The 111656-nt window shown below is 69.0% G+C and carries 113 protein-coding genes, 1 tRNA gene and 1 riboswitch (1 of these 115 running past the window's edge); of the genes, 41 read left to right on the forward strand and 73 right to left on the reverse strand.

The genetic code is table 11. The features are described 5' to 3' along the window. The 3 genes from ACESK8_RS08265 to dapE all read right to left on the reverse strand — a co-directional run. Positions 1-98, reverse strand: a 98-nt coding sequence (locus ACESK8_RS08265; protein ID WP_372968240.1) for a DUF3117 domain-containing protein, incomplete at its 3' end; no start/stop codon positions are given. A 95-nt stretch (positions 99-193) separates the two neighbouring features. Next, positions 194-1411 carry a hypothetical protein gene (locus tag ACESK8_RS08270; RefSeq protein ID WP_372968148.1) on the reverse strand — a complete coding sequence of 406 codons (1218 nt, stop codon included), beginning with the start codon at positions 1409-1411 and terminating at the stop codon, positions 194-196. Continuing rightward, a complete protein-coding gene (gene dapE, locus ACESK8_RS08275) occupies positions 1393-2466 on the reverse strand; it encodes a succinyl-diaminopimelate desuccinylase (protein ID WP_372968149.1) in 1074 nt (357 codons plus the stop codon). The genes ACESK8_RS08270 and dapE overlap by 19 nt, the downstream gene beginning before the upstream one ends. A 64-nt stretch (positions 2467-2530) precedes the next feature. Between dapE and dapD the strand changes: the two genes are divergently transcribed. Together dapD and ACESK8_RS08285 are read left to right on the forward strand one after the other, a co-directional pair. Next, on the forward strand, positions 2531-3484 hold the full coding sequence (dapD, locus tag ACESK8_RS08280; RefSeq protein ID WP_372968150.1) for a 2,3,4,5-tetrahydropyridine-2,6-dicarboxylate N-succinyltransferase: 954 nt from the start codon (positions 2531-2533) through the stop codon (positions 3482-3484). 247 nt (positions 3485-3731) lie between these two features. Continuing rightward, positions 3732-5153: a DEAD/DEAH box helicase gene (locus tag ACESK8_RS08285; protein ID WP_372968151.1), complete on the forward strand. Its 1422-nt coding sequence runs from the start codon at positions 3732-3734 to the stop codon at positions 5151-5153. Between the two features lie 69 nt (positions 5154-5222). Here the strand turns inward: ACESK8_RS08285 and ACESK8_RS08290 are convergent, their stop codons facing one another. The 7 genes from ACESK8_RS08290 to ACESK8_RS08320 form a co-directional block, all read right to left on the reverse strand. Then, positions 5223-5693 carry an SRPBCC family protein gene (locus tag ACESK8_RS08290; protein ID WP_372968152.1) on the reverse strand — a complete coding sequence of 157 codons (471 nt, stop codon included), beginning with the start codon at positions 5691-5693 and terminating at the stop codon, positions 5223-5225. Positions 5694-5704: 11 nt separating this feature from the next. After that, positions 5705-7000 (reverse strand): citrate synthase, encoded by a 1296-nt coding sequence (locus tag ACESK8_RS08295; RefSeq protein ID WP_372968153.1) that lies wholly within the window; start codon positions 6998-7000, stop codon positions 5705-5707. Positions 7001-7169: 169 nt separating this feature from the next. Continuing rightward, positions 7170-8282, reverse strand: coding sequence for a succinyldiaminopimelate transaminase (gene dapC, locus ACESK8_RS08300; protein WP_372968154.1), 1113 nt, complete (start codon positions 8280-8282; stop codon positions 7170-7172). A gap of 3 nt (positions 8283-8285) precedes the next feature. Next, complete coding sequence (gene fdxA, locus ACESK8_RS08305; RefSeq protein WP_042542002.1) at positions 8286-8606, reverse strand: ferredoxin; 321 nt, start codon at positions 8604-8606, stop codon at positions 8286-8288. A 9-nt stretch (positions 8607-8615) separates the two neighbouring features. Next, a complete protein-coding gene (locus ACESK8_RS08310) occupies positions 8616-9092 on the reverse strand; it encodes a histidinol dehydrogenase (RefSeq protein WP_245647392.1) in 477 nt (158 codons plus the stop codon). A gap of 35 nt (positions 9093-9127) precedes the next feature. Then, positions 9128-9442 (reverse strand): AzlD domain-containing protein, encoded by a 315-nt coding sequence (locus ACESK8_RS08315; protein ID WP_060926733.1) that lies wholly within the window; start codon positions 9440-9442, stop codon positions 9128-9130. Beyond that, entirely contained in the window at positions 9439-10170 is a 732-nt protein-coding gene (locus tag ACESK8_RS08320) for an AzlC family ABC transporter permease (protein WP_372968241.1), read from the reverse strand. The genes ACESK8_RS08315 and ACESK8_RS08320 overlap by 4 nt, the downstream gene beginning before the upstream one ends. A gap of 72 nt (positions 10171-10242) precedes the next feature. On the opposite strand from ACESK8_RS08320, the gene ACESK8_RS08325 reads away from it, so the two are divergent. Continuing rightward, positions 10243-10791 carry a helix-turn-helix domain-containing protein gene (locus ACESK8_RS08325; RefSeq protein ID WP_372968155.1) on the forward strand — a complete coding sequence of 183 codons (549 nt, stop codon included), beginning with the start codon at positions 10243-10245 and terminating at the stop codon, positions 10789-10791. Between the two features lie 37 nt (positions 10792-10828). Here ACESK8_RS08325 and ACESK8_RS08330 read toward each other — a convergent pair whose 3' ends face one another. From ACESK8_RS08330 to typA, 4 genes are all read right to left on the reverse strand, one after another. Beyond that, positions 10829-12451: an MFS transporter gene (locus tag ACESK8_RS08330; protein WP_372968156.1), complete on the reverse strand. Its 1623-nt coding sequence runs from the start codon at positions 12449-12451 to the stop codon at positions 10829-10831. Between the two features lie 28 nt (positions 12452-12479). Further along, positions 12480-13487, reverse strand: coding sequence for a glutaminase A (gene glsA, locus ACESK8_RS08335; protein WP_372968157.1), 1008 nt, complete (start codon positions 13485-13487; stop codon positions 12480-12482). A 168-nt stretch (positions 13488-13655) separates the two neighbouring features. Then, complete coding sequence (locus ACESK8_RS08340; protein WP_372968158.1) at positions 13656-14549, reverse strand: phospholipase; 894 nt, start codon at positions 14547-14549, stop codon at positions 13656-13658. A 164-nt stretch (positions 14550-14713) separates the two neighbouring features. Beyond that, on the reverse strand, positions 14714-16627 hold the full coding sequence (gene typA / locus ACESK8_RS08345; protein WP_060926738.1) for a translational GTPase TypA: 1914 nt from the start codon (positions 16625-16627) through the stop codon (positions 14714-14716). A gap of 139 nt (positions 16628-16766) precedes the next feature. On the opposite strand from typA, the gene ACESK8_RS08350 reads away from it, so the two are divergent. Both ACESK8_RS08350 and ACESK8_RS08355 read left to right on the forward strand, forming a co-directional pair. Next, positions 16767-17855, forward strand: a complete 1089-nt coding sequence (locus ACESK8_RS08350) for a hypothetical protein (RefSeq protein WP_372968159.1) — start codon at positions 16767-16769, stop codon at positions 17853-17855. Between the two features lie 31 nt (positions 17856-17886). Next, the gene (locus ACESK8_RS08355) at positions 17887-18669 is read left to right on the forward strand and encodes a CPBP family intramembrane glutamic endopeptidase (protein WP_372968160.1); all 783 of its coding nucleotides are present in this window, start codon (positions 17887-17889) and stop codon (positions 18667-18669) included. Positions 18670-18692: 23 nt separating this feature from the next. On the opposite strand, the gene ACESK8_RS08360 is transcribed toward ACESK8_RS08355, so the two are convergent. From ACESK8_RS08360 to ACESK8_RS08420, 13 genes are all read right to left on the reverse strand, one after another. Beyond that, positions 18693-19256, reverse strand: a complete 564-nt coding sequence (locus ACESK8_RS08360; protein ID WP_372968161.1) for a PH domain-containing protein — start codon at positions 19254-19256, stop codon at positions 18693-18695. Between the two features lie 2 nt (positions 19257-19258). After that, entirely contained in the window at positions 19259-20932 is a 1674-nt protein-coding gene (locus tag ACESK8_RS08365) for a dipeptide ABC transporter ATP-binding protein (protein ID WP_372968162.1), read from the reverse strand. Then, positions 20929-21873 (reverse strand): ABC transporter permease, encoded by a 945-nt coding sequence (locus tag ACESK8_RS08370; RefSeq protein ID WP_372968163.1) that lies wholly within the window; start codon positions 21871-21873, stop codon positions 20929-20931. Before ACESK8_RS08370 ends, ACESK8_RS08365 begins: the two co-directional genes overlap by 4 nt. Next, a complete protein-coding gene (locus ACESK8_RS08375) occupies positions 21866-22792 on the reverse strand; it encodes an ABC transporter permease (RefSeq protein WP_372968164.1) in 927 nt (308 codons plus the stop codon). Before ACESK8_RS08375 ends, ACESK8_RS08370 begins: the two co-directional genes overlap by 8 nt. A 100-nt stretch (positions 22793-22892) precedes the next feature. Then, positions 22893-24527 carry an ABC transporter substrate-binding protein gene (locus tag ACESK8_RS08380; RefSeq protein WP_372968165.1) on the reverse strand — a complete coding sequence of 545 codons (1635 nt, stop codon included), beginning with the start codon at positions 24525-24527 and terminating at the stop codon, positions 22893-22895. A gap of 222 nt (positions 24528-24749) precedes the next feature. Further along, positions 24750-27581, reverse strand: coding sequence for an aminomethyl-transferring glycine dehydrogenase (gcvP, locus tag ACESK8_RS08385; protein WP_372968242.1), 2832 nt, complete (start codon positions 27579-27581; stop codon positions 24750-24752). 61 nt (positions 27582-27642) lie between these two features. Beyond that, a complete protein-coding gene (gene gcvH / locus ACESK8_RS08390) occupies positions 27643-28020 on the reverse strand; it encodes a glycine cleavage system protein GcvH (RefSeq protein WP_372968166.1) in 378 nt (125 codons plus the stop codon). Further along, positions 28017-29201 carry a glycine cleavage system aminomethyltransferase GcvT gene (locus ACESK8_RS08395; RefSeq protein WP_372968167.1) on the reverse strand — a complete coding sequence of 395 codons (1185 nt, stop codon included), beginning with the start codon at positions 29199-29201 and terminating at the stop codon, positions 28017-28019. Before ACESK8_RS08395 ends, gcvH begins: the two co-directional genes overlap by 4 nt. A 158-nt stretch (positions 29202-29359) precedes the next feature. Further along, positions 29360-29454: riboswitch (glycine riboswitch) on the reverse strand. A gap of 73 nt (positions 29455-29527) precedes the next feature. After that, complete coding sequence (locus tag ACESK8_RS08400; RefSeq protein WP_060926748.1) at positions 29528-30364, reverse strand: ATP-binding cassette domain-containing protein; 837 nt, start codon at positions 30362-30364, stop codon at positions 29528-29530. Further along, entirely contained in the window at positions 30361-31224 is an 864-nt protein-coding gene (locus ACESK8_RS08405) for an ABC transporter ATP-binding protein (RefSeq protein WP_060926749.1), read from the reverse strand. The genes ACESK8_RS08400 and ACESK8_RS08405 overlap by 4 nt, the downstream gene beginning before the upstream one ends. Then, entirely contained in the window at positions 31221-32198 is a 978-nt protein-coding gene (locus ACESK8_RS08410; RefSeq protein WP_372968168.1) for an ABC transporter permease, read from the reverse strand. Before ACESK8_RS08410 ends, ACESK8_RS08405 begins: the two co-directional genes overlap by 4 nt. Beyond that, positions 32191-33186 carry an ABC transporter permease gene (locus ACESK8_RS08415; RefSeq protein ID WP_060926751.1) on the reverse strand — a complete coding sequence of 332 codons (996 nt, stop codon included), beginning with the start codon at positions 33184-33186 and terminating at the stop codon, positions 32191-32193. The genes ACESK8_RS08410 and ACESK8_RS08415 overlap by 8 nt, the downstream gene beginning before the upstream one ends. Before the next feature lie 37 nt (positions 33187-33223). After that, complete coding sequence (locus tag ACESK8_RS08420) at positions 33224-34915, reverse strand: ABC transporter substrate-binding protein (protein ID WP_372968169.1); 1692 nt, start codon at positions 34913-34915, stop codon at positions 33224-33226. Between the two features lie 245 nt (positions 34916-35160). Between ACESK8_RS08420 and ACESK8_RS08425 the strand changes: the two genes are divergently transcribed. Genes ACESK8_RS08425 through ACESK8_RS08455 form a run of 7 tightly spaced genes read left to right on the forward strand, consistent with a single transcriptional unit; the run spans position 35161 to position 42491 of the window. Then, the gene (locus tag ACESK8_RS08425) at positions 35161-35877 is read left to right on the forward strand and encodes an NUDIX domain-containing protein (RefSeq protein WP_372968170.1); all 717 of its coding nucleotides are present in this window, start codon (positions 35161-35163) and stop codon (positions 35875-35877) included. Further along, on the forward strand, positions 35874-37208 hold the full coding sequence (gene nadA / locus ACESK8_RS08430) for a quinolinate synthase NadA (protein WP_372968171.1): 1335 nt from the start codon (positions 35874-35876) through the stop codon (positions 37206-37208). The genes ACESK8_RS08425 and nadA overlap by 4 nt, the downstream gene beginning before the upstream one ends. Next, on the forward strand, positions 37208-38719 hold the full coding sequence (gene nadB, locus ACESK8_RS08435) for an L-aspartate oxidase (RefSeq protein ID WP_372968172.1): 1512 nt from the start codon (positions 37208-37210) through the stop codon (positions 38717-38719). The genes nadA and nadB overlap by 1 nt, the downstream gene beginning before the upstream one ends. Continuing rightward, on the forward strand, positions 38719-39570 hold the full coding sequence (gene nadC / locus ACESK8_RS08440) for a carboxylating nicotinate-nucleotide diphosphorylase (protein WP_372968173.1): 852 nt from the start codon (positions 38719-38721) through the stop codon (positions 39568-39570). Before nadB ends, nadC begins: the two co-directional genes overlap by 1 nt. Before the next feature lie 2 nt (positions 39571-39572). Next, complete coding sequence (locus ACESK8_RS08445; RefSeq protein WP_372968174.1) at positions 39573-40712, forward strand: cysteine desulfurase family protein; 1140 nt, start codon at positions 39573-39575, stop codon at positions 40710-40712. A gap of 37 nt (positions 40713-40749) precedes the next feature. Then, positions 40750-41697, forward strand: a complete 948-nt coding sequence (locus ACESK8_RS08450; RefSeq protein WP_372968175.1) for a glycosyltransferase family 2 protein — start codon at positions 40750-40752, stop codon at positions 41695-41697. Positions 41698-41717: 20 nt separating this feature from the next. Beyond that, positions 41718-42491, forward strand: a complete 774-nt coding sequence (locus ACESK8_RS08455) for an SDR family NAD(P)-dependent oxidoreductase (RefSeq protein ID WP_372968176.1) — start codon at positions 41718-41720, stop codon at positions 42489-42491. A 41-nt stretch (positions 42492-42532) separates the two neighbouring features. Here ACESK8_RS08455 and ACESK8_RS08460 read toward each other — a convergent pair whose 3' ends face one another. Beyond that, entirely contained in the window at positions 42533-44578 is a 2046-nt protein-coding gene (locus ACESK8_RS08460) for an ABC transporter ATP-binding protein (RefSeq protein WP_372968177.1), read from the reverse strand. 168 nt (positions 44579-44746) lie between these two features. Between ACESK8_RS08460 and ACESK8_RS08465 the strand changes: the two genes are divergently transcribed. After that, positions 44747-46228, forward strand: a complete 1482-nt coding sequence (locus ACESK8_RS08465) for a DHA2 family efflux MFS transporter permease subunit (protein ID WP_372968178.1) — start codon at positions 44747-44749, stop codon at positions 46226-46228. 52 nt (positions 46229-46280) lie between these two features. Here ACESK8_RS08465 and ACESK8_RS08470 read toward each other — a convergent pair whose 3' ends face one another. Next, positions 46281-46424: a hypothetical protein gene (locus ACESK8_RS08470; RefSeq protein ID WP_372968179.1), complete on the reverse strand. Its 144-nt coding sequence runs from the start codon at positions 46422-46424 to the stop codon at positions 46281-46283. A 92-nt stretch (positions 46425-46516) separates the two neighbouring features. Between ACESK8_RS08470 and ACESK8_RS08475 the strand changes: the two genes are divergently transcribed. Further along, positions 46517-47095 carry a 1-acyl-sn-glycerol-3-phosphate acyltransferase gene (locus ACESK8_RS08475; RefSeq protein WP_372968180.1) on the forward strand — a complete coding sequence of 193 codons (579 nt, stop codon included), beginning with the start codon at positions 46517-46519 and terminating at the stop codon, positions 47093-47095. On the opposite strand, the gene ACESK8_RS08480 is transcribed toward ACESK8_RS08475, so the two are convergent. Then, a complete protein-coding gene (locus ACESK8_RS08480; RefSeq protein ID WP_372968181.1) occupies positions 47092-47307 on the reverse strand; it encodes a hypothetical protein in 216 nt (71 codons plus the stop codon). The genes ACESK8_RS08475 and ACESK8_RS08480 overlap by 4 nt on opposite strands. Positions 47308-47376: 69 nt before the next feature. On the opposite strand from ACESK8_RS08480, the gene ACESK8_RS08485 reads away from it, so the two are divergent. Then, positions 47377-47910 (forward strand): DUF6328 family protein, encoded by a 534-nt coding sequence (locus ACESK8_RS08485; RefSeq protein ID WP_372968182.1) that lies wholly within the window; start codon positions 47377-47379, stop codon positions 47908-47910. 21 nt (positions 47911-47931) lie between these two features. Here the strand turns inward: ACESK8_RS08485 and ACESK8_RS08490 are convergent, their stop codons facing one another. Continuing rightward, positions 47932-48486 carry a Dps family protein gene (locus tag ACESK8_RS08490; RefSeq protein ID WP_372968183.1) on the reverse strand — a complete coding sequence of 185 codons (555 nt, stop codon included), beginning with the start codon at positions 48484-48486 and terminating at the stop codon, positions 47932-47934. A 98-nt stretch (positions 48487-48584) separates the two neighbouring features. Between ACESK8_RS08490 and ACESK8_RS08495 the strand changes: the two genes are divergently transcribed. The 3 genes from ACESK8_RS08495 (at position 48585) to ACESK8_RS08505 (ending at position 50001) form a co-directional block, all read left to right on the forward strand. Beyond that, the gene (locus tag ACESK8_RS08495) at positions 48585-49124 is read left to right on the forward strand and encodes a GNAT family N-acetyltransferase (protein WP_372968184.1); all 540 of its coding nucleotides are present in this window, start codon (positions 48585-48587) and stop codon (positions 49122-49124) included. 77 nt (positions 49125-49201) lie between these two features. After that, complete coding sequence (locus ACESK8_RS08500) at positions 49202-49501, forward strand: hypothetical protein (RefSeq protein ID WP_060926767.1); 300 nt, start codon at positions 49202-49204, stop codon at positions 49499-49501. A 155-nt stretch (positions 49502-49656) separates the two neighbouring features. Then, positions 49657-50001: a LysR family transcriptional regulator gene (locus ACESK8_RS08505; protein ID WP_060926768.1), complete on the forward strand. Its 345-nt coding sequence runs from the start codon at positions 49657-49659 to the stop codon at positions 49999-50001. A gap of 3 nt (positions 50002-50004) precedes the next feature. Here ACESK8_RS08505 and ACESK8_RS08510 read toward each other — a convergent pair whose 3' ends face one another. Next, entirely contained in the window at positions 50005-51669 is a 1665-nt protein-coding gene (locus tag ACESK8_RS08510; RefSeq protein WP_372968185.1) for an ABC-F family ATP-binding cassette domain-containing protein, read from the reverse strand. A 107-nt stretch (positions 51670-51776) separates the two neighbouring features. On the opposite strand from ACESK8_RS08510, the gene ACESK8_RS08515 reads away from it, so the two are divergent. Then, the gene (locus ACESK8_RS08515; RefSeq protein WP_372968186.1) at positions 51777-52442 is read left to right on the forward strand and encodes a hypothetical protein; all 666 of its coding nucleotides are present in this window, start codon (positions 51777-51779) and stop codon (positions 52440-52442) included. Between the two features lie 194 nt (positions 52443-52636). Here the strand turns inward: ACESK8_RS08515 and ACESK8_RS08520 are convergent, their stop codons facing one another. The 3 genes from ACESK8_RS08520 to ACESK8_RS08530 are packed head-to-tail and all read right to left on the reverse strand — an operon-like array spanning position 52637 to position 53655. Next, the gene (locus ACESK8_RS08520; protein ID WP_372968187.1) at positions 52637-53200 is read right to left on the reverse strand and encodes an alpha/beta fold hydrolase; all 564 of its coding nucleotides are present in this window, start codon (positions 53198-53200) and stop codon (positions 52637-52639) included. Between the two features lie 25 nt (positions 53201-53225). Next, a complete protein-coding gene (locus tag ACESK8_RS08525; RefSeq protein ID WP_372968188.1) occupies positions 53226-53378 on the reverse strand; it encodes a hypothetical protein in 153 nt (50 codons plus the stop codon). Between the two features lie 22 nt (positions 53379-53400). Continuing rightward, a complete protein-coding gene (locus ACESK8_RS08530) occupies positions 53401-53655 on the reverse strand; it encodes a hypothetical protein (protein ID WP_372968189.1) in 255 nt (84 codons plus the stop codon). A 122-nt stretch (positions 53656-53777) separates the two neighbouring features. Between ACESK8_RS08530 and ACESK8_RS08535 the strand changes: the two genes are divergently transcribed. Further along, the gene (locus ACESK8_RS08535; protein ID WP_372968243.1) at positions 53778-54968 is read left to right on the forward strand and encodes a N(5)-(carboxyethyl)ornithine synthase; all 1191 of its coding nucleotides are present in this window, start codon (positions 53778-53780) and stop codon (positions 54966-54968) included. A 181-nt stretch (positions 54969-55149) separates the two neighbouring features. Here ACESK8_RS08535 and ACESK8_RS08540 read toward each other — a convergent pair whose 3' ends face one another. From ACESK8_RS08540 to ACESK8_RS08550, 3 genes are read right to left on the reverse strand one after another with little or no spacing between them, the layout of a single operon-like run. After that, positions 55150-55305 (reverse strand): hypothetical protein, encoded by a 156-nt coding sequence (locus ACESK8_RS08540; RefSeq protein WP_372968190.1) that lies wholly within the window; start codon positions 55303-55305, stop codon positions 55150-55152. Between the two features lie 39 nt (positions 55306-55344). After that, on the reverse strand, positions 55345-56385 hold the full coding sequence (locus ACESK8_RS08545) for a GNAT family N-acetyltransferase (protein WP_372968191.1): 1041 nt from the start codon (positions 56383-56385) through the stop codon (positions 55345-55347). Beyond that, positions 56298-56963, reverse strand: coding sequence for a hypothetical protein (locus ACESK8_RS08550; protein ID WP_372968192.1), 666 nt, complete (start codon positions 56961-56963; stop codon positions 56298-56300). Before ACESK8_RS08550 ends, ACESK8_RS08545 begins: the two co-directional genes overlap by 88 nt. A 230-nt stretch (positions 56964-57193) precedes the next feature. On the opposite strand from ACESK8_RS08550, the gene ACESK8_RS08555 reads away from it, so the two are divergent. After that, positions 57194-57973, forward strand: coding sequence for an alpha/beta fold hydrolase (locus ACESK8_RS08555; protein ID WP_372968193.1), 780 nt, complete (start codon positions 57194-57196; stop codon positions 57971-57973). A gap of 23 nt (positions 57974-57996) precedes the next feature. On the opposite strand, the gene ACESK8_RS08560 is transcribed toward ACESK8_RS08555, so the two are convergent. Genes ACESK8_RS08560 through ACESK8_RS08570 form a run of 3 tightly spaced genes read right to left on the reverse strand, consistent with a single transcriptional unit; the run spans position 57997 to position 60396 of the window. Next, positions 57997-58494 (reverse strand): DUF4279 domain-containing protein, encoded by a 498-nt coding sequence (locus ACESK8_RS08560; RefSeq protein WP_372968194.1) that lies wholly within the window; start codon positions 58492-58494, stop codon positions 57997-57999. Positions 58495-58503: 9 nt separating this feature from the next. Further along, positions 58504-59595 (reverse strand): redox-regulated ATPase YchF, encoded by a 1092-nt coding sequence (gene ychF / locus ACESK8_RS08565; protein WP_372968195.1) that lies wholly within the window; start codon positions 59593-59595, stop codon positions 58504-58506. Positions 59596-59655: 60 nt separating this feature from the next. Beyond that, a complete protein-coding gene (locus tag ACESK8_RS08570; RefSeq protein WP_372968196.1) occupies positions 59656-60396 on the reverse strand; it encodes a class I SAM-dependent methyltransferase in 741 nt (246 codons plus the stop codon). Positions 60397-60456: 60 nt separating this feature from the next. Here ACESK8_RS08570 and ACESK8_RS08575 point away from each other — a divergent pair, with 60 nt between their 5' ends. After that, a complete protein-coding gene (locus tag ACESK8_RS08575) occupies positions 60457-61065 on the forward strand; it encodes an exonuclease domain-containing protein (RefSeq protein ID WP_372968197.1) in 609 nt (202 codons plus the stop codon). A 75-nt stretch (positions 61066-61140) separates the two neighbouring features. After that, on the forward strand, positions 61141-62475 hold the full coding sequence (gene rmuC, locus ACESK8_RS08580) for a DNA recombination protein RmuC (protein WP_372968198.1): 1335 nt from the start codon (positions 61141-61143) through the stop codon (positions 62473-62475). 49 nt (positions 62476-62524) lie between these two features. Here the strand turns inward: rmuC and ACESK8_RS08585 are convergent, their stop codons facing one another. Next, a complete protein-coding gene (locus ACESK8_RS08585) occupies positions 62525-62815 on the reverse strand; it encodes a hypothetical protein (RefSeq protein ID WP_060926775.1) in 291 nt (96 codons plus the stop codon). Positions 62816-62972: 157 nt separating this feature from the next. Then, positions 62973-63959: a class II fructose-bisphosphatase gene (gene glpX / locus ACESK8_RS08590; protein ID WP_372968199.1), complete on the reverse strand. Its 987-nt coding sequence runs from the start codon at positions 63957-63959 to the stop codon at positions 62973-62975. A 182-nt stretch (positions 63960-64141) separates the two neighbouring features. Between glpX and fbaA the strand changes: the two genes are divergently transcribed. Beyond that, on the forward strand, positions 64142-65170 hold the full coding sequence (fbaA, locus tag ACESK8_RS08595; protein WP_372968200.1) for a class II fructose-bisphosphate aldolase: 1029 nt from the start codon (positions 64142-64144) through the stop codon (positions 65168-65170). Positions 65171-65237: 67 nt separating this feature from the next. On the opposite strand, the gene ACESK8_RS08600 is transcribed toward fbaA, so the two are convergent. The 3 genes from ACESK8_RS08600 to ACESK8_RS08610 all read right to left on the reverse strand — a co-directional run bounded on the left by ACESK8_RS08600 (position 65238) and on the right by ACESK8_RS08610 (position 67881). Beyond that, on the reverse strand, positions 65238-65762 hold the full coding sequence (locus ACESK8_RS08600) for a DUF6264 family protein (RefSeq protein WP_372968201.1): 525 nt from the start codon (positions 65760-65762) through the stop codon (positions 65238-65240). 280 nt (positions 65763-66042) lie between these two features. Further along, on the reverse strand, positions 66043-66834 hold the full coding sequence (locus ACESK8_RS08605) for an IclR family transcriptional regulator (RefSeq protein WP_372968202.1): 792 nt from the start codon (positions 66832-66834) through the stop codon (positions 66043-66045). A 3-nt stretch (positions 66835-66837) separates the two neighbouring features. After that, positions 66838-67881: a 4-hydroxy-3-methylbut-2-enyl diphosphate reductase gene (locus ACESK8_RS08610; RefSeq protein ID WP_372968244.1), complete on the reverse strand. Its 1044-nt coding sequence runs from the start codon at positions 67879-67881 to the stop codon at positions 66838-66840. A 90-nt stretch (positions 67882-67971) separates the two neighbouring features. Between ACESK8_RS08610 and xseA the strand changes: the two genes are divergently transcribed. The 6 genes from xseA to ACESK8_RS08640 all read left to right on the forward strand — a co-directional run bounded on the left by xseA (position 67972) and on the right by ACESK8_RS08640 (position 73616). Continuing rightward, a complete protein-coding gene (gene xseA / locus ACESK8_RS08615) occupies positions 67972-69264 on the forward strand; it encodes an exodeoxyribonuclease VII large subunit (protein WP_372968203.1) in 1293 nt (430 codons plus the stop codon). Positions 69265-69367: 103 nt separating this feature from the next. After that, the gene (locus ACESK8_RS08620) at positions 69368-69625 is read left to right on the forward strand and encodes an exodeoxyribonuclease VII small subunit (protein WP_372968204.1); all 258 of its coding nucleotides are present in this window, start codon (positions 69368-69370) and stop codon (positions 69623-69625) included. Then, a complete protein-coding gene (locus tag ACESK8_RS08625) occupies positions 69622-70266 on the forward strand; it encodes a DUF4245 family protein (protein ID WP_372968205.1) in 645 nt (214 codons plus the stop codon). Before ACESK8_RS08620 ends, ACESK8_RS08625 begins: the two co-directional genes overlap by 4 nt. Then, the gene (locus ACESK8_RS08630) at positions 70263-70949 is read left to right on the forward strand and encodes a carbonic anhydrase (RefSeq protein WP_372968206.1); all 687 of its coding nucleotides are present in this window, start codon (positions 70263-70265) and stop codon (positions 70947-70949) included. The genes ACESK8_RS08625 and ACESK8_RS08630 overlap by 4 nt, the downstream gene beginning before the upstream one ends. Then, entirely contained in the window at positions 70946-72361 is a 1416-nt protein-coding gene (locus ACESK8_RS08635) for a class II fumarate hydratase (protein ID WP_372968207.1), read from the forward strand. Before ACESK8_RS08630 ends, ACESK8_RS08635 begins: the two co-directional genes overlap by 4 nt. A 418-nt stretch (positions 72362-72779) precedes the next feature. Continuing rightward, complete coding sequence (locus ACESK8_RS08640; protein ID WP_372968208.1) at positions 72780-73616, forward strand: endonuclease domain-containing protein; 837 nt, start codon at positions 72780-72782, stop codon at positions 73614-73616. 266 nt (positions 73617-73882) lie between these two features. On the opposite strand, the gene ACESK8_RS08645 is transcribed toward ACESK8_RS08640, so the two are convergent. The 4 genes from ACESK8_RS08645 to ACESK8_RS08660 all read right to left on the reverse strand — a co-directional run bounded on the left by ACESK8_RS08645 (position 73883) and on the right by ACESK8_RS08660 (position 78851). Beyond that, the gene (locus tag ACESK8_RS08645) at positions 73883-74086 is read right to left on the reverse strand and encodes a YbdD/YjiX family protein (RefSeq protein ID WP_372968209.1); all 204 of its coding nucleotides are present in this window, start codon (positions 74084-74086) and stop codon (positions 73883-73885) included. Next, on the reverse strand, positions 74086-76317 hold the full coding sequence (locus tag ACESK8_RS08650) for a carbon starvation CstA family protein (RefSeq protein ID WP_372968210.1): 2232 nt from the start codon (positions 76315-76317) through the stop codon (positions 74086-74088). Before ACESK8_RS08650 ends, ACESK8_RS08645 begins: the two co-directional genes overlap by 1 nt. Positions 76318-76482: 165 nt before the next feature. After that, positions 76483-77865 (reverse strand): PhoH family protein, encoded by a 1383-nt coding sequence (locus ACESK8_RS08655; protein WP_372968211.1) that lies wholly within the window; start codon positions 77863-77865, stop codon positions 76483-76485. Between the two features lie 206 nt (positions 77866-78071). Next, the gene (locus tag ACESK8_RS08660) at positions 78072-78851 is read right to left on the reverse strand and encodes an isoprenyl transferase (protein ID WP_372968245.1); all 780 of its coding nucleotides are present in this window, start codon (positions 78849-78851) and stop codon (positions 78072-78074) included. Positions 78852-78995: 144 nt separating this feature from the next. Here ACESK8_RS08660 and ACESK8_RS08665 point away from each other — a divergent pair, with 144 nt between their 5' ends. After that, on the forward strand, positions 78996-79676 hold the full coding sequence (locus tag ACESK8_RS08665; RefSeq protein WP_372968246.1) for a hemolysin III family protein: 681 nt from the start codon (positions 78996-78998) through the stop codon (positions 79674-79676). A 69-nt stretch (positions 79677-79745) separates the two neighbouring features. On the opposite strand, the gene ACESK8_RS08670 is transcribed toward ACESK8_RS08665, so the two are convergent. Beyond that, the gene (locus ACESK8_RS08670; protein ID WP_372968212.1) at positions 79746-80030 is read right to left on the reverse strand and encodes a hypothetical protein; all 285 of its coding nucleotides are present in this window, start codon (positions 80028-80030) and stop codon (positions 79746-79748) included. A gap of 69 nt (positions 80031-80099) precedes the next feature. Between ACESK8_RS08670 and ACESK8_RS08675 the strand changes: the two genes are divergently transcribed. Next, positions 80100-80486, forward strand: coding sequence for a DUF4307 domain-containing protein (locus ACESK8_RS08675; protein WP_372968213.1), 387 nt, complete (start codon positions 80100-80102; stop codon positions 80484-80486). Between the two features lie 96 nt (positions 80487-80582). Continuing rightward, positions 80583-81071 carry a transcription elongation factor GreA gene (greA, locus tag ACESK8_RS08680; protein ID WP_060928335.1) on the forward strand — a complete coding sequence of 163 codons (489 nt, stop codon included), beginning with the start codon at positions 80583-80585 and terminating at the stop codon, positions 81069-81071. 79 nt (positions 81072-81150) lie between these two features. Here the strand turns inward: greA and ilvA are convergent, their stop codons facing one another. After that, complete coding sequence (ilvA, locus tag ACESK8_RS08685; RefSeq protein WP_372968214.1) at positions 81151-82380, reverse strand: threonine ammonia-lyase; 1230 nt, start codon at positions 82378-82380, stop codon at positions 81151-81153. Then, a complete protein-coding gene (locus tag ACESK8_RS08690) occupies positions 82377-83573 on the reverse strand; it encodes an AI-2E family transporter (RefSeq protein WP_060928337.1) in 1197 nt (398 codons plus the stop codon). Before ACESK8_RS08690 ends, ilvA begins: the two co-directional genes overlap by 4 nt. A gap of 79 nt (positions 83574-83652) precedes the next feature. Here ACESK8_RS08690 and ACESK8_RS08695 point away from each other — a divergent pair, with 79 nt between their 5' ends. Both ACESK8_RS08695 and ACESK8_RS08700 read left to right on the forward strand, forming a co-directional pair. Next, the gene (locus ACESK8_RS08695; RefSeq protein ID WP_372968215.1) at positions 83653-84930 is read left to right on the forward strand and encodes a winged helix-turn-helix domain-containing protein; all 1278 of its coding nucleotides are present in this window, start codon (positions 83653-83655) and stop codon (positions 84928-84930) included. Beyond that, positions 84927-85412: a hypothetical protein gene (locus ACESK8_RS08700; RefSeq protein ID WP_372968216.1), complete on the forward strand. Its 486-nt coding sequence runs from the start codon at positions 84927-84929 to the stop codon at positions 85410-85412. The genes ACESK8_RS08695 and ACESK8_RS08700 overlap by 4 nt, the downstream gene beginning before the upstream one ends. 46 nt (positions 85413-85458) lie before the next feature. Here ACESK8_RS08700 and ACESK8_RS08705 read toward each other — a convergent pair whose 3' ends face one another. The 3 genes from ACESK8_RS08705 to ACESK8_RS08715 form a co-directional block, all read right to left on the reverse strand. Beyond that, positions 85459-86025, reverse strand: a complete 567-nt coding sequence (locus ACESK8_RS08705) for a LemA family protein (protein ID WP_060928339.1) — start codon at positions 86023-86025, stop codon at positions 85459-85461. A 94-nt stretch (positions 86026-86119) separates the two neighbouring features. After that, the gene (locus ACESK8_RS08710) at positions 86120-87433 is read right to left on the reverse strand and encodes a D-arabinono-1,4-lactone oxidase (protein WP_372968217.1); all 1314 of its coding nucleotides are present in this window, start codon (positions 87431-87433) and stop codon (positions 86120-86122) included. Beyond that, on the reverse strand, positions 87430-88677 hold the full coding sequence (locus ACESK8_RS08715; protein ID WP_372968218.1) for an alanine racemase: 1248 nt from the start codon (positions 88675-88677) through the stop codon (positions 87430-87432). Before ACESK8_RS08715 ends, ACESK8_RS08710 begins: the two co-directional genes overlap by 4 nt. Before the next feature lie 292 nt (positions 88678-88969). On the opposite strand from ACESK8_RS08715, the gene ACESK8_RS08720 reads away from it, so the two are divergent. After that, a tRNA-Leu gene (locus ACESK8_RS08720) sits at positions 88970-89045 on the forward strand. A gap of 11 nt (positions 89046-89056) precedes the next feature. Here the strand turns inward: ACESK8_RS08720 and ACESK8_RS08725 are convergent. The 11 genes from ACESK8_RS08725 to ACESK8_RS08775 form a co-directional block, all read right to left on the reverse strand. Beyond that, positions 89057-89755, reverse strand: a complete 699-nt coding sequence (locus ACESK8_RS08725) for a DedA family protein (RefSeq protein ID WP_372968219.1) — start codon at positions 89753-89755, stop codon at positions 89057-89059. A 2-nt stretch (positions 89756-89757) separates the two neighbouring features. Further along, complete coding sequence (locus ACESK8_RS08730; RefSeq protein ID WP_372968220.1) at positions 89758-90564, reverse strand: cation-transporting ATPase; 807 nt, start codon at positions 90562-90564, stop codon at positions 89758-89760. Positions 90565-90851: 287 nt separating this feature from the next. Continuing rightward, on the reverse strand, positions 90852-92336 hold the full coding sequence (locus ACESK8_RS08735) for an NAD(P)/FAD-dependent oxidoreductase (protein WP_372968247.1): 1485 nt from the start codon (positions 92334-92336) through the stop codon (positions 90852-90854). A 38-nt stretch (positions 92337-92374) separates the two neighbouring features. Further along, positions 92375-93667, reverse strand: a complete 1293-nt coding sequence (locus ACESK8_RS08740) for a S8 family serine peptidase (protein ID WP_372968221.1) — start codon at positions 93665-93667, stop codon at positions 92375-92377. After that, positions 93664-94206 (reverse strand): DUF501 domain-containing protein, encoded by a 543-nt coding sequence (locus ACESK8_RS08745; protein WP_372968222.1) that lies wholly within the window; start codon positions 94204-94206, stop codon positions 93664-93666. The genes ACESK8_RS08740 and ACESK8_RS08745 overlap by 4 nt, the downstream gene beginning before the upstream one ends. Positions 94207-94273: 67 nt before the next feature. Further along, a complete protein-coding gene (locus tag ACESK8_RS08750) occupies positions 94274-94702 on the reverse strand; it encodes a septum formation initiator family protein (RefSeq protein WP_372968223.1) in 429 nt (142 codons plus the stop codon). A gap of 205 nt (positions 94703-94907) precedes the next feature. After that, positions 94908-96188, reverse strand: a complete 1281-nt coding sequence (gene eno, locus ACESK8_RS08755) for a phosphopyruvate hydratase (RefSeq protein ID WP_372968224.1) — start codon at positions 96186-96188, stop codon at positions 94908-94910. A 100-nt stretch (positions 96189-96288) separates the two neighbouring features. After that, a complete protein-coding gene (locus ACESK8_RS08760) occupies positions 96289-96948 on the reverse strand; it encodes an O-methyltransferase (RefSeq protein ID WP_372968225.1) in 660 nt (219 codons plus the stop codon). Between the two features lie 31 nt (positions 96949-96979). Beyond that, positions 96980-97930 carry a lysostaphin resistance A-like protein gene (locus ACESK8_RS08765; RefSeq protein ID WP_372968226.1) on the reverse strand — a complete coding sequence of 317 codons (951 nt, stop codon included), beginning with the start codon at positions 97928-97930 and terminating at the stop codon, positions 96980-96982. Positions 97931-97964: 34 nt separating this feature from the next. Further along, the gene (locus ACESK8_RS08770) at positions 97965-98984 is read right to left on the reverse strand and encodes a hypothetical protein (RefSeq protein ID WP_372968227.1); all 1020 of its coding nucleotides are present in this window, start codon (positions 98982-98984) and stop codon (positions 97965-97967) included. Further along, positions 98981-99331: a GntR family transcriptional regulator gene (locus ACESK8_RS08775; protein WP_060928725.1), complete on the reverse strand. Its 351-nt coding sequence runs from the start codon at positions 99329-99331 to the stop codon at positions 98981-98983. The genes ACESK8_RS08770 and ACESK8_RS08775 overlap by 4 nt, the downstream gene beginning before the upstream one ends. Positions 99332-99430: 99 nt before the next feature. Here ACESK8_RS08775 and ACESK8_RS08780 point away from each other — a divergent pair, with 99 nt between their 5' ends. Both ACESK8_RS08780 and ACESK8_RS08785 read left to right on the forward strand, forming a co-directional pair. After that, a complete protein-coding gene (locus ACESK8_RS08780) occupies positions 99431-99901 on the forward strand; it encodes a DUF4442 domain-containing protein (RefSeq protein ID WP_372968228.1) in 471 nt (156 codons plus the stop codon). A gap of 104 nt (positions 99902-100005) precedes the next feature. Then, entirely contained in the window at positions 100006-101232 is a 1227-nt protein-coding gene (locus tag ACESK8_RS08785; RefSeq protein ID WP_372968229.1) for an APC family permease, read from the forward strand. Here the strand turns inward: ACESK8_RS08785 and ACESK8_RS08790 are convergent, their stop codons facing one another. Continuing rightward, positions 101233-102060, reverse strand: coding sequence for a helix-turn-helix domain-containing protein (locus tag ACESK8_RS08790; RefSeq protein ID WP_372968230.1), 828 nt, complete (start codon positions 102058-102060; stop codon positions 101233-101235). Between the two features lie 90 nt (positions 102061-102150). On the opposite strand from ACESK8_RS08790, the gene ACESK8_RS08795 reads away from it, so the two are divergent. Further along, complete coding sequence (locus ACESK8_RS08795; RefSeq protein ID WP_372968231.1) at positions 102151-102675, forward strand: VOC family protein; 525 nt, start codon at positions 102151-102153, stop codon at positions 102673-102675. Here the strand turns inward: ACESK8_RS08795 and ACESK8_RS08800 are convergent. The 4 genes from ACESK8_RS08800 to ACESK8_RS08815 all read right to left on the reverse strand — a co-directional run bounded on the left by ACESK8_RS08800 (position 102644) and on the right by ACESK8_RS08815 (position 106680). Then, the gene (locus tag ACESK8_RS08800; protein ID WP_372968232.1) at positions 102644-103453 is read right to left on the reverse strand and encodes an SGNH/GDSL hydrolase family protein; all 810 of its coding nucleotides are present in this window, start codon (positions 103451-103453) and stop codon (positions 102644-102646) included. The genes ACESK8_RS08795 and ACESK8_RS08800 overlap by 32 nt on opposite strands. A gap of 55 nt (positions 103454-103508) precedes the next feature. Beyond that, positions 103509-104759 (reverse strand): histidine--tRNA ligase, encoded by a 1251-nt coding sequence (locus ACESK8_RS08805; protein ID WP_372968248.1) that lies wholly within the window; start codon positions 104757-104759, stop codon positions 103509-103511. 65 nt (positions 104760-104824) lie between these two features. After that, positions 104825-105493, reverse strand: coding sequence for a MazG family protein (locus tag ACESK8_RS08810; RefSeq protein WP_372968233.1), 669 nt, complete (start codon positions 105491-105493; stop codon positions 104825-104827). Then, entirely contained in the window at positions 105493-106680 is a 1188-nt protein-coding gene (locus tag ACESK8_RS08815; RefSeq protein WP_372968234.1) for a Na+/H+ antiporter NhaA, read from the reverse strand. The genes ACESK8_RS08810 and ACESK8_RS08815 overlap by 1 nt, the downstream gene beginning before the upstream one ends. Before the next feature lie 88 nt (positions 106681-106768). Here ACESK8_RS08815 and ACESK8_RS08820 point away from each other — a divergent pair, with 88 nt between their 5' ends. After that, complete coding sequence (locus tag ACESK8_RS08820) at positions 106769-109456, forward strand: phosphoenolpyruvate carboxylase (RefSeq protein WP_372968235.1); 2688 nt, start codon at positions 106769-106771, stop codon at positions 109454-109456. Positions 109457-109601: 145 nt separating this feature from the next. Then, positions 109602-110972, forward strand: a complete 1371-nt coding sequence (gene gdhA / locus ACESK8_RS08825; RefSeq protein ID WP_372968236.1) for an NADP-specific glutamate dehydrogenase — start codon at positions 109602-109604, stop codon at positions 110970-110972. 102 nt (positions 110973-111074) lie between these two features. Here gdhA and ACESK8_RS08830 read toward each other — a convergent pair whose 3' ends face one another. Continuing rightward, on the reverse strand, positions 111075-111656 hold the final stretch of the coding sequence (locus ACESK8_RS08830; RefSeq protein WP_372968237.1) for an APC family permease. 846 nt of this gene lie beyond the right edge of the window; the window shows 582 of its 1428 coding nt (coding positions 847-1428); the start codon falls outside the window, past its right edge — the gene reads right to left on this strand; its stop codon occupies positions 111075-111077.

The raw sequence follows: 111656 nt of genomic DNA on the forward strand, positions 1-111656 counted from the left end.
CGGCCGCCGCCTTCGAGCGGGACGCGCACGATGATGAGTCGCCCTTCTTTCACGGCCTCCATGGGTCCGTCTCCGGTCCTCGGCTTCATCGCTGCCATCGTGGGCTCCTTTTCCTCCGGTGGTATGGGATCAGTTTATCGGGTGTTACCCGAACCTGGATGTCGCCTATGAAAAATGCATCAACCCTTAACATTCACGGCACCTGCCAGAAGGTGTTGCCGAGGGCATAGATGTGGTGGATCCAGGTCCATTGGCCGAGCAGACACACCACGAGCACGCCGATGCGCCAGACGCGGGATCTCGGTACGGCGACCGCTCCCCACAGCGGACTCAGCGGCAGCAGCAGCCGGAAGGTGCTCGACTGCGGGAAGAAGACAGCGAGCAGGTACAGCAGATAGCTCGCGCTCCAGAGCCGCAGATCCGGACCGAGCGCGCGCACCTGCGGCAGGTACAGCAGTCCCGCGCCGACGGCCACGATCAGGAGCGCGAGCACCGCGGGACCCCATCCGGTCGGGAGTCCCCACTGCGCGAACCAGAACTGGGATGCCTGGATCCACCCGTCGAACGGCACGAACCCGTCGACGCCGCCGACGATCCACAGCCGACGCCAGGCGAGCTCGGTGGCGAGGTACGCACCGGGGTCTCCGGTGACGACTCCCGCGATGACCTGCCACGAGAACCCGGCGATCGTCGCAAGCGCACCGAGCGCGACGATGTGCACGATCTCGCGCCCAGCCAGCGGATCCGAGCGACGGTGCCACCAGCGCAGGATGCCGTGCAGTCCGAGGTAGAGCGCGAACGCGAGGATGCCCGGGCGGGTGAACGCCATGATCGGGATGAGCAGGTACAGCCAGGCATACCGTCGCCGAATCGTCGCGTCCAGGGCGAGGAACAGCAGCAGGAGGAACAGCGTCTCGGCGTATCCGACCTGGAACATCGCGGCGATCGGACCGGAGGCGAAGAAGACGACCGCCCACATCGCTGCGCGCCGTCCGACGCGATCCTGAAGCAGGCGGTGCAATGCGAGGCACGCGAAGTACCCGGCGACGAACGACAGCAGGAACGCGCCCATCCCCCACGACCCGAACGGGAGGCCGATCACCTTCGCGGCGATCGCGAACACCGGCATGAAGGCCCACTGGTTCTCCGCCACCTCGCCGGAGTCTGTGCGCGGCAGCTCCGTGGGATACCCCTCCTCCGCCACGAGCCAGTACCACTGGGCGTCCCAGCCGACCACGAAGTCGGCGAGAGACGGCTCGACACCGAACCGAGAGAACGCCGTCGACTGCGTCGCCGCCACGATCATCATCACCGTGGTCACGGCGCGAGCGGCGAGGTAGACGAGGGCGATCCGCAGCGGCAGCGGCGTCTCAGCCCAGCGGCGCGTGAGCGTCAGCGCGAACTGAGCCATGCGCGCAGTCCTCGCTCGACGGCGTCGATCTGCGCGAGCGGCACGCGCTCCTCGTCGTGGTGGGCGAGGTGCGGGTCCCCTGGTCCGTAGTTGACGGCCGGGATGCCGAGCGCCGAGAACCGCGCGACGTCGGTCCAGCCGTACTTGGGGCGGGGCTCGGCGCCGACGGCCGCCACGAATTCCTGCGCGATGGGCGCGTCGAGCCCGGGGCGCGCCCCTTCGGCGGCATCCGTGATCTCCACGTCGAAGCCGGCGAGCAGGTTGCGGATGTGCGCCTCGGCGTCCGCAGCAGATTTGCTGGGCGCGAAGCGGTAGTTCACCTCGACCTCGCAGGCGTCGGGGATCACGTTGCCCGCGACGCCGCCGGTGATGCGCACGGCGCTCATGCTCTCGCGATACAGCAGCCCCTCGACCGGCACCTCCCTGGCGCGGTACTCGGCCAGACGCGCGAGGATCGGCGCGGCACGGTGGATGGCGTTCTCGCCGATCCAGGCCCGAGCCGCATGCGCGCGCACACCTGTCGTGCGCACGATGGCCCTCATCGTGCCGTTGCATCCGCCCTCGACCTGCCCGTTGGACGGCTCGCCCAGGATGGCGAAGTCGGCCTGGAACAGGTCCGGACGCACGGCCGCGAGCAGCGCCAGTCCGTTCTTCGACGCCTCGACCTCTTCGTTGTCGTACCACATCCAGGTGATGTCCACCGAGGGATCGGCGAGCTCGGCGGCGAGCTTGAGCTGCACGGCCGTGCCGCTCTTCATGTCGACGGTCCCGCGTCCCCAGAGGTAGGGGACGCCATCGATCTCGACGTCTCTGGTCGGGACGTTGCCGTTGATCGGCACGGTGTCGATGTGCCCGGCGATCGCCACCCGCTGCGCGCGGCCGAGGTTCGTGCGCGCGACGATGGTGTTGCCGTGCCTGATGACCTCGAGATGGGAGTATGCGGAGATCGCCTCCTCGATGGCATCCGCGAGCGTCTGCTCGTCACCCGAGACGCTCGGGATGTCGCAGATCGCACGGGTGAGGTCGACGGAGGACGCTGTCAGATCGAGCACCATGTCCCCAGCCTACTTTCCCGTCATCCGTACGATCGCTGCCCGCGCAGCGCGATAGCGTGGAGACATGACTGAGGCGCGCACCGTGTGGGGTACCGGACTTTCGACGACCGCCGGTGACGGCACGGTCCTGGATGCCTGGTTCCCCCAGGTCAGCACGACCGCGCCCACCGCGAGCGATGCCGCGGCCTCGCTGCTGACGATGGATCAGCAGGCCGGTCCCGACGAGCGCCGCAACGTCACGGTCGACGCCGTGCAGCTGCACATCGACCTGGATGCCGCCCCCGCCTCGACGGTCGACGCCTATCTGCGGCTGCACGCGCTGTCGCACCTCGTCGTTCGTCCGAACGAGGTCAACCTCGACGGCATCTTCGCCCATCTTCCGAACGTCGCCTGGACCAATGCGGGCCCCGTGCACCCGGCGGATGCTGCGCGCCTGCGCCCCGCGCTGCAGCGCGCCGGCATCCAGGTGCAGGGCCTGGACAAGTTCCCCCGACTCACCGACTACGTGCAGCCGGAGGGCGTCCGCATCGCCGACGCCTCCCGTGTCCGCCTGGGCGCCCACCTCTCCCCCGGCACGACCGTGATGCACGAGGGGTTCGTGAACTTCAATGCCGGCACCCTCGGCGCGTCGATGGTCGAAGGACGGATCTCGCAGGGCGTCGTCGTCGGTGACGGCAGCGACATCGGCGGCGGCTCGTCGATCATGGGCACCCTGTCAGGGGGCGGCTCGCACCGCGTCTCGATCGGGGCGCGCACTCTGCTCGGCGCCAACGCCGGCATCGGCATCTCGCTCGGAGACGACTGCGTCGTCGAAGCCGGCCTGTACGTCACAGCCGGCACCAAGATCGTGCTCGTCGATGGCCCCGTCACCGCCGACGGCGGCCGCGCGACCGTCAAGGGTGCCGAGCTGTCAGGTCAAGACGGGCTGCTGTTCCGGCGCAACTCCCTGAGCGGAGCCGTCGAGGCCGTGCGTCGCGCCGGAGTCGGAGTCACGCTCAACGAGGCGCTGCACGCCTGACCGGAAGTGCCGGCCCTGGGGTCGACGACTCGCGGCGCACACGTCGTCCCAGGCTTCTCCCCTGTGCGCGTGATAGTGTCGGGCTGACGCTCCTCGCGATGCGAAGCGTCTGCGTCGTCGACACGCTCCCGCGCCACTTGCTTGGTTCTGGCCATTTCGAACGGCGAAACGATGCGCGATCCCGCGCCGTCGCCCACCTTCCCGCACCCGGCCGAATCGTTCGTCGGTGCATTCTCGGAGATACCCCATGACTTCCTTCCTCGATCTCGGCGTGCCCGCCGACCTCGCCGCCGTCCTCTCGAAGGACGGCAAGACCGAGGCGTTCGCGATTCAGCGCGACACGCTTCCCGACTCGTTGGCCGGCCGTGACCTGCTCGGCCGCGGCCGCACCGGCAGCGGCAAGACGATCGCGTTCGCACTCCCGCTCGTCTCCCGTCTCTCCGCCTCCTCCCGCACGAGCCGTCCGGGACACCCCCGTGGCCTGGTGCTCGCACCGACCCGTGAGCTCGCCACCCAGATCGCCGCGACCATCGCGCCGCTCGCCGAGGCGAAGGGCCTGCGCGTCACCACCGTGTTCGGCGGCGTCAGCCAGCGCCCGCAGGAGCAGGCCATGCGCAGCGGCGTCGACATCGTCGTGGCGTGCCCCGGCCGCCTCGAAGACCTCATGAAGCAGCGGGTCGTCCAGCTCGACGCGGTCGAGGTGACCGTGCTCGACGAGGCCGACCACATGGCCGACCTCGGCTTCCTGCCCGGCGTCACCCGCATCCTCACCGCCACTCCGGCCGGCGGACAGCGACTGCTGTTCAGCGCCACTCTGGATCGCGGCATCGACACGCTCGCCCGCCGCTTCCTCTCGAACGCCGTCAGCCACGAGGTCGACGAGGAGAGCGTGCCCGTCGGCGAGATGACCCACCGGGTGCTCGTCGTCGACTCCACCGACAACAAGACCACGCTGGTGCGCGAGCTCGCCTCCGGCACCGGTCGTCGCATCCTCTTCACCCGCACGAAGCACCAGGCGAAGAAGCTCGCCAAGCAGCTCACCGCGGCGGGCATCCCCGCCGTCGACCTGCACGGCAACCTCTCGCAGAACGCCCGCGAGCGCAACCTCGGCGCGTTCTCGTCCGACCCCGCTGAGGGAGGCGTGCGCGTGCTCGTCGCGACCGACGTCGCCGCCCGCGGTGTGCACGTCGACAACGTCGATCTCGTCGTCCACGTCGACCCGCCCATGGAGCACAAGGCGTACCTGCACCGCTCGGGTCGTACCGCGCGTGCCGGCGCGGCGGGCACCGTGGTGACCGTCGTCCTGCCCGAGCAGCGCCGCGACGTCAAGGACCTGCTCCGCAAGGCAGCCATCTCGGCCGCCCTCGAGGACGTCACGTCCGCCGCGGTCACCGAGCTCGTGCCGGAGCGCGCGCCGCACGTGCGCCCCGCACCGGTCCAGGTGCAGCGCCAGGCGACGAAGCAGCGTCCGGCCGGCGGCGAGCGGAACTCCGCAGCGAACCCGCCGTCGCGTCGCAGCCGTCGTCCCCGCTCGGGCCAGGGTGGTCAGGGCGGTCAGGGCGCGCAGGCCGGCTCCCGCCAGGGCGGGCAGTCCCGTGCCGGCGGCCAGGGTGGCCAGTCGCGTGCCGGCGGCCAGGGCGGCCGCGGTCGCAGCTCGCAGGGTCGCTGACCCACAGACATCAGAGGCGGATGCGTCGATGCTCAGGCATCGGGGCATCCGCCTTCGTCATGTCCCGAGTCAGGGCCGTACGGCCGCCAGGACCTCGGGATCGACACAGCCGCGCGCGAAGCCCGTGATACGCCTGCGGACCTCGAACCCGAGCACTCGGACGCCGATCCACTCCGCGATCGGTGCGAGCCAGGCGGGCCTGCACGAGAAGTTGTACTTCCAGACGGCGAGAGTGCCCTCAGGGACCGCGGCGAAGCGCCAGCCGCCGCCGAGCTTGGTGAAGAACCACGGGCCCTCCTCCATCACCATGCCGACGTTCGTGGGCGGTGCGTAGGAGACGTAGCGGCTCACCATCGACAGGCCGAGCCGCTGGCGGGTGAACGTCCGCACGTCCTTCGCGGGGCGTTGAGCGTCATCGAGGAAGTGCTGCTCGCTGATGAAGGGATCCCAGCGTCGACGGACGGCGCCGGTCGTCTGCGAGACGGCGAACGCGGTCGCAGGATCCACAGGGACGACTGCCTGCGCGCTGACGACAGGCATCGCGGCTGACCTCAGCGGGTCTGGAAGGTGCGCTCGGGCGATCCGGTGTAGAGCTGCTGCGGGCGACCGATCTTTGTCTGCGGGTCGAGCTGCAGTTCACGCCACTGGGCGAGCCAGCCGGGCAGACGGCCGATCGCGAACAGCACCGTGAACATGCGCGTCGGGAAGCCCATCGCCTTGTAGATCACGCCGGTGTAGAAGTCGACGTTCGGGTACAGACGACGCTCCTTGAAGTAGTCGTCCGCGAGCGCGATCTCCTCGAGCTCCTGGGCGAGGTCGAGGAGCGGGTCGGTGACACCGAGCTCCGCGAGCACCTCTCCGGCCGCTTCCTTGACGAGCTTCGCACGCGGGTCGTAGTTCTTGTAGACCCGGTGCCCGAAGCCCATCAGCTTCACGCCCTCTTCCTTGTTCTTCACGCGCTCCACGAACCGCGACACGCTCTGACCCGAGTCACGGATCTGTCCGAGCATCGTCAGCACGGCCTCGTTCGCCCCGCCGTGAAGCGGACCGGAGAGAGCCTGGATCCCGGCCGAGATCGAGGCGAACTGGTTCGCCCCCGTGGAGCCGACGAGGCGGACGGTCGAGGTCGACGCGTTCTGCTCGTGGTCCTCGTGGAGGATCAGGAGCAGCTCGAGCGCCTTCGACATCACCGGGTTCATCTCGTACGGCTCGGAGAGCACGCCGAAGTTGAGCTTGAGGAAGTTCTCGACGAAGCCGAGCGAGTTGTCGGGGTACAGGAAGGCCTGTCCGACGCTCTTCTTGTGCGCGTAGGCGGCGATGACCGGGAGCTTCGCGAGCATCCGGATCGTGTTGAGCTCGACGTGCTCGGGGTTGTGCGGATCGGTCTGACCCTCGTAGTACGTCGAGAGGGCGGCGACCGCCGACGAGAGCACCGACATCGGGTGCGCGGTGTGCGGCAGCGCCGAGAAGAAGCGCTTGAGGTCCTCGTGCAGCAGCGTGTGCCGACGGATCTTCTCGTCGAACTCGGCGAGCTCGGCCGCAGAGGGCAGCTCGCCGTAGATCAGGAGCCAGGCGACCTCGAGGTAGCTGGTGTTGCCGGCCAGCTGCTCGATCGGGTAGCCGCGGTACCGCAGGATTCCCTTGTCACCGTCGATGAAGGTGATGTCCGACTTGGTCGACGCCGTGTTGACGAAGCCGTAGTCGAGACCCGTGTAGCCCGTCTGGCGGGTCAGCGTCGAGAGGTCGATGCTGTTGTTTCCTGCCGTGCCGCGCACGATCGGGAACTCCGCGGTGGTCTCACCGATCGTCAGCTTCGCCGTCGCCTGCTGCTCTGCCGCTGCGCTCACGCGGACCTCCTCATGGATTTCGATCAAAGCCGGATGGGGCGATGTCACGGCGCTGTGCGCCAGGCCGAATCGAGATCATCGATACACGACCGAATCGCCTTTACAGCCTAGTAGGCACGCAGGCCTACTGTGACAACCGACAAAAGAACCTCGACGGTGAGGCGGGAACCTACAGCGCCTGCGCGTGCAGCCGACGGGCGCCCTCGGCGATGCGGTCCGTGGGAGCGGTCAGCGCGAGACGCACGTGCTGCTGCGAGGACGGACCGTAGAACGGACCGGGCCCCCCGAGGATCCCGAGGTCGGCCAGCCGCGCGATGCTCGTCCACGCATCCTCGCCCTCGGTCGCCCAGAGGTAGAGGCCCGCCTCGGAGCCGTCGATCCGGAAACCGGCGGCCTCGAGTGCCGGGCGCAGGAGATCGCGTCGCTCGCGGTAGAGGGCCTTCTGCGACGCCACGTGCTCGTCGTCGCCGAGGGCGACCACCATGGCGTGCTGCACGGGCTCCGGCGGCATCAGCCCGAGGTGCTTCCGGGCGGTGAGGAGCTCGCCGACGATCCTCGCGCATCCGGCGACGAACGCCGCGCGGTATCCCGCGAGGTTCGACTGCTTGCTGAGCGAGTAGACGCTCAGCAGGTTGGCCCTGCTGCCGTCCGTGACACGGGGATCGAGGATCGAAGGGATCGACTCGCTCGCCCAGCGTCCGTCCCACCCCAGCTCGGCATAGCACTCGTCGCTGGCCAGGACCGCCCCGAGCTCGCGGGCGCGACGCACCGCCGCCGCCAGCTCTTCGACCGTCCAGGTGCGCCCGTCCGGGTTGCCGGGCGTGTTGATCCAGATCAGCTTCGTGCCCTCGGGCCAGTCCGCGGGGTCGTCCGCCGCGAGCGGGGTGGCGCCCACCACTCGCGCCCCGACCTCGTAGGTCGGGTAGGCGATGCGCGGATGCACGACGATGTCGCCCTCGCCGAGACCCAGCAGAGTCGGCAGTAGCGCCACGAACTCCTTGGAGCCGATGGTGGGAAGGACGTTGTCGACCGTGAGATCCGGCACCCCTCTGCGCCGCGCGTACCACTCGACGATCGCTTCGCGCAGGGCCGGCGTGCCGACGGTCTGCGGGTAGGCGTGCGCATCGGTGGCCTCGGCGAGCGCCCGACGGATCAGCTCGGGCGTCGGATCGACCGGCGAGCCGACCGAGAGGTCGACGATCCCCTGCGGATGCAGGGCTGCGCGCTCACGGAACGGGACGACGGCATCCCAGGGGTAGTCGGCGAGGTCGCGGACGCTCACGGACTACTCGCCCTGAGGCGGGAGGGCCGCGATGATCGGGTGGTCGTGCGCGATGACACCCACCTTGGCCGCTCCACCGGGAGAGCCGACCTCGTCGAAGAACTCGACGTTGGCCTTGTAGTAGTCCTGCCACTCGTCGGGCAGATCGTCTTCGTAGTAGATCGCCTCGACCGGGCACACCGGCTCGCAGGCGCCGCAGTCGACGCACTCGTCGGGATGGATGTACAGCGAGCGTTCGCCCTCGTAGATACAGTCAACGGGGCACTCGTCGATGCAGGCGCGATCCTTGACATCGACGCACGGGAGGGCGATCACATACGTCACCCCCTCAGTCTACGACTCGCGGCCTGTCCGATCGCCCAGGGAGGCGTCACGCGGCGCGGTCGGCACCTCGGTGATCAGCGGGGCCGGTGCCGGTACGGGCTCCTGCCGAACAGTCTCGGTGCGCACCGGCAGGCGAGAGAACGAGGGCCAGGCGACCGTGAGCAGCACGAGGCCGGCCACGAGGTAGATCCAGATGCGCCCGCTGAGCGTGTCCTCCACGACGACCGAGCCGCCGGGACCCACGCCGGAGATGAGGACCAGCATCCCGAGCATCCCGAGTCCTGCGGCCAGGGTCGCGCCGCGGTCATGGGTGAGAGCGCGGATGGCGACGAGGATCGCGCCGCACGCGATCGCGCCGACGACGAGCCCGAGCGGGACGGGGCCCCAGACCAGGCTGTGGCCGATGGTGCCGGCGACGCCGAAGACACCGCCGACGAGGGCCGCGGCGACCCAGGAGAGCACCCGGGAGATCCATCCGATACGCACGAGTCGATCCTACGCGGGGTCGGCTCGTGCGCAGGTCACGCGGCGAGGCCGACGAGCCGGAGGATCGCGGCGACCGCGGCCGCCGCCACGACGACGACGAGGAACGACTGCCGAAGCCACAGCAGCCCGGCCGCCACCAGAAGAGCGGGCACCCTGGCGTCGACGACCACCGCCTGTCCCGCGCCGAGCGTCTGCACGGCGACGAGGGCGGCCAGCAGCGCGACCGTGAGCAGGTCCGAGATCCGCGCCGGCCGCGGGGCTTCGAGCACCCGGGGCGGTACGAGGTATCCGGCCGCCTTCAGTGCGAGGCAGATCAGGGCAGCGAGCAGAATGGCGCTCCAGATGCTCATGACACCCCCTCCCTCGGGCCGCCTGCGGGTGCATCGCCGCGGCCGAGCCAGTTGAACCAGCCGACGACGATCGCCACGACTGCCGCGACGAGCACGGGCAGGCCGGGCATGAGCACGGGAGTGAGGGAGGCGGCGACGACGGCGGCGGCGATACCCACCGCGATCGCCTGACGCTCCTTGAGGCGCGGCCACAGCAGCGCGAGGAACGCGGCGGCCGCCGCCGCATCCAGCCCCCACGTCTGCGGGTCGCCCAGCACGTCGCCCACCAGCGCTCCGACCAGGGTCGTGATGTTCCATCCGATGAAGATCCCGATGCCGGTCACCCAGAACCCGACCTGGCGCAGCCGCGGGTCGGTCTGCGAGATCGCGACAGCGGTCGACTCATCGATCGTGAAGTGCGCCGCCGCGACCCGACGGCGTGGCGTCGTGCCGACGATCGGCGACATCCGCATGCCGTAAGCGACGTTGCGCACGCCGAGAAGTGCGGCCGAGGCGATCGCCGACGGCAGGGCCGACACTCCCCCGGCGGCGAAGACGCCGACGAAGGCGAACTGCGACCCTCCGGTGAACATCAGCAGGCTGAGGACGCAGGTCTGCCAGACGTCGAGGCCGGATGCGACGGCGAGCGCACCGAAGGAGATTCCGTAGGCGCTGGTCGCCAGTACGACGCCGAGCGCCTCGCGCCAGACCTCCCGTTCGGCGGTCACGGCCGGGCCGTTCGCTGGAATGAACACACGTACATCATTCTGAACATCGGTTCATGCATAGTCAAGCGAACGATCGTTTGACATGATGAACACATGGAAGACCTGCGCACCCGCATCGCCCGCACCCTGCGCCGGGAGCGCGAGGGGGCCGGCCTGTCCGTGTCGGAGCTCGCTCGTCGGGCGGGCATCTCGAAGGCCACGGTCTCGCAGCTCGAATCGGGGGCCGGCAACCCCAGCGTGGAGACCCTGTGGGCGCTGGGCGTCGCCCTGGGCGTCCCCTTCGCGGTGCTCGTCGATCAGCAGACGAGCGCGCCGACCCTGATCCGCGCCGGCGACCTCTCGGGTGTGCCGTCGGCGGCGTCCGTGTACAACGCGACACTGCTCTCAGCGAGCCCGCCCGGCGCACGCCGCGACCTGTACGTGATCACGGCCGAGCCCGGCGATCCTCGCGTCTCGGATCCGCATCACCCCGGCACGACGGAGCACGTGATTCTCATCGCCGGTCGGGCGCGCATCGGCCCGGTCGACGACCCCGTGCTCCTGGAGCCCGGCGACTACCTGTCGTATCCCGGCGACGCGCCGCACGTGTTCGAGGCCGTCGTTCCCGGCACCAGCGCCGTTCTCATCTCCGAGCTCCGCTGATCTCCCCACTCTGCAGAGGCCCAGCGGCGCATCCTGATCAGTCCGCGGGCGCCGGCGACGGATCCGGGATCTCGTCCGGCTTGTACTTCGGCAGACGGGATGCCGGCAGGATCGCCACGGCGCTGAGCCCTGCGAGCAGCAGCAGTCCGAGCCGGAGTGTGCCGAGCCTGGACTCCTCGTTGACGGCGACCGCCGCATCGATCTGCTCCGGGGTGGCATCCGTCCCCTCGAGGACAACACGCAGGTCGTCGTTGCTGACGAAGTTGACGTTGTCCATGTCGACCTGCGACACAAGCTCCGGTGGGAGCTCCGGGTGCTCGACGACGGCTCTGCCGACGCTCAGCCCCAGGAGGGATACGAGCAGGGCGCCCGCCAGCGCTGTGCCGACCGCCGATGCGAGGTTCTGCGTGGTGCCGCGCAGCGAGCCGACATCGCCCGCGAGCTCCGCGGGCGCAGCGGTCACGAGGACGTTGAAGACGAGGGTGACGAGCGCGCCCTGCCCGATGCCGAACACGATGAGCCCGAGGATCGTCGGCAGCGTCTCCCAGTTGTTGTCGACCACCACCGACAGCCAGACGAGCGCGACGGTCGTGAGGATGAACCCGAACACGCCGATCACCCGGGGCGGGTACGTCTTGTAGAACCGCACGACGAGCGTCGCCGTGATGAAGACGGTCAGGTTGAACGGCATCATCGCGAGCGAGGTGTCGAAGGGCGTCCGGCCCTGGACGATCTGGATGTACAGCGGGATCGTGAAGTTCACGCACGCCTCCAGGGCGACGACGATGAACATCGCGTACACCGCCGCCCGCTCCTTCGAGGAGTTCAGCACGCTGAGGTCGATGAGCGGCACCTTGCCCTCCGCCATGCGCCGTCGGGTCCACACGAAGAAGACCTGCCCGAGGACGATCCCGACCACGATGAACGCCGGCGCCGGCGACAGCCCGAGGATGCTGAACGGCGCGGCCTCTGTGGCGGCGACCGCGCCCCAGCCGTTGAGGTTGTTGAACCCCAGGGTGAGCAGGACGATGGCCGCGCCGATCAGCAGCGACGCGACGAGATCGATGCGGATGGAGGCATCGCCCCGATCGCCGCGGAGGGTGAAGCTGAACGCGAAGACCACCACCGCGATGCCCAGGACGATGAAGAACATCGGGCGCCAGCCGACCAGCGTGCCCAGGGTGCCGCCGATGAGGAACGCGGTGACACCGGAGATCGCCCGGGCCGAGCCGATCGCCCCGATCGCCGTCGCCTGCTGCGGGCCGCGGTAGTTCTCGGCGATGAGCGCGACGATGGAGGGGACGATGATGGCGGCGGCTGCACCGGCGACCGCCTGACCTGCGATCGCCCAGCCGATGCTCGGCGACACGATCATCAGCACGGAGGATGCGGCGAACAGGCCGATCACGATGCGGAAGATCAGCACCCAGCCGATCCGCTGACCGAGCTTGGCGCCCGTCATGACCAGGGCGGCGACGGCCAGCCCGTACATGACGATGGTGGTGCTCGCGACGGTGGGCGGCACTCCGAACTCGTCGACCATGCCACCGAGTGAGATCGGCAGGGCCGCCACGTTGAACGACATCAGGACCTGGGCGAGGAAGAGGCTGATCAGCGGCATCCAGGATGCCTTGACCGTCGCCTGCGCGGTGTGTGTCATGGGGTGTCCTCTCGACGGGCGGAGCAGGTCAGTGGGTGCGGCTGCGTGCGGGGGCCGACGCGAAGAGATTCAGGCCGAGCGCGCGCGAGAGATGCCCGATCGCGAGCTGCGATCGCACGGAGTTGCCCGCCGAGTCGAGCCGCGGTGAGAACCCGGCCACCGCTCCCTTGCCCGGCGAGACCGCGACGATGCCGCCGGCGACTCCGGACTTCGCGGGGAGACCGATCTCGAACAGCCACTCCCCCGAGCGCTCGTAGAGGCCGGTCGAGGCGACCACCGCCAGGGTGTCTCGACACACCTCTGCCGAGACGACGCGCTCGCCTGTCACCGGGTTCACCCCGCCGTCGGCGAGAGTCGCCCCCATCACCGCCAGATCGTGGGCGGTCACGCTGAGAGCGCACTGCCGCGTGTACACGTCGACGACCTCGTCCGGGTCACCGTCGAGGCGGCCGTAGCTGCGCAGCAGCCAGCCCATCGCCCGGTTGCGCTCGTTCGTCTCGGCCTCCGAGGCGTACACGACGCCGTCGAGGCTGAGCGAGCGGCCCGCGAACGCCGACAGCCCCTCGCGGATGCGCTCCCACTTCTCGACAGCCGTGGCGCCCGGTGCCAGAGCCGTGGTGGCGATCGCGCCCGCGTTCACCATCGGGTTCATCGGGTGCCCGGCGTTCAGCTCCAGCGCCATCAGCGAGTTGAAGGCGAGCCCCGTGTTGTTGACGCCGACGATCTCGCGCACCCGCTCGTGCCCGTGCTCCTGGATCGCGAGCGCGTAGACGAACATCTTCGAGATCGACTGGATCGAGAACGGATGCAGGGCGTCTCCGGCGTCGTGCAGCCCGCCGTCGACCTCGATCACGGCGAGACCGAAGAGCTCGGGATCGGCCTCGGCGAGCACCGGGATGTAGTCCGCCACCGTGCCGCTGCGGTCATCGGCGTATCGCCGGTGCGCCTCGTGCACGAGTGCGTCCACACTCTCCCAGCCGGGAAGTGCGCCGGTGGAGACCTGCTGCGGGATGCCGGACAGTGCCTCGACGTGCATTCGTGCTCCTCAGATCCGGGACGCCCCAGCCGTCACGCTCACCGTAGTGCGGATGACCGACGGTGCATAGAGGAAGTGTTCACGCGTGGCCGTCCACTGAGACGACGAGACCCACCTGCCGCTGGGGAGCGGAGGTGGGTCTCGTCTGAAGCTCTGGTCGAGTGCTGCTCAATACCAGTTCGTCGCCTGCGAGTGCGACCACGCGCTGCAGGGCGCACCGTAGACGGACGAGATGTAGCCGAGCCCCCACGCGATCTGGGTCGCGGCGTTCGTCTGCCAGTCACTGCCCGCAGACGCCATCTTGCTGCCGGGGAGCGCCTGAGGGATCCCGGTGGCGCCACCGGAGGCGTTGTACGCCTGGTAGTTCCATCCGGACTCCTTGGTCCACAGCGAGTCCAGGCAGGAGAACTGGTCGTCGCCCCAGCCGTACTCGCTCGCCGCCATCTCACGCGCTGTGGCCTTCGCACCGTCGACGGTGTTCGCCTCCGCAAGCGCGGCAGCCTCCGCAGCCGCCTGCTCGGCGGCCTTCTTCGCCTCGTCGTCTGCAGCCTTCTTCTCCTGCGCCGCCGTCAACGCCTTCTGGAGCGCGGCGGTCTCGGACTCGACCTGGGCCGTGCCGGTGATCGCATCGACGGAGATGCCCGCGACCAGCAGCGCCGACATCTCGGCCCGATCTCCGCCGAGGCGCTGGACGTCGGCGGCGAGTTCGTCGGTCGCGACCCGGGCGGGCGCTGCGCCGAGGTCCAGACCGGAGTCCGCGACCTGCGTGTTCAGGGTCTCCGCGGCCTCGATCGCGTCCTCGGCGAGGGCGATCGTGATGGCGGAGCTGTCGGCGGTCTTGGCCAGCGGCTCAGCGCCGGTCACGAAGGAGGTGACGTCGGCCACAGCATCCGGCACCTCGGCTCCGGCAGCGGGGCCGGAGGCCATTCCGACGGTGAGGGCCAGGCCGAGCACGGCACCGGTGACGGTGCCGAAGATGATCTTGGGACGGCGGGCGGTGATCGCGTTACGAGCGGATGCCGCCGCGTGGGCGCGCCGAAGCGCACGGGTGTTCTGAAGCATGGGTTCGACTTTCGGGTCGTCGTACGCCCGTCACAGGACACTCATCGGGAGGTTTGCCCCAGGCGCAAGGTAACGATTCTGCAACGGCCCGCCTGGGCGTTTCGTGAGAAAAGGCCCCTGTACAGCCATTTCGGCGGTACAGGGGCCTTTCTCTTAGAGGATTCTCAGGCGCTGGCGTCCTGACGCTTCAGTCGAGCGGTCTCACGCGCACGCGTGTTCGCATCGAGGTTGACCTTGCGGATGCGTACGACCTCGGGGGTGACCTCGACGCATTCGTCGTCGCGAGCGAACTCGAGGCTCTCCTCGAGCGTGAGCTGACGCGGCGGGGTCATCGACTCGAAGGTGTCGGAGCTCGCTGCACGCATGTTGGTGAGCTTCTTCTCCTTCGTGATGTTCACGTCCATGTCGTCGGCGCGCGAGTTCTCGCCGATGACCATGCCCTCGTAGACCTCCTGCGTGGGCTGCACGAAGAACGACATGCGCTCCTGCAGGGCGATCATCGCGAAGGGGGTGACGACACCCTGACGGTCGGCGACGATCGAGCCGTTCTGACGCGTCGTGATGGAGCCGGCCCACGGCTCGTACCCGTGCGAGATCGCGTTCGCGATGCCGGTGCCGCGCGTCGTGGTGAGGAACTCGCTGCGGAAGCCGATCAGGCCACGCGACGGGACGATGAACTCCATGCGCACCCAGCCGGTGCCGTGGTTCGTCATGTTCTCCATGCGACCCTTGCGGTTCGCGAGCAGCTGCGTGATGGCGCCGAGGTGCTCCTCGGGGGTGTCGATCGTGAGGTGCTCGAAGGGCTCGTAGGTCTTGCCGTCGATCTTCTTCGTGACCACCTGCGGCTTGCCGACGGTGAGCTCGAAGCCCTCGCGGCGCATGTTCTCGACGAGGATGGCGAGGGCGAGCTCGCCGCGGCCCTGCACCTCCCAGGCATCCGGGCGTCCGATGTCGACGACCTTGAGCGAGACGTTGCCGATCAGCTCCTTGTCGAGACGGTCCTTGACCATGCGAGCGGTGAGCTTGTGGCCCTTGACCTTGCCCATGAGCGGCGAGGTGTTGGTGCCGATCGTCATCGAGATGGCGGGGTCGTCGACCGTGATGGCCGGCAGCGGGCGCACATCCTCGGGGTCGGCGATGGTCTCGCCGATCGTGATGTTCTCGAAGCCGGCGATGGCGACGATGTCACCGGGGCCGGCGGACTCGGCGGGGTACCGCTCGAGCGCACGGGTCTTGAGCAGCTCAGTGATGCGCGCGTTCTGGTGGGTGCCGTCTGCACGGACCCAGGCCACGGTCTGGCCCTTCTTGAGCGTGCCGTTGAAGACGCGCAGCAGTGCGAGGCGACCGAGGAAGGGGCTGGAGTCGAGGTTGGTGACCCAGGCCTGCAGCGGGTGCTCGTCGTCGTACGCCGGAGCGGGGACGTGCTCGAGGATCGCCTCGAAGAGCGGCTCGAGGTCGGGGTTGTCGGGCAGCGAGCCGTCGGCGGGACGGTTCTGCGAAGCTGCGCCTGCACGGCCGGACGCGTAGACGACGGGCACGTCGAGGAGCGCGTCGACGTCGAGGTCGGGCACATCGTCGACGAGGTCGGACGCGAGGCCCAGCAGCAGGTCGTGCGCCTCTTCTTCGACCTCGGCGATGCGAGCGTCGGGGCGGTCGGTCTTGTTGACCAGGAGGATGACGGGGAGCTTGGCCTCGAGTGCCTTGCGCAGCACGAAGCGGGTCTGCGGCAGCGGGCCCTCGCTCGCGTCGACGAGCAGCACGACGCCGTCGACCATCGACAGGCCGCGCTCGACCTCACCGCCGAAGTCGGCGTGGCCGGGGGTGTCGATCACGTTGATCGTGATCTCCTTGCCCTGGGCGTGCTTGCCCTTGTAGGTGATCGCCGTGTTCTTGGCGAGGATCGTGATGCCCTTCTCACGCTCGAGATCGTTCGAGTCCATGGCGCGCTCATCGACGTGGGCGTGTTCGCCGAAGGAGCCCGTCTGACGCAGCATGGCGTCGACGAGAGTGGTCTTGCCGTGGTCGACGTGCGCGACGATTGCGACGTTGCGGAGGTCAGAGCGGAGGGCGTGCGCCATGCAGAAGTCCTAAAGAGTGTGGGTTTTTGTCGAGAAGCCGACGTTCCAGCCTATCGCACCCTCGCGAATCGTAGCTGAACAGGCCCTGTCCACCTCGAGCGTCACTCGAAGCCGATCGGCGGTGCGATACCGTGACCGCATGGGGGGCCAGATCTACGACACCGACCTCGTCGCTGCGCAGAATCCGTGGACGGCACCGGCTCAGCTCGCGGAGATCGCCGCGCGGCGGGGAGATCTGCACGCGCTCGTCCTGAATCACCGGGCGTGCTATCCGCAGCTCCGGGAGTGGATACTCCAGGTCAACCCGGCCGCAGGAGCAGTGATGAACGCTCCACCTCTGGTACCGGCTCCGGCTCCGGCTCCGGCTCCGCGAAGCGGGCGGGGCGGATTGTGCGCGCTCATCGGATGCGGCGGGATCGCTCTGCTGGGCTTCGCCGTCGTCATGGTCTTCGTCATCGGCGGACTGGTCGCGACCTCCCCGTCTCCTGATTCACAGACGGAGGAGGGCACCTCGAGCCGCGGAGAGTCCCTGGCAGCTTTCGATGCGGAGCGGATCAGGTACCACGAGCTCTACGCCCAGATCGAGAACAATCCGGTCGCACCCCTGGTCGCCGACCTCCTGACGTTCCAGCGCTTGGAGAGGACGATCTCACAGCACCCTGTGACCGACGCGTCGGTCACCGATCATGCGAGCGAAGCCAGGAGCATCAGGGAAACACTCGAGCAGCGGATCGCAGACGCCGCGACGCGGCGGACCAATGCATCGGGCTCGGTCAGCGAGGCGATCGTCGACGAAGCCGGCCAGGGATTCATCGACATCGCATGGAACGCGGACACCGAGTGCGGGACCCCCGGAGAAGCGGATGACGGACGTGTGACGATCGGCTGCATCTCGGAGGAACCGCTGACGGTTCACCTTGCGCCTGAGGACCAGCTCGGCGGCGACACCGCCATCCGTCTGGTCGTGCTGCATGAGCTCACGCACCTCTACATGCGCGCCGATAGCGATGCGAACGGGGTCGAGTTGGGGACATCCAGTGTCCTCGTCGAGCAGGGCTATTTCCAGGGCAGCAGCGAGGTGTTCGCCGACTGCTACGCGTTGACCTATCTGGGTCTCAGGACCCTGACCTTCGACGGTCGCGACTACGGCTACGGCTACATCTGCACCGCCGAGGAACGTCAGCTCATGCGCGAATGGGCGGCAGAAGTGCACGCGCCCATGCCGTAGTGACGCGCATGCCGAGTACGATCGGTGTGCCATGAGTCTCCTCCCGAACGCCGCGCCCTCGCGAGCACGCATCGGGTGGGAGATCGCGATCGTGTTGGCTCTCGGCCTCGGGCAGTCGGCCGTCTACGCGGTGGTCCAGCTGGCGTACCGGCTGACCGATGAGACACCACTGGCCGACCAGACGGCGACCCTCAACCCCTCACGCAGCGACCGGGAGATCTTCGATCTGATCTATCAGATCCTCTCGATCGGATTCTCGCTCGTCCCGGTACTGCTCGTGTGCTTCCTGCTCTGGCAGTCATCTCGCCCGCACCTGGGTCGCCTGGGACTCGACGGCACGCGCATCGCATCCGACACGGGGCGAGGCGTGCTGCTGGTGCTCGCCATCGGCATCCCCGGCCTCGGTCTGTATCTTGCGGGCCGCGCCCTGGGCCTGTTCGTCGCCGTGAACCCGGCGGGGCTCGACTCGCACTGGTGGACCGTACCGATCCTTCTGCTGGCGGCGGCAAGGGCGTCGCTGCAGGAGGAGTTCGTCGTGCTCGGGTACCTCTTCGCGCGGCTGAAGCAGCTCGGATGGGGTCCGTGGACGATCATCCTGACGACGTCGCTGCTGCGCGCGAGCTACCACCTCTACCAGGGCCCCGGTGCGTTCATCGGCAATCTCGCGATGGGGCTGCTCTTCGGTTGGCTGTTCCAGCGCAGCGGCCGACTGATGCCGTTCCTCGTCGCGCACTTCCTGATCGACGCGACGGTGTTCGTCGGCTACCCCTGGGCTGCGGAGACGTGGCCCGCGCTCTTCGGACTGCCCGGCTGAGGCGACCGGTCGGGCGCGTCGGTTCAGGTGTTCGCGATGACCACGGCCACCGCGGCCCAGACCACGATGAGACCGAGCGCCACGAGCGCCCGCAGGTCCCAGGTGCGGCGGATCGGCGCATCCGCGGTGGTGGGAGCGTCCTGCCAGCGATCCCGGATGTCGCTCAGGTCGCGGAGTCCTGCCGGAGCCTTGGCCTCCTCGTCGCCTGTGGTCGGGCGACGCACGGGGCGTGCCCTGGCGGGTCCGCCGTAGCAGGAGAGCTCCGAGCCGTCCTCGAGGGCGAACAGCAGCTGCCAGCGCAGGTCGATGTCCTGAACCCGCGTCCAGCCGAAAGTGGTGCGACGCAGCATGTTCTGGACCGTCGCCCCCTCCGCGTCGACGCGGACCATCGAGACGAAGGCGAGCTCATAGATGACCCAGAGGCCGAGCAGCACCCAGGGAGCGAGCAGCAGCATCTGCCCCCATCCCGCCCGGACGACGGCATCGCCCAGCAGGAAGATCGCGAGCAGCGTGCAGAGAACGAGGGAGACAGGCCCGGAGGCCGCACGGAATGTCCGTGCGGCCTCCGGTCGAGGTTCGGTGCTCACTCTCAGTGACCGCCGAGGGTGATCGTCGCACCGGGGATCGCCTTCAGGAGGCGATCGGTGTACTCCTGCTGAGGATTGGCGAAGATCTCGTCGACGGTGCCCTGCTCGACGATCCTGCCCTTCTCCATCACGCACACGAGGTCGCTCGAGACACGGACGACCGCGAGGTCGTGCGTGATGAACAGATACGTGAGTCCGAGCTCCGACTGGAGTTCGGCGAGCAGCTGCAGCACCTGATCCTGCACCAGCACGTCGAGCGCGGACACCGCCTCATCGAGGACGATGATGTCCGGCTTGAGCGCGAGCGCACGGGCGATCGCCACGCGCTGACGCTGGCCACCCGAGAGCTCGTTCGGGTAGCGGGTCGCCAGCGCGCGCGGCAGCGAGACCTGGTCGAGGAGTTCCTGGACCCGCTCACGCTGCGAGTTGCGGTCCCCCACCCCGTGGATCTGCAGGGGTTCCGCGATCGTGTTGCCGATGTTGCGCAGCGGATCGAGGGAGCCGTACGGGTCCTGGAACACGGGCTGCATGCGGCGACGCAGACCGAAGGCCTGCGCGTTCGACAGCTTCGACACGTCCTGTCCGTCGATCTCGATCGTCCCGCTGGTCGGCTCCTCGAGCTTGAGCACCATCTTCGCGACGGTGGACTTGCCTGAGCCCGACTCGCCCACGAGAGCGAGTGTCTTGCCCCGAGGGATCGCGAAGGACACATCGTCGACGGCCCGGAAGGCCTCGCTGCGGAAGCCACCCTGACGGATGCGATAGTCCTTCGTGAGTCCGGCGACGCGCACGGTCGGCGGGATGTCGGCGAGGTCGGCGACGGTCTCGATGCCTCTGTCCTCCACCACCGCCTGAATCCGCTGCGAGGCCACACTGGGGGCCGCGGCGACCAGGCGCTGGGTGTACGGGTGCTGCGGGTTCTCGAGGATCTGCCGGCTCGGCCCCGCCTCGACGATGTTGCCGCCGTTCATCACGATGATCTTGTCCGCTCGCTCGGCGGCAAGGCCGAGGTCATGGGTGATCAGGAGCACTGAGGTGCCCTTGTCGCGAGTGAGCGACGCCATGTGATCGAGGATCACACGCTGCACAGTGACATCCAGAGCCGAGGTCGGCTCGTCCGCGATGAGCAGCTTCGGATCGGCCGCGAGGCCCATGCCGATGAGCGCGCGCTGGCGCATACCACCGGAGAACTGATGCGGGAACTGGTGCAGACGCTTCTCGGCATCCGCGAGCCCCGCCTGCTGCAGTACCTCGACGGTGCGGGCCTTGGCGGCATCGCGGCTCTGGGCGACGCCGTTCGCACGGATCGCCTCCTTCACCTGGAAGCCGATACTCCACACCGGGTTGAGGTTCGACATCGGGTCCTGCGGCACGAAGCCGATGTCACGACCGCGCACGGCCTCGATCTGACGACGGCTGAGTGTCGTGAGCTCTCGCCCGTCGAGGGTGATGGATCCCGCAGTGATCTGGCCCGTGCCGGGCAGCAGGTTCACGATGGCCGTAGCCGTCGTGGACTTGCCGGAGCCGGACTCGCCCACGATCGCGACGGTTTCACCGGGCATGACGTCGAAGCTCACTCCGTGAAGCACTTCGCGCAGACCGTCCTGCGTGCGGAACGCGACGCTGAGGTCGCGGATGCTGAGCAGAGGGACCTGTTCAGTGATGCGCTCGCTCATCGGCGTGCCCTCGCCTTCGGGTCGAGGGCGTCCCGAATGAGCTCGCCCAGAGTCACGAACGCCAGCACCGCGAGGGTGAGCGCGATCGACGGATAGATGAGGGCCATCGGCGCGACACGCAGAGATGCCTGTGCGGCGCTGATGTCATTCCCCCAGGACATCGTCCCTGATCCCAGGCCGACGCCGAGGAACGACAGCGTCGCCTCAGCGACGATCGAGGCGGCGAGACCGAGGGTGGTGACGACGAGCAGCGGTGCGATGGCGTTCGGAACGACGTGGCTGAGCAGGATGCGGAACTTGGACTGACCGAGAGCCTGCGATGCCATGACGAAGTCCGCCTGCCGCACCCTGAGCACCTCAGCGCGCACGACGCGCGCGGTGGATGCCCAGGCGAAGCCTCCGATCGCCAGTGCGAGGACCGGCACGGAGCGGGACTGCGAGAACACCGTCATCACGACGACAGCCGCGAGGATGTACGGGATCGCGAAGAAGATGTCGCCGATTCGAGACAGCAGTGAGTCCAGCCAGCCTCCGTAGAACCCGGCCAAGGCACCCATGATGAGCCCGAGCACCGAGGAGATCGCCGTGGCGATCAGCCCGACCGCGAGCGAGGTCTGCGCGCCCCACACCAACCGGGCGTAGATGTCGCAGCCCTGGAAGGTGAAGCCGAGGGGGTGGCCATCCGTCGGGCCGCCGTTGCTGTTGCCGAGCTGGCAGTTGTCGTCGGGCGGCACGGACGTGAACAGCGTCGGGAACAGTGCCATCACCAGGAAGAACAGGGCGAGTACGACCGAGAACCAGAACAGCGGACGACCCCGCAGATCGGCCCATGCATCGCGCCAGAGGTTCCTCGGCTTCTCGGACACGCGCACGGCGTCGACGGCGATGGTCTCCGTCTCGACGGGTGCGACGAAGTGATTCGGTGTGGTGGGGTCAGGCATAGCGGATCCTTGGGTCGAGCAGACCGTAGAGCAGGTCGATGACGAGGTTGACCAGGACGTACAGGATCACGAACACGGTGACGAAGGAGACCACGGTGGGACCCTCGTTCCGGATCGCTGCCTGATAGAGGGTGTTGCCGACGCCGGGGACGTTGAAGATGCCCTCCGTCACGGTCGCACCGACCAGCAGCACTCCGAAGTTCGTCGCCGAGTTGGTGATCACCGGGATCAGCGAGTTGCGCAGCACGTGCACGGGGATCACCCGCCCGCGGGAGAGGCCCTTGCTGTACGCGGTGCGCACCCAGTCCTGGTTGAGCGTCTCGATCACGGAGCTCCGCATCAGTCGCATGCTCACGGCATACAGGCTGAACCCGAGCACGATGGCCGGCAGCCACAACCCGCCCCAGTCGTTGTCGGACCCCACTGTCGGTTTGAACCAGCCGAGCTGGATCGCGAGGAAGTACTGGGCGAGGAACGCCACGACGAAGATCGGGATGGCGATCGCGACGAGCGCGACGCCGAGCATCGTGTGGTCGAAGATCTTGCCCTTGCGCAGCGCCGAAATCGTGCCGATGACGATCGCGAGCACGAACTCGATGGCGATCGCCATGACCGCGAGGCGGCCGGTGACGGGGAGCGTCTCAGCCAGTACCTCCGACACGGGACGACCGGAGAAGGTGTTGCCGAGGTCGCCCTGGAACACGCCGGTGATGTAGTACCAGTACTGGACGATGAACGGATCGTTCAGGTGGTACTGCTCACGGAGCTGCTCCACGACCGCAGGGTTCGGGGTGCGCTCGCCGAACAGAGCGAGGATCGGATCGCCGGGCATGGCGAACACGAGGAAGTAGATGAGCAGGGTGGCCCCGAAGAACACCGGGATCACCTGCAGAAAACGTCTCAGGATATAGCCGAGCATGTTGGTCCAGTCGTGAGGTGGCGATACTACGTGCGGAACACAGTCCGTGAGGCGGTGACGACATGGTCGTCACCGCCTCACGGACTAGTTCGCTCCGGCTTTACTCGCCGTCCTTCGTGACCTGGTAGAGGATCGGCCAGGTGTCCCAGCCGAACTCGACGTTCTCGACCGACTCGCCCCACGCGCCCATGGCGTTGGTGTACCACAGCGGGATGGCGGGCAGGTCCTGGAACAGGATCTCCTGCGCCTCCTGGAACTTCTTGATGCCGTCTTCGACGTCAGCGGCAGAAGAGCCCTCGTCGAGGAGCTTGTCGAACTCGGGGTTCGAGTAGTCGCCGTCGTTCGAGCCCGCGCCGGTACCGAAGATCGGGCCGAGGCCGTTGAACATCGACGGGTAGTCGAACTGCCATCCGGTGCGGAAGGCGGTCATCGTCTGCTCTTCGGTGATGAGGGTGCGGTGCTCCGCGAAGGTCGGGATCGGGTTGCCCGACGCCTCGATGCCGAGGTTGTTCTTCAGCTGGTTGGCGATCGCGTCGACCCAGCCCTGGTTCGGGCCGTCGGCGTTGTACTGGATCTGGAACGAGCCGGTCCACGGCGCGATCTCGTCAGCCTCTGCCCACAGCTCCTTCGCCTTGTCGGCGTCGAAGTCGAGCACCTCGGATCCGGGGATGTCCTCGGAGTAGCCGTCGATGACCGGGGAGGTGAAGTCCTTCATCGGCGTGCGGGTGCCGCTGAAGACCACATCGGTGATCTCTTCGCGGTTGATCGCGTGCGAGATGGCCGCACGACGCAGCTGGCCCTCTTCACCGCTGAAGTGCTCGAGGCGCTCCGGGATGGTGATGGTGGCGTTGGCCGCAGCCGGCTGGTTGACCGTACGGTCCGGGAAGTCGCTCTCGAACGTCTGCAGGGCGGTGTCCGGGATCTCCTGGATGATGTCGAGCTCGCCACCCTGGAGGTCGGCGTAGGCGGCATCCGTGCTGGCGTAGAGCTTCATGTCGACGCCACCGTTCATCGCCTCACGCGGACCGGTGTAGTCCTCGTTCTTGACGAGCTCGATGCTCTCGTTGTGCTTCCATGCGCCCTCTTCCGCGAAGACGTACGGTCCGTTTCCGACCGGGTTCTCGCCGAAGGCCTCGAGGTCGTCCCACGCCGATGCCGGCAGCGGGAAGAACGCGGTGTACCCGAGACGCAGCGGGAAGTCCGACTCCGGCTGCTTGAGCTTGACGGTGAACGTCAGGTCGTCGACGACCTCGAGGCCGGAGAGCTCCGCGACGTTCTCTTCGTAGGAGAAGCCCTCGATGGACTCGAAGAAGTAGCTCGAGAGCTGCTTGTTGTCGAGCGCCGCACCGTAGTTCCACGCCTTGACGAAGGACTCCGCGTCGACCGGGTCGCCGTTCGCGAAGGTCTGGTCGGCCTTGATCTTGATCGTGTACGTCTGTGCGTCCTCGGTCTCGATCGACTCGGCGAGATCGTTGTGCACGGCGCCCTCTGCGTCGTAGTACACGAGTCCAGCGAAGATGCTCTGGAGAACCAGTCCGCCGCCGACCTCGTTGGTGTTGGTCGGGATCAGCGGGTTCTGCGGCTCGGTGTTGTTGACCGAGATGATGGCCGAAGGGTCACCGGACGGCGTCTCCTCCGCGGGCTCGTTGCCGCCTCCACCCGCGCAACCGGCGAGAGTCAGGGCTCCGATCAGGAAAAATGCGCTGCCCGCGAGGGCGATCTTGTTGCGCTTCACTTTGTGTCCTCCTGGACTAGTACTCAATCTGCGCGCTCATCGTCGAACGCGTAGGGATAGTTGACTGTAACCCGGCTTCGAACCGGCACCGCACTCGGCTAATGAACCGTTACTGAGTGGTGACCAACCGTAATATCGCGGAAACATGCGGAAATCCACGGAAACGAGAGACGGCGCCGCCCCCCTCGCGGGTGGCGGCGCCGTCTTCTGTGTGTCATCGGCTCAGGCGAAGGCCTCCACCGGCGGGCACGCGCACACGAGGTTACGGTCACCGTAGGCCTGGTCGATGCGGCGCACCGGCGGCCAGTACTTGCCGGCCACCAATGCGTGCACCGGGTAGGCGGCATCCTCACGCGTGTACGAGTGGTTCCACTCCCCCGCGATGAGCGACACAGCCGTGTGCGGAGCGTGCACCAGCGGGTTGTCGTCGGCGGGCCAGCGGCCCGCCGCCACGGCATCCGCCTCGGCCTTGATCATGATCATCGCCTCGATGAACCGCTCGATCTCATCGATGTCCTCGGACTCCGTCGGCTCGACCATGAGAGTGCCCGCGACCGGGAACGACATGGTCGGGGCGTGGAAGCCGTAGTCGATCAGGCGCTTCGCCACGTCGTCGACCGTGATGCCGGTCGTCTCCTTCAGCGGGCGCAGGTCGAGGATGCACTCGTGCGCCACGCGACCGTTCTCGCCCGCGTAGAGCACCGGGTAGTGCTCTCCCAGGCGTGCGGCGATGTAGTTCGCCGACAGCACCGCCGCCGCCGTGGCATTGCGGAGGCCGTCGGCCCCCATCATCCGCACGTACGACCAGGAGATCGGGAGGATGCCCGCGGATCCGTACGGCGCCGCAGACACCGCACCGCCCTCGAACACGAATCCTCCCGCGTGCTCGGCCTTCTGCGCGAGCGGGTGCGAGGGCAGGTACGGCGCGAGATGCGCCTTGGCCGCCACGGGCCCCACACCGGGGCCGCCGCCGCCGTGCGGGATCGCGAACGTCTTGTGCAGGTTGAGGTGCGAGACGTCGCCGCCGAGGTCGCCGAACCGGGCGTAGCCCAGCAGTGCGTTGAGGTTCGCGCCGTCGACGTACACCTGTCCGCCGGCGTCATGCACCGCAGTGGTGATCTCGACCACGTCCTGCTCGTAGACGCCGTGCGTCGACGGGTAGGTGATCATCAGCGCGGAGAGCTCGTCGGCGTGCGCGGTGATCTTCGCCCGGAGGTCGTCGAGATCGACGTTGCCGAGCTCGTCGCAGGCCACGACGACCACCTTCATGCCGGCGAGCACGGCCGAAGCCGCATTCGTGCCATGGGCGGACGACGGGATCAGGCAGACGGTGCGCTGCGAGTCGCCGTTGGCGAGGTGGTAGCCGCGGATCGCGAGGAGACCGGCGAGCTCGCCCTGCGATCCCGCGTTCGGCTGCAGTGAGACGGCGTCGTATCCCGTGACCTCCGCGAGCCACGCCTCGAGCTGATCGATCAGCTCGAGGTATCCTGCGACGTCGGATGCCGGTGCGAACGGGTGGATGCCCGCGAACTCCGGCCACGTGATCGATGCCATCTCGGTGGCGGCGTTCAGCTTCATCGTGCACGAGCCGAGCGGGATCATGCCGCGGTCGAGCGCGTAGTCGCGGTCGGCGAGGCTCTTCAGGTACCGCATCATCGCGGTCTCGCTGCGGTGTGCGTGGAAGACCGGGTGCGTGAGGTACTCGTCCTGGCGCAGCAGGCCGTCGGGAAGCGCGCCGTGCGAGCCGGAGCCGAAGAAACCGAACGCCCTGTTCTGAGCCCCGCCGAAGACACGGGCCACCTGATGGAGCTCGCTGACGGTGGTGGTCTCGTCGACCGAGATGCCGATGGTGTCGGCATCCGCCGCGTTCAGCAGGATGCCGAACCCGTCATGCGCCTGGGCGACGAACTCCGCCGCCCGTCCTGGCACGCGCACGCGGAGAGTGTCGAAGAACGAGTCGTGGACGACCTCCACTCCGGCGTCGGCGAGCCAGTCGCGGAGCATCGAGGTCTTCGCCGCGACTTCCCGGGCGATCGCCTTCAGTCCGTCCGGTCCGTGGTAGACGGCGTACATCGACGCCATCACGGCGAGCAGGACCTGCGCGGTGCAGATGTTGCTGGTCGCCTTCTCACGGCGGATGTGCTGTTCACGGGTCTGCAGCGACAGCCGGTAGGCCGGCCTGCCGTCCGCGTCGACCGAGACGCCGACGAGGCGGCCGGGGAGCTGACGCTCGAGGCCCGAGCGCACGGCCATGTATCCGGCGTGCGGGCCGCCGAAGCCGATCGGCACCCCGAAACGCTGGGTAGTGCCGACGGCGACATCGGCTCCCAGAGACCCCGGCGAGGCGATGAGGGTGAGGGCGAGCAGGTCGGCGGCGACGACGGCGAGTCCGCCGGCGACGTGAGCGGCGTCGATGACGGCGCTCGGATCCCACACCCGTCCAGAGGCGCCCGGGTACTGCACGAAGACTCCGAAGAGCTCATCGGGCAGCTGCTCCCCCGCGGCGAAGTCGACCGAGACGAGCTCGATGCCGACGGCGGCGGCACGCGTCTCGAGCAGCGCCTTCGTCTGCGGGAACGCGTCGGCGTCGACGGCGAACACCGGGGACTTCGTCTTCGAGGCGCGCCGCGCGAGCAGCATCCCCTCCACGACCGCGGTCGACTCATCGAGCATCGAGGCGTTCGCCGTCGTGAGCCCGGTGAGCTCGGCGACCATCGTCTGGAAGTTGATGAGGGCCTCCAGGCGGCCCTGCGAGATCTCCGGCTGGTACGGCGTGTATGCGGTGTACCAGGACGGGTTCTCGAGCACGTTGCGCTGGATCACCTGCGGGGTGATCGTGCCGTAGTATCCGAGGCCGATCATCGGACGGTTGACCGTGTTGCGGGCGGCGAGCGCACGCAGTTCGGCGAGGGCCTCGGTCTCACTCGCCGCGCGCGGGATGACCGACTCCTCGGTGGCGGCGGTGAAGATGGAGGAGGGAACGGCCTGGCGCATCAGCGCTTCGACCGGGCTCCAGTCCTCGAGCGCGGACTCGACCCCCAGCGCGTCCAGCATCCGGCGCTGGGAGGAGGCGGTGGTTCCGATGTGACGATCGGCGAAGGAGACCACTGTGCGATCAGCCCTCCGTGAGTGCGACGTATGCGTCGCGGTCCATCAGACCGTCGAGTGCGCCGGCGGCGACGGACACCTTGATGAGCCAGCCTCCCGCGAACGGCTCGGCGTTCACGAGCGAGGGGTCGTCGACCACGGCGTCGTTGATCTCGACGACGGTGCCGGCGACGGGGGCGTACAGCTCGCCAACCGACTTCGTCGACTCGATCTCGCCGACGACGGAACCGGCGATGATCTCGGTGCCGACGGCGGGCAGCTCGACGAACACGACGTCACCCAGCTTGTCGGCGGCGTAGTCGGTGATGCCGATGGTCACGGTGTCGCCGTCTGCGGCGATCCACTCGTGCTCATCCGTGTAGCTGAGTGCGTTGAGGTCGGTCATTTGGTCCTCCGGTAGAAAGGCAGAGCGGTCACGGTCGCGGGGATCCTGGTCCCCCGCACATCAAGGAATACTGCGGTTGCCGCCGCAGCGGAAGACGGGGCGACGTAGGCCATCGCGATCGGGTGTCCGAGCGTCGGGCTGAGCGCGCCGCTGGTGATCTCACCGAGGACGGCACCGTCCTGATCGACCACGGAATAGCCGGCGCGTCCCGCGCGCTTTCCCTCCGCCACGAGTCCGACGAGGACGGGGGCGTCGGATGCGGCATCCACGGCGCCCTTGCCGATGAAGGCCTCCTTGTCGGCCACCACGACGCGTCCGAGACCCGCCTGCGACGGCTTGATGTCGCGGGAGAGCTCGTGGCCGTAGAGCGGCATGCCCGCCTCGAGTCGCAGCGTGTCGCGGGCTGCGAGGCCGGCAGGGACGAGTCCGTGCGCCTGCCCGGCGTCGAGCAGCGCATCCCACAGTGCCGGGGCGTCTGCCGCCTTCACGAGCAGCTCGAAGCCGTCCTCGCCGGTGTACCCGGTCCTGGCCAGGAGGAGGGGGCTGCCGGCGAACAGCGCGTCGGCCCAGGCGTAGTACTTCTGCTCCGCCCACGGGGTGCCGAGATCGGTGATCCCCGCCGTGGACGAGACGATCGCCTCGGCGGTCGGACCCTGCACGGCGAGGAGCGCGTACTCGTCCGAGACGTCTTCGACGTCGACGCCGCGGTCGCCGAGGAAGCCCTCGAAGCTCCGCTCCGCTCCGCCTGCGAGCTCCGGACGGTCCCGCTCGATCTTCGACGGGAAGGAGCGTACGCGCGAGGCGAAGGCCGCGTCGACGAATCCACGGTTGCCCGCGTTCGCGATCACGAGGTAGCGATCCTCGGCGAGGCGGTACACGATGACATCGTCGACGATGCCACCGTCCTCTGCCAGCACCAGCGAGTACTTCGCCTTGCCCACGGTCATCGCCGAGAGCCGCCCGGCGAGCGCGTAGTCGAGGAACTCTCCCGCGAAGTCTCCGGTCACCAGAAACTCGGCCATGTGCGAGATGTCGAACAGCCCAGCCGCCTGTCGCACCGCATGGTGCTCGGCGAGGTCGGACGTGTAGCGCACCGGCATCTGCCATCCGCCGAAGTCGGTGAAGGAGGCGCCGAGCGCCTCGTGGCGCTCACGGAGCGGGGTGTAGCGGGGGTCGGACATGGAGTTCTCCCGGGCTGGGGCGGGCGGAACGGCGGCGTCGCCGTTCCTCGGAACTCCCCCTCTGTCATGGGCCTGAGAGCTTCGCCCAGGGACTGGGCTTTCACCGTCGGCGGAGACGAGCGGATGCCGCGTCGCTCGAACTCGCTTTTCAGAGTGGCCGGAACCGCGCGGTACGCGTACCTGAGAGATTGGCGGGGAGGCTTGCTCCTTCGGTGCCCGGCTGCGTTCGCCGGGGCTCTCCCGCGTGGGTCATACGGCCTGTCTTCACTTGTGGGGTCCAGTCTAGCGGGTCGACAGAGCCCCGCCGAGGGCCTTCGGCGCCGCTCTCATCTCCCGGCGATCTCGGCCCGCACCTCATCGCGCAGACGGCCGAGGTTCTCCGGCTCGGGCGCGGCACCCAGCAGCGTCTTCGTGTACTCGTGCTGCGGGTCGAGGATGACCGCGTCCGCCGGCCCGCGCTCGACGACATCGCCCTTGTAGAGCACCATGATCTCGTCGCTGAAATGGCGTGCGGTCGCCAGATCGTGGGTGATGTAGAGGACGCCGAGGTCGTCTTCGCGCTGCAGATCCGCGAGGAGGTTCAGGACCCCGAGTCGGATGGACACGTCGAGCATCGAGACGGGTTCGTCCGCGACGATGAAGCGTGCGCCGGGCGCGAGTGCGCGAGCGATGGCGACGCGCTGCCGCTGCCCGCCGGAGAGCTCGTGGGGGCGCCGCTCCGCGAAGCTCTCGCCCGGGGTGAGCCGCACCCGCTCGAGGAGGTCGATCGCCCGGGCGCGCACCTCGTCGCCGGAGAGCTTCGGATGATGCAGTCGGATCGGCCGCTCGAGGTGATGCAGGATCGTGTGGAACGGATTCAGCGAGGCGAACGGGTCCTGGAAGACCATCTGCACCTGCGAGCGGTAGCGCTCGACGGCTCGTCCGCGCATCCCCGTCTCCTGCCCGTCGAGCAGGATCTGTCCGCTGGTGGGCGTCTCGAGCTTCATGAGCATCCGGGCGATGGTCGACTTGCCCGATCCGGACTCTCCCACCAGGGCGACCGTCTTGCCGGCGGCGATGGTGAACGAGACATCCTTGACGGCATGCAGCGTCGAGGTCTTCAGCCCCGAACGCAGTGTGAAGTCCTTGACGAGATTGCGGGCCTCGAGCGTGGGACCGGTCATCGGACCTCCTCCTGACTGGGCTGGTTGCCGGTGCGCACGAAATCGCCGCGCGCGCCGGTCAGACTGGGGAAGCTCGACAGCAGCCGCTTCGTGTACTCGTGCTGCGGCGTGCGGTAGATCTCCTCCGCCGTGCCCTCCTCGACGATCTCGCCCTGCAGCATGACCGCGATCCGGTCGCTGATCTCGATCAGCATCGGCAGGTCGTGCGTGATGAAGATCACCGCGAACCCGAGCCGCTCGCGCAGGCGCATGATCTCGCGGATGATCCCCCGCTGGACCACGACGTCGAGCGCCGTGGTGGGCTCGTCCATGATCATCACCTGCGGGTCGAGGGCCAGCGCCATCGCGATCATCATGCGCTGGCGCATGCCGCCGGACAGCTCGTGCGGGAAGCTCGTCAGCCGCGACGGGTCGACGCCGACGAGCGTGAGCAGCTCCTCCGCGCGCGCCTGCTTGTCCTTCTTCGACATCCCGGGACGGTGGGTGTCGAAGATGTCGAAGATCTGCGCCCGCACATCGATCACCGGATTGAGGGAGTTCATCGCCCCCTGGAAGACCATCGAGATCTTGTCCCAGCGGAACGCCCGCAGTCCGTCGCCGTCGAGCGCGACGATGTCGATGTCGTGCCCGTCGCGGTCGTGGAAGACGATCTCCCCGCCGGTCATCAGCGCCGGCGCCTTGAGCAGCCGGTTCATCCCGTACGCGAGCGTCGTCTTACCGCATCCCGATTCCCCGGCGAGTCCGAGGATCTCGCCGCGGTTGAGGGTCAGCGACACGTTCCGCACGGCCTTGACCGGTGGGTCGACCTCGTACTCGATCGACACGTTGCGGGCCGTGAGCACGGCGTCCGGAGCGCTCATGCGGCGACCCCCTTCGTCTTGGCCGCCTTGCGCACACGGCGAGCAGCATCCGGCGCGGCGCGCAGCTTCGGGTTGATGACCTCGTCGATCGCGAAGTTGATCAGCGCGAGTCCCGCACCGAGCACGGCGATCATGACCCCCGGCGGCACGAACCACCACCACGCCCCTCGTCCGAGCGCCTGCCCGGACTGCGCGTCGTTCAGGATGGTCCCCCAGGTGATGGAGGAGTTCGGCCCGAGGCCGAGGTAGGACAGCCCCGCCTCGCCCAGGATGGCGAAGATGATCGCGAACAGGAACTGCGCGGTGAGCAGAGGCAGCAGGTTCGGCATGATCTCGACGAGGATGACGCGGAACGAGCGCTCCCCCGCGACCTTCGACGCGTACACATAGTCGCGCGTGCGCAGCGACCGGGTCTGCAGGCGCAGGACGTAGGCGGCACCGGCCCACGAGGTGATCCCGAGCACGAACGCCACGAGCTGCCAGCTGCGCTGCGGCACGAAGGAGGCGATCACCATGACCAGCGGCAGGCCGGGGATCACGATCATCACGTTGGTGAACAGCGCGAGTGCATCCTCGCGCCACCCGCCGAGGTAGCCGGCCAGCACGCCGAAGACGAGGGAGAGCACGATGGCGATCCCGCCGGCGACGACGCCGACCAGGAGCGAGCCCTGGGCGCCGATCGCGAGCTGGGCGAACATGTCGTTGCCGAGCTTGGTGGTTCCGAGCCAGTGCTCCGCGGAGGGCGGCAGCAGCGCCGGATTGTCGGTGCTGCGCGGGTCCTGCGAGAACATCGGCGCGATGATCGCGAACAGCACGATCGCGAGGACGAGCGTGGCGCCGACGACGAACTTCGCCGACGAGGTCGGCAGCACGCGACGCTTGCGCGGCCGCTGCGTGGCCAGCGAGATGGTGCTCGCCGGCTGGGTCATGGGCTGATCCTTGGTGATCAGCAGGGTGTTCTCGGTGTCAGACATTCTGGCGCGCCCTCGGATCGATGAAGCCATAGACGAGGTCCATGAAGAAGTTGGCGGCGAGCACGGTGATGGTGATGACGAGGAAGAGTCCCTGCATCAGCGCGTAGTCGTTGTTCGTGACCGCCTGGAACATCAGCTTGCCGATGCCGGGATAGGTGAACACCTGCTCCATGACGATCGATCCGGCGACCACGAACCCCAGGGTGATCGAGAAACCCGCGATCGACGGGATCGCCGCGTTGCGGGCAGCGTACGTGGTCATGATGCGCCGGGGCCGGAGCCCCTTGGCCTCGGCGGTGAGGACGTAGTCCTCCGCCATGGTCTGCACCATCATGTTGCGCATCCCGAACATCCAGCCGCCGACCGAGGAGATGACGATCGTGAGGGCCGGCAGGACCGCGTGCGAGAGCGCGTTGGTGAAGAACGCCCACGTCGGCTCAGGGCCGTCCGGGAAGTCGAAGACGTCGTAGCCTCCGAAGATCGGGAACCAGCCGAGCCCGACGGCGAAGACGGAGACGAGCAGCAGCGCCATCCAGAAGTACGGGATGGACTGCAGCACCGTCGTCGCGGGGATCAGGTGGTCGACCCAGGTCCCACGCTTCCACCCCGCCCAGGCGCCGAGGACGACGCCGAGGATGAAGGAGATGACGGTGACCGTGCCGACGAGGATGAGCGTCCAGGGCAGCGCCTGGCTGATCAGCTCGCTGACCGGGGTGGGGAACTTCGTCACCGAGACGCCGAGATCACCCTGGAACATGCGTCCCCAGTAGGCGATGTACTGCTCCCAGAGCGAGGAGTCATCGCCGCCGAGAAGCAGCTTGATGTTGCGGATCGTGGTCTCGGAGACCTCACCGCCTGCTCGCTGCATCTTGGCGATCATGATGTCGGCCGGGTTCCCCGGCATCAGCCGGGGAAGGAGGAAGTTGAGTGAGATCGCGGCCCACAGAGTGAACGCGTAGAACCCGATCCTTCGTGCATAGAACTTCATGTCACAGACCTTGCTTCCTCCTCCCCCGACTCACTGCTCAGTTGGCCGGCTCGAGCTGCGTCAGGACGTAGCCTGCCGCGATCGCGCCCCACGACGGCGGGAAGGCGTAGAGGTCGTCCTCCGTCGGCCAGCCCGTGAAGTCCTTCGTGTTGTAGAAGGTCTGCGTCGCGTTGACGACCAGCGGGATGTAGGGGAGGTCACGCACGATCTCGGTCTGGATCGTGCCGTACAGCTCCTTCTTCTCGGCCTCGTCGTTCGTGCTGATGGCGGCCTGGACGGCCTCGTCGACGACGGGGTTGTTGTAGCGGCTGAAGTTCCAGCGTCCTGCAGGGACCTCGGTGCCGACCGGGCTGGTCGATGCGACGTCCGTGCCACCGAACCAGTCGCGGTAGATCTGGAACGGGTCGGCGACGGAGGTGCCGATGACACCGCCGACGATCAGCTGGAAGTCACCGCCCTGACGGGCATCCGAGAACTCCTGCCACTGCACCGTCGATGCGGTGACCTTGATGCCGGCGGCCTCCGCCTGCTCGGCGATCAGCTTGGCCGCGTCGTTGTAGTCGGTCCAGCCGTCGACGGAGATCAGGCTGAGCTCGATCGGCGTGCCGTCCTTCGCATAGAAGTCGCCGTCCTTGGTGTAGCCGGCGGCCTCGAGGATCTCCCCCGCCTCCGCGGCGTTCGCCTCCTGCGGGCTGACCTCGTTCGCGGAGTCGGCCACCCACTTCTCGTCGCGGGGCAGCAGGGCGAAGGTCGGCGAGATGTCACCGGTCAGGCCCACGAACGCCTTGTCCTTGATGGCCGCACGATCGATGGCGACGTTGAGTGCCTGTCGCACCGCGACATCGGTCTGCGGGCCCGTGCATCCGAGCTCCGCGTTCGAGCAGGTGTACAGCACGGTCGGGTCCTGCGGGGTGTTGATCCAGTCGATCGCACCGTTGCCGGTGACGTCGTCGGGGTTCGGGATGAACATGCCGGTCCAGTCGAGCTTGCCGGCGGCGAGCAGGTCCTGCGCGGTCTGGTTGTTGTCCACCGCGATGTACTGCACCTTCTTGACGCCGAGCTCGTCCGCGTCACGGAAGTTCTCGTTGGCGACGAGGGTGTACGACTCGCTCGTGGTCTTGTCGACCACGTAGGCGCCGGACCCCACCGGATCCTCGTTGGCGAAGTTGGCGAAGTCCGTGACCTCGGACCAGACGTGCTCGGGAAGGATGTACGTCGAGCCCAGACGCTGGAACTCGGTCGTGTACTGCGCACTCGAATAGGTCAGCACGACCGTGGTGTCGTCGGTGGCCTCGGCCGAGACGAGGCCGTTGCCCTCGGGGTTGTTGGCTTCGTAGGTGAAGGAGAAGGCGACGTCGGCCGCCGTGAGGGGCTCGCCGTCGCTCCACTTGAGGTCGGGCTTGATGGTGATCGTGATCACCGTGCCATCCTCGTTGTACTCGTACGAGTCGCCGATGAGTCCGACCGGCTCGGAGTCCGCGGTCTTGTTGAAGAAGAACAGCGGCTCGTAGATGGGTCCGAGCGCGCCATGGAGAACGGTCGGTGCGAACGGGTTGTAGTTCGCGGTGATCGGGGTCTGGCTGCCGGCCCAGACACGAAGCGCGCGGTCGCTGTCGCCACCGCTCCCCTCGTTGCTGCCGCCTGCGCCACAGGCGGTCAAGCCCAGGGCGAGGACAGAGGCCCCCGCCACAGCGGTGAGCGCGATCTTGCGCCTTCCGTTACGGATCATTCTGAATTTCCTCTCGGTGCTGCACTGCAGGAGGGATTCTCCGGTTGGAGCCGAGCCCCGGGATGGGGTCCGTGGCAGATCCCGGAAAAGGGATTTGTTAGGACAGTAACCTAACAAATCGATTTCAGGGCGACAAGGGTTCTTCCGGCCGTCGTATAACGTTTCGGCCTCGGCCCACGGGATGTCACGAAGGTGCACTAACAGTCGCGATGACACTAAGATCGATCTCGGAGGTTAAGGTACCTATGACTCAAACCAGGGATATCGACGTGGCCGTCTCCACGGTGATCCTCACACTGAGGCGCACCGACGACGGCGGCGCCGTGCTCGCCCTCCCCCTCGTGCTGCGTACCCGCGAGCCCTTCGCCGGACAGTGGGCGCTCCCCGGCGGCTGGCTCACCACGACCGAATCCCCTGTCGACGCCGCCGCGCGCACGCTGGCCGAGACCACCGGCCTCACCCCCAGCTACCTGGAGCAGCTCTACGCGTTCGGCGCCGTCGACCGCTCCCCCACCCGCGTGGTCTCGATCGTGTACTGGGCGCTGCTGCGTCAGGACGACGTCGACGCGCAGAGCGCCGCGCACCGCGCATCCGGTCGGGCCCCGGAGAACGTGCGGTGGTTCGATCTCGACGACCTGCCGACGCTCGCCTTCGACCACACCAAGATCGTCGACTACGCGCTGTGGCGTCTGCGCAGCAAGGTCGGCTACAGCCGTGTGGCGCACGGATTCCTTCCCGCCGAGTTCACCCTCGCCGACCTCCGCGAGGCCTACGAGGCGATCCTCGGCAAGCACCTCGACCCCGCGAACTTCCGCCGCCAGGTCGAATCCGCGGGCAACCTGCTCCCCACCGACCAGTTCCGCACCGGCAACCACCGCCCCGCCCGCCTGTACCGCTACAACACCGACGTCGAGCTCGCCGATCACGGCCCGCTCGGCCCTGAGGAGACGAGCATCCGATGAGCATCACCTTCGTTCCGACCCCGCAGGTCCCCGCACAGGATGCGTCGGTCGACCACCAGATCCAGGCGATCGTCTCCGGCGCCTCGACGGACGCCACCTGCACCACCGACCTCGCCGTCGGGCCGTGGGACTTCGACACCCGGCCCGGCTACGGCCCCGGCTCGTCAATGGGCGATGTCATCCCCACGGGTGCGCCTCGTCAGGGCGAGCTGCCGCAGGAGTACCGCGACGCCGGCGAGGAGGAGCTCGACGAGCGGATCCGCGCGGCCAAGGCGACCCTCGGCGATCGGGTCGTGGTCCTGGGCCACTTCTACCAGCGCGAGGAGGTGGTGCGGCACGCCGACTACGTGGGCGACTCGTTCCAGCTGGCGACGGCAGCGAAGGAGCGGACGGATGCCGAGGCGATCGTGTTCTGCGGCGTGCACTTCATGGCGGAGACCGCGGACCTGCTCTCGGGGCCCGACCAGGCCGTGATCCTGCCGAACCTCGCGGCGGGATGCTCGATGGCCGACATGGCCGACATCGACCAGGTCGAGGACTGCTGGGAGCAGCTCGCAGACGTCCTCGGAGACCTCGAGGCGAAGGACGAGGACGGCCGAGTGCCGGTGATCCCTGTGACGTACATGAACTCGTCCGCTGCGATCAAAGGCTTCGTCGGCAGGCACGGCGGGATCGTCTGCACCTCCTCCAACGCTGAGACGGTGCTCGAGTGGGCGTTCGAGCGCGGCCGCCGCGTGCTGTTCTTCCCCGACCAGCACCTCGGACGCAACACCGCGAAGGCGATGGGCGTCCCGCTCGAGCAGATGCCGATGTGGAACCCGCGCAGGGCACTGGGCGGATCGAGCGCCGCCGAACTCGTGGACTCCCGCGTCATCCTGTGGCACGGCTTCTGCTCGGTGCATCGCCGCTTCTCAGTGGCTCAGATCGACCAGGCCCGCGCCGAGCACCCCGGCGTGCGGGTCATCGTGCACCCGGAGTGCCCGATGGAGGTCGTGGATGCCGCGGACGAGGCCGGCTCCACCGACTACATCCGCCGCGCGATCGCCGCCGCCGAGACCCCGACGACCTTCGCGATCGGCACGGAGATCAACCTGGTGCGTCGACTCGCCGCACAGTTCCCGCAGCACGAGATCTTCTGCCTCGATCCGGTCGTCTGCCCGTGCTCGACGATGTACCGCATCCACCCGGGGTACCTCGCCTGGGTGCTCGAGGAGCTGGTCGCCGGTCGCACCCCGAATCGCATCACGGTGACGGCCGATGTCGCCGATCCCGCTCGACTGGCTCTGGAGCGGATGCTCGCGGCGAAGCCGCCCGTGGTGGTGAGCGCCTGATGGACGTGGTCGTCGTCGGCTCCGGGATCGCCGGGCTCACGGCGGCGCTGCATGCCTCGGAGGCGGGGCACGCGGTCACCGTGGTGACGAAGAGCGCACTGGGAGACGGATGCACCGGGCTCGCACAGGGCGGCGTCGCCGGGATCTACGGCACCGGCGACTCTGCCGCGCAGCACGCCGCCGACACGATGACCGCCGGCGCCGGGCTGTCAGAGGCGGCGGCGGTCGACGTGCTGGTGCGCAGCGCCGGGGAGCGGATCGCCGAGCTGATCACCCGGGGCGTGGCATTCGACCGGTCTCCGACCGGAGAGCTGCTGCTCGGGCGGGAGGCCGCGCACAGCCATGCGCGGATCGTGCACGCCGGCGGGGATGCGACGGGGGCGGCGATCGCCCACGCGTTGGTCGCGGCCGTCCGTCGGTCGCGCATCACCGTGCGAGAGCATGCGTTCCTGCTCGGTCTCACCGCGCAGGGCGGGATCGTCCGCGGCATCCGAACCCTCACCGCCGGCGCGGAGTCCGAGCTCTCGGCCGATGCCGTGATCCTCGCCACCGGCGGGGCAGGTCACCTCTACGCCCACACCACGAATCCCGACGGCGCCACGGGGGACGGCATCGCGGCTGCTCTGCGCGCGGGCGCCGCGGTCGCGGACCTGGAGTTCGTGCAGTTCCACCCGACGATCCTCGCGGAGGGACCGGCGTTCCTCGTGTCGGAGGCGGTCCGCGGCGAGGGAGCCACGCTGCTCGACGCCGACGGCCGGCGTTTCGTCTTCGACAGCCACCCGGACGGCGAGCTGGCACCTCGCGACGTGGTGTCGCGAACGATCGCCAGGCAGGCCGCCGTCCAGGGGTCCGCCGTGCGGTTGGATGCCACGATGCTCGGCGCGACGACTCTCGCACGGCGTTTCCCCACGATCGATCGGGTGACTCGCGAACGCGGTTTCGACTGGGCCGCGCAGCCGATCCCGGTGACGCCCGCCGCACACTATCTGATGGGCGGCGTCGTCACCGACCTCGACGGGCGCTCCACGGTCCCGGGGCTCTACGCGGTCGGAGAGGTCGCGCGCACCGGCGTGCACGGAGCCAATCGGCTCGCATCGAACTCGCTCCTGGAGGGCGCCGTCTTCGGCGCTCGAGCGGCCGCAGCACTCGACAGCCCCTGGCCGCACGGGCCGCACGCAGCCGGGCAGACCTCGCCCTTCGACAGCAGCGCCAGCCACAGCGTCACCGGTCGTCCGGATGCCGGTCCCACCCCCTTCCACCGCGCAGCCCTGCAGCAGCTGATGTGGGACGAGGTCGGACTCCTCCGTTCCGACGAAGGTCTCGGGCGCGCACTCGACGCCCTCCGCCGGTGGAGCGCCATGCCGCGGGACCCCCAGACGGTACCCGACCACGAGGACGCGAACCTCCTGCTCCTCGCCACCGCGACCGCATCCGCCGCCCTCGCCCGCACCGACTCCGTCGGCGCCCACTTCCGCGACCCCCTCGCCTCGCCCGTTCTGGAGACCGTCTGATGCTCACTCCCGCCCTGCTCACCCGTGTCGTCGGCGCAGCTCTCGAAGAGGATGCCCCCTGGGGCGACCTCACCAGCACGACCCTGCTCACGGCAGAGTCCACCGCGACGGCCGACCTGGTCGCCCGCGAACCAGGCGTCTTCAGTGGCGGCGATGTCTTCGCCTCTGCCTTCGCCCTCACCGATCCGTCGCTCGTCGTGGACGTGCACGTCGGCGACGGCGATGTCTTCTCGCCCGGAGACGTGCTCGCGTCGGTGTCGGGCGCTGCCCGCGGCATCCTCACGGCCGAGCGCGTCGCGCTGAACTTCACCCAGCGGATGAGCGGCATCGCCACGGTGACGGCGGCGTACGTCGACGCGGTGCGCGGAACCCCCGCCCGCATCGTCGACACCCGCAAGACCACGCCGGGGCTCCGCGCCTTCGAGCGGCACGCCGTGCTGTCAGGCGGCGGCCACAACCACCGGTACTCGCTGTCCGACGCGGTGATGGCCAAGGACAACCACCTTGCGGTGCTGCGCCGCTCGGGCGCGGACCTCGCGGTCGCACTGCGCGACGCGCTGTCCCGCCTTCCCCACACGACGCACGTCGTCGTCGAGGTCGACCGGCTCGATCAGATCCCCGCGGTGCTCGACGGCGGCGCTCACACGGTGCTGCTCGACAACTTCACCCTCGACGATCTGCGGGCCGGAGTCGCCCTGATCGGCGACCGCGCGACGACCGAGGCGTCCGGCGGCGTCAGCCTCGACACGGTCGCGGCGATCGCCGCCACCGGAGTCGATGTGATCTCCGTCGGGGCGCTGACCCACTCGGCCAGGGCACTCGACCTCGGCCTGGACGTGCGGGTCGACTGACCATGCTCTACCTCGACCACGCCGCGACGGTGCCGGTCCGCCCCGAGGTCCTCGAGGCGATGCGCCCCTTTCTCACCGACGTCTTCGGCAACCCGTCCAGCCGTCACACGGTCGGCGAGGCTGCGGCGAGCGCTCTCGACGACGCCCGATCGCGCGTCGCCGCCGTGCTCGGGATGCGGTCGGGAGACGTGGTGTTCACGGCGGGAGGCACCGAGGCGAACAACCTGGCGGTGAAGGGCATCGTGCTCGCCGCCCTGTCCAGCGGTCGACGCCACCTCGCCGTCTCCCCCATCGAGCACGAGTCGATCCTCGAGTCGGCGGAGTATCTGCGGCGGTTCCACGGCGTCGAGGTGACCATGGTCGCGGTCGACGACGCCGGGCGGATCACCGTCGACGCGCTGCGGAGCGCGGTGCGCGACGACACGGCTCTGGTCGCGATCGGACACGCCAACAACGAGATCGGCACCGTCCAGGACGTGACCGCCCTCGGGAGCGTCGCTCGCAGTGCGGGGGTACCCCTGCACGTCGACGCCGTGCAGTCGGCAGGGTGGCTGCCCCTCGCGGGGCTCGGCGCGGATGCCATCGCCGTCGCGGGACACAAGGTGGGGGCCCCGAAGGGCATCGGCGCGCTGGCCGTCCGTGGACGCGTGCCCCTCGAACCGCTTCTGCACGGCGGCGGTCAGGAACGCGGGCGACGCTCCGGCACCGAGAACGTGGCGGGAGCGGTGGCACTGGCCACGGCGCTCGAACTGGCAGAGGCCGAGCGCGCCGGCGTGAGTTCCCACATCGGAGCGTCGACGCAGCGGTTCATCGCCGGCGTCCTGAGCCTCGTGAACGAGGCCGCCCTCACCGGGGACCCGCTCGAAAGGCTGCCCGGCACGGCCAGCTTCACATTCGCCGGCGTGAGCGGCGAGGCCGTGCTCCTCGAACTCGAGCGGCGCGGAGTGGTGTCGTCCAGCGGGTCGGCATGCGCAGCGGGCAGTGACGATCCCTCGCATGTGCTCCTCGCCTGCGGTATCGACCCGCAGGTCGCCCAGACCTCAGTCCGCTTCACGTTCGGGCGCGAGCCGCTGCCGGCCGAACTCCCTGACCGACTCGCGCAGCTGGTCGCCGAGTCCGTGCGCGCCGTCGCCGGCCGGTGAGGGATCCCGCCCCACGCACCGGCCATAGACTCGGCTGGTGACCGCCTCCGCCCCGATCGTGACCCTGATCGTCCCCGGCCGCGACATCGCCGGTTTCGCTCCGGCCGCACTCGACTCACTGCGGGCGCAGACCGAGACCCGCTGGCAGGCTCTCCTCGTCGACGACGGATCGACGGATGAGACCGGCTCGATCTTCGAGGCCGCCGCCGCATCCGATCCGCGGTTCCGCGCCTTCCGTCATGAGGCCTCACGGGGCTTGGGGGCCGCGCGCAACGCCGCCCTCGACCGGGTCGACAGCGAGCTGGTCGGTTTCCTCGACGGTGACGACGAGCTGACGCCCACGGCACTCGAACGCCTCGTCGGCACGCTCGCCGAGACAGGCAGCGACTTCGTCGCCGGTGCGTACGTGCGGTCGCGCTTCGACGGCGAGGGCTACGTGCCAGGACGCGTGCAGCCCTGGGTCGAGGCTGCCACATCGCCCGCACGGTTCGGCACGAGCATCCTCAAGCACCCCCGCGCGAGCGCGAACATCGTGGCCTGGTCGAAGGTCAGCCGCACCGACCTGTGGAGCGACCTGAGATTCCCTGAGGGCGTGGCCTACGAGGACCAGGTCGTCGCGCAGCTCATGTACACGAGAGCTCGCGCCTTCGACGTCATCCCCGACACCGTGGTCCGCTGGCGTCTGCGCGCCGACGGCACCTCCATCACGCAGGGGCGCGCGCAGCTGCCCGTCCTCCGCGACTACCTTCGGGCCCTGCGCGGCGGTATCCGCGTCTTGCACGAGGCCGGTGCGCACGCGGCTGTCGCGGCACGACTCGAGCTCATCCTGGCGATGGACGTGCCGCCGCTGGTCGAGATCGCCGCCACTCATCCCGATCCCGACTACGCGGCCGAGGTGTCGGCGTTCACCTCCGAGCTCGAGGCGCTGCCCGAGTACGCCGACGCCCGACCGGACCCGACGCTCACGGCGGGCCTCGCGTGGTGAGCACGCCCGACAGGAGACCCATGGACGACTATCTCGCCGAACTCTTCTCCCTCCGCGGCCGCACGGCCGTCGTCACCGGCGGCAGCTCCGGCATCGGACGCGGCATCGCCACCGCACTCGCCCGCGCGGGCGCGGCGACCGTCATCGTCGCGAGAGGCGAGGAGCGGATCGCATCCACCGTCGCCGAGCTGACGGACGCGGGATGCCGGGCGGCCGGCGTCGTGGGCGACCTCGGCTCGCGCGCCGGCATCCGCGCCGTCGCCGAGGCCGCTGCTGTGCCTTTCGGCGAACCGGACATCCTGGTGAACTCGGCGGGGATCAACATCCGCCCTTCCTTCGCCGACATCACCGAGGAGGACTGGGATGCGACCATGACCGTGAACGCGCTTGCACCGTTCCTGCTCGGCCAGCGCTATGCGGTCGGGATGGCCGAGCGCGGGTTCGGACGGCTCATCCACATCAGCTCCCAGCAGGCGCATCGCGCCTTCGTCGGCAGCGGTGTGTACGGCGCCTCCAAGGGTGCGGTCGAATCCCTGATGCGCTCCGAGGCCGAGGCCTGGGGCGGCACCGGAGTCACGAGCAACACGCTGGTCCCCGGTTTCGTGCTCACGCCCCTCAACGCGCGCCTGCAGGAGGACCCCGCTCGGATCGCCGCCCTCGCCGCACGGACGATGATCGGGCGCAACGGTCTCCCCGAGGACTTCGCCGCAGCGGCCGTCTTCCTGGCCGGCAGCGGCTCGGGATATGTGACCGGCCAGTCGCTGTTCATCGACGGCGGGATGTCCGTGCACTGAACCGGATGCACTGACCCGGCGCCGGACTCAGGACTCAGGACTCAGGACTCAGCGGGGTACACCCGATCGTCGGTGCGAGGTGCGTCAAGCAGCGGCACAGGGGCGGTGAGCGTCGCCACGGCATCCGCTCCCGCAGAGTCCTCGGGAGCCTGGTCGGCCCGGCGGTGGGCGAGCGCCGCGCCGACGCCGCCGGTCACCGCCTCCTCGATGACAGCCTCGGTCTCGATGACCCTGGTGGCCGCGACCTGCTGCGCGGCGAGCTCGGCGTACAGTCCGCCGCGGGCGAGGAGCTCGGCATGCGTGCCCGATTCGACGATCTCCCCCGCTTCGAGGACGTGGATGACGTCGGCGCCGATCACGGTCGACAGGCGATGCGCGATGGTCAGAGTCGTGCGCCCCTTGGCCGCCTCGTCGAGGGCCTCCTGCACCACACGCTCCGACACCGTGTCGAGGGCCGAGGTGGCCTCGTCGAGCAGGAGCACCGGCGGGTCCTTCAGCAGCACCCTGGCGATCGCGATCCGCTGCTTCTCGCCACCCGAGAGCCGGTAGCCGCGCTCTCCGACGATCGTGTCGTAGCCGTCCTCGAATCCGGCGATGATGTGGTGGATGTTGGCCGCCGTGCACGCGGCGATCAACTCGTCCTCGGTCGCACCGGGACGCGCGTACAGCAGGTTCTCACGGATCGTCGCGTGGAACAGGTAGGTCTCCTGCGACACGATGCCGACCTGGTCGATGATCGACTCCTGGGTCAGCGTGCGCACGTCGGCACCCGCGAAGAGGACCGCACCGCCGTGCGCCTCGTACAGCCGCGGGGCGAGATAGAGGACGGTCGTCTTGCCGGCGCCCGACGGGCCGACGAAGGCGACGTGCTGACCCGGCTCGGCCACGAACGAGACGCCCTGCAGTGTGGGTCGCGCGTCGGGCGCCGCATCGGGATAGCGGAACACGACGTCGGCGAACTCGATGCGTCCGAGCGGGCCGGGAGCGTCGGCGACGGTGATCGCGTCCGGCGCGTCCTGGATCTCGGGCACGAGATCGAGGTATTCGAAGATGCGCGCGAAGAGTGCGGACGAGGTCTGCAGGTCGAGCGAGACCCGCATGAGTCCCATCAGAGGCTGCAGCAGTCGCGCCTGCACGGTGGTGAACGCGACGACGGTCCCGGCGGTGATCGCTCCCGTGCCTCCGGCGATCAGGTACCCGGACACGAGGTAGATCACGGCGGGGACGCTGGCCATGAGCACCTGCACGACCGCGAAGAAGCCCTGACCGCTCATGGCCCGGCGCACCTGGAGGGTCACCTGGTTGCGGTTCTCGGCCTGATAGCGCTGCGACTCGGTGCGCTGCCGGTTGAAGGCCTTGGAGAGCAGCATCCCCGACACGCTCAGCGTCTCCTGTGTGATGGAAGTGAGCTCCGACAGAGACTCCTGCGTCTCGCCGGCGATCCGCGCCCGCACCTGTCCGACCTTGCGCTGCACCACGATGAGGAACGGCATGAGGAACACGGCGATCAGAGTCAGCCGCCAGTCGATCAGGATCATCGCGACGAGCGAGGCGATGACGGTGACGACGTTGCCGAGGATGCTGGTGACCGTGTTCGTCAGCACGCCGGAGACCCCGCCGACGTCGTTCTGCAGCCGCGACTGGATGACGCCGGTCTTGGTCCGCGTGAAGAAGCCGAGCTCCATGGCCTGCAGATGCTCGAACAGTCGGACCCGGAGGTCGCCCGTCACACTGTTGCCGACGGTCGAGGTCAACCACGTCTGCGCGACTCCGAGCACCGCCGAGAAGAGGAAGAGGCCGACCATCGCCGAGACCAGCCAGATCAGCAGCTGCAGCTGCGGACCGCCGCCGTCCACCGGGAAGAGGGCGTCGTCGAAGATGCGCTGGACGATCAGCGGCGGGATGACGGCTATGCCGGCGCCGAACACCACGAGCACGCCCGTCCAGAAGATGCGCCAGCGGTACGGGCGGAAGAGGGAGACGACCCTCGACCCGAGACCGGTGATCGTCGGCGCCTCGGCGTTGAGCCGTCGCTGCGCGTTCTCGTCCACGCCGCGGAATCCGCCGCGCCCGCCCACCATGCTCATGTCGCCAGCGTAGTCACCGCAGCGGACACCGGACCCGGCCCGCGAGCCTGACCGTCCGCTGTGAGCGGATTCGGCGGGATCCGGAATGAAATGTCCGACACCGCCGTTACGCTGAATGGTCGCCGCGCACTCGCGCAGTTCCTCCCTCTTCCGTGCCTAGGAGGCCGTATGTCCGCTGTCGACACCGGTTCGATCGCCACGCCCCCGGCCGCTGCCGCTCAGGGCGGTGAGATCGCGCGCAGCGACATGCGTGTGATCTGGCTCCTGCTCGTCGCCGCATTCGTCGCGATCCTCAACGAGACGACGATGGGGATCGCGATCCCGCATCTCAACGTCGATCTCGGCATCCCGCCCGAGCTCGGTCAGTGGCTCACCAGCGCGTTCATGCTCACGATGGCCGTCGTCATCCCGACGACCGGGTTCATCCTGCAGCGCTTCACGACGCGACAGGTGTTCATCGCCGCGATGATCTCGTTCTCGCTCGGCACCCTGGTCGCGCTCGTGGCACCGGGGTTCGAGATCCTGCTGGCCGGCCGCGTCATCCAGGCCGCCGGCACCGGCATCATGATGCCGCTGCTCATGACGACGATCATGAACGTCGTGCCTCCGCAGTCCCGCGGGCGCATGATGGGCCGGGTCGGCCTCGTCATCTCCCTCGCGCCGGCGATCGGTCCGACCATCGCGGGCGCCGTGCTCGAGACGCTGCACTGGCGCGCCCTGTTCGCGATCATCCTCCCGATCGCCCTGGTCTCCCTCTTCATGGGCGTCAAGTGGATGACGAACCTCGGCGAGACCAGGGTCGTCCCCCTCGACGTCCTGTCGATCCCGCTCGCGGCGCTCGGATTCGGCGGCATCGTCTTCGGCCTCAGCCAGTTCGGCGGCGAGGGCGGCTCGGGCGAGACCGCCGGCATCATCGCGCTCGTCGTCGGTGCCGTGGCGCTGGCGCTGTTCGTGTGGCGTCAGCTTCTGCTGCAGCGGGTCGACGACGCCCTGCTCGACCTGCGTGTGTTCCGCTCGGCCAACTTCACGTTCGCGGTCATCATCATGACGATCCTGGCGCTGTCGATGTTCGGCACGCTGACCCTGCTGCCGCAGTACCTGCAGAACGTCGCGGGGCTCAACGCCCTCGAGTCGGGACTCATCCTGCTGCCGGGCTCGGTGCTCATGGGTCTGCTCGGTCCGGTCATGGGGCGGGTGTACGACGCCCGCGGCACGCGGCCGCTGCTGATCCCCGGCACCATCCTGGTCTCGGCAGCGCTGTTCTACTACTCCACCGTGGGCGAGCACACGGTCTGGTGGGTGCTGATCATCGTCCAGGCCGCGATGTCGGTCGGTCTCGCGATGTCATTCACCCCGCTGTTCTCCGCATCGCTCGGGTCACTGCAGCGTTCGCTCTACTCGCACGGCTCTGCGGTGCTGAACACACTGCAGCAGGTGGGTGGGGCCGCCGGCGTCGCGGTCCTCACGGTGACGTACTCGGCGATCCTGCATGCGGGCGAGGCGGAAGGACTGCCGACGGCCGTCGCCGGAGCCCCGGGGGCACGCATGGCCTTCCTCATCGCCGCGATCATCTCGCTCGCCGCGGTCGCGCTGAGCGCATTCGTGCGCAAGCCCGCAGACGACGCGGGAGCCGTGCACGGCGGTCACTGAGACCGGCGGTCGCTGGGACAGCCTGAGACACCGCAGCGGCGGCGTCTGATCGCTACTGCGTCTTCGGCGCAGGAAAGTGGCAGACGCCGCCGCTGCAGTATCCGGCGGCGGCATCGTCGAGCAGGTTCAGCGCGCCGGGGAGCTCGTGCAGCACAGCGGTTGCATCCTGCTCGGCGGGGTCCTGTGTCGTGGCCATCATCCGATCGTACGCCTGCTGCGCGGGGGTGGCGTCGATTCGCGGGGCGTTCCGGCAGTGCTCGGACGGTCCACCTCCCGTACGGTGGACGAGTGCTCACACGACTCCTGGCCCGCCTGTTCTGGACCTTCAGCCGCTGGACCCTCACTGCAGAGGCGACGCCCACGCGGCCGACCATCCTGATCGGGGCGCCGCACACGTCCAACTGGGACTTCGTCCTGATGCTGGCGATCGCGTGGCGTCTGCGCATCGAGGTGCACTGGCTCGGCAAGAGCAGCCTGTTCCGCGGATGGCGCGGGCCGGTCATGCGGCGCCTCGGCGGCATCCCGGTCGACCGGGCCGACCCTGCGCGGGTGGTGCAGGACGTCGTCGACCAGGTGAACTCGGGCGGCGTGTTCGGCCTGGTGATCACCCCTGATGGCACGCGAGGCGGCAACGAGTACTGGAAGTCCGGCTTCTATCGCATCGCGCGCGAGACCGGGATGCCGGTGACGCTGGGATTCGTCGATCGCACCACGATGACGACCGGGCTCGGTCCGACCGTCGATCTCACCGGCGATGTCGCCGCCGACATGGACCGCATCCGCGCGTTCTACGCCGACAAGGCGGGGCTGCGCCCCGAACGTCGCACCGTGCCGCGGTTGCGTGAGGAGACCCCGGCGGCTCCCTAGTCGTCCGTCGCGTCGTCCGCCTGCTCCAGCTCGGCGCGCGCGAAGTCGAGGTCCTCGTCGGAGAGGGTTTCCGCCATCCCGACGACCGCCCCCGTGATGACCCTGATCTCCTCGCGCGCGGACTCTCCGAGATGCGGCGCGGACTCGAGGAGCCCGAGTCGCGCCTCGTCGGACAGCTCCGACCACCAGTCCCTGATCGGCGGCAGAGTCATCCGTGCATGTCCGCTCTCGCGGGCGCAAGCCGCTGGACAGCATCGATGCCGTCCCGCGAGACTGGAGCCATGGAACCCGAAGACTCCCGCGCGCACGCGGTCGAGCACGACGATCGTGCGGACGGACGCGACGAGACGCCCAACGAGCGGGCCGACCGCAACTGGGAGGAGCTCCTGCAGGAGCTGCGGGTGATGCAGACGGGAACGCAGATCCTCACGGGGTTCCTGCTCGCCGTCGCCTTCACTCCTCGGTTCGAGGACATGGACGAGTTCCAGCGTGACGTGTACGTCGGGCTCGTCGCCCTCGCTGCCCTTGCCACGATCCTGGCACTCGCCCCTGTCGGCATGCACCGCGCCCTGTTCGGCCGACGGCGCAAGCCGGAGCTCGTACGTGTGGCCGCACGGATCGTGAAGATCGATCTCGTCGCGATCGCCGCCCTCACCATCGGTGTGACGACGCTCATCATCGACTTCACGGTCGACCGGGCTGCGGGACTCATCGCGCTGGTCTCCTCACTCGTGGTCGTCGTGCTGCTCTGGGTGCTTCTCCCCCGCCTCGTCAAACGTGAGGCGGAACGCCGACGGGGCGTCGATCGCGGATGATCGACGCCCCGTGGCGGCGGATCAGCGTCCGGCCGGGGTGCGGTTCTCCGCGCTGACCATCCAGGCGAACTGCTCGAGGCTCTCGATCACCGCGTGCAGGATGTCGGCGGACGTTGGGTCCTCCTCGTCGACGGCGTCGTGAACCCCCCTCATCGTGCCGACGGCGGCATCCAAGCGCTCGGTGATCAGGTCGATCGTGTCGGTGGTCGACACCTCGCCGGCGGGGAAGGCGGGCAACGATGTCGTCTCGGCGATGGTGTCCGTCCGGCCGTCCGGCACGGCGTGCAGGGCGCGCATGCGCTCCGCGACCGTGTCGCTGAAGGTGCGCGCGGCCTCGATGATCTCGTCGAGCTGACGGTGGGTGTCGCGGAAGTTGCGGCCGACGACGTTCCAGTGCGCCTGCTTGCCCTGCAGCGACAGCTCGATCAGGTCGACGAGCACGACCTGCAGATTGGCCGCCAGCGTGGGCGACGCGGTGAAGCCCTTCTCGGCGTTCTGTCGCCGCGTCGTCTTCGCGCCGCGCTTCGACGAGCCGGACTTCGGCGTGGGGGTGTCTGACTTCTTGTTCTCAGCCATGGGTTGTCCTCCTGCTCTCTGGCCTGCGACGGTAGCCGCGACGGCAGGCCGAATCGAGGGGGTTGACACTGCCCGCGGTGACGTCCGATCGTGGCGCAGTGACGAATTCAGAGACACCGACGACACAGACGACCAGCAGCGGAGCGGAGGTGGTGATCGCTCCGATCACCGAAGCAGATGCCGGTGAGGTCCTCACCCTCCAGCGCGCCGCCTTCGTCTCGGAGGCGCAGATCTACGGCAGCGCCGACATGCCGCCCCTGACGCAGACCCTCGCGGAGGTGGAAGCGGAGCTGCGCTCGAGCACCGGCCTGACGGCTCGCATCGACGGACGACTCGTGGGGGCGATCCGCTACCGCGAGGACGACGGGGTGCTGCTGATCGGTCGGATCGCCATCGCACCGGACACCCAGGGCGAGGGCATCGGGCGCACGCTGCTCGCCGAGGCGGAGCGCTCGTCCACGGCACGCGTGGCCGAGCTCTTCACCGGCAGCCTGAGCGAGGCCAACATCCGGCTGTACGAGGCGTGCGGATACGAGGAGGCCGAGCGGGTGCCCCAGGGCGACGGCACCGATCAGGTCTTCCTGAGAAAACCTCTGCATCAGGTGGGAGACCCCTCCGAACCGCGCGCGTCGGGTTGAAAACGACCCCGCCGGTGCGGAATCGTGGCCCGGACACGTCGCGTCCGCGGCGTGACCGCAACCGGAAGGAGAGTCTCGTGCTCACCCTCACCGACAACGCCACCGCAATCGTCAACACCCTCGTCAGCCGTCAGACCGACGCTGACGACGCCGGCCTCCGCATCCACTCGACGCCGGCTCCCGGACCGGACGGCGGCGCACGCCTCGCCGTCCTCGTCACCCCCGACCCCGAGCCCGCGGATCAGGTCGTCGAGGTGTCCGGCACCCGCCTGTTCCTCGACGAGACGGCAGCGGCCGCCCTCGACGACAAGATCCTGGACGCCGGGGTCGATGACGAGGGGTCGGTGTCCTTCGCCGTGCTGTCGCAGGTCGCCTGACGGCTCGCCCCCCAGGATTCACCGGATGCCGCGGCTCGCTGAGCCGCGGCATCCGTGCGTCCGCCGGAGTGCGCGCGGGGAGTGCGCGCACCCGGCGCTCGCGTAGGTTAGAGGGAGAGCGCGATCGTCGCCGCTCGAGGAGGACCGTTCACCGCATGAAGTTGGCACTGCTCCGTCGGTACGTCGTCCTCGCTGACACGCTGCACTTCCCGCGCGCGGCGAAGGAGCTCGGCATCCCCCTCGCGTCGCTCTACACCTCCCTCGACAAGCTCGAGGCCGAGGTCGGGCACACCCTCGTCAATCGGGAGGGCACGCCCCGGTTGACCAGTGTCGGGGAGCTGTTCCTCGTCGAGGCGCGCGCGACCGTCGCGGCGGCGCCGCCGCCTGCCCCGAAGACCGTCGCGCCGGCCGGAGGCAAGGCCAAGGCATCCAAGGGCAAGGGTCGCGCGCCCATCGTGAAGGGTCAGCCGAAGCCCTACAAGAAGCGTCAGGGACGCTGAGCGTCAGTCCTCGGAGACCTGTCCGGCCTCGACGCGCCACCGACGGTCGGTATGGACGGCGTCGAGCATCCGCCGATCGTGCGTGACAAGCAGCAGCGTCCCCGTGTACGACTCGAGGGCGTGCTCCAGCTGCTCGATGGCGGGGAGATCGAGATGGTTCGTGGGCTCGTCGAGCACCAGCAGATTGACGCCGCGGGCCTGCAGGAGCGCGAGGGCCGCTCGGGTCCGCTCCCCCGGCGACAGCCCATCGACCGGGCGGGTGACGTGGTCCGCCCTGAGTCCGAACTTCGCGAGCAGTGTCCGCACCTCCGCAGAGGACATCTCCGGCACGAGCGACTCGAAGGCGTCGGCCAGCGCCGCGTCGCCGACGAGGAGGGATCGGGCCTGGTCGATCTCGCCGACCTGCACGCTGCTCCCCTGCGCCGAAGTGCCCTCGACGGGCACCTGGCGTCCCAGGAGCGCGCGCAGGAGCGTCGATTTGCCCGCTCCGTTCGGGCCCGTGATGCCGATCCGGTCTCCCGCGTCGACCTGCAGCGACACGGGGCCGAGCGAGAAATCGCCCTGCCGGAAGACCGCTGAGTTCAGCGTAGAGACGACGGTGCTCGATCGGGGCGCCGAGCCGATGGTGAACTCGAGCTGCCACTCCTTTCGCGGCTCCTCGACCTCGTCGAGGCGCGCGATGCGGCTCTCCATCTGGCGGACCTTCTGAGCCTGCTTCTCGCTCGACTCCGTCGAGGCCTTGCGCCTGATCTTGTCGTTGTCCGGCGCCTTCTTCATGGCGTTGCGCACGCCCTGGCTCGACCACTCGCGCTGGGTCCGAGCGCGCGCGACGAGATCGGCCTTCTTGTCGGCGAACTCGTCGTACTTCTCCCGCAGGTGACGGCGCACGACGGCCCGCTCCTCGATGTACGCGTCGTATCCTCCGCCGTACAGGCGGTGGCTGTTCTGAGCGAGGTCGAGCTCCAGCACCCGCGTCACGCTGCGCGCGAGGAACTCACGGTCATGGCTGACGAGCACGACGCCCCCGCGCAGCCCGCGGACGAAGGCTTCCAAGCGCTCGAGTCCGTCGAGGTCGAGGTCGTTCGTCGGCTCGTCGAGGAACACGATGTCGAAGCGCGACAGCAGAAGCGCGGCGAGACCGACGCGCGCGGCCTGCCCGCCCGAGAGACCTGTCATGAGCGCGTGCGCTCCGACCCCGCTGTCGCCGGGTAGCCCGAGGTCTGCGAGCATCGCGGGGATGCGATCGTCGAGATCGGCGGCACCGCTCGCCAGCCACCGGTCCAACGCCTGAGAGTATGTGTCGGCGGGGTCGGTCCCCGCCGGGGCGAGCGACGGGTCGCCGAGCGCGGCAGCCGCAGCATCCATGTCCTCGGTCGCCACCGCGCACCCGGTGCGCCGGGCGATGTACTGCGAGACAGTCTCCCCCTCGACCCGCTCGTGCTCCTGGGGCAGCCATCCGACGAACGCATCGACGGGAGCGAGGGACACCGCGCCCTCCGCGGGTGGAAGGACGCCGGCCAGGATGCGCAGCAGCGTGGACTTGCCCGCGCCGTTGGCCCCGACGACTCCGATCACATCACCGGGGGCGACCGTCAGATCGAGACCCTCGAAGAGGATGCGGTGGCCGTAGCCGCCCGCCAGATTCTGGGCGACGAGGGTGGCGGTCATCAGACCATTGTCTCAGTCGACCGTCGCCCACAGGACACCCGATCACGGTTTCGGAACGCTGCACCGCGTCGCGCGCGCCGGCTGCTCGTGACCAATACGATCGGGGCATGCACCGTCAGGCTTCCCTCGTCCTTCTCGCCGCCTCTACTGCTCTCCTACTCTCCGCGTGCGCGCCCGAGCCCGCTCCCGGCGCTTCCACTCCGACGCCGACGGCTGCCGAGACGCCGAGCTCCCCGCCCACCGACGCGGAGGACTCCCGCTTGATCGTCTCGATCGACGGACTCGAGCTCGTGGACGCGGATGCCGCAGGGTCGGCCCCCTTCGACGACCCTGCCGCCGTTCTCGCCCTGCTCGAGGAGGCGACCGGCGAGGCACCGGTGCAGACCGACCTTCAGGACCCGCCGGGGTACGAGACCGACCTCGTGAGCTACGACTGGGACGGTCTGGGTGTCGTGACGGACGAGGGCGGCCAGGGCACGTTCTCGCGCATCGTCGTCGACGCGGCCACCGTGAGTGGGGTGCCGATCGCCTCCGAGGACGGCCTCGTCATCGGTTCGACACGCGACGACGTCCTCGCGGCGCAGGGCTGGGACGTGTGGGACGAGGACGAAGACGGAATCGCCGACTACCTCGGCGTCGGCGAGCAGGAGGTTCCGGGGACGACGTCCCTGAGCCGACCGGGTGAGACCGGCATCCAGTACCTGATGTTCGCCCTCACCGACGACGCGGTGACGCAGATCAGCGCTCCGGCAGACGACTACAGCGACCTCTGAGCGGCAGACCCCGCTCGGGGTCCTCCGCCGGCGTCCCGATCTGGTGTCCCGAGTCAGGCGTGCCGAGTCAGGCGTGCCGAGTCAGCCGTCGTCCCGATCTGCACACGATGCCCCGGACCGCACATCCTTCTGGTCGACAGCTGTGCGATCTGGGGCATCCTGTGCAGGCCGTGCGCTCGTGGGCCGCAGCCGGGTCAGTCCCAGTCCAGGTACTCCTCGATGATCACACCCGTCTCGATCGGGTGGTGCATCGGGAAGAGGTGATCGCCGGCGATCGTCTTGATGCTCGAGCGGTCGGGAATCGTCGCCTGCAGCGCTTCGGCGTTCGCGGCGGGAGTGTCGGAGTCCTCGGTGCCCTGCACGATCAGCACCGGGATCGCGGGGGCCACATCGATGTCGACATCCTCGACCCCGAGCAGCAGCAGTCCGTTCGCACGGTCCGGATGCGCCGCGACCAGGGCCCGGGCGATCGTGCCGCCGAATCCGTGCCCACCGACCCAGGTGTCCTCGATGCCGACCTGGTCGATCACTGCGATGACGTCGTCGACACGCTGGTCGAGCGTGGCCTCGGAACCCGACCGGTGACCGACACGGAGCACGTGGAAGCCCGCCTCCTCGGCGAGGTAGTGCGCGGCGACTCCCAGGACGTCTGCGGCAAGACCCTGCTCCTGGATGAGCACGAGCTTCACGGGTCCGTCGCCCTCGTCCACGAACGGGATGGCACGGCCCTCGGGCTCGAAGATCTGGGTGTCGGTCATGGGCGCACGGCTCCTCGTTCGGCGTTCAGGGATCGACATCCAGCGTAGTCGGAGACCGGCCGCCACCCCGCCCGGCGACGAGCACGAGCGCTCCCGCGACCAGGCAGAGCCCGTTGGCGAGGAGGGCGAGGGCGACGAGCGGAGCGATCACGCCGTCGTGGCGCAGCCACAGCACCACGGGCGCCACGATCGACGTTCACTCATCGCAGTCGACGGACCAGGAGCGCTCCGAAGAGGACCGCGGTCACGGCCGTCACGAGCACGAGGACGCAGTTCATCCCGAGGCTGAACCAGGTCGGCACCTCGGCCTGACCCGAGGCGAGATCGATCCATCCGGCCGTCCACTCCCCCGGCGCAGCGAATGCGGTGACAGCGGTCGGGACGAACAGCACGAGAGCGACGACGGACACGGCGAACCAGAGCAGCTCCTGCCCCACCGTCGTCCTCCGCACCATGGACCCAGTATGCCGCGCCCGAAGGATGCCGGGAATCGACGCGCGCCACCTCCTGCGTGGGGGCGTAGAGTCAGGGCAGGAGCTGACCCCGGTTCCCCGAAGATGGGAACCCGTTGTCCGACATGACACGCTCGTCCGCTGCTCACCGCACGCCTCCGACCGACGGGCTCCTCAGCCTCGGACTGCTGGCCGGCTCCTCGATGGAGAACGAGCGTCGCCTGCCGATCCATCCGCGCCATTTCGATCGGATCGACGCCGACGTGCGAGCACGGATGATCGTCGAGCACGGCTATGGTGCCGACTTCCAGCTCGAACCCGGTTACATCGAGGCGCGTGTGGGGCGGGTCGCCGACCGGTCCGAGGTCATCGCCTCCGCCGATGTGCTGCTGCTTCCGAAGCCGCAGCTCGCCGATGTCGCCGCCATCCCCGAGGGCCGGATCCTGTGGGGATGGCCGCACTGCGTGCAGGACGTGGCTCTCGCGCAGCAGGCGATCGACAGCCGGCTCACGCTGATCGCCTTCGAGGCGATGAACCACTGGACGGCGCAGGGCGACATGAGCCTGCACGTGTTCCACAAGAACAATGAGCTCGCGGGCTACTGCTCCGTGCTGCACGCCATGAGCCTCGTCGGCTCGACCGGCGACTACGGGCCGCGGCTGCGCGCCGTCGTCATCGGATTCGGCGCGACGGCGCGAGGTGCGGTGACGGCGCTCAACGCACACGGGGTCCACGACATCGAGGTCCTCACGCAGCGCGGAGCGGCTGCCGTCGGCTCCCCCATCCACAACGCCCACCTCACCCAGTTGAACACCGACGACGGGCCCACCCACCTGAGCGAGGTGAGCACGGATGACGGAGCGGTGCTCCTGCCCGGCTTCCTGGCGACCTACGACATCGTCGTCAACTGCACCTTCCAAGACGTCGCGGCACCGCTGACATACCTGCGCACCGAAGACCTCGTTCGCTTCTCGCCCGGCAGCCTGATCATCGACGTCTCGTGCGACGAGGGCATGGGCTTCGAGTGGGCGACGCCGACCTCCTTCGAGGCGCCGATGTTCACCGTCGGGCAGGGCGTGAACTACTACGCCGTCGATCACAGTCCGTCCTACCTGTGGAACTCCGCCACCTGGGACATCAGCGAGGCCCTGATGCCATTCCTGCGGACCGTGCTCGAAGGCCCGGACGCGTGGGCGGAGAACGAGACGCTCACCCGCGCGATCGAGATCCGCGACGGCGTCGTGCAGAACCCGAGCATCCTGAGCTTCCAGGGGCGCGACGCGGCGTATCCGCACGCGCTCAGCGTCACGCTCTGACGGATCGGGTCCGATAGCGCGACGATCGGGTGATCAGCGACCACAGAGGTGCGATCACCGCTCCCCTCTTCGAACGGCACAGTGGCGACTCTCTGCTGCGCTGTGAATCCGCTGCTCATCGGCATTCGAAGTACCTTCGTCGTTGAAACGGAACTCCACCGAGTTCCGGGCCCTTCCGGTCTCATCCGGAATGCGCGCTGTGATCTCCGAGGTCGGGTTTCGCCCGCAGGACATCGGCGATGTCCTCCTCAGGACGCGGCGCGATGGTCTCGTCGAGTTCGAGTTCGGGGACTGACGGCTCGTCCGGGGCGGGTATGTGCTCGTTGAGGTCAGACATGGCGAATCCTTCGGTCGGCGACACACACAGCGTACGCGTCTATATCTGCCGTTTCAGTCCGACGTGAGCAGCCTCGTATCCGAGGCGGGCGTAGAAGGCGCGGGTGCGATCCCGCGCCTCGTCGGTGGTCACCTGCGCCAATCGCGCCCCACGCGCACGGCCGAAATCGTGAGCCCACTCGATCATCGCCGCACCCAGGCCCTGTGACCGTTCGCCCGGCGCGACTCGCAGTCCCTCGATCTGCAATCGTGTCGAACCACCGCGGGAGAGGCCAGGGATGACGGTCAGTTGCATGGTGCCGACGATGTGGTCGGCATCGTCGCGGAGAACGCCCAGATAGTGGGAACTGTCGCGAGCGACCGCGCTGAAGGCCGCCTCGTAGCGCTCGAGCTCGACGCTCTCACGGTCCGACCCGAATCGATCATCGAACAGCAGCGCTGCAATGGGCGCGATATCGTCACGGTCTGCACGCTCGAGCCGGAACGTGCGGTCTGCCACCTGCAGCCGTCCACGAACAGATGACCTCGCATCCGCCTGCAGTCGTGTGACGAGCAGATCAAGCCATCCGCCGACGTTGTCCCGAGCCTCGGAGGTGTCGGGATAGCGGCATCGCAGGTGCAGTCCCGACTCGTCCAGGATGAACCACAGCATGACGCGGTCCGTGTCGGTCGCCGCGCTGACGTACTGGGCATCGAGCCCGATGGAGTCGATCCGCACCGGCAACCTGCGCAGATCGAGCCACGAGATCGCGAACATACCGGGCGTCACGGGCATGCCACCCCACGGTGCGAGTACGTCTGCGAGCGGCCACGCACCGAGGTGCACCGCCTCCTTCACCGCCGCCGCGGCCGCATGCGGTTCGGCGACGTCCGACTCGAGGACGGAGTTCGTGATGAACCATCCGACCGAGTCATGCCAATGGTCCTCGAAGCGGCTGTGCACGGGAAACACGGCCCGAAGCGGGACACCCGCCACCTCACGGGTCACCGCAGTCATCGCGACCACGGCGCGTGCGAGGGTCGAGACGCCGTCCTCACGGGCCTGCGCAGCGAAAGCCGCGGCGTCGTCCACATCGAACACGTCACGCACTTCCACACGTTCGCGATGCGGTTCGGGCGTCCCCAGGGCCAAGGGAAACTGCGGCATCGCACCACCGCTGTCCTCGATGACGGCTTCCCATCGCCGACGCACGTGGTCCGGCGCAGCATCCCGATCCAGCAACGCCTGCGTGTGCTCCACGAATGCGGGTGCAGGCCCGGGCATCGGTCCGCGCCTGTCCTCCCCGCGTCCAGCGCAGACAGCAGGTCGCGGGCGATCACCAGCATCGACCACATGTCGACGTGCGCGTGGTCCGCGGCGATCACCACGGTGAGCCCCGCTGCGGTCTCCAACACGCACAGCCGGTGCGACGGATGCCGGTACGGCGAACACGCCGCATCGAGGACGTCCCGCAACGCGTCGTTGACAGCCTGGCCCGGGGCCACCTGATGCTCGACCCAGCTTCCGCCGTCGATCTCGATCTCGTGAAGCAGAGGCTCGCCATCAGCACCCGGCGCGAATGCCGATCGCAGTGTGCCGTGGCGAGCGACGACAGCCAGCCAGGCATCGGCGATCGATTCACGGCGAGTCGGCGCGGGCAGCCGGAACGACAGCGCCATCCAGGAGCCTGGTCGATCGCCGGCCGCGACATGGATTCGCTGATCGAACGACACGGGGAGGCGTCGTCCCAGCGCAGACGCGCTGACGTCGTAACCCCAGAGCCGTCCGAACGGGAGGCGGAGGTGCGTGACGTTGGTCAGTCGCATGGGCAGTACCCTATCGCCCCCGGATAACCTGAAACCCCACGACCGCCCGAGCGGATGCGGTGGGTCACCGATCGAGGAGCCCGATGCCCACTTTCGAGGTAGCCGGAGCCGAGCTGGCTGTCGCGTTGAGCGATGAAGGCGGACACCCGGTCGTCCAGCTGCATGGCCTCACCTCCAGCCGGGCCCGCGATCGGGTGCTCAATCTCGACCTCGGTCGAGGCCTCAGCGGAACTCGGCTGCTGCGGTACGACGCACGCGGCCATGGCCGGTCGACGGGGCGGAAAGTCCCCGAGGACTATGCCTGGCAGAACCTCGCTGACGATCTTCTGCGATTGCTGGATCACTGGTTCCCGGGCGAACGCGTCCACGGGGTCGGCCCCTCCATGGGCGCCGCGACCCTTCTTCACGCCGCGTCGATCGAGCCGGACCGCTTCACCGGGCTCACACTCATGGTGCCGCCCACTGCGTGGAAGACCCGACCGGGTCACGCCGCACACTATCGAGCAGCGGCTGCGCTCATCGAGTCTGACGGCGTGGAGGCATTTCACACCGCCACGCGGGGATCGGTTCCGCCCCCGGCCACCGTCGGGTCGCCGGAGACATGGCCCGATGTCGCCGACGCTCTCTTGCCGTCGTTGCTTCGCGGCGCGGGGCTCAGCGATCTGCCTGCCCCCGAAGCCGTGGCACGAATCGATGCGCCGACGACGATCCTGGCGTGGGTGGGTGATCCGGGCCACCCGCTGTCGACTGCGGAATCCCTCGCCGTGCTGCTCCCGCACGCGACCCTGAGGGTCGCCCGCACCCCGGAGGATGTCGAAACCTGGCCCGAGATCCTTCGTCAGGACGTCGACCGCCGCGGCTAGACCGCCCGTTCGATCGGACTGCGTCAGTTGTTGAAGCGGAACTCCACGACGTCGCCGTCGCCGTCGCTCATCGCATCCTCGACCTCGTCATCCTCGGTGAGATACGCGGTCCCGAAGACATCACACTCCAGCGTGGCAATGGCGCTGATCAAGTCCGCCTCCAGCACAAATCCACCTTGCGTGCTGTCGGAGTGCCCTGACCACCAGAGCCTGGTCTCTCCGCCTTGACGTAGCTCTATGAGTGCCTGAGCGTTGGGTTCCAGTCTCACCACCAACGCGCGAAGTGCAGAGAAGCCGGTCTGATCGTCGGCACCCGGTTCGTCAACACTCTCCGTGAGCGACCAATAGGTCCGCTGGTGCGTCAGACGCTCCGGGGCATAGTTCCGACCGGCCCGCCCCGCAGGAGTGAGATCGCCTTTGTCACCCCAGTCGCTGGGCTCCAGTCCGAGCATCGCAGAGATCTCGGCTACCGTCCTCGTGTCGCTGTGGATGCTGAGCGACGCCCTGTTGCCCTGGATCATCGGCGAAACTTACTTGGACCCGCCAGATGTGTTTCCGATACGGAACTCCACGACGTCGCCGTCCTGCATGACGTAGTCCTTGCCCTCGAGGCGCGCCTTGCCCTTCGCACGCGCTTCGACGACGGAGCCGGTCTCGACGAGGTCGTCGAACGAGACGATCTCCGCCTTGATGAAGCCCTTCTCGAAGTCGGTGTGGATGACGCCGGCAGCCTGAGGCGCCTTCGAGCCCTTGGGGATCGTCCAGGCGCGCGCCTCCTTGGGGCCGGCGGTGAGGTAGGTCTGCAGGCCCAGCGTGTCGAACCCGATGCGCGCGAGCTGGTCGAGGCCGGACTCGTCCTGGCCGGTCGAGGCGAGCAGCTCGGCTGCGTCCTCGGGGTCGAGGTCGATGAGCTCGGACTCGATCTTCGCGTCAAGGAAGATCGCCTTCGCCGGAGCGACGAGCGCCGCGAGCTCGGCCTTGCGCTCGTCGTTCGTGAGCACCGCCTCGTCGACGTTGAAGACGAAGATGACCGGCTTGGAGGTCAGCAGACCGAGCTCCCGGATCGGCGTCAGGTCGATGCCGGCGACGGACAGCAGCACGCCGCGCTCCAGGGCATCCTTCGCCGCCTTCGCCGTCTCCAGGACGACGGGCTCGATCTTCTTGCCGCGTACTTCCTTCTCGTACCGGGTGATCGCCCGGTCGACCGTCTCGAGGTCGGCGAGCATCAGCTCGGCGTTGATCGTCTCCATGTCGGATGCCGGGTTCACCGCACCGTCGACGTGCACGACGTCGTCGTCGGCGAAGCCACGGACCACCTGAGCGATCGCGTCGGCCTCGCGGATGTTCGCGAGGAACTTGTTGCCGAGCCCCTCACCTTCGCTCGCGCCTCGGACGATGCCGGCGATGTCCACGAACGACACGGCGGCAGGCAGTATGCGCTCGCTGCCGAAGATCTCGGCGAGCTTGTCGAGACGCGGATCCGGCAGGTTCACCACCCCGACGTTCGGCTCGATCGTCGCGAACGGATAGTTCGCCGCGAGGACGTCGTTCTTGGTGAGAGCGTTGAAGAGGGTGGACTTGCCGACGTTGGGCAGGCCGACGATGCCGATAGTGAGAGCCACGGGCGTCGAGTCTACCCGTCGCCGATGCGACGTTCCTGCGGACTGTCGCCGCGGTGACCGTCAGCGCCGCACGGCGCGGAAGGCGTGGGTCACGTAGGGCAGGTCGATCGTGCCGTCGCCGAGACCGAGCTCGTCGAACAGCGCGTCCATCGCGCTCGCGATCTCCGCGCGCTCCTCGGGGGCTGCGGCGATGAGGTAGCTGCGCGACAGCGCCATCTGGTGCAACTGCGTGCGGGTCATCGGGCGGGTCCACTCCCAGGTGTGCGTCTCGGCGTCCGCGAAGGGAGCCTCGATGCGCGGGCCCTCGGGTCCGTTGACCAGGTTCTCGGCCGGACTGCTGTGCATGATCTCCGTCAGCCGTCGCACCCACTCCACGCGCTCGTCGCGGATGTTCCAGATCAATCCGAGCACGCCACCTGTGCGGACGACTCGACCGATCTCGGCAGATGCCGCGACCGGCTCGACCCAGTGCCAGGCCTGCCCGAGCACGACGGCGTCGAGGCTCGCGTCCGGCAGGGGCAGGCGCTCCGCAGATCCGCGGAAGGTCGGGACGCCCTGGACGCTCTGCCGCAGAGTGGCGAGCATCGTGTCGTCAGGGTCCACTGCCACGACCTCGGCCTCGGGGGCCTGGGCGAGGACGCGCGTGAGCTTGCCCGTCCCTGCGCCGACGTCGGCGATGCGGCGCGACCCGTGCGGCATCGCGTCGAGCATCCACGCCACGGCTTCGAAGGGATACTCGGGCCTTCCGGCCTCGTAGTTCTCCGCCTGCGCGCCGAACGATGTCGCCCTGTCTGCACTCATGTCGCCAGCCTACGGCGCGTCCTCCTCGGTCGACTCCGAAGCCGGGGAGAGAGTGGGGATGTGCCACTGGATTTCACTGCGATCGACTTCGAGACTGCGAACTCCAGCCCGGCATCCGCCTGTTCCGTCGGACTCGTCCGCGTGCGAGACGGCCAGATCGTGGCCACCGCCGGATGGCTGATCCGCCCGCCGGCAGGGCACGACGAGTTCCAGGAATGGAACACCAAGATCCACGGCATCCGCGCGCACGACGTCGTGACGGCCGCCACCTGGGCCGATCAGTTCGACCGACTGTGCGCCTTCGCCGGTGCCGATGTGCTGGTCGCCCACAACGCCGGGTTCGACCTGAACGTGCTGCGCCGCGCCTCCGAGGCGACCGGGGGCGACTGCCCGCCCTACCGGTCGCTGTGCAGCCTGCAGGTGGCCCGCAAGGTCTACGAGCTCGAGTCCTATCGGCTGCCGAAAGCGGCCGAGGCCGCCGGCTTCACGGGCTTCTCCCACCACGACGCGCTCGCGGATGCGCTCGCCTGCGCGCACATCATCATGGATGCCGCCCGCCGCACCGCCTCCCCCGACGTCTTCGCCCTGGCGACAGCGCTCAAGCTGCGTGTCACGGAGCCCGTAGCCGCCGTGCCCGTCGCCGCCGTGCCCGAGCGCGCCGTCGCCTGAGTCGCGCTGACACCTGGCGCGTCGTCGCCTGAGTCGCGCCACGCGAATGTCCGACCCCTGGCGCATCATGGGGTCATGGACGCTCTGACGATGGTTCTCCTCCTGGTCGCTCTGGCGGCCGGCGTGGCCGGTGGCTGGTTCCTCCGCGCCTCGCGTGGGGCGGCCGACCTCGCGCGGGCACAGGCCGAGCTCGCCGCCGCGCGCGACGACCGCGACCGGCAGTACGACCTCTACCGGGATGCCGTCGAGCATGCACGGCTGGAGCAGCGTGCCGAGGCGCAGCGCGTGCAGCAGCAGAACGCGGTGCTCACGGCACTGGCGCCCGTACGCGAGAGCCTGCAGCAGATGCAGCAGAAGGTGTCCGCGATCGAGCAGGAGCGGCACGTGCAGTTCAGGTCGCTGGCCGAGCAGCTCCGCCGTGCCCAGGAGTCCGACGAGGCTCTGCGTGCGACGACCGAATCCCTCGCGGGTGCACTCAAGTCGACGGCGACGCGAGGCGTCTGGGGAGAGACGCAGCTCCGTCGTGTCGTCGAGGCCGCAGGTCTGACCCGCCATGTCGACTTCGACCTCCAGTCCACCATCTCGTCCGACCGCGGGCAGGGCCGCCCCGACATGGTGATCCGCCTTGCGGGTGGCACGTCCATCGCCGTCGACGCCAAGGTGCCGCTCGACGCGTACCTCGAAGCCTCGGCGCTGCCCGGGGGCGACTCGCACGAGACGCAGCGACGAGCGCACATGCAGAGGCACGTCAAAGCGGTGCGCGCGCACATCGACGCCCTCGCCAAGAAGGCGTACTGGTCGGGACTCGACGCGAGCCCCGAGTTCGTCATCTGCTTCCTGCCGAGCGAATCCCTGCTCGCGGCGGCGATCGATGAGGACCCGACGCTGCTCGACTACGCGTTCAGCAAGCGAGTGGCGCTCGCCTCGCCCGTGAACCTCTGGGCGGTCCTGAAGACCGTGGCGTACACGTGGACGCAGCAGGAGGTCTCGACCGAGGCGCGGGCGCTGCTGAACCTCGGCACTCAGCTCTACGACCGGCTCGGCGTACTGGCCGGCCACGCGGATGATCTGCGCCGCGCCCTGGAGCGCACGGTCGACAGCTACAACCGCTTCGCCGGCTCGCTGGAGAGCAGAGTGCTGGTCACCGCTCGGCAGTTCCCCGGCATCAGCGCCACAACGCTCGACGCGGTGCCGCCGACGATCACGGCGCAGTCCCGTAAGTTCACGGCAGCAGAGCTGGTGGAGGGCGGTGCCACGGCAGACGGCACCGCAGCACAAGCAGATTCTTCCGCAGACGCAGCCTCAGCAGACGAAGCTCCGGAAGGTGGCGCGACTGATGCTCCGACCCTACAGGCCGACGTGGGTGAGATCCGATCGCGGCTCGGCGATCACCAGGCGATGGGTGGCTGAAAGACAGGCGGCTGACGGAAAGACAGCTGCGGCAGCGGAACGCCCGTGCTCAGGCGATGCCGGGTACGCCGCTGAGCAGCAGGATGACCAGGCCGCTCGTCACGACGAAGGCACCGACCATCCACCAGGAGCTGAGCTCGTGGCCTTCATCACGGCGGACGCGGAACAGCACGTCGGCACGTCGCGCGGGATCCGAGACCGGAGCCTTCGTCACGGCGGCGGGTGCGTGGGACAGGGGAACGCCCGCTTCATCCACGGAGACACGCATGATGCGGCCGGTGCTCGTCGTCACGATCTTGGTCGGCGCGGCTTTGGAGCCACTCGTGTGCTGCGTTGTCATCGGTCTGCCCTCCTGTGCCTGCGGTGCCTGGCGGCTCCGTCGACGGCGACAAATCCAGTGTCAATTGTGACACGGACGCGGAGGAAAGCCGGCCCGGCGCTCTGGAGGGCTGTACCGGGTCGGTAACGATGACCCGGTACAGCTCAGAGGGTCGTGGTCAGAGCCACTTCGAGACGAGGTGCTCGGAAGCGATCCGGCGCAGCGTGCCCGAGGCCCCGCGCAGCACGACGCTCTCGGTGTAGATGTACCCGCCGTCGCGCCGCACGCCGTCGACCAGCTGGCCGTCGGTGACGCCGGTCGCGACGAAGATCGTGTTGTCACCCCGCACCAGATCGTTCGCCTCGTATACGCGATCCATGTCGAGTCCGGCATCGATCCCGCGCTGACGCTCATCGTCGTCACGCGGCCACAGACGCCCCTGGATGTGCCCGCCGAGCGCCTTGATCGCGCAAGCCGTCACGATCCCCTCCGGGCTGCCGCCGATACCGACGCACATGTCGGTGCGCGCCGCGTGACGGGCAGCGTTGATGCCGCCGGCGACGTCGCCGTCGCTCATCAGACGGGTGCCGGCACCGGCATCCCGGATCTCCTGGATCAGTTGCTCGTGGCGGGGACGGTTCAGAACCGAGACGACGATCTCGTCGACGGGCTTGCCCAGCGCGCCGGCGAGCTTGCGGATGTTCTCGCCCATCGGGAGCCGGATGTCGACCACGCCGACGCCTGCCGGGCCCGTGACGAGCTTGTCCATGTAGAACACGCTGGAGGCGTCGAGCATCGACCCGCGGTCGGATACGGCGATCACCGAGAGCGCGTTCTGACGCCCCGCGGCGGTGAGCGACGTGCCGTCGATCGGGTCGACGGCGATGTCGCACTGCGGACCGGTGCCCGTGCCGACGACCTCGCCGTTGAACAGCATGGGAGCGTTGTCCTTCTCGCCCTCGCCGATGACGACTCTGCCCTGGAAGGCGACCGTACCCAGGAAGGCGCGCATCGCGTCGACGGCGGCACCGTCGGCGGCCTCCTTCGCGCCACGTCCGATGAACGGCACGGCGCGGATCGCGGCGGCCTCAGTCGCGCGCACCAACTCCATCGCCAGGTTTCGGTCGGGACGAAGAGGGCTCAGATCCGCAGTAAGACTCACCATGCGGCCAGCCTAACCAGGGAGGCGCGTCAACCAGCCCGTTTTCGGGCAACAACAGACGAAGGAATCGCGATTCTTAACACGAGAATAGGACAGGGGTGCTCGCGGGGTCACCTCGACAGCAGCACCGAGTCAGCCCCGATAGAGTGACAGCTGTCCCGGCTTCCCCTATCGCAGGAGTTCTCATGCCCGTCGCCACCCCGGATCAGTACGCCGAAATGCTCGACCGCGCGAAGGCCGGCGGCTTCGCGTACCCCGCCTTCAACGTCTCGAGCTCGCAGACGATCAACTCCGTCCTGCAGGGCCTCACCGAGGCGGGCTCCGACGGAATCATCCAGGTCACCACCGGTGGCGCCGACTACTTCGCCGGCCACACCGTCAAGGCCCGCGCGACCGGCGCGCTCGCGTTCGCCCGCTACGCCACCGAGGTCGCCAAGAACTACCCGGTGACCGTCGCCCTGCACACCGACCACTGCCCGAAGGACGCCCTCGCCGGCTTCGTCGAGCCGCTGATCGCCGCATCCGAGGAAGAGGTGAAGGCCGGCCGCAACCCGATCTTCCAGTCCCACATGTGGGACGGGTCCGCAGTCCCCCTCGCGGAGAACATCGAGATCGCCAAGGATCTGCTGCCCCGGATGAAGAACATCAACGCCATCCTCGAGGTCGAGATCGGCGTCGTCGGCGGCGAGGAGGACGGTGTCGCGCACGAGGGCTCGAACGACGCTCTCTACACGACCTTCGCGGATGTCGATCAGGCCGTGCAGGCCCTCGGCCTCGGCGAGCAGGGCCGCTACATCGCCGCCCTCACCTTCGGCAACGTCCACGGCGTCTACAAGCCCGGTGGAGTCAAGCTGCGCCCCGAACTTCTCGGAGAGATCCAGGAGCAGGTCGCCGCGAAGTACAACACCGGTGCGAAGCCGCTCGATCTCGTCTTCCACGGTGGCTCCGGCTCCACGGATGACGAGATCGCCCTCGCGGTCGCCAACGGCGTCATCAAGATGAACATCGACACCGACACGCAGTACGCCTACACGCGCGCGATCGCCGACTACATGTTCAAGAACTACGACGGCGTCCTGAAGGTCGACGGCGAGGTCGGCAACAAGAAGCAGTACGACCCGCGCGCCTGGGGCAAGGTCGCGGAGACCGCCATGGCGGCTCGCGTCGTCGAGTCCACGCGCCAGCTCGGCTCCTACGGCCAGTCGAAGAGCTGACCGGAACCTGCCTGATGCAGAGATGCCCCCGACCGACAGGTCGGGGGCATCTCTGCGTATCCGGCGACTAGCGCGCCGCCATCGTGTCCATGAAGGAGATGAACGCCGGGTCGTTCATCAGCGGGATCGCGACGCAGATCGATGCGATGAACAGCGTGACCGCCGCCCCGACGAGCGGAACCCACCAGGCGCGCCGTCCGCTGCGCAGCCGGCGGACCGAGAAGTAGGCGGTGAACGACCACCCCGCCGCCAGCACGACTGCGGCGATCGTGCCCCAGAGCTTGCCCTGCGCGAAGTTCGTGAACTCGCCGTCCGCGCCGACGGCTCGGAGCACCTCGTTCATCGCCGTGGAGAAGTCGAGGTAGGACAGCCCGGTGACGACGACGTTGACGAGGCCGTAGGCGAGGAGCGCGATCGTCACGAACCGGTCGACCGGGCTCGAACTCGCAGGGCGCGGCTCCGCGGTCGGAGCCGGAGGTACGACCGGTGATTCGGCTGCGACCGGCATCGCGTCGAGCGGCGGCAGGCCTGCTGCCCTGCGCTGCTCCTCGAGGGTGGCGATCTCGCCGTACTGCGGCCGTTGGTCCGTCATCACGCCATGGTATCCGTCCAGCCTCTGCGCGGCTCTCAGGGTGATGGCGCCGAAAACGATGGCGGCCCCGGAGAAGTGGGGACTTCACGGGGCCGCGGATTCGGAACGCTGGGGACGTTCGTCATCCAAGTGGGTTGAGAAACGCTGGGGACGTTTCACCACCTGTAGCGCCGAATGCACAGACGACTACAACCCACACTCTAGGAAAGCGCGTGCCGACACGCCAGGGGTATTTCTTCAGATAGTGAAACAACATCCGGCCCGCCGAACGTCGGCAGGTTCACTCGGAGGCGCTCGCCGACGGCTCGCTGCCCGCCAGCGCATCCGCGCCGAGCTGCAGAGACAGCCGCCGCGCCGCCTGCTGGAGCTTTCCGATGAGACTGCGATCCAGCACGACCTGGTCGGCCGGGAGCGAGATCGCCAGCGACGCCACCACATCGGGCGCGATCACCGGGACCGCGACGCAGGCGTTGCCGATCGCATACTCCTCGCGGTCGACCGCGAAGCCCGGGGACTGCTCGAGGTGGGTCAGCAGCGTCCGCCGATCGCTGATCGTGCGCGGCGTGAGCTCTTCGAGCCGATGCCTGGCGAGGTAGTCCAGGCGCTCGTCGTCACTGAGCTCGGTGAGGATCTGCTTCCCGAGCGCCGTGGCGTGTGCGCTGGACTCCAGCCCCACCCACAGCTCGATCCGGGGATTGCGCACCGCATCGACGATGTCGACGAGGTGCAGTTCGCCGTCCCGATACCGGGACAGATAGGCGGTCGCGCCCAGCTCCTCGGTCACGTCACGGAGCGCCGCACGCACTCGCGCGAGGAAGATCCCTCTCGCGCCCGAGTCCGCCTGGAACGCCGGAAACCGGGAGCCCAGCACGAGGCCGTCCGGTTCGCTGGTCAGGTATCCCTCATGGATCAGCGTGCGCACGAGGTTGTAGGTCGTGCCCTGGGTCAGCCCGGTGATGGCGGACAGCATCTTCACCGGCAGGGGTCGCGGCGAGTTCGCCACGATGTCGACGAGCCGCAGAGCGCGTTGCACAGACCCGATGAGGGTCGGTTCGGCCTCTGCCGCGCTCACCGTCTAGGCGCTTCCACCAGACGCGCGTCCCCCGAGCGCCCGGGCATCGCGCTGGCCGGAGGCATCCTGGCGCAGCTCCTTCGGAAGGGAGAACATGAGGTCCTCCTCCGCCGTCTTGACCTCTTCGACGTCTCGGTACCCAGCGCCGTCGAGAGCGTCGAGCACCTCCCGCACCAGCACCTCGGGAACGGATGCGCCGCTGGTCACGCCGACCGTGGCGACACCGTCGAGCCACTCCTGCTTGACCTCTTCGGCGTAGTCCACCCGGTACGCAGCTTTGGCGCCGTACTCCAGGGCGACCTCGACCAGGCGCACCGAGTTCGACGAGTTCGCGGAGCCGACGACGATCACGAGGTCGGCGTTCGCGGCGACCTTCTTGATCGCGACCTGACGGTTCTGCGTCGCGTAGCAGATGTCGTCGGAGGGCGGATTGTGCATCTCGGGGAAGCGCGTGCGCAGCCGGTTGACGGTCTCCATGGTCTCGTCGACCGAGAGCGTGGTCTGCGAGAGCCAGACGACCTTCGAGGGATCCTTCACCTGCACGGTGTCGGCCTCGGCAGGCGAGTTGACGATCGTGACGTGTTCCGGCGCTTCGCCGGCCGTCCCCTCGACCTCCTCGTGGCCCTCGTGCCCGATGAGCAGGATCTCGAAGTCGTCACGGGCGAAGCGCACGGCCTCGCGGTGCACCTTGGTCACCAAGGGGCAGGTCGCATCGATCGCGTGCAGGCCGCGGTCGGCAGCCGCATCGACGACGGCGGGTGAGACTCCGTGCGCGCTGAAGACGACGTGAGCACCCGGCGGGACCTCGTCGACCTCTTCGACGAAGACGGCACCCTTCTCCTCGAGCTCGGAGACGACGTGGATGTTGTGCACGATCTGCTTGCGCACGTAGACCGGGGCTCCGTAGCGCTCCAGCGCCTTCTCGACCGCGACCACGGCGCGGTCGACGCCGGCGCAATAGCCGCGGGGAGCGGCGAGCAGAACGCGCTTGTTCCCGACGACCGGGTTATCCTGAAGCCGCCCGGCCGCCCCACGTACTCGTGGGATGCGCGGCAGAGGCAGATGAACGGCAGTCGAGGTCACCCTTGAATTCTACCGCCGAGAACCTGAGCAGGAGCGGGAAGGGACGCCGAGCGCATGACGGTCTTCGAAGCATCCACGCGTCCGGGCGAGACTCCGCCCGCGGATGCCGTCGCTCCCCGCGACTCCACCGCCGACGCGCCGACGTCCGTGGCCCGGCTCAACGGGACCATCCGCGACTTCGTCGCCCGCTGGAACACGGTCTGGGTCGAGGGCGAGATCACCTCCTGGAACGTCCGCGGCGGCAACATCTTCGCCCGCCTCAAGGACACGCGCTCCGACGCGCAGATCTCGATCAGGATCTGGTCGAGCGTCCGCCCGCGCATCCCCTCCGATCTCGCCGTCGGCGATCATGTGGTCGCGGCGGTCAAGGCCGATTACTTCGTCAAGGCCGGCGACTTCAGTTTCGCCGCGTCGGCGATGAAGCACGTCGGTCTCGGCGATCAGCTCGAACGCCTCGAGAAGCTGCGCCTGCAGCTGCGCCAGGAGGGCCTGTTCGACGCATCCCGCAAGAAGCGGCTGCCCTTCCTGCCGCACGTGATCGGGCTGATCACCGGTGAGAGGTCGGATGCCGAGAAGGACGTGCACCGCAATGCGGAGCTGCGGTGGCCCCAGGTCCGCTTCCGCACGGAGTACGCCGCCGTGCAGGGCGACCGGTGCGTCCCCGACACGCTCGCGGCACTCGCCAGGCTCGACGCCGACCCCGATGTCGACGTGATCGTCATCGCCCGTGGCGGCGGCGACCCGCAGACGCTCCTGGGGTTCAGCGACGAACGTCTCGTGCGCGCCGTGGCAGCGGCCTCGACTCCCGTCGTCAGCGCGATCGGCCATGAGAACGACCACCCCCTGCTCGACGACGTCGCCGACCTCCGCGCCTCCACGCCCACGGATGCCGCCAAACGGATCGTCCCGGACGTCAGCGAGCAGCGGGCCCTGATCGCGCAGCTGCGGTCGAGGGCCACCTCCCGGGTCACCCAGCGCCTGTCGCACGACATCGCCCAGCTGGAGCAGCTGCGGTCCCGTCCGGCGCTGCGATCGCCCGATCCGATCATCGACTCGCGTTCGCAGGAGGTGTGGCTGACCCTCTCCCGCGGGCGGGACACCATCACCCGTCGGCTCGATGCGGCAGGCCGCGCGACCAGCGAGCTGCGCGCGTCGCTCCGTGCCCTCTCCCCCGCGGCCACCCTCGCACGGGGGTATGCGATCGCTCACCTCGACGGTGGCGTCATCCTGCGCGACGCGGCGGATGCGCCGGCCGGAAGCGCCCTCACGATCACGGTCGACCGCGGCTCACTCGCGGCTCGCTCGGAAGGCGAGATCGCCGAGGAATCGGCATCCTCCTCCAGGTAGTGCGCCGGGTAGTGCGCCGGGTCGCCCGCGGGGTCGCCTGCCGGGTCGTCCGCGGGTCAGCCCTCCGGATGAGCACCGCCTGCGCAGCGCGTAGGATGGAGGCGTGAGTGCGCTGAACGACACCCCTGTGGACACGCTGTCGTTCGAAGCCGCTCGAGACGAGCTGGTCAGGGTGGTCTCGGAGCTCGAGCAGGGGGCGCCCACGCTGGAGCAGTCGCTCGCGCTCTGGGAACGCGGCGAGGCCCTCGCGGCCCGCTGCGAGGAGTGGCTCCTGGGCGCCAAGCGCCGCCTCGACGCCGCACGCTCGGCCGCATCCGACTCCTCCGGCGCATCAGACTCCTCCGACGAGGACGAGTCGTGAACAAGCCCGCCCCGATCGTCGCGGAGCTCGGACGCCCGGAGACCCCCGCCGAGACCGCCGCCCGCAAGGCCGCATCGAGCAAGGCCTATCGCTCGAGCCAGACCGTGCGGAGCCTCGTCGCCGCCCTCATCGCCACTCTGGCGATCGTCGCGGTGATCGTCTTCGCCGTTCCGCGCGGGGAACCCGCGACCACGGAGGACATCGACGTCGCCGGCATCGCCGCCGACGTGGAATCCACCGTCGGGAGCCCGGTCATCGTCCCCGAACTCGGATCGTTCTGGCGTGTCAACGCCGCAGGCCTCACCAGCGGCGCGCCCATGGTCTGGGACGTGACGCTGGCCCCGGCTGCTCAGAACGAGCGCGGCTTCATCAAGCTCGCACAGGCCTTCGGCACGGATGCGTCGTGGGCGCCGCAGCGGCTCAACGGCACGGCGCCGACCGACACCACGACCATCGACGGCGTGGAGTGGGACGTCTACGACCTCGGCGACGCCGGCGCGAAGCAGAACATCACCTACGCGATCGGAACCCAGGCGGGCGACGACTACCTGCTGCTCTACGGTTCCCGCTCGGCCGAGTCCACCGCCGAACTCGCCGAATCGCTCCTCCCCCAGATCCGCGAACTCTCGGAGACCCGATGACCCACGCGCTCACTCCCGCCGCCGCCTGGACGCAGATGCAGGAGGGCAACCAGCGATTCGTGGCCGACGCCCCCCGGCACCCCAATCAGGACGTGGCCCGGCGCAAGCACCTCGCTGCGGCGCAGCATCCCGTCGCCACCCTGTTCGGATGCTCCGACTCGCGTCTGGCCGCCGAGATCATCTTCGACCTCGGACTCGGAGACCTGTTCGTCGTCCGCAACGCCGGACAGGTCATCGGCGAGTCGATCGTCGCGAGCCTCGAGTACGCGGTGGCGGTTCTGAACGTGCCGCTGATCGTCGTCCTCGCCCACGACTCCTGCGGCGCCGTGCGCGCAGCGATCGACGGCACCGCGATCGACGCGGCACCCCTGCCTCCGCATATCTGGAAGCTCATCGCCCCGATCGTCCCCGCCGCCCGCAAGGTGCTCGCCGAGAGCGGCGGAAGCACCGTCGCCGAGATCGACGCCGAACTCGTCGGCCAGGAGCACCTGCGCAACACAGTCAGAGACCTGCTGCAGTCGTCCGAGGTGATCTCGAACGCCGTCGCAGAAGGCCGTCTGGGCATCGTCGGCGCGAACTACCGGCTCGCCGAGGGCACAGCAGTGCCCGTCATCACGGTCGGGATCGACGACGCAATCGACACCGAGGGGCACAGCCCCGCAACCAAGGAGGGTTCGGAATGACCGACCAGCACAGCGGCGCAGACGCGCAGGGTTACCGCATCGAGCACGACACGATGGGCGAGGTGCGGGTTCCCGCCGACGCGCTCTACGGCGCTCAGACGCAGCGCGCAGTGGAGAACTTCCCGATCTCGGGCAAGGGCCTGGAGTCCACCCAGATCGCTGCCCTCGCGCGCATCAAAAAGGCTGCGGCGCTCGCGAACAAGGAGCTCGGCACGCTCGACGGCGCCATCGCGGACGCGATCGCCCAGGCGGCCGACCAGGTCGCCTCCGGCGCCCACGACGGCGAGTTCCCGGTCGACACGTACCAGACCGGTTCCGGCACGTCGTCGAACATGAACATGAACGAGGTCCTCGCGACGCTCGCCACCCGCATCCTCGGTGCGAACGTGCACCCGAACGATCACGTCAACGCGTCGCAGTCGTCGAACGACGTCTTCCCGACCTCCGTGCACATCGCCGTCACGCAGGCCCTGATCGACACGCTCATCCCGGCCCTCGACCACCTCGCCGTCGCTTTCGAGGCGAAGGCCGAGCTGTGGAAGGACGCCGTGAAGTCCGGCCGCACCCACCTGATGGATGCGACGCCTGTCACCCTCGGCCAGGAGTTCGGCGGATACGCCCGTCAGATGCGCCTCGGCATCGAGCGCGTCCAGTCCGCTCTCCCCCGCGTCGCCGAGGTGCCGCTGGGCGGCACCGCCACCGGAACCGGCATCAACACCCCGCTCGGATTCCCGCAGAAGGTGATCGAGCTGCTTGCGGCCGAGACCGAGCTGCCCATCACGGAGGCGAAGGACCACTTCGAGGCCCAGGCCAACCGCGACGGTCTCGTCGAGGCATCCGGCGCTCTCCGCACGATCGCGGTCTCGCTGACCAAGATCAACAACGATCTGCGCTGGATGGGCTCCGGCCCCAACACCGGTCTCGGCGAGCTGCACATCCCCGACCTGCAGCCCGGCTCGTCGATCATGCCCGGCAAGGTGAACCCGGTCGTCCCCGAGGCGGTGCTCATGGTCTGCGCCCGTGTCATCGGCAACGACGCCACCGTCGCCTGGGCCGGTGCGTCCGGTTCGTTCGAGCTCAACGTCGCCATCCCCGTGATGGGCACGGCGGTCCTGGAGTCGATCCGCCTGCTTGCCAACGCCTCGCGCGTGCTCGCCGACAAGACCGTCGACGGTCTGCAGGCGAACCTCGACCGCGCAGCCGCCTTCGCGGGCATGAGCCCGTCGATCGTGACGCCGCTCAACAAGCTGATCGGCTATGAGGCCGCCGCGAAGATCGCCAAGCACTCGGTCGCGAAGGGCATCACCGTGCGCGACGCCGTGATCGACCTCGGCTACGTCGAGCGCGGAGACCTCACGATCGAGCAGCTCGACGAGAAGCTCGACCTGCTGTCGATGACCCACCCGGGTTGATCCACTCCGGGTGATCACCTCACGCTGACGACGGATGCCGCAGGGACATGTTCCTTGCGGCATCCGTCGTCTTCGGGTCTGGTCGGCATCCGACCGTGTCCCTGCCCCCTGCCCAGATGTCCCGTGCTGCACACGATGTCCCGTTCTGCACATCAATGTCGGGGAAACGTCCGTGATTTGAGGCACGCTGTGCGGTCTGGGACAAGCCCACTCCCCCTGCACCCCGTCCAGATGTCACGTTCTGCACACGATGTCCCGTTCTGCACATAAATGTCGGGGAAACGTCCGTGATTCGAGGCACGCTGTGCAGGCTGGGACAATCCCACTCCCCCTGCACCCCGACCTTCTCCGGGGTCTTGTCCACCGGTCGCGATTTCGCGCCATCGGACCCTGCGGCCCAGGCGGCAGGGTTGTCGTCATGCTCTCCGCACCCGACACCATCCAGCGGCTCGGCGGGATCGCGCGCGGTTCGCACCTCCAGAGCCTCGGCTTCGATCGGCGCACGCTGTCGCGCAGCGTGAATGCCGGGGAGATCGAGCGGCTGCGCGCGGGGATCTTCGCGTCGGGTCGAGTACCGGAGGACATCCGCACCGCTGTCCTGCACGGCGGCGCAGCGACCTGTGTGACCGTGCTTCGCGCACAAGGAGTGTGGACGCTGCCCGCGGCAGCCGCTGTGCATGTATGGCTCGGTCCCGGCCGCCACGGTCATCCGCATCCGGACTGTGCGTGCGTCATCCACTACTACCGAGGCGATCGTCCCCTCGCTGCCGCGTCGCTCACGGTCGCACTCGTGCACGTCCGACGATGCGCCGGCGACGAGGCGTTCTTCGCGGCCTTCGAGTCCGCGTGGCGACTCGGCAAGCTCTCGAAGGCTGCGCGTTCCAGGATTCGAGCTGCACTCCCGCAGAACGCGCGCTGGCTCGTCGACATCGCCCGGTCGGATGCGGACAGCGGGCTGGAGTCCCTGCTGCGGTTGAGACTGCATCTCCTCGGCATCCGCCTCGACTGCCAGGTCGTGATCGACGGAGTCGGTCGTGTCGACTTCGTCATCGACGGGCGACTGATCCTCGAGGCCGACGGCAAGTCGAACCATGACGATGCATCGCACCGGCACCGGGATCTGGTCAGAGACTCGGCGGCCTCGATCCGCGGGTACGAGACGCTGCGATTCGACTACGCGCAGATCGTGCACGACTGGCCGGAAGTACAGACGGCGGTCCTCGCTGCAATCCGCCGTCTGTCGATGCAGGACTGACCTTCAGGGTCGCTCCGGCACGCACTCCGCCGCCCGCAGAGCACACAAAGCCCGGGATCGCACAGTCTTCGGCGAGACAGATGTGCGATCCGGGGCATCGTGTGCAGAACGGGACGGGGACCGCAGGACGGGACGGGGTGGGTGGATCAGAACGGGACAGGGGCCGCAGATCGGGCCAGGGTCGGTGGATCGGGACGGGGACGTGTGCAGAACGGGACGGGGACGTGTGCAGAACGGGACGGGGACGTGTGCAGAACGGGGCGGGGTCAGCAGCAGCGAGCGCCGGGGTCGGCATCCTGCTGGGCGTAGTGCGCCCGCCAGAACTCGCGCTCGGTGAGCGGCGCTCGATCGGGGTGCCGCTCCCGCTCGTGAGCGACATAGGCGACGTAGCGCGACTGACCCGTCACCCCGTTCACATACCAGGCGACCGCCTTCCAGACCCGCCGTGCGGTCCCGGACACGGCAGCCATCAGTGCCCCCTCGTCGGCTGAGCGGATGCCGGCAGCGAGTCCCACTCCTTCTCCACAACCCGCTCCTCCCGAGAGGCGAACAGACCTGCGGGAGCGAAGCGCCGAGACGGCACCTCAGGATCCTCGTGATCGACGACCGGCCCTGGACGCAGCGCCTGGATGACCTTCACGAGCGAGATCGTGATCACGATCACCGAAAGCACGAGGAACGTCACCGACAGCACTCCCTGGATCATCGTGTTGCGGACGACGGCCTCCATCGCCGCGACGCTCGTCGCCGTGCCGAACGACGTCTCCCCCGCCGCCAGCGCGTCACGGAAGGCGACGTGGTTGGCGAAGTACCCGACCTGCGGCACGGTGGAGAAGATCTTCTGCAGGGAGGCGGTGACCGTCACCACCGTCACGAACGCCAGCGGCAGAGCCACCACCCAGAGCGCCCGGAAGGTGCGCCTGCGTGCCACGATCGTGAGCACCACGGCCAGGGCGATCGCCGCGAGCAGCTGATTCGCGATGCCGAAGAGCGGGAACAGGGTGTTGATGCCGCCGAGCGGATCCGTCACTCCCATGATCAGCACCGCTCCCCAGCCGGCCACCATCACCGCCGTGCAGATCCACGCGCCGACCCTCCAGGACGTGTCCTTGAAGCGCGGGATGACGTTGCCCACCGAGTCCTGCAGCATGAACCGCGCGACACGGGTGCCGGCATCCACGGCCGTGAGGATGAAGAGAGCCTCGAACATGATCGCGAAGTGGTACCAGAAGGCCATCATCCCGGTGCCGCCGATCCACTGCTGCATGATGTGCGCGAGACCGAGAGCCAGCGTCGGGGCGCCGCCGGTGCGCGAGACGATCGACTCCTCGCCCACCGCCTCCGCCGTACTCGTGAGCATCTCGGGCGTCAGGTTCACCCCGGTGAGTCCGAGACTGTTCACGAACTGCACCGCGCCCTCGACCGTGCCGAGTGTCGCGGCCGGCGACGAGTTCATCGCGAAGTACAGACCGCGATCGATCGAGATCGCGGCCACGAGCGCCATGATCGCCACGAACGACTCCATGAGCATCCCGCCGTAGCCGATGAACCGGGTCTGCTTCTCCTTCTCGATCATCTTCGGCGTCGTGCCGGACGAGATGAGGGCGTGGAACCCGCTCAGGGCACCGCAGGCGATCGTGACGAACAGGAACGGGAACAGTGCCCCCGACCACACCGGGCCGGTCTCCCCGCCCGCGAACTCGCTGAACGCGGGGACGGTGATCTCCGGCCGCACGAACAGGATCGCGACGGCGAGCGCGACGATCACCCCGATCTTCATGAACGTCGACAGGTAGTCGCGCGGTGCCAGCAGCATCCAGACCGGCAGCACGGCGGCGATGAAGCCGTAGATGATGATGCCCCACGCGATCGTCGTGCGGTCGAGGGTGAAGAGCGCCTGACCCCAGTCGGTCTCGGCGACCATGCCGCCGCCGATGATCGCCGCCATGAGCAGCACGAAGCCGATGAGCGACACCTCGGTGATCTTGCCCGGACGGATCCAGCGGAGGTACGCGCCCATGAAGAGCGCGATCGGGATGGTCATCGCCACCGAGAAGACGCCCCAGGGGCTCTCGCCGAGCGCGTTCACGACCACCAGGGCGAGGATGGCCGTGATGATGATCATGATGAGCAGCGTCGCCACGATCGCCGCGGTGCCGCCGAAGCGCCCGAGCTCGTCGCGCGCCATCTGTCCGAGCGAGCGTCCGCCGCGACGCATCGAGAAGAACATCACGAGGTAGTCCTGCACAGCCCCCGCCAGCACGACGCCCACGATGATCCACAGGGTGCCGGGCAGGTAGCCCATCTGCGCCGCCAGCACCGGCCCGACCAGCGGACCCGCGCCCGCGATGGCTGCGAAGTGGTGGCCGAACAGCACCCGACGGTCGGTCGCGACGTAGTCCTTGCCGTCGGCCTTGTACTCGGCGGGTGTCGCCCGTCGGTCGTCGGGCTTCACGAGATTGCGCTCGATGAACTTGGAGTAGAAGCGGTAGAACACGAGGTACGTGCAGACTGCGGCGAACACGAACCAGATCGCGTTCACCGTCTCGCCGCGCACGATCGCGAGCATGGTCCAGGCCACACCGCCGAGCAGCGCGATGGCCACCCACAGCACGATCTTCAGCGGTGTCCATCTCGGCTTCTCGTCCACCGCCACGGGCGGAAGCGAGTGGTCTTCGACGGTCTTGGTCGCATCGCTCATTGCGCATCACTCCATCGTCTGCGTTCGATGCGACGAGCCTAATCCGGCCTCCGCGGGCAGCGGAAGCGGATCGCCGGTCTCTCCGGCATGCACACCGGTATCCCGACGCGACAGACGACAGCGGATGCCGCGATACCGCGGCATCCGCTGTCCGGCGAGCTCGGCCTAGCTGAGCTCGCCCCCCTCCAGGAGTTCGGTGACGAGAGCGGCGATCGCGGAGCGCTCGGACCGCATCAGCGTCACGTGGGCGAAGAGATCGTGCCCCTTGAGCGTCTCGATGACGCTGGCGATGCCGTCGTGACGCCCGACGCGCAGGTTGTCGCGCTGGCCGACGTCATGGGTGAGGATGACGCGCGAGTTCTGCCCCATGCGGCTGAGCACCGTGAGGAGGACGTTGCGCTCGAGCGACTGCGCCTCGTCGACGATCACGAACGCATCGTGCAGGGAACGGCCGCGGATGTGGGTGAGTGGGAGCACCTCGAGGATGCCGCGCTCGACGACCTCCTCCATGACGTTGCCCGACACCACCGAACCGAGCGTGTCGAAGACCGCCTGGCCCCAGGGCCCCATCTTCTCGCCCTGGTCGCCGGGGAGGTAGCCGAGCTCCTGGCCGCCGACGGCGAACAGCGGACGGAAGACGATGATCTTCTTCTGCTGCTGGCGTTCGAGCACGGCCTCGAGGCCGGCGCACAGCGCGAGCGCCGACTTGCCCGTCCCCGCTCGGCCGCCGAGCGAGACGATCCCCACGTCGGGGTCCGTGAGCAGGTCGATCGCGATGCGCTGCTCGGCGGAGCGTCCGTGCATCCCGAAGATGTCCCGATCGCCGCGCACGAGCTTGTACTCGCCGTCGCCCGTCACCCGGCCGAGTGCGGAGCCGCGCTCGGAGTGGATGATGAGACCGGTGTTCACCGGAAGCCCCCTGGCGTCTTCGCTGATTCCGACCTCGCTCTCGTAGAGGTCGCTGATCTCGTCGCCCGAGAGGTCGAGCGTGGTGATGCCCGTCCATCCGGAATCGACGGCCTGCTCTGCGAGGTACTCCTCGGCGCGCAGACCGAGGGAGGCGGCCTTGACGCGCATCGGGAGGTCCTTGGAGACGATCGTGACGTCCTGCCCGTCCTGAGCGAGGTTCATCGCGACCGAGAGGATGCGGGTGTCGTTGTCGCTCAGGCGGATGCCGGCCGGCAGGATCGACGAATCGGTGTTCGCGAGCTCGACGCGCAGCGTGCCGCCTTCGCCGACCTCGACCGGGAAGTCGAGTCGACCGTGCTCGATGCGCAGATCGTCGAGGTGGCGCAGCGCCTGGCGGGCGAAGTAGCCGATCTCGGGGTCGTGGCGCTTTCCCTCGAGCTCCGTGATGACCACGACCGGCAGCACCACCGAATGCTCGGCGAAGCGGAAGAAGGCCTGCGGATCGCTCAGCAGGACGGACGTGTCGAGCACATAGGTCCGCAGGTCCTGATCAGGATCAGCGGATGCCGCTCGCGCCGTCGACTTACGGGTGGACTGCTGCGCGGTGCTGGTGGACTGCTGCGCTGTACGTGAGGTCACGACCCACTCCCGACCCGGGGAATCCCGGTTATTCGAACGAGTCGACCAGGGGGTCACGAGTCGTCATCCTGAGGCCGACCCGACGGGCACCTTGCCCGATGCCTCGAAGCTACGACCAGGCGCCGACATTTCTCCGATCCGACACGCCACCAATTCGTTACGTGTTCATTAACGGGCGGCGTCGCCGGTCCACGACGTCGGGGGGGTCAGCGGCCGAATCGTCGATCCCGGTCCGCGTAGTCGCGGATGGCCCGGAGGAAGTCGACCTGCCGCAGGTCGGGCCCGAGCGCCTCGACGAAGTAGAACTCGCTGTGTGCGCTCTGCCACAGCAGGAAGTCGCTCAGCCGCTGCTCGCCGCTGGTGCGGATCACGAGGTCGGGGTCGGGCTGCCCTCCGGTGTAGAGGTGCTCTCCGATCATCTCGGGGGTGAGGTGTGCGGCGAGGTCCTCGATGGTTCCCCCGGACGCCTGGTGCGCCGTGACGATGCTGCGCACCGCGTCGACGATCTCGTTGCGGCCGCCGTACCCGACCGCGAGGTTCACGTGCAGGCCGGTGTGGTCGCGGGTGCGCTCCTGGGCGTCGTCGAGCACTCGGGCGAGCTCGGGCGGCAGGATGTCGGAGCGGCCGACGTGCTTCACCCTCCAGTTGCCCTCCTGCGACAGCGCCTCGGCGAGCTCGGCGATGATCTCGATGAGGTCCGCCAGCTCGGCGGAGTCGCGTTTGAGCAGGTTGTCGCTCGAGAGCAGGTAGAGCGAGACGACGGGGATGCCGAGCTCGTCGCACCAGCCCAGGAACTCGCGCATCTTCGCGGCCCCGGCGCGGTGCCCCTCCGCCGGGGTGTCGTAGCCCAGCTGCCGCGCCCATCGACGGTTCCCGTCGATCATCATGGCGACGTGACGCGGCACGGACGCAGGATCCAGGTGGCGGCGCAGCCGACTGGTGTAGAGGCGGTACAGCGGCCCCCGCCCCTGACCCTCACGTGACATCACCTCCCTACGCTATCGTGCCGACACGCAGCGGCGGAGGGCGGACGCTCAGGATATGTACGCCTGGCGGTATGGCCGCGCGAATAGAGTGAGGGCGTGAGCACACCCGACTCCGCGGAACCAGACGTCCCCCAGCTGCCGCTGATGGAAGAGGCGGCCCACGACGCCGCCGTCGACATCAAGCCGACCTGGCGCGGATGGCTGCACGCGGCGACGTTCCCGGTCGCGATCGTCACCGGAATCGTGCTCATCACCGTGGCACAGGGCGGCGCGGCCAAGTGGGCGGCCGCCGTCTTCATGGCCACGTCGCTGCTCCTCTTCGGCAACTCGGCGCTCTACCACCGCATCGACTGGAGCCCGAAGGTCAAGATCATCCTCAAGAGGATCGACCACGCGAACATCCTGCTGCTGATCGCCGGGACCTACACGCCTCTGGCGGTGCTCGCGCTGCCGCCGGAGAAGGGCGGTCTGCTGCTGATCCTGGTCTGGAGCGGCGCGCTGCTCGGCATCCTGTTCCGGGTCTTCTGGATCGACGCGCCGCGCTGGCTCTACGTCGCGCTGTACCTGCTGCTGGGCTGGGCGGCCGTGATGTACATGGCGGACCTGCTCGCCGCGAACCCCACGATGATGGTGCTCGTGATCGTGGGCGGGCTGCTCTACACCGGCGGAGCGATCGTGTACGCGCTCAAGAAGCCCAATCCCTGGCCCGGCCATTTCGGCTTCCACGAGATCTTCCACCTGTGCACGGTGCTCGCGTTCCTGTGCCACTGGACCGCGTGCCTGCTCATCGCGCTCGAGCCGCTGTCGCCCTCGCTCGGCGCCTGACCTGCGCAGGTGCGGCTCAGCGCCGCCGACTCAGCGACGGCGCTCGGTCAGCGCCGCAGGCGCGGTCGGTCAGCGCTTGTCGGGATCGTCGTCGCCCTCGCGGACGATCGGCAGGTCGGCATCCGTCTCGGTCGCCTCGTCCGCGGCGCGGGCGGCCTCCTCGGCGTCGAGTTCCTCGCGGACCTCTTCGCGGTAGCGGACACGGCGGATCCGCCGGTTCATGTCGAGGATCAGCAGGATCACGGCCACCAGCAGGATCACCACGAACGCGAACCCCACGAAGCCGGGAGTCACCGACTCGGGATCGACCGTCATCGTGGGTGTCGGCATCGGGGTCTCGGTGAGAGCAAGCACGGAGTCTGCCTTTCATGCGCAGGTCGCATAACCTGGAGTCACCAGCCTAACGACCGGAAGCGCCTCCCCGTGACAACCGCACAACAGCTCGACGACCGCTATGGACGCACGCGCCGCCGCCGCGCGCCGTGGATCGTGCTGATCGCCGTGGCCGCACTGCTGGTCGGAGCGTTCGGATGGTCGATCGTGACGACGCAGATGAACGCCGTCGACGCCGACGATCTCGGGTACGACCTGGTCGACGAGCACTCCGTCACCGTGCGATTCCAGGTGACAGGCGTGCAGGGCAAGGATGTCGCGTGCGTGGTCGAAGCCCTCGATGAGGAGTTCGGCGTGGTCGGCTGGAAGGTCGTCGAGATCCCTGCAGGGGACACCCATTCCCAGGCGGTCTCCGCCACCGTCCCGACCGTGTCGGAGGCGACCACAGGTTTGGTGAACAGCTGCTGGGTCGCTTAGACTCGTCGCAGACAGATGACGCCCTGGCACCGTGCCGGGGCGTCTTGGCATATCCCCCGCGGAACGTCGCCGGGTACCTACCGAAGGAGCTTCGTCATGTCTACTGACGCTCAGGTTCCCTTCCTCACGCAGGAAGCGTACGACCGGCTCGTCGCCGAGCTGGAACACCTCTCCACGACGGGTCGTGACGAGATCGCGAAGCGCATCGAGGCGGCACGCGAAGAGGGCGACCTCAAGGAGAACGGCGGCTACCACGCCGCCAAGGACGAGCAGGGCAAGCAGGAGGCCCGCATCCGCACCCTCGAGAACCTCCTCAAGACCGCCAAGGTCGGCGAAGCACCGGCGAGCCGCGGGATCGTCGAACCCGGCACCGTCGTGACCGCTCTGGTCGCCGGCGGCGAGGAGGTCTTCCTCCTCGGCAGCCGCGAGATCGCGGTCGGCAGCGACCTCGACGTGTACAGCGAGGCCAGCCCGCTCGGTCAGGCGATCCTCGGACTCAAGGTCGGCGAGAAGTCGTCGTACGAGGCGCCCAACGGCCGCGACATCTCGGTCGAGATCGTCAACGTCGAGACCTACACCGGCTGACGCGCAGTCGCGCAGGCGTGACAGACGCCACGAGAAGAGGCCCCGTCCGAGCGGACGGGGCCTCTTCTCGTATCCGCTGTCAGTCCGGCACGATCATCGGGTGGAACCCGGCACGGCGGAGGGTGTCGAGGGTGTGCTCGGAATGCTCCGCCCCGCGCGTCTCGACGCTGAGCTCGAGGATGACCTCGCTGATCTGCAGGCCGTGGCCGTGCCTGGTGTGCATGGCCTCGATGACGTTGGCCCCGGCTTCGGCGATGAGCTCCGACACCCGCGCGAGCTGGCCTGGACGGTCGGGAAGCGGGATGCGGATCGTGAGATAGCGACCGGATGCCGCGAGTCCGTGCGACACGACCCGCTGCAGCAGGAGGGGATCGATGTTCCCTCCCGACAGCACAGCCATCGTGGTGCCGGAGGCCGAGACCTTGCCTGCCAGGATAGCCGCGACGCCGGCCGCTCCGGCAGGCTCCACGACGACCTTGGCCTGCTCGAGCAGGATGAGGATGGCACGGGCGAGGTCGTCGTCGGACACGGTGACGACCTCGTCGACGAGGTCTTTGATGATGTCGAACGGGATCGCACCGGGGCGCGCGACGAGGATGCCGTCGGCGATCGTCGGCCGCGTCTCGATGTCCACCGGGTGCCCGGCGTCCAGCGAAGGCGGCACTGCCGCGGCGTTCTCCGCCTGCACGCCGATGATGCGCACCGTGCGCCCGAGCTGCGCGGCGCGGGCCTTCACCGCAGCCGCGACGCCGGCGATGAGCCCGCCGCCGCCGATCCCCAGCACGATGGTGTCGACCTCGGGGGCGTCGTCGAGGAGTTCGAGTCCGAGGGTGCCCTGCCCGATCACGACGTCGCGGTGGTCGAACGGGTGGATGAGCATCGCGCCCGTGCGGTCGGCGAACTCGGCGGCCAGCCGCAGGGAGGTCGCGACCGTCTCGCCCTCGAGCACCACCTCGGCGCCGTAGCCGCGCGTGGCGAGGAGCTTGGGCACCGGGACCCCGAGCGGCATGAAGATCGTGGCGGGGATGCCGAGCGCCTGCGCGGCGAGCGCCACGCCCTGCGCGTGGTTGCCGGCGGACGCCGCGACGACGCCGTGCGAGCGCTCCTCGGCGCTCAGCTTCGACAGGCGGTAGGCGGCGCCGCGGATCTTGAAGGACCCGGTGCGCTGCAGATTCTCCATCTTCAGCAGCACCGGAGCACCGAGGACGTCCGACAGCGCCCGTGAGGGCAGTGTCGGGGTGTGCGTGATCACCTCAGCCAGACTCTGAGCTGCGTTCTCGAACTCCGTCAGGCTGGGGACTGCGCTCATCGATTCCTCCGTCTCCGCTCGCGCGGAACTGTGCTCCAGATAAGGTCTGCGTTCGGTTGGTCGCCTGTGCGCCACGATCCCGTGCTCACCGTGACGGCTGCCACGTTGACGAAGGCCGCGAGCGGCACCGCGAACAGCGCGCCGGGGATTCCTCCGACCATGGATCCCCCGGCCACCACGAGGACGACGGCCAGCGGATGCACCTTCACGGCCGAGCCCATCAGGATCGGCTGCAGGATGTGCCCTTCCAGCTGCTGGACGCCGAGGACGACGGCGAGCATGGCGAGCGCGATCAGAGGGCCGTTGTACACCAGCGCGAGCAGCACGGCGACGGCCCCCGTGACGACGGCACCCACGATCGGGACGAACGACCCGAGGAAGACCAGGACCGCGACGGGGATCGCCAGCGGCACTCCGAGCAGTGCGGCGCCGACGCCGATGCCGACCGCGTCGATGGCCGCGACGAGCAGCTGCGTCCGCGCGTAGTTCACGAGCGTCGCGAAGCCGTTGCTGGCCGCGGCGTCGGCGGCCGGGCGCGCAGCGCGCGGGAAGAGGCGCAGCGTCCAGCGCCAGATGCCGCGCCCGTCGGCGAGGAGGCAGATGAGGATGAAGAGCGACAGCACCGCGCCTGTGACGACGTGTGCCGCGGTGGTCCCGACGGCGAGGGCCCCGTTGAGCAGGACCTGGGTCTGCTCGTTGACGAACTCCATGCCCTGGTCGATCCAGCCCTGAATCTGCGCTTCGCTGAGATGCAGCGGGCCTTCGAGGAGGAACTGGCGGAACTCCTCGACGGCCTGCGCGCTGCGGGCCTGGACGTCGGGAAGCTGCGTCCGCACCTGCCAGATCACGAGCCACAGCAGCAGCGAGACGATCGCGAGCGTGCCGAGGATGGAGAGCGCGACAGCGAGCCAACGCGGGAACCGGTGGCGCAGCATCCACTGGAAGGCGGGCCAGAGCAGGGCGGTGATGAGGATGCCGACCATCAGCGGGATCACGAGCAGCTTGAGCTGGATGACCAGCCAGATGATGCCGGCCACGACCGCGGCGATCAGCAGCAGTCGCCACGCGTAGGCGGCGGTCACCCTGAGCCCGATCGGCACGGCGTCATCCGCCTCGGTGGTGACGGTGCGATCGGTCGATATCGGGCGCGGACGGAAGAGATCTCTCAGCCGCGGACGCTGCTCTTCGCTCATCGCCCAAGTCTACGGCGCGGTCACCGGGACCCAGGACGCGGTGACGCCCGATGTCGGACCGCGGCGATACGCTGACGACGTGACCGCCACCCGCAGCGCCGACACCCTCAGTGCGGCCCAGGCCCGTCGAATCGCACTGGCCGCGCAGGGCTTCTCGCGCGCCCGACCGGCCTCGGTGTCCGCGCGGCACCTGCACGGGGTGATGGATCGTCTCGGAGTGCTGCAGATCGACTCCGTCAACGTGTTCGCACGGTCGCACTATCTGCCGATGTTCTCGCGTCTCGGCTCGTACGACCCCGCGGTCTTCGACCGGGTGTTCCATGCGCGTACGACCCACTACGTCGAGTACATCGCGCACGAGGCGACATTCGTCCCCGTCGAGGACTGGCCACTGTGGCGGTTCCGCATGGACCGGTTTCGCGAGCGCTGGGCGGGTCCTGACTCCTGGATGAGCAGCAACGCGAGGACCCTGGAGTGGGTCAAGGACGAGCTCCGCTCCCGCGGGCCGCTGCGACCAGCCGACCTGCGGGAGGACGCGCCTCGCGAGCGAGGCACGTGGTGGGACTGGGACGACGTCAAGCTCGCACTCGAGCACCTGTGGCGCATCGGCGACGTGGCGATCAGCGGCCGCAAGGGATTCGAGCGTCGTTACGCCCTCGCCGAGCACGTCATCCCTGACGCGATCCTGTCGCAGCACGTGTCCCGTGAGGATGCGATCCGGGAGCTCACACGACGGGCGGCGCGCTCGTCGGGCGTCGCCACGCAGTCCGATCTCGCCGACTACCACCGCATCCGCGACCGAGCCGCCATCTCGCAGGCCGTCTCCGACCTCGTCGACGCCGGCGAGTTGCATCCGGTGACGGTGCGCGGCTGGGAGCGCGGCGGCCGCGCACTCCCCGCGTGGCGACATCGGGACGCGGTGCTCCCCCGCCGCATCACCGCCGCCGCGCTGCTGACCCCGTTCGATCCGGTCGTCTGGTTCCGCGACAGGGCGCTGCGCGCATTCGAGCTCGACTACCGGATCGAGATCTACGTGCCCGCAGACAAGCGCCGATACGGCTACTACTCGCTCCCGGTGCTCGTCGACGACCGGATCGTCGCGCGAGTCGATCTGAAGGCCGACCGCTCCACCTCCACCCTGCAGGTGCAGTCCGCCTGGTGGGAGCCGCAGGCCGTGCCGGACACCGATGCGGAGCGCATCGCCGGCGAGCTCGCGCTCGCGGCGGCGTGGCAAGGACTCGAGCACGTGTCCGTCTCCGGCTGGGGCACCGCGGCCGCGGACGTGCACGCGGCGCTCACGCGCCGAATCGACACGTCGGTGCGCCGCCACGTGCACGCCAGAGAGGGCACGCCGTGAACCGGCGAGGCGCCTGGATCCTCGGAGGCGCGGCCGTGATCGGGCTTGTCCTCGTCGGCAGCATGTGGGTCTGGCAGGCCACCGACGTGCCCGCGGGTCCGCAGTGCTCGCCGACCCCGACCGCGGCGTCGACACCGCCCGCTGATCCCACCGCTCTCGCCCAGGAGGCGCTCGACGAGCACCTCGAAGGATGCACGGCCGAAGAGGCCGCGGGCGGGGCAGTGCCGGAGGGGTGCGGCATCCGCATCCCGTGGGGAACCGAATTCGCCGGCGTCGACTCGGTGCGCTTCCGAATCGAGCGGATGCCCGTGCTGGAGCTGTCCGATGACGGATTCGTCGCCGACGGCGGCATCCTCGTCGCGACCGTGTCTGGCACCGGGCAGGACTCGGCGCCGCTCACACATACCTATCGCACCGAGTCCTGGACAGTGCGCGGCGACGCGACCGTGTCAGACGGCGAAGCGAGACTGAAGGTCTGGTGACCGCACAGCGCTGTGGAGAAACGCAGCGTCGTGTGAGTCCGCAGGGTCAGAACTGCACGCGGGGAGGCTCCGAGATGGCGCCGCTGTCGGCGACCTCGAAGAACTCGCGCTCGGTGAAGCCCAGGCCCTTCGCGAAGAGGTTGTTCGGGAAGACCTTGATCTTGGTGTTCAGCTCGCGCACGCCGCCGTTGTAGAAACGACGCGCGGCCTGGATCTTGTCTTCGGTGTCGACAAGGGCCTGCTGCACCTGGAGGAAGTTCTGGCTCGCCTGCAGCTGCGGATACGCCTCTGCGACGGCGAACAGGCTGCGGAGCGCCTGCTGGAGGTGGCCCTCGGCGATGCCTGCCTCGCCGGGGCTGCCCGCGGAGAGCGTCTCTGCTCGGGCACGCGTGACGTTCTCGAAGACGGCCTTCTCATGCGCGGCGTAGCCCTTCACCGTCTCGATGAGATTCGGTATCAGGTCGGCTCGACGCTTCAGCTGCACGGTGATACCGCTCCAGGCCTCGTCGACGCGCACGTTCAGCTGCACCAGCGAGTTGTAGGTCGCCCACAGGTAGATTCCGATGAGCAGAATCACACCGACGACGATCAGTACCGGCACGAGCCATTCCATCAGAGGCCCACCCTTCCTCGTGTTTGTCTCATCCTATCGGCGCAGCCTGCGCGTCGACTGGGTGCCCCGCCCGTGCGAGGCCGTCGCGAGCATGTCACGAGCCCAGGACCCTGTCGAGATAGCGGTTGGTGAAGCGGCGATCGGGGTCGAGCTCATCGCGGAGCGCCGTGAAGTCCTCGAAGCGGGGATAGATCTCCCGCAGCCGATCCGCCGTGAGCGTGTGCAGCTTCCCCCAGTGCGGACGCCCGCCGTGTTCGAGCATGATCTGCTCGACGGCCTCGAAGTACTCGGAGGGGTCTGCTCGCCAGTACCGATGCACCGCGATGTATCCCGTAGCCCTGCCGTAGGCGGTCGAGAGCCACCGGTCGTCCGCGGCGGCGAACCGGACTTCGATGGGGAACTCGATGCGCCAGCCGCGCTGCTCGATGAGCGCCCGCACCGAGCGGAACGCGGGGACGACGTGATCGGCGGGGAGGGCGTACTCCATCTCGCGGAAACGCACCGTGCGACTCTGCGTGAGCACGCGGTGCGACAGCTCGGTGTAGCGCCGATCGCCCGTGAGCTTCACCGCGAGCCTGTTGAACGGAGGCGTGATCGCGGGAGCCACCTGACCCGCTGCGCACACGACGCGATACACGCCGTTGGAGAGCAGGGTCTCATCGATCCAGCGCCCGATGACCGGCAGCGGCTGACGACGTGTCGACTCCGGCACTCTGGTCTGCCGCTTGGTGAGCGCGACGTCGGTGTGCGGGAACCAGTAGAACTCGAAGTGGTCGGATGCCTCCACCCGGTGGTCCAGGCTCGCCAGGACGTCGTCGAGGGGCGCCGGCTCATCGATCGCCGCCATCGCGAATGCCGGCACGCACTGGAGCGTCACCTCGGTGAGGATGCCGAGGGCGCCGAGGCCGAGCGCGACGGCCGGCAGCATCTCCGCATTGTGCTCGTCGTCGACACGCAGGAACTCCCCCGCTGCGGTCACCAGCGTCGCCCCGACGACCTGGGCGGCGAGTCCCCCGAACCCCGCTCCGGTGCCGTGCGTCCCGGTCGATATGGCGCCGGAGATCGACTGCCGGTCGATGTCACCGAGGTTCTCCATCGCCAGGCCGAACGGCGCGAGGAGTCCGGGGATCCGGTGCAGTCTCGTGCCCGCCAGCAGAGTGACGCGGCCGGTCGCCCGGTCCGCCGACACGAGCCCCTGCAGGTCGTCGAGTTCGAGCAGGACTCCGGGCGCGACGGCGATGCCCGTGAAGCTGTGCCCCGCGCCGACCGCCTTGATCGTCAGCCCCTGCGCGACAGCCGCGACGACAGCGCGCTGGACTCCTTCCGGCGAGCGTGGGCGCTCGACCCGCAGCGGCTTGACCTGCGCCGACCGCCCCCAGTTCTGCCAGGTGCCGCCGATTCTCGTCACAGGAACGCCTTTCCCTCGCCGCGATACGTCGGCAGCTCGTCGATGATCTCGTCTCCGGACACGAGGTGATAGCTGTCGATGCGCTCGGCCGGCTCGCCGCTCTTCGCATGCCGGAACCAGACGCGGTCGCCGACGCCGAGCCGTTCCGCCGCTCGCCCCTGCAGCGGCGTCTGCACCTCGCCTGCCGCCTCCCGCGGCAGGGTGCGCAGCCCCTCGGGCCAGACGGGTCGCGGCTGACGCGACGCCACCGCGGGGCCCGAGGCGATCCATCCGCCACCCAGCACCGTCGCGATGTCGGGCGTCGGGCGACGAACGACATCGAACGCGAATGCAGCGGCCGGCGCGGGCCGGAACGATCGATAGCCGTCGAAGAGATGACCGCCGAGCAGGCCGCTGCCTGCGCTCGCCTCCGTCAGCGACTCGTCGCTCCCGGTGAACTCGAGCGACCCGGTGCCGCCGCCGTTCAGGAACTCGAGCGGAGCGATCTCCGTCAGTGCCCCGACGATCGCGGCGCGCCGCTCACGGAGCTCGGAGCGGGAGCGAGCCTGCATGAGGCGGATCACCGGCGCATCGGGTCCGGCGTTGTCGCCCTGACCGGCGATCTGCGCCTCGTACATCTGCAGCCCGACGAGGGTGAAGCCAGGGCGACGGACGATCTTCCTGGCGAAGGCGGCGACTTCTCCCGCCGAGAAGAGCCCGGATCTGCGCACTCCGATGTGACCGAGCGCAGCGGAGCGGAGGGAGGCGTCGGCGTCGATGGCCACTCGGATGTCAGGGCGGCGCCCGGCCGGAGCGACACTGTCGATGATGTCGAGGTGGGCGAGGTCGTCGACCATGAGCGTGATGCGCCCGGCGGACTCCTCCGAGGCGAACAGCTCTGCCAGCCCTGCCCGATCGACGGTCGGATAGCCGAGCACGATGTCGTCGTGCGTCTCAGCGAGCCAGAGCGCCTCGGCGAGAGTGAAGGCCAGGATCCCGCGGTACCCGGGGAGCCGCAGCACGGCGTCCAGCACGCTCCGCACGCGCACCGACTTCGACGCCACCCGGATGGGCAGGCCGCCGGCGCGCACCAGCAGGTCCATCGCATTGTGGCGGAGCGCATCGAGGTCGATCACGGCCACGGGAGCCGGCAGATGGCCGGTCGCGGCAGACAGTCGCGGCCAGTAGCGGGCGGGATCCTGCCACGCGGGCGACACGGAGAGGCGTCCCTCGTCGGGGCTCAGATCGGCGGTGAGGTCGAGCACTCCTTCACCTTAGGGCGTGAGTGTGCGCAACCTCCGCAGTCCATCGCATATTCGGAATCCCGATACTTTGCAGGTTTTCACCGTCACGATCGAAGCACGGTTCCGTCTTGGTCAATGAGTCCGTCTTCGTGACGGGCTCGCCGGCCATGCCAGGCCGGCTGCCGGGGGGTAACGATGCTGTCTCAGCAGCATCACGGGGAGACGGGCGCTGAGACGCTCGTCTCTCTGTCCCCGGGCCGGGCGCCGGTCTTGCGTTCTATCGCCCGTATACTCTGAGCGCACGGCCCCAGCGGCCCCCGTAGCCCAATGGCAGAGGCAGGCGACTTAAAATCGCTTCAGTCTGGGTTCGAGTCCCAGCGGGGGCACCAGACCGACACCCTCATTCGCGGGCACCCCCGGCGTCGCCGACGCTCTCCCGGTTGCCGGCCTCGACTCGCCTCCCCTCCTGCACTCGACGCAGCACCAGGACCGCGAGGGCGACGGCGATCGCCGTGTAGACCGCGTAGTCGAGGTAGCCGAGCAGGTGCTCGAGCCGCTCATGCTGGGTGCCGAGCGCGGCCCCCAGGCCGATGAGCAGGGAATTCCACGCTCCGCTGCCCACGATCGTGTAGGCGCTGAACCACACGAGGTTCATTCGCGTGGCACCGGCGGGGATGGAGATCAGACTGCGGATCCCCGGCACCAGCCGACCGACGAGGACCGTCCAGCCTCCGCTGCGCTGGAACCATCTGGCACCCCGCTCGAGGTCGGAGCGACTGACCAGACGCGTCGCCGCGAGGAGGCGCACTGCGTGCTCGACGCCGATCGCGGCTCCGAGCCAATACAGCAGCAGCGCTCCGAGCCAGGAGGCGAGAGTGCTCCAGACGATCAGCCATCCGAGGGAGAGATCGCCGCTCTGGCTCAGGTACCCGGCGAACGGCAGGATCACCTCGCTGGGGATCGGCGGCACCAGCACCTCGATGAACACGAGCAGGCCCACGCCGACGTCGCCCAGCGCGGTGAGGACGTCGGCCGCGAGCCCGGTCAATCCCGAGAAGCCGTGGTCGGTGGCCGCGGCCGCAGCGGAAGCTGGGAACACGGTCAGCGTCCGAACAGGTCGCCGAGACCCGGGATGCCGAGGTCACCGAGCCGCTGCCCCCACTCGCTCGCCGTGTCACCGGCTCCCGAGACGGCCTCGCCCGCGGATCCGAGCACGCCCTCCGCGGCCCCAGCGATCTCCTCGCCGCCCAGACCCCCGGCGATCGCCTCGAGGTCGATCCCCTGGGCCAGGGCGTCGAAGTCGACGCCGAGCCCGGCCGCCTGCTCGAGGAGCGGAGCGGCGACGGCACTTCCGACCGCACCGACCGCCACGACGCCGAGCGCGCCGACAGCGGCGCCGCCCAGCGCACCGGCAGCTCCGAACCCGCGAACCCGCGAGAGGATGCCGCGCATGCGCCCCGGACGCGCCGCCTCGGAGCGACCGGCCGCGCGTGCGAGATCCTCGGGTGAGGACGACGCCGGGCGCTCGCCCGGCGCGAGTTCCGTGTTCATGCGCTCCTGAACCTGAGTCCGCTGCGCCGGGGTCAGCCGTGCGAACGCCTCGCGATGGATCTGCTCGACGCGGTGCGGATCAGCGGTCTCGAGCAGGTAGTCGTACCGGGCGATCGCGGCCCGGTCGGCATCCGTCCCCGCCCCGGCGGTGCGGGAGGCGCCGGCGGCAGGCGGGGAGTACGGGTCATGGGATGGCCGGCGCACCGGCGGAGCCGAGTATCGATCGTTCTCGGGCTGACGCCGACCCGGCGCGGGAGGCGTGTGTCCCCGGGAGCCGTCGCGATCCGTGCGGGATCCGCTCTCGTCGAGATCGAGGGCGCGAGCGGCCAACCCGAGCAGTCGGTTGAGTTTTCCCATGGTGACGATTCCTTCGTGGGTGTGGACGACCACGGGTCTCGACGGCGATGCGATGAGGGGTCCTTGGCCGTCCGCGAATACGGACGCCAGGTCTCCTCCACCCTCACGGGCCGGTGAGCCGGGACACGACCTCGTATCCGTAATGACGACACCACCGCAGACGGGAGTACTCCCCTTGCGCTGCCGACGGTAGCAAGTGCGCCTATGAACCCGGTGCGAGACGCACACGGTCGCGGCAGACGACGAACGCCCCGACTCCGGAGGAATCGGGGCGTTCGAGGAGTGGACTACTTGGCGGAAGCCGTCTCTGCGGTCTTCTTGGCGGCCGGCTTCTTGGCTGCAGGCTTGGCGGCGGAGGTCTTCTCCCCCGCGGGCTTCTCCTCCGCGGCCTTGTCGGAGGCGGTCGCCTGCGCGGCAGGAGCGGTCACGGCGGGCGCCGGAGCATCCGCTGCCGGACGCGGACGAGCGGCGAACTCCTCGAAGACGTAGCGCGGGTTCTGCACGGTCTCGAGGTTCACGAGATCGCGACCCAGCCACAGGTTGTTCCACCAGCCCCAGACCACGCGGAACTTGCGCTCCCACGTGGGCATCGCGAGTCCGTGGTATCCGCGGTGCGCGACCCAGGCGACGAAGCCCTTGAGGGCGATCTTGCCGGACTGGAAGACGCCGTTGTACAGACCGAGGCCGGCGACGGCACCCAGGTTCTTGTGGAAGTACTCCTTCGGGTCCTCCCCGCGGAGCACGGCGACGACGTTCTTCGCGAGCAGCTTCGCCTGACGCACCGCGTGCTGGGCGTTCGGCACGCAGAAGCCACCGACTCCGCCACCGGAGAGGTCGGGCACTGCGGAGACGTCACCGGCGGCCCAGGCGCCCTCGACGAACGCCTCGGGGGTGCCGACGCGCAGATCGGCACGGGTCTGGATGCGACCGCGCTCCTCGACGGGCAGGTCGCCGCCGCGCACGACGGTCGGGTTCGCCATGACACCGGCGGTCCAGACGATCAGGTCGGTCGGGATGATCTCGCCCGTCGACAGCTCGACGTTGCCGTCGACCGCGCTGGTGAGCTGCGTGTCGAGGTGCACGTTGGCGCCGCGCTTCGCGAGGTCCTTGAGGACCCACTCGCTCGTCGGCAGCGAGACCTCGGGCATGATGCGGCCCATCGCCTCGATGAGGTGGAAGTGCGTGTCGTCGAAGGTCAGCTCCGGGTACTTGCCCACCAGCGACGAGGCGAGCGAGCGCAGCTCCGCGAAGACCTCGATACCGGCGAACCCGCCGCCGACGACGACGACCGAGAGCAGACGGTCGCGCTCGGGACCTGCGGGCAGCGACGCCGCCTTGTCGAAGTTCGACATCAGGCGGTCGCGGATCGCGACGGCCTCCTCGATCGTCTTCAGGCCGATCGCGTTGTCTGCGATGCCCGGGATCGGGAAGGTGCGGGAGACGGCGCCGGCGGTGACGACGATCTGGTCGTACGCGAACTCGTACGGCTCACCGACCGGCGGAGTGATCATCGCGACCTTCTCGGCGTGGTTGATGTTGGTCACCTTGGCCGTCAGCACGTTCGTGCGCTTGAGGTGACGACGGTGGGCGACCACCGAGTGACGGGCTTCGATCGAGCCTGCGGCCACCTCGGGGAGGAACGGCTGGTACGTCATGTACGGCAGCGGGTCGACCATGGTGACCTCTGCCTCGCCCTTGCGGAGGTGCTTCTCCAGCTTCCACGCCGTGTAGAAGCCTGCATAGCCTCCACCGACGATCAGGATCTTGGGCACAGTGCTGTTCTCAGGCACAGGGGGGAACTCCTCGGGAGTCAGGAATGTGGCGTGCGAGCGCGCGCCGATCGGATGCGCCGGGCAGCTGCGGTGACGCCAAGCGCTACCAGGATACCAGGGACTGTGAGGGCGATGAGCGGCAGGGTACCGTAGCGCAGCGATTCAGCGCTGGGAAGCAGCGGTGAACCGGGGTCGGTGGGGGCGTCGGCCGCGGGCAGCGGCGGCACCTCGACCGGTGCGGCGGTCGGTTCGGGCTGCGGAACGGTGTCGGCGCGACGGAACAGTCGCACCCATTCCGCGAGGTCGCCCATCGGGTTCTCGGAGACCTTCGGCACGTCGGCGGAGATCGCCGCCTCCGCGTCGATCAACCCGTAGCCGTACAGCGGATCGGGGAGCTTCGTCATCCCCGGCACCGCGATCGCCGTCTTGATGATGCGGTTGATGACGTTCGCGGCATCCATGTCGGGGTGCGCCGAGCGGATCAGCGCGGCGATCCCCGCCACGATCGGGGCCGCACCGCTCGTGCCGCTCCACGGGACCACCTTGCCGTCGGCCGAGACCCCGCGCAGCCCCTCGCTGGGCGCGGCGATACCGATCGTGATGCCCTGCGTCGACGCCTCGAGGCTCGCGGTGCCCGTCTGGTCGACGCCGCCCACCGTGAGCACCCCGGGGATCGTCGCCGGCGCGCCGATGATGTTGGTGCCGCTCCCCCGGTTCCCCGCCGCGACGACGACCACCACGTCGTGCTCGAACGCATACAGGAACGCCTCGTCCCAGCTCTTGTCCCAGTCCAGCGTGTTGGTGGTGAACGACAGGTTGATGATGTCCGCGCCGTTGTCGACGGCCCACCGCATCGCCTTCGCGACCTGGTCCGTGAAGGGCACCGCGGCCGCGGCGCCGAAGCCGACCGAGATCGAGAGCAGGTCGGCCTCCGGGGCGACGCCGATCATCCCCTTGCCGTCCGCCGCTCCCCGGCCGGCGGCGAGCGAGGCGACCCACGATCCGTGGTTCCCGTCGATCGCCCCGACGGGGGTGCGTCCGTCGGGAGAGCCCGAACCCGAGACATCCGTGCCGCCCACCACCGCCTCGTCGAAGACGCCCGGCACCTTGCCGATGCCGGTGTCGATCACGGCGATCGTCACTCCGTCGCCGCGCGTGGTCTGCCAGGCCTCACGGATCCGCGCTCCGTCGAGCCAGTACTCCGCTGCCCGCGTGGGATCGGCCGGGTCATCCGGCACGGGCGGCGGCGTGGCGGAGGCTCCGAGGAGCAGGACGGATGCCACGATCGTCGCGAGTGCGACGCCGCCGCGCAGCACCCGACGCGGAGTCATGCCGACGAAGCCTCGACGTCGCGCAGGGCTGCACCCGGGTCTTCGCACCGGCAGTTCTCGGGCGACCAGGAGGAGCGCTCGAGCGCCGCGTCGCCGATCGGATTGACGCCGAGACCGGCCGCGAGCGCGTGGCCGGCCAGCGCGTGCAGGCACTTGACACGGGTCGGCATACCGCCGGCCGAGATGCCGGCGATCTCCGTCACATCGCCGAACTGCGCGCGGTCTGCGAGGTAGGCCTCGTGAGCGGCGAGATACGCCGCAGCGATCCCCTCGTCATCGGCCAGCAGGGCGGCCAGCTCGGGCATGACCTGCGTCGCCTCGAGCGTCGACATCGCCGCCGTCGCCGCCGGATGGGTCAGATAGTAGAACGTGGGGAAGGGAGTCCCGTCCGGAAGCCGCGGCGTGGTGGCGACCACGGTCGGGTTCCCGCAGACGCAGCGCGCCGCGATGCCGACGACCCCGCGGGCCGTTCTGCCCAGCTGGGCCGAGACCACGGCGAGCTCGGCGGTCGTGGGAGCGGAGAAAGGCGGAGTCGTCACCCCACCAGCGTACGGGAGCCTCCCGGGGAGGATGCTCGGAGCGACGCCGCTCGGGCGCGCCGCAGCCTCACCGCGCGACGGCGGCGGTGTCGCTGAGACCGGCCGAGGTGAGGGTGCGCAGCAGCTGCGGCATCCAGTCGGACTGCTTCTCCTCGAGAGTGTCGCTCACCGGCTCCTGCTCGCGCGGCAGCGCGGCCGGGTCCAGGTCGTTGTCGATCAGGTAGACGACCTCGCCGGGCTTGACGTAGTAGAGCCGCTCCCGCGCCTGGGTGGTGATGAAAGCCGGGTCGTTCCAGCGGTCGCGCTCCTTCTCGAGTGCCGTGATCTGGTCTTCGGAGACCTGGATCGACTGCTCGAGGGCCGCGATCTTCTGGCGCTGGTCGATGAAGGTGCCGAGCGTCGGCACGAGCACCCAGGCTCCGAGCACGACCAGCGAGAGCATGATGACCGAGAACGCCGAGAGGCGGATGCCCGACGCCCATTCCCGCACGTCCACGCGGCGGTCCTGAGCGGCACCGGCCGCCCCGCGGACCGAACGGGTCGTGCGAGGGGGCCTGGACCCGCGGGCGGGGCGGGTCGCCGGAGTCGATGCGGCGGCGCGGGGCGTGGCCGGAGACGCCGAAGGAGGAGCCGGTCGTCGTGCCACGGCTCCTCCTCCGTACGGTCGCCGCTCAGGCGGCGCGTGTCTGTCTCAGCTGCAGTCAGCCCTGGTAGCGCGGGAAGGCCGAACGACCGGCGAAGACCGCGGCGTCGCCCAGTTCCTCCTCGATGCGCAGAAGCTGATTGTACTTCGCGACGCGCTCGCTGCGAGCAGGCGCACCCGCCTTGATCTGACCCGCGTTGGTCGCGACGACGAGGTCGGCGATCGTGGTGTCCTCGGTCTCACCGGAGCGGTGCGACAGCATCGCCGTGTAGCCGGAGCGCTGGGCGAGGCTGACCGCGTCGAACGTCTCCGTCAGGGTGCCGATCTGGTTGACCTTCACGAGCAGCGAGTTGGCGACGCCGCGCTTGATGCCGTCGGCGAGGCGCGTCGGGTTGGTGACGAACAGGTCGTCGCCGACGAGCTGGACATTCGAGCCCAGTGCATCGGTGAGGAGCTTCCAGTTGTCCCAGTCGTCCTCGGCGAGGGCGTCCTCGATCGTGACGATCGGGAAGTCGTTCACCAGGCCCTGGTAGTACTCGATCAGCTCGGGCCCGCTCCAGTCCTTGTTGTCGAGGCGGTACACGCCGTCGGAGAAGAACTCGGTCGCCGCGACGTCGAGGCCCAGGGCGATGTCGGTGCCGGGTGTGAAGCCCGCCTTCTCGATCGCCTGGACGAGGAAGTCCAGCCCCTCGCGGTTGCTGGGCAGGTCGGGGGCGAAGCCGCCCTCGTCGCCGAGGCCGGTCGCATAGCCGGCGGCCTTCAGCTCGGCACGCAGCACGTGGTAGGTCTCGACGCCCCAGCGGAGCGCCTCGGAGTAGGTCTCGGCGCCGATCGGCGCGAGGAAGAACTCCTGCATGTCGATGCCGTTGTCGGCGTGCTCGCCGCCGTTGATGACGTTGAACAGCGGAACGGGGAGCACGTGCGCGTTGGGTCCGCCGAGGTAGCGGAACAGCGGCAGATCGGCCGAGTCGGCCGCGGCCTTGGCGACGGCCAGGCTGACGCCGAGGATCGCGTTGGCGCCGGTGCGCTGCTTGTTCTCGGTGCCGTCGGTCTCGATGAGGATCTCGTCGACGATGCGCTGCTCGCTCGCCTCGACGCCCTCGAGGGCCGGGCCGAGCTCGTCGATGATCGCCTCGACGGCCTTCAGCACGCCCTTGCCGCCGTAGCGGCTCTTGTCGCCGTCGCGGAGCTCGTACGCCTCGAATGCGCCGGTGGATGCACCGGACGGGACGGCGGCCCGCTGGACGACACCGTCATCGAGGAGCACCTCCACCTCGACGGTCGGGTTCCCGCGCGAGTCGAGAATCTCACGTGCGCCTACAGCCTCGATCAGTGCCACTGATGTGCTCCTTGCTCAGAGAAAACGTTGTGTGGAGCGTCGTCGATCCGCGCTCAGTCTAGCCCGCCCCGGACAGCGACCCCCGGTCGGAGTCAGCGGGTCACACGATCACGGCGAGCGCCACGCCGTCCCAGCCCTTGACGCCGACCGTCTGCAGCGCGGTGGCATCGAAACGCGGGTCCTCACCGAGCATCCGCAGGGCGTCCCTGGTGCCGTTCACCTTCGGGTCGTCCGAGTCCGCGCGGACGATCTCGCCCTCGCGTCCGATGTTGTCGAGCACGACGACGGTGCCTGTGCGGCCGAGCCGCGCCGCCCAGTCGAGGTAGATGGTGTTGGACTCCTTGTCGGCATCGATGAAGACGAGGTCGAAACCGCCGACCAGGGTCGGCAGGACGTCGGCACCGCGGCCGATCCGGATCTCCACCCGGTCTCCCACCCCTGCCGCACCGATGCTCGCGCGGGCCACGGCGGCGTTGTCGGCCTCGGCCTCGATGGTGACGACCCTGCCGCCCTCGCCGACCGCGCGCGCGAGCCAGATCGTGGAGTACCCGCCCAGCGTCCCGATCTCGAGCACGCGGCGAGCGCCGCTGATGCGCGCCAGCAGGTTCAGCAGCTTGCCGCCGACGGGTGCGACCTCGATCTCGGGGAGCCCGGCCTCGCGCTGCGCCGCGAGTGCGGCGTCGAGATCGGGATCGTGCCCGACGAGCAGGTCGGCGAGGTAGACGTCGGCGTTCGACCAGGCGGTGGGAGTGGATTCCATGACCTCAGCAAACCTCGCGGCTCTCCCACCGTCAAGGGGCCGGAGGCGGACCGCCGGCGCGCGGAGCGGAGAGCAGCCGACCGGGACCACCGGCGAGCTCGGGCTGCTCGCGGAACTGCCCTGTGAGGACGAGCACCGCGATGGTCGCCGCGGCGACGATCCACCCGGCGACCCCGAGGGGACCGGCGAGGGCGAGATCCGGCTGTGACGCCGCGACCAGCAGGATCAGCCCCGCCGAGGCGTTGAGCGAGCCGTGCGCGAGGACGGCCGGCCAGACCGACGCAGAGCGCAGTCGCAGCCAGCCCAGCAGAATGCCCCAGGCGATGCATCCGCCGATCATGAGGAGCACACCGGTGATGTCGGTGCGTCCGAAGTTGTAGCCCAGCAGGATCAGCGGGCTGTGCCACAGTCCCCAGATCGCGCCGCTGAGCAGGAGCGCTGGCCAGGTGCCGAGCGGACGCAGCGCCGGGACGAGCCAGCCCCGCCAGCCGAGCTCCTCGCCGAAGGCGAGCAGGCTGTTGAAGAGGGCGGCCGCGGGGATCATCGCGATCTGCGAGATCACCACCAGCTCCACCGGTGGCATCGGGGCGCCGGCCGGCAGGGCTTTCGCGATCTCGGCTGCGAAGCCCGAGAAGGTGAGGTCGAGGTCGACGAAGCCGACGGCTGCGGCGACGAGGATGCCGAGGGCGACGAGCACCGGAGGCACCAGCCACCCGATGACCATGAGCCACACCACCCGTCGTGCCGGGCGCAGCGGCCACAGCCCGAGGAACCGGAGTCGTGTGCCGGGCCCGGGGACCTTCATCGCGAAGGTGACGGCGAGCGCCGCCACGGCCGGGGTGAGCATCATCACGGGCAGCAGGTACCCGGTGCTCGGCTCGGCGAGACCGTCGCCGAGCCACAGGGGCAGGGCGACCAGCCAGGCCAGCCCGCAGGACAGCAGGACGAAGACGAGGACGGCGGCGATGCGGAGACGGGTCATGACTGTTCCTCTGGTCGAGAGTCGGATGCCGGGGTCAGCGAGGTGCGACCGCGGCGAGCACGGAGGCGGCGGTGGCGGCGTCGTCGACCGTCACGACGAACACCCGGCCGTCGGTTCGCGTCACCTCGAGAGCGTCGCCCTCGCGCAGCACGAATCCTCGCCGGCCGTCCGTGCCGATGCGGTAGCCCCATCCCCCGAATTCGGCGAAGGGATTCACGTGCACCGCCCGCACTGCGGCGATGTCTGCGGCGGGGATCTCGAGTCGCGGCCATCCCGCAACGGAGCGCACCCGGAGACCGGCCGCACTCGCCCGCACCCGGAACGCGAGACCGGTCGCGATCAGGGCGACGAGCACCAGCGCGACGGCGGCGACGATCCATCCGGCGGCGATGCCCTGCGCGAGCAGCAGCACGCTCATCGCGATCACGACGAACGCACTGACCCCGAGCACGACCTGACCGCCGGTGGCCACCGTCACGCTCCTGATCCAGACCGCGCGCTCGTGGTCGGCGAGGGCGAGCGGCGCCGCCGGTGCACCGGAGCCCTCAGCCGCGAACGCCACTGTGGGCTGCAGGAACCATCCGAGGATCCCGAGTCCGAGCAGCACGACGAGGAAGGCCGGGATCCACACGGCGATGTCGGGCGCGTCTGCCGCATCGGCGAGCCCCCGCTGCACGGAGGTCGTCACTACCGCGACCAGGGACAGCGCCCCGGCCATGCCGAGGCTCGCGGCTCCGAGCAGTCGAGCCGTCGCCGACCACCGCGGCTGGGTCTGGGAGCTCGTGCGGTTCCGCGACGAGCCGCGGTGTGCGAGGAACGCGATGATCGCGAAGAGCAGCACCGCCCCTCCCCCGAAGCCGAGGAGAAGCACGAGCGGGGTCCATCGCGGACCGAACCCGTCGACGCCGTCGGGCCCCCAGTGCACGGCGGCGGGGTCCGGCAGACCGGGCAGCCATGACAGCACGACGATGGCGGCGAGCACGATCAGCGCGAGCGGGACGATCACCCCCACCCACAGGAAGGCGGTGCGGGCTCGGCGGATGTCGGGGGTCATGCGTCGGTCTCCTTGATCAGTGCGGCCAGGGTCGTGGGTGAGAGGCCGAGGGATGCGGCGCGTGCGACGAGAGCGGCGATGTCGTGGGAGAGCTCCGCCAGCGGTGCGGCGGACGCGGAGACGACTGCTCCCCTGCCTCGACGCAGGTCGATGAGGCCCTCGTCTCTGAGTTGCTGATAGGCCCGGAGCACCGTGTGGACGTTGATCTCGAGCGCCTCGGCGACCTCTCGCGCAGGCGGCAGGCGGTCGCCGGGCACGAGGCGCCCGGTGAGGATGTCGGCTCGCACGGACGCCGCCACCTGATCGAAGAGGGAGCGCGCGCTGTCGGCGTCGATGCGAATCAGCATCCGGTCCTCGGTTTTCTACTAGTTCTACGAGAACTATAACAACTGTACGAACCCTCCATCAACCTTTGTCTGCGTCGACACCTCCTCCACACTGTCCTCATGCGCATCACTCCTCGCCGTCTCGCGATCGGCATGAGCCTCTGGATCCCCAATCTGTGCAGCGGCATCCGCATCCGCCGATTCAGCGACGACTGGACGCACGCGACCGTCGAACTCCACGTGAACGTCCTCACCCGCAACTACGTCAGAACGGCGTTCGGCGGCTCGATGTCGGCGATGACCGATCCCTACTTCTTCATGCTCGTGATGCACCAGCTCGGTCGCGACTACGTGGTGTGGGACACCCGGGGTGAGATCGAGTTCCTGAAGCCCGGCCGCGGAGTGCTCACCGCCGAGTTCGAGGTCAGCCGCGAGCGTGCGGCCGAGATCCGCGAACGGGCGCACGGCGGAGCGAAGGTCCTGGAGTGGTTCGAGACCGTGATCACCGACCGCGACGGCGACGTCGTCGCGAAGGTGCGTCGCGAGGTCTACATCCGCGAGAAGCAGCGCGTCACCGCGGCGCGGGCCTGATCGATCCCCCGCACGAGCCCGAGCGCGATGCGGCCGCTCTCCTCGAAGGGCTGGGGCGCGCACGGCGACACGCAGCGTTCACCCCGGCATGGCACGATGACGGGATGCCCCTCGCCCGCCGCCTGAGACTCGGCGACGCCGTCGCCATCGGCCTCGGCTCGATGATCGGCGCCGGCGTCTTCTCTGTGTGGGGCCCCGCCGTCGGGGCCGCAGGGCAGGGGATCCTGATCGCTCTGGCCGTGGCCGCACTGGTCGCCTACTGCAACGCGACGGCCTCGGCCCAGCTCGCCGCCGCGCATCCGGTCGCCGGGGGCACGTACGCCTACGCCAGGGCGGAGATCGGCCCCTGGTGGGGGTTCGTCGCCGGGTGGAGCTTCGTGATCGGCAAGATCGCGAGCTGCGCGGCGATGGCGATGACCTTCGCCGCCTACGCCGCACCACCCGGGTGGCAGATCCCGGTCGCCGTCACCGCCGTGGTGCTGCTCGCTGTCGTCAACTGCTTCGGGGTCACCCGCACGGCCCTCGTCACGCGAGTGCTCGTCGTGTGCTCGCTGCTCGGGCTCGCCGTGGTGGTCGCCGTCGGACTCGGCACGGCGGCCACCGCCGCTCCCACGCCGCTGCTCTCGGCGGATGCCTATGGCGTGCTGCAGGGTGCGGGGCTGCTGTTCTTCGCCTTCGCCGGATACGCGCGCATCGCGACGATGGGCGAAGAGGTCATCGACCCCGCGCGGACCATCCCGCGTGCGATCGCGCTGGCCCTGGGCGGGGCGGTCGTCGTCTATGCGCTCGTCGCCCTCACGGTCGTCCTGACCCTGGGCGGAGCGGCGTCGACCACGTCCACTCCGCTCGCCGACGTCCTCGCGGCGGCGGGCTGGGACGGGCTCTCCCCGGTGGTGCGCATCGCCGCCGCGGCGGCATCCCTCGGCGCTCTGCTGGCCCTCCTCACCGGCATCGGACGCACCACGCTCGCCATGTCCCGAGAGCGGGACCTGCCGCGCTCCCTGGCGAGGATCGACGTGCGGTGGCAGGTGCCCCGGAGGGCCGAGATCACGATCGCGGTGATCATCGTCGGGATCGTGCTCGTCGCCGACCTCCGCGATGCCATCGGCTTCTCGTCCTTCGGCGTGCTGCTGTACTACCTCATCGCGAATGCGGCGGCGTTCCGTCAGCACGGCTCCGCCCGGCGCTATCCGCGGGCGCTGCAGGTGGTCGGAGCGCTCGGATGCCTCCTGCTCGTCAACACCCTGCCGGTGCTCGCCTCCCTCGTCGGCACGGCGGTCGTGCTCGCCGGGGTGCTGGTGCGGATGGCGCGACTGCGACTCGAGCGCTGATCAGCGCTCGACCGCTCCTTCCACTGCTCCCGCTGCTTCTGCTGCCTCCGCCCGGTACGTCCGCGGCGCGATGCCGAGGACGTGCCGGAAATCGCGGGTGAGGTGCGCGTGGTCCGCGTACCCGAGCTCGGCGGCGAGCCGTGCGAGATCGAGCCCTGGATCCAGGCGCAGCCGCTCGGCCGCCTCCTGCAGGCGTCGGCGACGGATCATCGCGGCGGGTGAGACGCCGACGCGACGATGCGCCAGACGCTGGAGGGTGCGCACGGACACCGCGAGGCGGCTCGCCGCCTCCTCGACGGAATCGGCGGCATCCGTCCCCAGGAGCACGTCGACGAGGGCGTTCGCCTGATGCGAGGCATCGGACAGCGGACCCACGCGCTCCGCGAGCCAGTCCGAGAAGACCGCGACGGCACGCTCCCGACGCTCATCCGTCGTGTTCCCCTCCGTCGCGTGCATGGCTGCTCCGACCGCGCTCACCAGCTGCGGGGCATCGACGGACTGCCAGCCGTCGACGATCGCGCTCGGGTCGTCGGTCAGCGCCGCGACGGCCGCAGGGCGCAGCAGCGCCCCGACCGCCCAGCCGCTCCCCCGGAGGTAGCGGTGAGTGGCCCTCGTCGTCGCGCCGGCGAGGATGACGGAATCGCCCTCGACCACCAGATTCAGAGCCGGGTACCCCACGATCTCCTGCCGCGACGATCGTCCGGCATCGAGATCCCACTCCGGGATCCAGAACCACACCGCGAGATCGCGAGCGGACGCCGTGGGCGGGAGTCGATGGAACTCGGGCAGCCTCGCGGGGTAGAGCACACCGCGCGTCGAACTGACCATCGCCCCAGCGTATTCCTGTCGGCCGACGTCGCTCCGACTCTGTCGCAGGAGTTCAAGCGCGCACGACGAGCGGCTCCGTAGCGTGGCGTCATGAGCACTCAGAACACCGCCGGCGTGACCGGCGAGCACACCACGGACGGACGCCCGCACAGCGCCACCTCGCTGACTCCCTTCCTGGCGATACCCCGGGCGCGAGACGCCATCGACTTCTACCGCGACGTCTTCGGCGCGACGGTCGTCGACGTGACCGAGTTCGGTGACGTCGTCGCGCACGCCGACCTCGACTTCGGCCTCGGCAGACTGCAGCTGGGAGAGCCGAGCCCCGAGTACCACCTCGTCGCCGCTCCGCAGGGCGATGACGACTGCTATTCGCTCGGGCTGTACGTGTCCGACGTCGACTCCGTCGTGGAGCGTGCGGTCGCTGCCGGCGCCATCGTGCGCGAGGCGCCGTCCGACTTCGTGTCGGGAGACCGCTTCGCCAGCATCCGCGACCCCTTCGGCGTGCGCTGGTCGGTCATGACGCGGGTCGAGGATCTGTCCGACGAGGAGAGCGCGCGACGGGTCGCCGAGTGGGCCGCGTCCTTCACCTCGCAGCCGACGGACGGCGCGAACTGAGGGCGCGCTCCGCGGCCGCGCACACCGCCGGCAGCAGCACCTCGGCGGTGCGCCGGTAGCCCAGCGGACTGGGATGGAAGCGGTCGAGGCTGAACATCGCGTCCGGGTCGTCGAAGAACAGCGGACCGACGGCTCGGCGCAGATCGACCGGATGCGCGCCGGAGGCGTGAGCGGCCTCCGCCTGGGCCTCCGCCAGCCTCCGCGACATGCTGGCGATCAGGCGCCGCAGCGGTTGCGGTACGGGCCGCAGGGCGCCGAGGTCGGGGCAGGTGCCGACCACCACCTCCGTGCCACGGGCGCGCAGCTGCAGGATCGTCTCGCGCAGGTGCAGGACGGACACCGGGATCGGGATGCGATGCGTGACGTCGTTCCCGCCGACCACGATGACTGCCACGTGCGGGGCGTAGTCCGTCGACAGGCTCGCCACCTGAGCGGCGAGGTCCGGTGATTCGGAGCCGACGACCGCCGCCGTGCGCAGGTGGACCGGCCGGCGCATCCGTCGTCCGAGCCCCTTGGCGAGGCGTCCTCCGAGAGTCTCCTTGCGGCGCTCCGCGCCGAGTCCCGCCGCCACGGAATCACCGAGCACCAGCAGGTCGATCGGCTCGCCCTCGAGCGACCGTCGCCACACCCGATCGGCGTCGATCGACTGCTCGCCCAACGGCTTGCCGATACGTCGCCGAGCGACGGCGGCCTGATGCGTGAGGACGGCCCGGATGCCGAGCGCCACCGTGACGGCAGCACCGATCGTGACGACGGCGACGAGAGGCGGTCGACTCATGCCCCGATTCGACCCGACCGGTGTGAACGCCGGATGAACGGCATCCGCACGGAATTCAGGAGAGCGGCTTGAGCTGCAGGTCCGCTGTGCCGGCCGCGACCGTCGCGAACTCCGTGTACCCGTCGGAGGCGGAGCGCTCCAGCAGCGCCTTCACATTCTTCGTCCGGCGCTCCAGCCGGACTCTGGCGCCGGACGCCACGAGCGCCGCCTTGTGCGAGACCAGCTCGCCCACCGGGACGTCGGCGTCGTGGATGAGCACGACGGCCCGCTCCCCGGCATCCGCTCCGGAGGTCACGAGGTCGACGAGGCGCTCGAATCCCAGCGAGAAGCCGACCGCGGGCACCTGCTGGCCGAGGAAGCGCCCGATCATGCCGTCGTACCGGCCTCCGCCACCCAGCGAATACGACACCGACGGGTGGGCGAGCTCGAAGATCGTGCCCGTGTAGTAGCCCATGCCGCGCACCAGGAACGGATCGAAGACGAGGGGGATGTCGGTGGAGGCGCGCCCCACCGCGACGGCCTCGCCGATGCCGACCAGGTGCCCGACGAGCTCGTCCGGCGCACCCTCCGGCAGCGCCGTGCGGATCTGCCCCTCGGCGAAGGCGGTGCGTTCCCCGCTCTGGGGACGGGTGAGGAACGCCTCGAACGCGTCGACGGCCGCAGCATCCGCGCCCCGCTCGCGCAGCTCGGCGGCGACGCCGCCCGGGCCGATCTTGTCGAGTTTGTCGATCGTGATGAGCACGCCCGGCCGCTCCTCGGCGGAGAACCCGAAGCTGTCGAGCATCCACTCCAGCACGCGCCGATCGTTGATCCGCACGCTCGCCCCCTCGAGCCCGAGGGCATCCACCGCGTCGAGGGAGGCGACCATCAGCTCGGCCTCGGCGCGCGAGGAGTCGTCGCCGATGATGTCGATGTCGCACTGGACGAACTGGCGGTAGCGGCCCTTCTGCGGGCGTTCGGCACGCCAGACCGGACCGATCTGGATCGAGCGGAACACCCCGGGGAGCTGACCGCGGTTGCTCGCGTAGAAGCGTGCGAGCGGGACGGTGAGGTCGTAACGCAGGCCGAGATCGGCGAGGGCACCCTGATCGTCCGCCGCGGCGCGGATCGCCTCGGCATCCAGGCCGCGTCGCAGCACGTTGTAGGCGAGCTTCTCGTTGTCCCCGCCGATGCCGGCGTGCAGCCGCGAGTACTCCTCGAGCGCCGGGGTCTCGATCTCGTCGAAGCCGTGCGCACGGTAACGGTCGCGGATGACGGAGAGGACGCGCTCACGGCGGGCCTTGTCGGCGGGGAGGATGTCGCGCATGCCGCGCGGCGGGTTCACAGTAGCCACCCCTCCATCCTTCCAGGTCGGCGGGGCCCGTCGTGGCGTCACCGACCGGATTCGGCCTCGCGGACCTCGTCCTCGAGGGCGCGCAGCCTCTCGCGCAGCGCCCGTTCGGCATCCCAGCCGCGTGCCCCGGCCAGAGCGACGAGCCCCAGCAGGGCGTCTCCGAGCTCCTGCTCGGTCGCGGGAGCAGAGGCGGCCGGCTCGACGATGCCCGGTGCGGGCGCGGCGACCGCACCGACACCGGCAGCGCGGCCGACGAGCTTCTGGGCGAGGGCGATCGCGGGCATCCCTCGGGGGATGCCGTCGAGCACGCTGCGTCTCGTGCGCTTCTCCGCCGCTTTCGCGGCGTTCCAGTGCACGAGCACCTCCTCGGGGGTGTTCGCCACCTCCCCGGCGAAGACGTGCGGATGCCGACGCACCATCTTCTCGGTCAACGTCGCCGCGACGTCGTCGATGTCGAACGGATCGTCTGGGTCCTGCGCCGCGATCGCCGCGTGGAAGAGGACCTGCCACAGCAGGTCGCCGAGCTCTTCGCGGAGGTCGGCGCGCGAACCGTTCTCGACCGCATCGATGACCTCGTGGGATTCCTCGATCAGGTACGGCACGAGGTCACGATGGGTGATCTGCTGAGACCAGACGCAGCGCTCGCGCACCTCATGCATGGTCTCCGCTGCCGCGCGCAGCGGATCCGCGGCGGCCTCCTCCGACATCAGCTCGCCTCAGCCGGTGCTGACGGTGCTGCGACGCCGAGACGCCGATAGTGCCGGGCGCGCAGCGACACGATCACGCCCGAGAGGAGCAGGGCGAGGAAGGAGCCGACCAGCACGCCGAGGATCGCCTGGTCGCGGATGGTGCCGTCACCGGCGAACGCGAGGTTCGCCAGCAACAGCGAGACCGTGAAGCCGATCCCGCCCAACGCGCCGGCGGCGAGGATGTCGGCGAAGGGCAGGGCGGGTGCCGCTCCCCGCGGACGGATGCGCATCGCGAGCCAGCCGAACACCGAGATGCCGATGATCTTGCCGACCGGCAGCGCCACCACGATCCCCCAGAAGGCGGGCGACAGCTCGGACGGCGCCAGCGCCGGGATCACGACGAACGCCGCGACGAAGGCGAACACCGGCAGGATCACGCCGTTGACGGTGGGTTCGAGGATATGTCGGGTGCGGGCGGCAGGAACGGGCGCCATCACGAGTCCGAGCATGACGCCCGCGATCGTGGCGTGGATACCGGACGAGGCGACGAGTCCCCACGCCGCAATGCCGACGACGACCATCGCGACCGCGACGGCCGGGTGGCCCTTCGCGTGCAGCAGCCTGCTGAGCAGCCAGAAGACCGCGACCGCGACGACCGCGAGCACCAGATAGAGCCACTGCACGTCGTGCGCGAACAGGACGGCGATGAAGATGATGCCGATGATGTCGTCGAGGATCGCGAGCGCCAGCAGGAAGACCCGCACGTTCGAGGGCAGCCCCCGTCCGAACATCGCCAGCACGCCGAGGGCGAATGCGATGTCGGTGGCCGTCGGGATCGGCCAGCCCGTTGCGGTGGCCGAGTCCCCGGCGATGAGGAGGTAGACGGCGATCGGCACCAGCACACCGCCGGCCGCGGCGATCGCCGGCTGCACGGCTTTGCGGGGCGAGTCGAGCTCGCCGTGGGTCAGCTCGTGCCGCAGCTCGATCGCGACGACGAGGAAGAAGATTGCGAGCAGGCCGTCGGACACCCAGTGCTCGATCGACAGATCCAGCGCGGTTCCCGGCACTGCGATGTGCAGATCGAGCACCGCCGCGAGCGCGTCGTGCGAGGGGAGATTGGCCAGAAGAAGACCCAGTCCAGCCGCGACGAGCAGCAGGACAGCGGGGAACTGCTGGCCACGGAGGGGGTTCGCGGAGATTCGCATCCCGTCCATCGTAGTTCGCGGCGGTGCCGGATCGTCTCGGATCGTCATGCGTTCGGAGCACGACCCCGAGCCGGGATACTCTCGAACCGTGACCCCCGAACACGCCTTCCCCGAGCCCACCGACACCTCGGCCATCCGCATCATCGGCCGTTTCGAAGCGGGCCGCGGCATCCCGGATGCGATGCGCTCCGACGTCAGGATGCTCGGCGCCCTCCTCGGCCAGGTTCTGCGCGAGGCGGGCGGAGACGACCTCTTCGCGGACGTCGAGCGACTGCGTCTGGCGACCATCCAGGCCTACGACGAAGAGACGTCCGACGCGTTCGAGCGTGCGGCCGCGATCGCCGAGTCGTTCAGCATTGAGCGTGCCGACGAGGTCGCCCGGGCCTTCACCTGCTACTTCCACCTCGTGAACCTCGCCGAGGAGCACCAGCGTGTGCGCGTGCTCCGCGAGCGCGCAGGACAGCCGGGGCGCGAGGATGCAGCGGACACGGTCGCGTCGGCATACGCGCGGCTGAAGACCGAGGTCGGCGACGACGAGGCCCGTCGGCGCCTGGAGGGTCTGCGCTTCCACCCGGTCTTCACCGCACACCCCACCGAGGCGCGTCGCCGGGCGGTGTCGTCGAGCATCCGACGCCTGTCCGAGCTGCTCACCCAGCACGATGCGGCCAGCGAGGGCGGGTCGGAGCAGCACCGCGCTCGGCGCCGGATGCTGGAGGAGATCGACACCCTGTGGCGCACCGCTCCCCTGCGCGCTCAGAAGCCGTCACCGACAGACGAGGTCCGCACGGTCATGGGCGTGTTCGACGAGACGCTCTTCACGACTGTGCCGCACGTCTACCGTCGCATCGACGACGCGCTGCGCGGTGACGACTCGGGCTCCACCGCGCCGGTCGTGCCCGCCTTCGTCCGCATCGGCTCGTGGGTCGGCGGCGACCGCGACGGCAACCCGTTCGTCACCGCATCCGTGACGCGGGAAGCCTCGCAGATCGCCTCGGACCACGTCTTGCGCGGCCTGGAGCGGGCGCTGGAGCGCATCGGCCGCACGCTCACCCTCGACGCCGAGGACACGCCGCCCAGCGCTGCCGTCTCGGCGCTGTGGGAGAGTTTCGTCACGGCCGAGCCGCGCACCGCGGAGGAGCTCGGTGCCCGCTCCCCCGGCGAGCCCCATCGTCGCGTGCTGCTGGCGCTCGCCCACCGGGTCGCGGCCACCCGCCGTGGAGACGAGCAGCGCTACTCGCGTCCCGAGGAGCTGCTCGACGACCTCCGCACCGTGCAGTCGTCCCTGGCGGATGCCGGCGCGAAGCGCCACGCGTTCGGTGGCGTGCAGCACCTGATCTGGCAGGTCGAGACCTACGGCTTCCACCTGACCGAGCTCGAGGTGCGCCAGCACTCACAGGTGCACGCGAAGGCCCTCGCGGAGCTGTCCTCCGGCGAGGCGATCAGCGCTCAGACCGAGGAGGTCCTTGAGGTCTTCCGCGCGATCGCCGACATCCAGCGCGACCGCGGCCTGCGCGCCGCCGGTCGCTACGTCGTGTCGTTCACGCAGGCGGCCTCGGACCTCGCGAACGTGTACGCCCTCGCGCGGCACGCGCTCGGCGACGATGCGCCGGTACTCGACGTCGTCCCCCTGTTCGAGACCTTCGCCGACCTGCAGGCGGCCCCTGGCATCCTCGCCGAGGCGGTCACCTTCCCGGAGTTCCGGGAGCGGATGGCCGCGACCGGCAACCGCCTCGAGGTCATGCTCGGCTACTCCGACTCGTCGAAGGACGTCGGCCCCGTCGCCGCCAACCTCGCCCTCTACGAGGCCCAGGAGAAGATCGCGCTGTGGGCGCAGGAGTCGGACATCGAGCTGACGCTGTTCCACGGCCGTGGCGGTGCCCTCGGTCGCGGCGGCGGACCCGCGAACTCGGCGATCCTCGCGCAGCCGCCGCACTCGGTCGACGGCCGCTTCAAACTCACCGAGCAGGGCGAGGTCATCTTCGCCCGCTACGGCGAGCCCGCGATCGCGATGCGTCACATCGATCAGGTCGCCGCAGCGACGCTGCTCGCGTCGTCGCCGACGGTGGAGAAGCACACCAGCGAGGCGGCCGCCCGATTCGCCGACATCGCCTCGGTGATGGACCGCTCCTCGCGCGAGCGCTTCTTCTCGCTGGTGAAGGCCGAGGGCTTCGCGCCCTGGTTCGCCACGGTCACGCCGATGGAGGAGATCGGTCTGCTCGCACTCGGATCCCGCCCCGCGCGCCGCGGCCTGTCGGTCGAATCGCTGGAGGATCTCCGCGCGATCCCGTGGGTGTTCGCCTGGACCCAGGCGCGCATCAACCTCGCCGGCTGGTTCGGTCTCGGCACGGCGCTCGCGGCCGTCGGCGACGAGGCTCGTCTCATCGAGGCATACCGCGACTGGCCCCTGCTGCGCACCATGATCGACAACGTCGCGATGAGCCTCGCCAAGACCGACGAGCGCATCGCCCGTCAGTATCTCGCGTTGGGCGACCGCGACGACCTCGCCCAGCTCGTGCTCGACGAGATGACGCTGACGCGCGAGTGGGTGATCCGCCTCACCGGAGGTGTCGGACTGCTGGAGAACAAGCCGATCCTGCAGCGCGCGGTGCAGCTGCGCACGCCGTACGTCGACGCGCTCTCCCTGCTGCAGCTGCGCGCGCTCCGAGCGCTGCGCGACCCCGCTGCCGCGACCGGCTCGGGCGCGGACGACGAGCAACGACGACTCCTGCTGCTCTCGGTGAGCGGCGTCGCCGCCGGCCTGCAGAACACCGGATGACGCCCCTCCGAACCGTCTGACCGCGCAGCGCCGGGGTGAGAAACCTCACCTCGGCGCGCCCGCTAGAGTGAAAACTCCGCCGTATCCGGCGCCCTTCACGCGACACGATCGCACGCAGCATCCTCCCCGATCAGAAAGCCCCCGCGTGACCTCTTCGTCTACCGCCGACTTCCATCCGCTCCCTGCGACCGTGCAGCCCGTCTTCGACACGGTGCTCACGCGCAGCCCGCACGAGCCCGAGTTCCAGCAGGCCGTGCACGAGGTCCTGAACTCGATCGCCCCGGTGCTGGAGCGCACTCCGCAGTTCGTAGACGGCGGCATCCTGGAGCGACTCGTCGAGCCGGAGCGTCAGATCCTGTTCCGCGTGCCGTGGGTCGACGACTCCGGACGCCTGCAGGTCAACCGCGGCTACCGCATCCAGTTCTCGTCCGTCCTGGGTCCCTACAAGGGCGGCCTCCGGTTCCACCCTTCGGTCAACCTGTCGATCATCAAGTTCCTCGGCTTCGAGCAGATCTTCAAGAACGCCCTCACCGGGCAGGGCATCGGCGGAGGCAAGGGCGGCTCGGACTTCGACCCGCACGGCCGGTCGGATGCCGAGATCATGCGCTTCTGCCAGTCGTTCATGAGCGAGCTGTACCGCCACCTCGGGGAGCACACCGACGTGCCGGCCGGAGACATCGGTGTCGGCGGACGCGAGATCGGCTACCTGTTCGGCCAGTATCGCAAGATCACGAACCGCCACGAATCGGGCATGTTCACCGGCAAGGGCACGGGCTGGGGCGGCGCGGAGGTGCGCACCGAGGCCACCGGCTACGGCGCGGTCTTCTTCGCCCAGGAGATGCTCGGCGTGCACGGCGACTCGCTCGACGGCAAGCGCGTCGGGGTGTCCGGATCCGGCAACGTCGCGATCTACGCGATCCAGAAGGCATCGCAGCTCGGTGGCACGGCCGTGACGGCCTCCGACTCCTCCGGCTACGTCGTCGACGACGCCGGTATCGACGTCGATCTGCTGCGCCAGATCAAGGAGGTCGAACGCGCCCGTATCGTCGAGTATGCGAACCGTCGGCCGAGCGCGCGTTTCGTCGAGGGCGGCAGCGTCTGGGAGGTGCCGGTCGACATCGCCGTGCCCTCGGCCACGCAGAACGAGCTCGACCTCGCCGGCGCCGAGGCGCTTATCGCGAACGGTGTGCGCGCGGTCTCCGAGGGGGCGAACATGCCCTGTGTCCCCGGCGCGATCGACGCGTTCCAGAACGCAGGAGTGCTGTTCGCGCCGGGCAAGGCGGCGAATGCCGGCGGTGTGGCGACCTCCGCCCTGGAGATGAGTCAGAACGCCTCCCGCCAGCGCTGGAGCTTCGAGGCGAGCGAGAACAAGCTGCGTGAGATCATGGCCGACATCCACAGCGCCGCGTTCGAGGCGGCCGAGCGGTACGACGTCGCGGGCGACTACGTCGCCGGAGCCAACATCGCGGGCTTCGAGCGTGTCGCCGGCGCGATGCTCGCTCAGGGCGTCATCTGAAACGCGAAGCCCGTCGCTGCGACAGACCCTCGCGAACGCTGGTACATGAGAGAAAGAGCCGCCTCCCTCCCCAGGTAGGCGGCTCTTCCGCATGCCAGTGTCTCAGATCTCGTCGACCGGCACCTTGACGACCTTGTTGAAGCCGGTGACCGCCTGGTTCTCATCGAACGCGACGACCTTCTTCCGGAACCCCTTCGTGATGATCGCGAGGTAGATCACGCCGAGCGCGGTCCAGATGAGCCCGCCCGTCAACGCGTCGCTGTGCAGGTTCGCCCAGAGCAGGCCGGTGAGCAGCATTCCGATGCCGGGCATGACGATGTAGCTGAAGATCTCGCGGGGAGTCCTGCGCATCCCCTTCCGGATGGCGAACCATGCGATCACGGAGATGTTCACGAACGTGAAGGCGATGAGAGCGCCGTAGTTGATCCACGCCGCGATCAGCTCGAGCGTGAACGGGATCGCGAGCAGCGAGATGGCGCCGACGAGCACGATGTTGAACGTGGGCGTATGGGTGCGGGGGTTGATGTAGCCGAATGCCCGCTGCGGCAGCACGTTGTTCCGACCCATCACGAGCAGCATCCGCGACACCGACGCATGCGAGGCGAGCCCCGAGGCGAGCGTCGCGCAGAATCCTGCGGCCGTGAGGACCGCCATGAGCACGTTGCCGCCGACGAGCTCGCCGAT

Origin of the sequence: Microbacterium sp., from assembly GCF_041641055.1 — a bacterium.
In the GTDB taxonomy this organism is placed as follows: domain Bacteria; phylum Actinomycetota; class Actinomycetes; order Actinomycetales; family Microbacteriaceae; genus Microbacterium.

Excerpts from the sequence above, each read along its gene's own strand:
- ACESK8_RS08365 (WP_372968162.1), bottom strand. The coding sequence starts at position 20,932 with ATGAGCGAGCGCATCACTGAACAGGTCCCTCTGCTCAGCATCCGCGAC.
- ACESK8_RS08480 (WP_372968181.1), bottom strand. The coding sequence starts at position 47,307 with ATGACTCTGCCGCCGATCAGGGACTGGTGGTCGGAGCTGTCCGACGAG.
- rmuC (WP_372968198.1), top strand. The coding sequence starts at position 61,141 with ATGGACGCTCTGACGATGGTTCTCCTCCTGGTCGCTCTGGCGGCCGGC.
- ACESK8_RS08400 (WP_060926748.1), bottom strand. The coding sequence starts at position 30,364 with ATGACCGGTCCCACGCTCGAGGCCCGCAATCTCGTCAAGGACTTCACA.
- ACESK8_RS08765 (WP_372968226.1), bottom strand. The coding sequence starts at position 97,930 with ATGACCCGTCTCCGCATCGCCGCCGTCCTCGTCTTCGTCCTGCTGTCC.
- ACESK8_RS08775 (WP_060928725.1), bottom strand. The coding sequence starts at position 99,331 with ATGCTGATTCGCATCGACGCCGACAGCGCGCGCTCCCTCTTCGATCAG.
- typA (WP_060926738.1), bottom strand. The coding sequence starts at position 16,627 with ATGGCGCACGCCCTCCGCTCTGACCTCCGCAACGTCGCAATCGTCGCG.
- ACESK8_RS08370 (WP_372968163.1), bottom strand. The coding sequence starts at position 21,873 with ATGCCTGACCCCACCACACCGAATCACTTCGTCGCACCCGTCGAGACG.
- ACESK8_RS08325 (WP_372968155.1), top strand. The coding sequence starts at position 10,243 with ATGGAAGACCTGCGCACCCGCATCGCCCGCACCCTGCGCCGGGAGCGC.
- glpX (WP_372968199.1), bottom strand. The coding sequence starts at position 63,959 with ATGGTGAGTCTTACTGCGGATCTGAGCCCTCTTCGTCCCGACCGAAAC.
- ACESK8_RS08645 (WP_372968209.1), bottom strand. The coding sequence starts at position 74,086 with ATGGCTGCCGTGTCCGGGACCGCACGGCGGGTCTGGAAGGCGGTCGCC.
- gcvH (WP_372968166.1), bottom strand. The coding sequence starts at position 28,020 with ATGACCGACCTCAACGCACTCAGCTACACGGATGAGCACGAGTGGATC.
- ACESK8_RS08270 (WP_372968148.1), bottom strand. The coding sequence starts at position 1,411 with ATGGCTCAGTTCGCGCTGACGCTCACGCGCCGCTGGGCTGAGACGCCG.
- ACESK8_RS08455 (WP_372968176.1), top strand. The coding sequence starts at position 41,718 with ATGGACGACTATCTCGCCGAACTCTTCTCCCTCCGCGGCCGCACGGCC.
- ACESK8_RS08570 (WP_372968196.1), bottom strand. The coding sequence starts at position 60,396 with ATGAGTGCAGACAGGGCGACATCGTTCGGCGCGCAGGCGGAGAACTAC.
- ACESK8_RS08290 (WP_372968152.1), bottom strand. The coding sequence starts at position 5,693 with ATGCCTGTCGTCAGCGCGCAGGCAGTCGTCCCTGTGGATCCTGCGACC.
- ACESK8_RS08690 (WP_060928337.1), bottom strand. The coding sequence starts at position 83,573 with ATGAGCGAAGAGCAGCGTCCGCGGCTGAGAGATCTCTTCCGTCCGCGC.
- ACESK8_RS08550 (WP_372968192.1), bottom strand. The coding sequence starts at position 56,963 with ATGGCGCTGTCGTTCCGGCTGCCCGCGCCGACTCGCCGTGAATCGATC.
- ACESK8_RS08315 (WP_060926733.1), bottom strand. The coding sequence starts at position 9,442 with ATGAGCATCTGGAGCGCCATTCTGCTCGCTGCCCTGATCTGCCTCGCA.
- ACESK8_RS08520 (WP_372968187.1), bottom strand. The coding sequence starts at position 53,200 with ATGACCGACACCCAGATCTTCGAGCCCGAGGGCCGTGCCATCCCGTTC.
- ACESK8_RS08355 (WP_372968160.1), top strand. The coding sequence starts at position 17,887 with ATGAGTCTCCTCCCGAACGCCGCGCCCTCGCGAGCACGCATCGGGTGG.
- ACESK8_RS08660 (WP_372968245.1), bottom strand. The coding sequence starts at position 78,851 with ATGTCACGTGAGGGTCAGGGGCGGGGGCCGCTGTACCGCCTCTACACC.
- xseA (WP_372968203.1), top strand. The coding sequence starts at position 67,972 with ATGACGGTCTTCGAAGCATCCACGCGTCCGGGCGAGACTCCGCCCGCG.
- ACESK8_RS08415 (WP_060926751.1), bottom strand. The coding sequence starts at position 33,186 with ATGAAGTTCTATGCACGAAGGATCGGGTTCTACGCGTTCACTCTGTGG.
- ACESK8_RS08630 (WP_372968206.1), top strand. The coding sequence starts at position 70,263 with ATGACCCACGCGCTCACTCCCGCCGCCGCCTGGACGCAGATGCAGGAG.
- ACESK8_RS08790 (WP_372968230.1), bottom strand. The coding sequence starts at position 102,060 with ATGGTCAGTTCGACGCGCGGTGTGCTCTACCCCGCGAGGCTGCCCGAG.
- ACESK8_RS08780 (WP_372968228.1), top strand. The coding sequence starts at position 99,431 with ATGCGCATCACTCCTCGCCGTCTCGCGATCGGCATGAGCCTCTGGATC.
- ACESK8_RS08800 (WP_372968232.1), bottom strand. The coding sequence starts at position 103,453 with ATGAGTCGACCGCCTCTCGTCGCCGTCGTCACGATCGGTGCTGCCGTC.
- ACESK8_RS08560 (WP_372968194.1), bottom strand. The coding sequence starts at position 58,494 with ATGATCCAGGGCAACAGGGCGTCGCTCAGCATCCACAGCGACACGAGG.
- dapE (WP_372968149.1), bottom strand. The coding sequence starts at position 2,466 with ATGGTGCTCGATCTGACAGCGTCCTCCGTCGACCTCACCCGTGCGATC.
- ACESK8_RS08490 (WP_372968183.1), bottom strand. The coding sequence starts at position 48,486 with ATGGCTGAGAACAAGAAGTCAGACACCCCCACGCCGAAGTCCGGCTCG.
- ilvA (WP_372968214.1), bottom strand. The coding sequence starts at position 82,380 with ATGAGCGCAGTCCCCAGCCTGACGGAGTTCGAGAACGCAGCTCAGAGT.
- ACESK8_RS08425 (WP_372968170.1), top strand. The coding sequence starts at position 35,161 with ATGACTCAAACCAGGGATATCGACGTGGCCGTCTCCACGGTGATCCTC.
- ACESK8_RS08600 (WP_372968201.1), bottom strand. The coding sequence starts at position 65,762 with ATGACGGACCAACGGCCGCAGTACGGCGAGATCGCCACCCTCGAGGAG.
- ACESK8_RS08350 (WP_372968159.1), top strand. The coding sequence starts at position 16,767 with ATGGGGGGCCAGATCTACGACACCGACCTCGTCGCTGCGCAGAATCCG.
- ACESK8_RS08815 (WP_372968234.1), bottom strand. The coding sequence starts at position 106,680 with ATGCGAATCTCCGCGAACCCCCTCCGTGGCCAGCAGTTCCCCGCTGTC.
- ACESK8_RS08705 (WP_060928339.1), bottom strand. The coding sequence starts at position 86,025 with ATGGAATGGCTCGTGCCGGTACTGATCGTCGTCGGTGTGATTCTGCTC.
- ACESK8_RS08470 (WP_372968179.1), bottom strand. The coding sequence starts at position 46,424 with ATGGCCACGACACAGGACCCCGCCGAGCAGGATGCAACCGCTGTGCTG.
- nadB (WP_372968172.1), top strand. The coding sequence starts at position 37,208 with ATGGACGTGGTCGTCGTCGGCTCCGGGATCGCCGGGCTCACGGCGGCG.
- ACESK8_RS08785 (WP_372968229.1), top strand. The coding sequence starts at position 100,006 with ATGCCCCTCGCCCGCCGCCTGAGACTCGGCGACGCCGTCGCCATCGGC.
- ACESK8_RS08635 (WP_372968207.1), top strand. The coding sequence starts at position 70,946 with ATGACCGACCAGCACAGCGGCGCAGACGCGCAGGGTTACCGCATCGAG.
- ACESK8_RS08795 (WP_372968231.1), top strand. The coding sequence starts at position 102,151 with ATGAGCACTCAGAACACCGCCGGCGTGACCGGCGAGCACACCACGGAC.
- ACESK8_RS08420 (WP_372968169.1), bottom strand. The coding sequence starts at position 34,915 with ATGATCCGTAACGGAAGGCGCAAGATCGCGCTCACCGCTGTGGCGGGG.
- ACESK8_RS08665 (WP_372968246.1), top strand. The coding sequence starts at position 78,996 with ATGGAAGAGGCGGCCCACGACGCCGCCGTCGACATCAAGCCGACCTGG.
- greA (WP_060928335.1), top strand. The coding sequence starts at position 80,583 with ATGTCTACTGACGCTCAGGTTCCCTTCCTCACGCAGGAAGCGTACGAC.
- ACESK8_RS08330 (WP_372968156.1), bottom strand. The coding sequence starts at position 12,451 with ATGACACACACCGCGCAGGCGACGGTCAAGGCATCCTGGATGCCGCTG.
- ACESK8_RS08465 (WP_372968178.1), top strand. The coding sequence starts at position 44,747 with ATGTCCGCTGTCGACACCGGTTCGATCGCCACGCCCCCGGCCGCTGCC.
- ACESK8_RS08805 (WP_372968248.1), bottom strand. The coding sequence starts at position 104,759 with ATGCGCGACATCCTCCCCGCCGACAAGGCCCGCCGTGAGCGCGTCCTC.
- ACESK8_RS08555 (WP_372968193.1), top strand. The coding sequence starts at position 57,194 with ATGCCCACTTTCGAGGTAGCCGGAGCCGAGCTGGCTGTCGCGTTGAGC.
- gcvP (WP_372968242.1), bottom strand. The coding sequence starts at position 27,581 with ATGCTGGACGCGCTGGGGGTCGAGTCCGCGCTCGAGGACTGGAGCCCG.
- ACESK8_RS08810 (WP_372968233.1), bottom strand. The coding sequence starts at position 105,493 with ATGTCGGAGGAGGCCGCCGCGGATCCGCTGCGCGCGGCAGCGGAGACC.
- ACESK8_RS08510 (WP_372968185.1), bottom strand. The coding sequence starts at position 51,669 with ATGACCGCCACCCTCGTCGCCCAGAATCTGGCGGGCGGCTACGGCCAC.
- ACESK8_RS08505 (WP_060926768.1), top strand. The coding sequence starts at position 49,657 with ATGAAGTTGGCACTGCTCCGTCGGTACGTCGTCCTCGCTGACACGCTG.
- ACESK8_RS08530 (WP_372968189.1), bottom strand. The coding sequence starts at position 53,655 with ATGGTGCGGAGGACGACGGTGGGGCAGGAGCTGCTCTGGTTCGCCGTG.
- glsA (WP_372968157.1), bottom strand. The coding sequence starts at position 13,487 with ATGCACGTCGAGGCACTGTCCGGCATCCCGCAGCAGGTCTCCACCGGC.
- ACESK8_RS08740 (WP_372968221.1), bottom strand. The coding sequence starts at position 93,667 with ATGACTCCGCGTCGGGTGCTGCGCGGCGGCGTCGCACTCGCGACGATC.
- ACESK8_RS08375 (WP_372968164.1), bottom strand. The coding sequence starts at position 22,792 with ATGCTCGGCTATATCCTGAGACGTTTTCTGCAGGTGATCCCGGTGTTC.
- ACESK8_RS08640 (WP_372968208.1), top strand. The coding sequence starts at position 72,780 with ATGCTCTCCGCACCCGACACCATCCAGCGGCTCGGCGGGATCGCGCGC.
- ACESK8_RS08730 (WP_372968220.1), bottom strand. The coding sequence starts at position 90,564 with ATGGGAAAACTCAACCGACTGCTCGGGTTGGCCGCTCGCGCCCTCGAT.
- ACESK8_RS08585 (WP_060926775.1), bottom strand. The coding sequence starts at position 62,815 with ATGACAACGCAGCACACGAGTGGCTCCAAAGCCGCGCCGACCAAGATC.
- dapD (WP_372968150.1), top strand. The coding sequence starts at position 2,531 with ATGACTGAGGCGCGCACCGTGTGGGGTACCGGACTTTCGACGACCGCC.
- ACESK8_RS08445 (WP_372968174.1), top strand. The coding sequence starts at position 39,573 with ATGCTCTACCTCGACCACGCCGCGACGGTGCCGGTCCGCCCCGAGGTC.
- ACESK8_RS08650 (WP_372968210.1), bottom strand. The coding sequence starts at position 76,317 with ATGAGCGATGCGACCAAGACCGTCGAAGACCACTCGCTTCCGCCCGTG.
- ACESK8_RS08485 (WP_372968182.1), top strand. The coding sequence starts at position 47,377 with ATGGAACCCGAAGACTCCCGCGCGCACGCGGTCGAGCACGACGATCGT.
- ACESK8_RS08535 (WP_372968243.1), top strand. The coding sequence starts at position 53,778 with ATGACACGCTCGTCCGCTGCTCACCGCACGCCTCCGACCGACGGGCTC.
- nadA (WP_372968171.1), top strand. The coding sequence starts at position 35,874 with ATGAGCATCACCTTCGTTCCGACCCCGCAGGTCCCCGCACAGGATGCG.
- fbaA (WP_372968200.1), top strand. The coding sequence starts at position 64,142 with ATGCCCGTCGCCACCCCGGATCAGTACGCCGAAATGCTCGACCGCGCG.
- ACESK8_RS08410 (WP_372968168.1), bottom strand. The coding sequence starts at position 32,198 with ATGTCTGACACCGAGAACACCCTGCTGATCACCAAGGATCAGCCCATG.
- ACESK8_RS08285 (WP_372968151.1), top strand. The coding sequence starts at position 3,732 with ATGACTTCCTTCCTCGATCTCGGCGTGCCCGCCGACCTCGCCGCCGTC.
- ACESK8_RS08770 (WP_372968227.1), bottom strand. The coding sequence starts at position 98,984 with ATGACCCCCGACATCCGCCGAGCCCGCACCGCCTTCCTGTGGGTGGGG.
- ACESK8_RS08405 (WP_060926749.1), bottom strand. The coding sequence starts at position 31,224 with ATGAGCGCTCCGGACGCCGTGCTCACGGCCCGCAACGTGTCGATCGAG.
- ACESK8_RS08540 (WP_372968190.1), bottom strand. The coding sequence starts at position 55,305 with ATGTCTGACCTCAACGAGCACATACCCGCCCCGGACGAGCCGTCAGTC.
- ACESK8_RS08515 (WP_372968186.1), top strand. The coding sequence starts at position 51,777 with ATGCACCGTCAGGCTTCCCTCGTCCTTCTCGCCGCCTCTACTGCTCTC.
- nadC (WP_372968173.1), top strand. The coding sequence starts at position 38,719 with ATGCTCACTCCCGCCCTGCTCACCCGTGTCGTCGGCGCAGCTCTCGAA.
- ACESK8_RS08460 (WP_372968177.1), bottom strand. The coding sequence starts at position 44,578 with ATGAGCATGGTGGGCGGGCGCGGCGGATTCCGCGGCGTGGACGAGAAC.
- ACESK8_RS08760 (WP_372968225.1), bottom strand. The coding sequence starts at position 96,948 with ATGGAATCCACTCCCACCGCCTGGTCGAACGCCGACGTCTACCTCGCC.
- ACESK8_RS08340 (WP_372968158.1), bottom strand. The coding sequence starts at position 14,549 with ATGCTTCAGAACACCCGTGCGCTTCGGCGCGCCCACGCGGCGGCATCC.
- ACESK8_RS08395 (WP_372968167.1), bottom strand. The coding sequence starts at position 29,201 with ATGTCCGACCCCCGCTACACCCCGCTCCGTGAGCGCCACGAGGCGCTC.